The organism is Celeribacter sp. (assembly GCF_048259695.1).
Lineage (GTDB): Bacteria > Pseudomonadota > Alphaproteobacteria > Rhodobacterales > Rhodobacteraceae > Celeribacter.
Genome location: NZ_JBLXHL010000005.1, coordinates 109,816 through 221,297, shown reverse-complemented (window position 1 = coordinate 221,297; position 111,482 = coordinate 109,816). Strand labels below are relative to the sequence as shown.

General features: G+C 60.1%; 110 protein-coding genes, 1 tRNA gene, 1 pseudogene and 1 riboswitch (2 of these 113 only partly in view). Of the genes and pseudogenes, 56 read left to right on the top strand and 56 right to left on the bottom strand.

The genetic code is table 11. The features are described 5' to 3' along the window. From ACN0Q0_RS11300 to ACN0Q0_RS11265, 8 genes are all read left to right on the top strand, one after another. A protein-coding gene (locus ACN0Q0_RS11300; RefSeq protein ID WP_417243498.1) for a hypothetical protein crosses the window boundary here: on the top strand, positions 1–576 show its 3' portion. Its footprint begins 510 nt before the window's first position; the window shows 576 of its 1,086 coding nt (coding positions 511–1,086); its start codon lies beyond the left edge, outside the window; it ends in the stop codon at positions 574–576. A 50-nt stretch (positions 577–626) separates the two neighbouring features. Then, positions 627–1,625: a UDP-N-acetylglucosamine 4,6-dehydratase (inverting) gene (gene pseB / locus ACN0Q0_RS11295; RefSeq protein ID WP_417243497.1), complete on the top strand. Its 999-nt coding sequence runs from the start codon at positions 627–629 to the stop codon at positions 1,623–1,625. Between the two features lie 66 nt (positions 1,626–1,691). Further along, on the top strand, positions 1,692–3,158 hold the full coding sequence (locus ACN0Q0_RS11290) for a hypothetical protein (RefSeq protein ID WP_417243496.1): 1,467 nt from the start codon (positions 1,692–1,694) through the stop codon (positions 3,156–3,158). Between the two features lie 52 nt (positions 3,159–3,210). Then, positions 3,211–4,377, top strand: coding sequence for a UDP-4-amino-4,6-dideoxy-N-acetyl-beta-L-altrosamine transaminase (pseC, locus tag ACN0Q0_RS11285; RefSeq protein WP_417243495.1), 1,167 nt, complete (start codon positions 3,211–3,213; stop codon positions 4,375–4,377). Continuing rightward, complete coding sequence (gene pseF / locus ACN0Q0_RS11280) at positions 4,374–5,051, top strand: pseudaminic acid cytidylyltransferase (protein ID WP_417243494.1); 678 nt, start codon at positions 4,374–4,376, stop codon at positions 5,049–5,051. The genes pseC and pseF overlap by 4 nt, the downstream gene beginning before the upstream one ends. Next, positions 5,048–6,583, top strand: coding sequence for a UDP-2,4-diacetamido-2,4,6-trideoxy-beta-L-altropyranose hydrolase (pseG, locus tag ACN0Q0_RS11275; protein WP_417243493.1), 1,536 nt, complete (start codon positions 5,048–5,050; stop codon positions 6,581–6,583). The genes pseF and pseG overlap by 4 nt, the downstream gene beginning before the upstream one ends. A 52-nt stretch (positions 6,584–6,635) precedes the next feature. Continuing rightward, complete coding sequence (pseI, locus tag ACN0Q0_RS11270; RefSeq protein ID WP_417243492.1) at positions 6,636–7,694, top strand: pseudaminic acid synthase; 1,059 nt, start codon at positions 6,636–6,638, stop codon at positions 7,692–7,694. A gap of 243 nt (positions 7,695–7,937) precedes the next feature. Then, positions 7,938–8,855 (top strand): MYG1 family protein, encoded by a 918-nt coding sequence (locus ACN0Q0_RS11265; RefSeq protein ID WP_417243491.1) that lies wholly within the window; start codon positions 7,938–7,940, stop codon positions 8,853–8,855. Positions 8,856–8,909: 54 nt separating this feature from the next. On the opposite strand, the gene ACN0Q0_RS11260 is transcribed toward ACN0Q0_RS11265, so the two are convergent. Both ACN0Q0_RS11260 and ACN0Q0_RS11255 read right to left on the bottom strand, forming a co-directional pair. Further along, entirely contained in the window at positions 8,910–9,134 is a 225-nt protein-coding gene (locus ACN0Q0_RS11260) for a hexameric tyrosine-coordinated heme protein (RefSeq protein ID WP_417243490.1), read from the bottom strand. 90 nt (positions 9,135–9,224) lie between these two features. After that, positions 9,225–9,380, bottom strand: a complete 156-nt coding sequence (locus tag ACN0Q0_RS11255; RefSeq protein WP_417243489.1) for a hypothetical protein — start codon at positions 9,378–9,380, stop codon at positions 9,225–9,227. A gap of 83 nt (positions 9,381–9,463) precedes the next feature. On the opposite strand from ACN0Q0_RS11255, the gene ACN0Q0_RS11250 reads away from it, so the two are divergent. Further along, positions 9,464–9,889, top strand: a complete 426-nt coding sequence (locus ACN0Q0_RS11250; protein WP_417243488.1) for an RrF2 family transcriptional regulator — start codon at positions 9,464–9,466, stop codon at positions 9,887–9,889. A 21-nt stretch (positions 9,890–9,910) separates the two neighbouring features. Here the strand turns inward: ACN0Q0_RS11250 and ACN0Q0_RS11245 are convergent, their stop codons facing one another. Both ACN0Q0_RS11245 and ACN0Q0_RS11240 read right to left on the bottom strand, forming a co-directional pair. Further along, the gene (locus ACN0Q0_RS11245; protein WP_417243487.1) at positions 9,911–11,482 is read right to left on the bottom strand and encodes a DHA2 family efflux MFS transporter permease subunit; all 1,572 of its coding nucleotides are present in this window, start codon (positions 11,480–11,482) and stop codon (positions 9,911–9,913) included. A gap of 5 nt (positions 11,483–11,487) precedes the next feature. Continuing rightward, on the bottom strand, positions 11,488–12,654 hold the full coding sequence (locus tag ACN0Q0_RS11240) for an HlyD family secretion protein (RefSeq protein WP_417243486.1): 1,167 nt from the start codon (positions 12,652–12,654) through the stop codon (positions 11,488–11,490). Positions 12,655–12,780: 126 nt separating this feature from the next. Here ACN0Q0_RS11240 and ACN0Q0_RS11235 point away from each other — a divergent pair, with 126 nt between their 5' ends. After that, positions 12,781–13,449 (top strand): TetR/AcrR family transcriptional regulator, encoded by a 669-nt coding sequence (locus ACN0Q0_RS11235; protein WP_417243485.1) that lies wholly within the window; start codon positions 12,781–12,783, stop codon positions 13,447–13,449. 213 nt (positions 13,450–13,662) lie between these two features. After that, positions 13,663–14,448: a ThuA domain-containing protein gene (locus ACN0Q0_RS11230; protein ID WP_417243484.1), complete on the top strand. Its 786-nt coding sequence runs from the start codon at positions 13,663–13,665 to the stop codon at positions 14,446–14,448. 216 nt (positions 14,449–14,664) lie between these two features. Here ACN0Q0_RS11230 and ACN0Q0_RS11225 read toward each other — a convergent pair. The 4 genes from ACN0Q0_RS11225 to ACN0Q0_RS11210 form a co-directional block, all read right to left on the bottom strand. After that, positions 14,665–14,739, bottom strand: a tRNA-Gln gene (locus tag ACN0Q0_RS11225). A 351-nt stretch (positions 14,740–15,090) separates the two neighbouring features. Then, positions 15,091–16,932: a capsule biosynthesis protein gene (locus tag ACN0Q0_RS11220; RefSeq protein ID WP_417243483.1), complete on the bottom strand. Its 1,842-nt coding sequence runs from the start codon at positions 16,930–16,932 to the stop codon at positions 15,091–15,093. Further along, on the bottom strand, positions 16,916–17,569 hold the full coding sequence (locus ACN0Q0_RS11215; RefSeq protein WP_062220099.1) for an ABC transporter ATP-binding protein: 654 nt from the start codon (positions 17,567–17,569) through the stop codon (positions 16,916–16,918). Before ACN0Q0_RS11215 ends, ACN0Q0_RS11220 begins: the two co-directional genes overlap by 17 nt. Positions 17,570–17,772: 203 nt before the next feature. Then, positions 17,773–19,053: a Na+/H+ antiporter NhaA gene (locus ACN0Q0_RS11210; RefSeq protein WP_417243482.1), complete on the bottom strand. Its 1,281-nt coding sequence runs from the start codon at positions 19,051–19,053 to the stop codon at positions 17,773–17,775. 163 nt (positions 19,054–19,216) lie between these two features. On the opposite strand from ACN0Q0_RS11210, the gene ACN0Q0_RS11205 reads away from it, so the two are divergent. Beyond that, positions 19,217–19,795, top strand: a complete 579-nt coding sequence (locus ACN0Q0_RS11205; RefSeq protein ID WP_417243481.1) for a uracil-DNA glycosylase family protein — start codon at positions 19,217–19,219, stop codon at positions 19,793–19,795. Next, entirely contained in the window at positions 19,792–20,610 is an 819-nt protein-coding gene (locus tag ACN0Q0_RS11200; protein ID WP_417243480.1) for an SseB family protein, read from the top strand. Before ACN0Q0_RS11205 ends, ACN0Q0_RS11200 begins: the two co-directional genes overlap by 4 nt. A gap of 32 nt (positions 20,611–20,642) precedes the next feature. On the opposite strand, the gene ACN0Q0_RS11195 is transcribed toward ACN0Q0_RS11200, so the two are convergent. The 8 genes from ACN0Q0_RS11195 to ACN0Q0_RS11160 form a co-directional block, all read right to left on the bottom strand. After that, complete coding sequence (locus ACN0Q0_RS11195) at positions 20,643–21,581, bottom strand: 2-hydroxyacid dehydrogenase (protein ID WP_417243479.1); 939 nt, start codon at positions 21,579–21,581, stop codon at positions 20,643–20,645. After that, on the bottom strand, positions 21,578–22,726 hold the full coding sequence (gene rodA / locus ACN0Q0_RS11190; protein ID WP_417243478.1) for a rod shape-determining protein RodA: 1,149 nt from the start codon (positions 22,724–22,726) through the stop codon (positions 21,578–21,580). Before rodA ends, ACN0Q0_RS11195 begins: the two co-directional genes overlap by 4 nt. After that, positions 22,723–24,642, bottom strand: a complete 1,920-nt coding sequence (gene mrdA, locus ACN0Q0_RS11185; protein WP_417243477.1) for a penicillin-binding protein 2 — start codon at positions 24,640–24,642, stop codon at positions 22,723–22,725. Before mrdA ends, rodA begins: the two co-directional genes overlap by 4 nt. Next, positions 24,642–25,181 carry a rod shape-determining protein MreD gene (locus tag ACN0Q0_RS11180; RefSeq protein ID WP_417243476.1) on the bottom strand — a complete coding sequence of 180 codons (540 nt, stop codon included), beginning with the start codon at positions 25,179–25,181 and terminating at the stop codon, positions 24,642–24,644. The genes mrdA and ACN0Q0_RS11180 overlap by 1 nt, the downstream gene beginning before the upstream one ends. Beyond that, positions 25,174–26,121, bottom strand: a complete 948-nt coding sequence (gene mreC, locus ACN0Q0_RS11175) for a rod shape-determining protein MreC (RefSeq protein WP_417243475.1) — start codon at positions 26,119–26,121, stop codon at positions 25,174–25,176. Before mreC ends, ACN0Q0_RS11180 begins: the two co-directional genes overlap by 8 nt. 57 nt (positions 26,122–26,178) lie before the next feature. Beyond that, entirely contained in the window at positions 26,179–27,216 is a 1,038-nt protein-coding gene (locus ACN0Q0_RS11170; RefSeq protein WP_417243474.1) for a rod shape-determining protein, read from the bottom strand. A gap of 241 nt (positions 27,217–27,457) precedes the next feature. Next, positions 27,458–29,020 carry a 2-isopropylmalate synthase gene (locus ACN0Q0_RS11165; protein ID WP_417243473.1) on the bottom strand — a complete coding sequence of 521 codons (1,563 nt, stop codon included), beginning with the start codon at positions 29,018–29,020 and terminating at the stop codon, positions 27,458–27,460. Positions 29,021–29,032: 12 nt separating this feature from the next. Further along, positions 29,033–29,389: a cupin domain-containing protein gene (locus ACN0Q0_RS11160; protein ID WP_417243472.1), complete on the bottom strand. Its 357-nt coding sequence runs from the start codon at positions 29,387–29,389 to the stop codon at positions 29,033–29,035. A gap of 261 nt (positions 29,390–29,650) precedes the next feature. Here ACN0Q0_RS11160 and ACN0Q0_RS11155 point away from each other — a divergent pair, with 261 nt between their 5' ends. Continuing rightward, a complete protein-coding gene (locus ACN0Q0_RS11155) occupies positions 29,651–30,313 on the top strand; it encodes an SDR family NAD(P)-dependent oxidoreductase (RefSeq protein ID WP_417243471.1) in 663 nt (220 codons plus the stop codon). A 19-nt stretch (positions 30,314–30,332) separates the two neighbouring features. Here the strand turns inward: ACN0Q0_RS11155 and ACN0Q0_RS11150 are convergent, their stop codons facing one another. Continuing rightward, complete coding sequence (locus tag ACN0Q0_RS11150; protein ID WP_417243470.1) at positions 30,333–31,823, bottom strand: MORN repeat-containing protein; 1,491 nt, start codon at positions 31,821–31,823, stop codon at positions 30,333–30,335. Between the two features lie 157 nt (positions 31,824–31,980). On the opposite strand from ACN0Q0_RS11150, the gene ACN0Q0_RS11145 reads away from it, so the two are divergent. After that, positions 31,981–33,639, top strand: coding sequence for an NAD+ synthase (locus ACN0Q0_RS11145; RefSeq protein WP_417243469.1), 1,659 nt, complete (start codon positions 31,981–31,983; stop codon positions 33,637–33,639). A gap of 6 nt (positions 33,640–33,645) precedes the next feature. Here ACN0Q0_RS11145 and ACN0Q0_RS11140 read toward each other — a convergent pair whose 3' ends face one another. The 3 genes from ACN0Q0_RS11140 to ACN0Q0_RS11130 all read right to left on the bottom strand — a co-directional run bounded on the left by ACN0Q0_RS11140 (position 33,646) and on the right by ACN0Q0_RS11130 (position 36,138). Beyond that, entirely contained in the window at positions 33,646–34,596 is a 951-nt protein-coding gene (locus ACN0Q0_RS11140; protein WP_417243468.1) for a 1-phosphofructokinase family hexose kinase, read from the bottom strand. Between the two features lie 147 nt (positions 34,597–34,743). After that, complete coding sequence (locus ACN0Q0_RS11135) at positions 34,744–35,643, bottom strand: MBL fold metallo-hydrolase (protein ID WP_417243467.1); 900 nt, start codon at positions 35,641–35,643, stop codon at positions 34,744–34,746. A gap of 66 nt (positions 35,644–35,709) precedes the next feature. Continuing rightward, positions 35,710–36,138: a metallopeptidase family protein gene (locus ACN0Q0_RS11130; protein WP_417243466.1), complete on the bottom strand. Its 429-nt coding sequence runs from the start codon at positions 36,136–36,138 to the stop codon at positions 35,710–35,712. An 83-nt stretch (positions 36,139–36,221) separates the two neighbouring features. Between ACN0Q0_RS11130 and gltX the strand changes: the two genes are divergently transcribed. From gltX to trxC, 5 genes are all read left to right on the top strand, one after another. After that, a complete protein-coding gene (gene gltX / locus ACN0Q0_RS11125; protein ID WP_417243465.1) occupies positions 36,222–37,544 on the top strand; it encodes a glutamate--tRNA ligase in 1,323 nt (440 codons plus the stop codon). Between the two features lie 149 nt (positions 37,545–37,693). Beyond that, positions 37,694–37,788, top strand: a riboswitch (glycine riboswitch). A 157-nt stretch (positions 37,789–37,945) separates the two neighbouring features. Beyond that, positions 37,946–39,073, top strand: a complete 1,128-nt coding sequence (gene gcvT / locus ACN0Q0_RS11120) for a glycine cleavage system aminomethyltransferase GcvT (protein WP_417243464.1) — start codon at positions 37,946–37,948, stop codon at positions 39,071–39,073. A gap of 24 nt (positions 39,074–39,097) precedes the next feature. Further along, positions 39,098–39,469 carry a glycine cleavage system protein GcvH gene (gcvH, locus tag ACN0Q0_RS11115; RefSeq protein ID WP_417243463.1) on the top strand — a complete coding sequence of 124 codons (372 nt, stop codon included), beginning with the start codon at positions 39,098–39,100 and terminating at the stop codon, positions 39,467–39,469. Positions 39,470–39,551: 82 nt separating this feature from the next. Further along, complete coding sequence (gene gcvP, locus ACN0Q0_RS11110) at positions 39,552–42,398, top strand: aminomethyl-transferring glycine dehydrogenase (RefSeq protein ID WP_417243462.1); 2,847 nt, start codon at positions 39,552–39,554, stop codon at positions 42,396–42,398. Positions 42,399–42,489: 91 nt separating this feature from the next. Next, positions 42,490–42,951: a thioredoxin TrxC gene (gene trxC, locus ACN0Q0_RS11105; protein ID WP_417243461.1), complete on the top strand. Its 462-nt coding sequence runs from the start codon at positions 42,490–42,492 to the stop codon at positions 42,949–42,951. Positions 42,952–42,984: 33 nt separating this feature from the next. Here trxC and ACN0Q0_RS11100 read toward each other — a convergent pair whose 3' ends face one another. The 5 genes from ACN0Q0_RS11100 to ACN0Q0_RS11080 form a co-directional block, all read right to left on the bottom strand. Then, complete coding sequence (locus tag ACN0Q0_RS11100) at positions 42,985–44,187, bottom strand: efflux RND transporter periplasmic adaptor subunit (protein WP_417243460.1); 1,203 nt, start codon at positions 44,185–44,187, stop codon at positions 42,985–42,987. Positions 44,188–44,191: 4 nt separating this feature from the next. After that, a complete protein-coding gene (locus ACN0Q0_RS11095; RefSeq protein WP_417243459.1) occupies positions 44,192–46,558 on the bottom strand; it encodes an ABC transporter permease in 2,367 nt (788 codons plus the stop codon). Positions 46,559–46,563: 5 nt separating this feature from the next. Continuing rightward, positions 46,564–47,271, bottom strand: coding sequence for an ABC transporter ATP-binding protein (locus ACN0Q0_RS11090; RefSeq protein WP_417243458.1), 708 nt, complete (start codon positions 47,269–47,271; stop codon positions 46,564–46,566). A gap of 86 nt (positions 47,272–47,357) precedes the next feature. Next, complete coding sequence (locus ACN0Q0_RS11085) at positions 47,358–50,633, bottom strand: translocation/assembly module TamB domain-containing protein (protein WP_417243457.1); 3,276 nt, start codon at positions 50,631–50,633, stop codon at positions 47,358–47,360. After that, positions 50,630–52,408, bottom strand: a complete 1,779-nt coding sequence (locus tag ACN0Q0_RS11080) for an autotransporter assembly complex protein TamA (RefSeq protein ID WP_417243456.1) — start codon at positions 52,406–52,408, stop codon at positions 50,630–50,632. The genes ACN0Q0_RS11085 and ACN0Q0_RS11080 overlap by 4 nt, the downstream gene beginning before the upstream one ends. Before the next feature lie 164 nt (positions 52,409–52,572). Here ACN0Q0_RS11080 and ACN0Q0_RS11075 point away from each other — a divergent pair, with 164 nt between their 5' ends. Beyond that, positions 52,573–53,082, top strand: a complete 510-nt coding sequence (locus ACN0Q0_RS11075) for an alkylphosphonate utilization protein (RefSeq protein ID WP_417243455.1) — start codon at positions 52,573–52,575, stop codon at positions 53,080–53,082. Positions 53,083–53,217: 135 nt separating this feature from the next. Here the strand turns inward: ACN0Q0_RS11075 and ACN0Q0_RS11070 are convergent, their stop codons facing one another. Next, complete coding sequence (locus tag ACN0Q0_RS11070) at positions 53,218–53,424, bottom strand: cold-shock protein (protein ID WP_062220053.1); 207 nt, start codon at positions 53,422–53,424, stop codon at positions 53,218–53,220. A gap of 245 nt (positions 53,425–53,669) precedes the next feature. Between ACN0Q0_RS11070 and ACN0Q0_RS11065 the strand changes: the two genes are divergently transcribed. The 3 genes from ACN0Q0_RS11065 to ACN0Q0_RS11055 all read left to right on the top strand — a co-directional run bounded on the left by ACN0Q0_RS11065 (position 53,670) and on the right by ACN0Q0_RS11055 (position 55,164). Further along, a complete protein-coding gene (locus ACN0Q0_RS11065; protein WP_417243454.1) occupies positions 53,670–54,146 on the top strand; it encodes a DUF2938 domain-containing protein in 477 nt (158 codons plus the stop codon). A 200-nt stretch (positions 54,147–54,346) separates the two neighbouring features. Next, positions 54,347–54,751, top strand: coding sequence for a BrnA antitoxin family protein (locus ACN0Q0_RS11060; RefSeq protein WP_417243453.1), 405 nt, complete (start codon positions 54,347–54,349; stop codon positions 54,749–54,751). A 92-nt stretch (positions 54,752–54,843) separates the two neighbouring features. After that, positions 54,844–55,164, top strand: coding sequence for a hypothetical protein (locus ACN0Q0_RS11055; RefSeq protein ID WP_417243452.1), 321 nt, complete (start codon positions 54,844–54,846; stop codon positions 55,162–55,164). 255 nt (positions 55,165–55,419) lie between these two features. On the opposite strand, the gene ACN0Q0_RS11050 is transcribed toward ACN0Q0_RS11055, so the two are convergent. From ACN0Q0_RS11050 to ACN0Q0_RS11040, 3 genes are all read right to left on the bottom strand, one after another. Then, a complete protein-coding gene (locus ACN0Q0_RS11050) occupies positions 55,420–56,715 on the bottom strand; it encodes a hypothetical protein (protein WP_417243451.1) in 1,296 nt (431 codons plus the stop codon). A gap of 186 nt (positions 56,716–56,901) precedes the next feature. Further along, the gene (gene ettA / locus ACN0Q0_RS11045; protein ID WP_417243450.1) at positions 56,902–58,557 is read right to left on the bottom strand and encodes an energy-dependent translational throttle protein EttA; all 1,656 of its coding nucleotides are present in this window, start codon (positions 58,555–58,557) and stop codon (positions 56,902–56,904) included. Between the two features lie 97 nt (positions 58,558–58,654). Then, positions 58,655–59,245 carry a TetR/AcrR family transcriptional regulator gene (locus ACN0Q0_RS11040; RefSeq protein ID WP_417243449.1) on the bottom strand — a complete coding sequence of 197 codons (591 nt, stop codon included), beginning with the start codon at positions 59,243–59,245 and terminating at the stop codon, positions 58,655–58,657. Between the two features lie 227 nt (positions 59,246–59,472). On the opposite strand from ACN0Q0_RS11040, the gene ACN0Q0_RS11035 reads away from it, so the two are divergent. The 6 genes from ACN0Q0_RS11035 (at position 59,473) to ACN0Q0_RS11010 (ending at position 65,081) form a co-directional block, all read left to right on the top strand. Beyond that, positions 59,473–59,868, top strand: a complete 396-nt coding sequence (locus ACN0Q0_RS11035) for an MAPEG family protein (RefSeq protein ID WP_417243448.1) — start codon at positions 59,473–59,475, stop codon at positions 59,866–59,868. Between the two features lie 296 nt (positions 59,869–60,164). Further along, positions 60,165–61,253, top strand: coding sequence for a Hint domain-containing protein (locus ACN0Q0_RS11030; RefSeq protein ID WP_417243447.1), 1,089 nt, complete (start codon positions 60,165–60,167; stop codon positions 61,251–61,253). A 226-nt stretch (positions 61,254–61,479) separates the two neighbouring features. Next, positions 61,480–62,100, top strand: a complete 621-nt coding sequence (gene rpsD, locus ACN0Q0_RS11025) for a 30S ribosomal protein S4 (RefSeq protein WP_417243630.1) — start codon at positions 61,480–61,482, stop codon at positions 62,098–62,100. Between the two features lie 178 nt (positions 62,101–62,278). Then, complete coding sequence (gene hisC, locus ACN0Q0_RS11020; protein WP_417243446.1) at positions 62,279–63,367, top strand: histidinol-phosphate transaminase; 1,089 nt, start codon at positions 62,279–62,281, stop codon at positions 63,365–63,367. After that, positions 63,364–64,287, top strand: coding sequence for a prephenate/arogenate dehydrogenase family protein (locus tag ACN0Q0_RS11015; RefSeq protein ID WP_417243445.1), 924 nt, complete (start codon positions 63,364–63,366; stop codon positions 64,285–64,287). Before hisC ends, ACN0Q0_RS11015 begins: the two co-directional genes overlap by 4 nt. Continuing rightward, entirely contained in the window at positions 64,287–65,081 is a 795-nt protein-coding gene (locus ACN0Q0_RS11010; protein WP_417243444.1) for an extensin family protein, read from the top strand. Before ACN0Q0_RS11015 ends, ACN0Q0_RS11010 begins: the two co-directional genes overlap by 1 nt. A 23-nt stretch (positions 65,082–65,104) precedes the next feature. Here the strand turns inward: ACN0Q0_RS11010 and ACN0Q0_RS11005 are convergent, their stop codons facing one another. Next, positions 65,105–66,106 carry a DUF2125 domain-containing protein gene (locus ACN0Q0_RS11005; protein WP_417243443.1) on the bottom strand — a complete coding sequence of 334 codons (1,002 nt, stop codon included), beginning with the start codon at positions 66,104–66,106 and terminating at the stop codon, positions 65,105–65,107. A gap of 79 nt (positions 66,107–66,185) precedes the next feature. On the opposite strand from ACN0Q0_RS11005, the gene ACN0Q0_RS11000 reads away from it, so the two are divergent. The 3 genes from ACN0Q0_RS11000 (at position 66,186) to ACN0Q0_RS10990 (ending at position 69,691) form a co-directional block, all read left to right on the top strand. Beyond that, a complete protein-coding gene (locus tag ACN0Q0_RS11000) occupies positions 66,186–66,749 on the top strand; it encodes a gamma-glutamylcyclotransferase (protein ID WP_417243629.1) in 564 nt (187 codons plus the stop codon). Between the two features lie 92 nt (positions 66,750–66,841). Next, positions 66,842–68,044 (top strand): biopolymer transporter ExbB, encoded by a 1,203-nt coding sequence (locus ACN0Q0_RS10995; protein ID WP_417243442.1) that lies wholly within the window; start codon positions 66,842–66,844, stop codon positions 68,042–68,044. A 3-nt stretch (positions 68,045–68,047) separates the two neighbouring features. Beyond that, a complete protein-coding gene (locus ACN0Q0_RS10990; protein WP_417243441.1) occupies positions 68,048–69,691 on the top strand; it encodes a peptidoglycan -binding protein in 1,644 nt (547 codons plus the stop codon). A gap of 32 nt (positions 69,692–69,723) precedes the next feature. On the opposite strand, the gene ACN0Q0_RS10985 is transcribed toward ACN0Q0_RS10990, so the two are convergent. The 3 genes from ACN0Q0_RS10985 to gloB all read right to left on the bottom strand — a co-directional run bounded on the left by ACN0Q0_RS10985 (position 69,724) and on the right by gloB (position 74,094). Then, positions 69,724–70,626: a M23 family metallopeptidase gene (locus ACN0Q0_RS10985; protein WP_417243440.1), complete on the bottom strand. Its 903-nt coding sequence runs from the start codon at positions 70,624–70,626 to the stop codon at positions 69,724–69,726. Positions 70,627–70,709: 83 nt separating this feature from the next. After that, positions 70,710–73,043: an ATP-dependent Clp protease ATP-binding subunit ClpA gene (gene clpA / locus ACN0Q0_RS10980; RefSeq protein ID WP_417243439.1), complete on the bottom strand. Its 2,334-nt coding sequence runs from the start codon at positions 73,041–73,043 to the stop codon at positions 70,710–70,712. Positions 73,044–73,329: 286 nt separating this feature from the next. Beyond that, a complete protein-coding gene (gene gloB, locus ACN0Q0_RS10975) occupies positions 73,330–74,094 on the bottom strand; it encodes a hydroxyacylglutathione hydrolase (RefSeq protein WP_417243438.1) in 765 nt (254 codons plus the stop codon). Positions 74,095–74,158: 64 nt separating this feature from the next. On the opposite strand from gloB, the gene ACN0Q0_RS10970 reads away from it, so the two are divergent. The 8 genes from ACN0Q0_RS10970 to ACN0Q0_RS10935 all read left to right on the top strand — a co-directional run bounded on the left by ACN0Q0_RS10970 (position 74,159) and on the right by ACN0Q0_RS10935 (position 80,883). Beyond that, positions 74,159–74,908, top strand: coding sequence for a methyltransferase domain-containing protein (locus ACN0Q0_RS10970; RefSeq protein ID WP_417243437.1), 750 nt, complete (start codon positions 74,159–74,161; stop codon positions 74,906–74,908). Further along, complete coding sequence (locus ACN0Q0_RS10965; protein ID WP_417243436.1) at positions 74,908–75,147, top strand: hypothetical protein; 240 nt, start codon at positions 74,908–74,910, stop codon at positions 75,145–75,147. Before ACN0Q0_RS10970 ends, ACN0Q0_RS10965 begins: the two co-directional genes overlap by 1 nt. A 269-nt stretch (positions 75,148–75,416) precedes the next feature. Next, the gene (locus tag ACN0Q0_RS10960; protein ID WP_417243435.1) at positions 75,417–75,977 is read left to right on the top strand and encodes a F0F1 ATP synthase subunit delta; all 561 of its coding nucleotides are present in this window, start codon (positions 75,417–75,419) and stop codon (positions 75,975–75,977) included. After that, on the top strand, positions 75,978–77,516 hold the full coding sequence (gene atpA, locus ACN0Q0_RS10955; protein WP_417243434.1) for a F0F1 ATP synthase subunit alpha: 1,539 nt from the start codon (positions 75,978–75,980) through the stop codon (positions 77,514–77,516). It abuts the gene before it with no gap. An 18-nt stretch (positions 77,517–77,534) separates the two neighbouring features. Next, positions 77,535–78,413, top strand: a complete 879-nt coding sequence (locus tag ACN0Q0_RS10950) for a F0F1 ATP synthase subunit gamma (RefSeq protein ID WP_417243433.1) — start codon at positions 77,535–77,537, stop codon at positions 78,411–78,413. 18 nt (positions 78,414–78,431) lie between these two features. Next, the gene (gene atpD, locus ACN0Q0_RS10945) at positions 78,432–79,856 is read left to right on the top strand and encodes a F0F1 ATP synthase subunit beta (protein WP_417243432.1); all 1,425 of its coding nucleotides are present in this window, start codon (positions 78,432–78,434) and stop codon (positions 79,854–79,856) included. A gap of 136 nt (positions 79,857–79,992) precedes the next feature. Further along, on the top strand, positions 79,993–80,406 hold the full coding sequence (locus ACN0Q0_RS10940; RefSeq protein ID WP_417243431.1) for a F0F1 ATP synthase subunit epsilon: 414 nt from the start codon (positions 79,993–79,995) through the stop codon (positions 80,404–80,406). 129 nt (positions 80,407–80,535) lie between these two features. Next, positions 80,536–80,883, top strand: a complete 348-nt coding sequence (locus ACN0Q0_RS10935; protein WP_417243430.1) for an H-type lectin domain-containing protein — start codon at positions 80,536–80,538, stop codon at positions 80,881–80,883. An 84-nt stretch (positions 80,884–80,967) separates the two neighbouring features. Here the strand turns inward: ACN0Q0_RS10935 and ACN0Q0_RS10930 are convergent, their stop codons facing one another. Beyond that, on the bottom strand, positions 80,968–81,987 hold the full coding sequence (locus tag ACN0Q0_RS10930; RefSeq protein ID WP_417243429.1) for a ribose-phosphate pyrophosphokinase: 1,020 nt from the start codon (positions 81,985–81,987) through the stop codon (positions 80,968–80,970). Between the two features lie 268 nt (positions 81,988–82,255). On the opposite strand from ACN0Q0_RS10930, the gene ACN0Q0_RS10925 reads away from it, so the two are divergent. After that, positions 82,256–82,867, top strand: a complete 612-nt coding sequence (locus ACN0Q0_RS10925) for a 2-hydroxychromene-2-carboxylate isomerase (protein ID WP_417243428.1) — start codon at positions 82,256–82,258, stop codon at positions 82,865–82,867. Positions 82,868–82,870: 3 nt separating this feature from the next. Here the strand turns inward: ACN0Q0_RS10925 and ACN0Q0_RS10920 are convergent, their stop codons facing one another. The 5 genes from ACN0Q0_RS10920 to ACN0Q0_RS10900 all read right to left on the bottom strand — a co-directional run bounded on the left by ACN0Q0_RS10920 (position 82,871) and on the right by ACN0Q0_RS10900 (position 86,765). Beyond that, a complete protein-coding gene (locus ACN0Q0_RS10920; RefSeq protein ID WP_417243427.1) occupies positions 82,871–83,899 on the bottom strand; it encodes a threonine aldolase family protein in 1,029 nt (342 codons plus the stop codon). After that, positions 83,900–84,358, bottom strand: coding sequence for a YcgN family cysteine cluster protein (locus ACN0Q0_RS10915; protein ID WP_417243426.1), 459 nt, complete (start codon positions 84,356–84,358; stop codon positions 83,900–83,902). Further along, entirely contained in the window at positions 84,355–85,281 is a 927-nt protein-coding gene (locus ACN0Q0_RS10910) for a bifunctional riboflavin kinase/FAD synthetase (protein ID WP_417243425.1), read from the bottom strand. The genes ACN0Q0_RS10915 and ACN0Q0_RS10910 overlap by 4 nt, the downstream gene beginning before the upstream one ends. Before the next feature lie 30 nt (positions 85,282–85,311). Beyond that, positions 85,312–85,755 carry a MaoC family dehydratase gene (locus tag ACN0Q0_RS10905; RefSeq protein ID WP_417243424.1) on the bottom strand — a complete coding sequence of 148 codons (444 nt, stop codon included), beginning with the start codon at positions 85,753–85,755 and terminating at the stop codon, positions 85,312–85,314. A 131-nt stretch (positions 85,756–85,886) separates the two neighbouring features. Then, the gene (locus tag ACN0Q0_RS10900; protein ID WP_417243423.1) at positions 85,887–86,765 is read right to left on the bottom strand and encodes a TIGR01459 family HAD-type hydrolase; all 879 of its coding nucleotides are present in this window, start codon (positions 86,763–86,765) and stop codon (positions 85,887–85,889) included. Positions 86,766–86,949: 184 nt separating this feature from the next. Here ACN0Q0_RS10900 and ACN0Q0_RS10895 point away from each other — a divergent pair, with 184 nt between their 5' ends. Further along, complete coding sequence (locus ACN0Q0_RS10895) at positions 86,950–87,384, top strand: rhodanese-like domain-containing protein (RefSeq protein ID WP_417243422.1); 435 nt, start codon at positions 86,950–86,952, stop codon at positions 87,382–87,384. Here ACN0Q0_RS10895 and ACN0Q0_RS10890 read toward each other — a convergent pair whose 3' ends face one another. After that, on the bottom strand, positions 87,385–87,870 hold the full coding sequence (locus ACN0Q0_RS10890; protein ID WP_417243421.1) for a GNAT family N-acetyltransferase: 486 nt from the start codon (positions 87,868–87,870) through the stop codon (positions 87,385–87,387). A gap of 67 nt (positions 87,871–87,937) precedes the next feature. Beyond that, positions 87,938–88,858, bottom strand: a complete 921-nt coding sequence (locus tag ACN0Q0_RS10885) for a manganese-dependent inorganic pyrophosphatase (RefSeq protein ID WP_417243420.1) — start codon at positions 88,856–88,858, stop codon at positions 87,938–87,940. Positions 88,859–88,965: 107 nt separating this feature from the next. Between ACN0Q0_RS10885 and ACN0Q0_RS10880 the strand changes: the two genes are divergently transcribed. Beyond that, positions 88,966–89,619, top strand: coding sequence for a DUF2161 domain-containing phosphodiesterase (locus ACN0Q0_RS10880; protein ID WP_417243419.1), 654 nt, complete (start codon positions 88,966–88,968; stop codon positions 89,617–89,619). 61 nt (positions 89,620–89,680) lie between these two features. On the opposite strand, the gene ACN0Q0_RS10875 is transcribed toward ACN0Q0_RS10880, so the two are convergent. Beyond that, positions 89,681–90,739 carry an alpha/beta hydrolase family protein gene (locus ACN0Q0_RS10875; protein WP_417243418.1) on the bottom strand — a complete coding sequence of 353 codons (1,059 nt, stop codon included), beginning with the start codon at positions 90,737–90,739 and terminating at the stop codon, positions 89,681–89,683. Positions 90,740–91,111: 372 nt separating this feature from the next. Here ACN0Q0_RS10875 and ACN0Q0_RS10870 point away from each other — a divergent pair, with 372 nt between their 5' ends. From ACN0Q0_RS10870 to ACN0Q0_RS10855, 4 genes are all read left to right on the top strand, one after another. Beyond that, the gene (locus ACN0Q0_RS10870) at positions 91,112–91,900 is read left to right on the top strand and encodes a helix-turn-helix domain-containing protein (RefSeq protein WP_417243417.1); all 789 of its coding nucleotides are present in this window, start codon (positions 91,112–91,114) and stop codon (positions 91,898–91,900) included. Between the two features lie 298 nt (positions 91,901–92,198). Further along, positions 92,199–92,486, top strand: a complete 288-nt coding sequence (locus tag ACN0Q0_RS10865) for a co-chaperone GroES (protein ID WP_417243416.1) — start codon at positions 92,199–92,201, stop codon at positions 92,484–92,486. 45 nt (positions 92,487–92,531) lie between these two features. Next, positions 92,532–94,175 carry a chaperonin GroEL gene (gene groL / locus ACN0Q0_RS10860; RefSeq protein WP_417243415.1) on the top strand — a complete coding sequence of 548 codons (1,644 nt, stop codon included), beginning with the start codon at positions 92,532–92,534 and terminating at the stop codon, positions 94,173–94,175. Between the two features lie 201 nt (positions 94,176–94,376). Beyond that, the gene (locus tag ACN0Q0_RS10855) at positions 94,377–95,258 is read left to right on the top strand and encodes a type IV pili methyl-accepting chemotaxis transducer N-terminal domain-containing protein (RefSeq protein ID WP_417243414.1); all 882 of its coding nucleotides are present in this window, start codon (positions 94,377–94,379) and stop codon (positions 95,256–95,258) included. A gap of 36 nt (positions 95,259–95,294) precedes the next feature. On the opposite strand, the gene ACN0Q0_RS10850 is transcribed toward ACN0Q0_RS10855, so the two are convergent. The 4 genes from ACN0Q0_RS10850 to ACN0Q0_RS10835 form a co-directional block, all read right to left on the bottom strand. Next, a complete protein-coding gene (locus ACN0Q0_RS10850) occupies positions 95,295–95,744 on the bottom strand; it encodes an NUDIX domain-containing protein (RefSeq protein WP_417243413.1) in 450 nt (149 codons plus the stop codon). A 159-nt stretch (positions 95,745–95,903) separates the two neighbouring features. Next, the gene (locus ACN0Q0_RS10845; protein ID WP_417243412.1) at positions 95,904–96,977 is read right to left on the bottom strand and encodes a 5-(carboxyamino)imidazole ribonucleotide synthase; all 1,074 of its coding nucleotides are present in this window, start codon (positions 96,975–96,977) and stop codon (positions 95,904–95,906) included. A gap of 5 nt (positions 96,978–96,982) precedes the next feature. After that, positions 96,983–97,468 (bottom strand): 5-(carboxyamino)imidazole ribonucleotide mutase, encoded by a 486-nt coding sequence (gene purE, locus ACN0Q0_RS10840; RefSeq protein ID WP_417243411.1) that lies wholly within the window; start codon positions 97,466–97,468, stop codon positions 96,983–96,985. Between the two features lie 85 nt (positions 97,469–97,553). Then, positions 97,554–97,772: a YdcH family protein gene (locus ACN0Q0_RS10835; RefSeq protein ID WP_417243410.1), complete on the bottom strand. Its 219-nt coding sequence runs from the start codon at positions 97,770–97,772 to the stop codon at positions 97,554–97,556. Positions 97,773–97,962: 190 nt separating this feature from the next. On the opposite strand from ACN0Q0_RS10835, the gene ACN0Q0_RS10830 reads away from it, so the two are divergent. From ACN0Q0_RS10830 to ACN0Q0_RS10820, 3 genes are all read left to right on the top strand, one after another. Beyond that, complete coding sequence (locus ACN0Q0_RS10830; RefSeq protein ID WP_417243409.1) at positions 97,963–98,376, top strand: Hsp20 family protein; 414 nt, start codon at positions 97,963–97,965, stop codon at positions 98,374–98,376. A 3-nt stretch (positions 98,377–98,379) separates the two neighbouring features. After that, the gene (locus tag ACN0Q0_RS10825; RefSeq protein WP_417243408.1) at positions 98,380–98,607 is read left to right on the top strand and encodes a DUF1150 family protein; all 228 of its coding nucleotides are present in this window, start codon (positions 98,380–98,382) and stop codon (positions 98,605–98,607) included. Positions 98,608–98,734: 127 nt separating this feature from the next. Further along, on the top strand, positions 98,735–99,226 hold the full coding sequence (locus tag ACN0Q0_RS10820; protein WP_417243407.1) for a cytochrome b: 492 nt from the start codon (positions 98,735–98,737) through the stop codon (positions 99,224–99,226). A 108-nt stretch (positions 99,227–99,334) separates the two neighbouring features. Here the strand turns inward: ACN0Q0_RS10820 and ACN0Q0_RS10815 are convergent, their stop codons facing one another. Beyond that, entirely contained in the window at positions 99,335–101,047 is a 1,713-nt protein-coding gene (locus ACN0Q0_RS10815) for a bifunctional sulfate adenylyltransferase/adenylylsulfate kinase (protein ID WP_417243406.1), read from the bottom strand. A 237-nt stretch (positions 101,048–101,284) separates the two neighbouring features. Then, complete coding sequence (gene trxB / locus ACN0Q0_RS10810; protein WP_417243405.1) at positions 101,285–102,226, bottom strand: thioredoxin-disulfide reductase; 942 nt, start codon at positions 102,224–102,226, stop codon at positions 101,285–101,287. A gap of 261 nt (positions 102,227–102,487) precedes the next feature. On the opposite strand from trxB, the gene ACN0Q0_RS10805 reads away from it, so the two are divergent. Further along, positions 102,488–102,988 carry an Lrp/AsnC family transcriptional regulator gene (locus tag ACN0Q0_RS10805; protein ID WP_417243404.1) on the top strand — a complete coding sequence of 167 codons (501 nt, stop codon included), beginning with the start codon at positions 102,488–102,490 and terminating at the stop codon, positions 102,986–102,988. A gap of 89 nt (positions 102,989–103,077) precedes the next feature. Here the strand turns inward: ACN0Q0_RS10805 and ACN0Q0_RS10800 are convergent, their stop codons facing one another. From ACN0Q0_RS10800 to lgt, 5 genes are all read right to left on the bottom strand, one after another. Then, positions 103,078–103,911 carry a Hint domain-containing protein gene (locus ACN0Q0_RS10800; protein WP_417243403.1) on the bottom strand — a complete coding sequence of 278 codons (834 nt, stop codon included), beginning with the start codon at positions 103,909–103,911 and terminating at the stop codon, positions 103,078–103,080. Between the two features lie 212 nt (positions 103,912–104,123). After that, a complete protein-coding gene (locus ACN0Q0_RS10795) occupies positions 104,124–104,273 on the bottom strand; it encodes a hypothetical protein (protein WP_417243402.1) in 150 nt (49 codons plus the stop codon). A gap of 231 nt (positions 104,274–104,504) precedes the next feature. Next, positions 104,505–105,263, bottom strand: coding sequence for a peptidoglycan editing factor PgeF (pgeF, locus tag ACN0Q0_RS10790; protein WP_417243401.1), 759 nt, complete (start codon positions 105,261–105,263; stop codon positions 104,505–104,507). Continuing rightward, positions 105,260–106,330: a class I SAM-dependent methyltransferase gene (locus ACN0Q0_RS10785; RefSeq protein WP_417243400.1), complete on the bottom strand. Its 1,071-nt coding sequence runs from the start codon at positions 106,328–106,330 to the stop codon at positions 105,260–105,262. The genes pgeF and ACN0Q0_RS10785 overlap by 4 nt, the downstream gene beginning before the upstream one ends. Beyond that, the gene (lgt, locus tag ACN0Q0_RS10780) at positions 106,327–107,208 is read right to left on the bottom strand and encodes a prolipoprotein diacylglyceryl transferase (protein WP_417243399.1); all 882 of its coding nucleotides are present in this window, start codon (positions 107,206–107,208) and stop codon (positions 106,327–106,329) included. Before lgt ends, ACN0Q0_RS10785 begins: the two co-directional genes overlap by 4 nt. Before the next feature lie 93 nt (positions 107,209–107,301). Here lgt and ACN0Q0_RS10775 point away from each other — a divergent pair, with 93 nt between their 5' ends. Continuing rightward, entirely contained in the window at positions 107,302–107,568 is a 267-nt protein-coding gene (locus tag ACN0Q0_RS10775; RefSeq protein WP_417243398.1) for an accessory factor UbiK family protein, read from the top strand. Positions 107,569–108,145: 577 nt separating this feature from the next. On the opposite strand, the gene ACN0Q0_RS10770 is transcribed toward ACN0Q0_RS10775, so the two are convergent. From ACN0Q0_RS10770 to ACN0Q0_RS10760, 3 genes are all read right to left on the bottom strand, one after another. Next, on the bottom strand, positions 108,146–108,625 hold the full coding sequence (locus tag ACN0Q0_RS10770) for a hypothetical protein (protein WP_417243397.1): 480 nt from the start codon (positions 108,623–108,625) through the stop codon (positions 108,146–108,148). Beyond that, positions 108,625–109,353, bottom strand: coding sequence for a hypothetical protein (locus ACN0Q0_RS10765; protein WP_417243396.1), 729 nt, complete (start codon positions 109,351–109,353; stop codon positions 108,625–108,627). The genes ACN0Q0_RS10770 and ACN0Q0_RS10765 overlap by 1 nt, the downstream gene beginning before the upstream one ends. Positions 109,354–109,527: 174 nt before the next feature. Next, a complete protein-coding gene (locus ACN0Q0_RS10760; RefSeq protein WP_417243395.1) occupies positions 109,528–110,199 on the bottom strand; it encodes a S24 family peptidase in 672 nt (223 codons plus the stop codon). Between the two features lie 91 nt (positions 110,200–110,290). Between ACN0Q0_RS10760 and ACN0Q0_RS10755 the strand changes: the two genes are divergently transcribed. From ACN0Q0_RS10755 to ACN0Q0_RS10745, 3 genes and pseudogenes are all read left to right on the top strand, one after another. Continuing rightward, on the top strand, positions 110,291–110,542 hold the full coding sequence (locus tag ACN0Q0_RS10755) for a hypothetical protein (RefSeq protein ID WP_417243394.1): 252 nt from the start codon (positions 110,291–110,293) through the stop codon (positions 110,540–110,542). 115 nt (positions 110,543–110,657) lie between these two features. Beyond that, positions 110,658–110,780 (top strand): hypothetical protein, encoded by a 123-nt coding sequence (locus ACN0Q0_RS10750; protein ID WP_417243393.1) that lies wholly within the window; start codon positions 110,658–110,660, stop codon positions 110,778–110,780. Beyond that, positions 110,777–111,482: pseudogene (locus ACN0Q0_RS10745) on the top strand (transposase domain-containing protein) (its annotated part continues 947 nt past the right edge of the window); the annotation flags it as partial. The gene ACN0Q0_RS10750 and the pseudogene ACN0Q0_RS10745, both read left to right, overlap by 4 nt.

Sequence of the window (111,482 nt, the reverse complement as noted above, 5' to 3'; positions counted from 1 at the left end):
TTGGCCCCCGCGGCGACCCTTGGGGATCTGGACCGCGAGTTGGGTACGTGGCGTCAGCGCCTGTTGATTTGCCATAATTTCGGGTTTGAAAGCCCGCTCTACCCCGTCAGCGCACAGCGCCAAGCGTTTTCGGAATGGGCAAAACTGGCGGATGCCCGTCCCGATACCTTGTTCATCCTGCGGTCCCATCGTGGCAAAAGTCACCCCGAAAACACCGCCATGATCGAGGCCTTGGTGAAAGGGCGCCCCAATATTGTGCTCTCGGAGCGCCATGCAGGCCTGATGCGGATGGCGACAATCAATGATGTGATGGCGGTGGTCGATAAGGTGATTTCCCACCCGTCCACCGTGGTTCTTGACGCGATCTATGATCAAAAGCCGGTCGGGGTTTTCAATGCCGTGCAACCGGAACTGGCGTGCCTGCCCTGTGTCGAGACAGCAGAGCAGATCGCCGCGTTTCTGGATGACGGTGATGCGTTGCGCCACGCCGCGCCCATTCGCGCCCGCTATGGCGAGTTGTCCCATAACCTCGATAGGGCCGCCGAAGTGGTTGAAAGCCACCTTCTTGCTCTGTAGAAACCCAACTGACGCTGCCCGTCGGGGCGCAATATAATATGGAGCCGCAGATGCTTTCGAATTCCACTATTCTCGTCACTGGTGGCACAGGCTCTTTTGGCCACGCGTTCACCCGCATGACGCTTGAGCGTTATAACCCCAAAAAGATCATCATTTTGTCGCGTGACGAGATGAAACAGTGGGAAATGGCCAAAATCCATGGCGATGATCCCCGCGTGCGCTTTTTCATCGGGGATGTGCGTGATCGCGAACGTTTGTACCGCGCGTTTCGCGGCGTGGACTATGTGATCCATGCGGCGGCGACGAAAATCGTACCCACCGCCGAATACAACCCGTTTGAATGCGTTAAAACCAATATCAACGGTGCGATGAACGTGATCGATGCCGCGATTGATTGCGGCGTAAAGCGCGTGGTCGCCCTGTCCACGGACAAGGCATCGTCCCCCGTTAACCTCTACGGCGCCACCAAACTGGCCTCTGATAAGCTGTTCGTGGCCTCCAATTCCTATGGCGGCGAACATGGCACACGTATGGCTGTGGTGCGCTATGGCAACGTGATGGGGTCGCGCGGCTCGGTCATCCCGTTCTTTAAATCCATCGCGGACAAGGGCGTTTTGCCGATCACGGACCCGCGCATGACCCGCTTTATGATCAGCCTCGAAGAGGGCGTTGAACTTGTCTGGCACGCTCTTGACGACATGGAAGGCGGCGAGATTTACGTAAAGAAAATCCCGTCGATGAAAGTCACCGATGTAGCCCGCGTGTTGGCGCCCGATGCCAAACAGGAAGTGGTCGGCATCCGCCCCGGCGAGAAGCTGCACGAACAGATGATCGGTCCGGAGGACGCGGCGCACACCTACGAATATCCCGAGCACTTCAAAATCCTGCCCGCGATCAACAATTGGTCGGCAAGCCCCGAACGGGTCAAAGACGGCGTGCGGGTGGCGGACGACTTTACCTACGCCTCGGACAGCAACCCCGAATGGATGAGCGACGCCGATTTGCAGACGTGGATCACAGCCAACGAATCCAAAATCGGCGCGATCTGATGGTGAGGCGCGGCAGGATGGTGAGGGGCGCACTGCCCCTTGCGGTCTCATCGGGTGTGTGACGCAATGTCCGTCCGGCGCCCGCTGCGCATGATCTATATCCCCGCAGGTCGCCCGCTATGGTTCGACCTTGCACAACACCTTGCCGATGCGGGTGTGGCCGAGCCGGTATTGTGGCTTGGCGATGGGGTTCATGATCAGGCTGCGAAAGCCGCGTTTCCGGACGCCGAAGTGGTCAATTTTAAATCGATCAACTTCAAACGTCGGGTGCCGCGTGCACATTATGCGGGTCAGTTTTCGGGGTTTTGGACCAGTCCGGCCCTGCATGAAGTGCGTGATCACGCAATCAAATTGATGGACCGAAGTGAGCGGTTCGGCCCGACCAGTGGTCCCGAGCGGGAAGCCTATTTTATCGAGCTGTGTTTTTGGGCCATGTCGCGTATCGTTGCGCAGGACGCCGAGGTGGTGCTCATGGCCGAAAATCCTCATTCCGCGCCGAGTTATGTGCTTTATGCACTGGCGGGCTTCGCGGGGTTGGAGGTCTTGGTGTTTTCGGCGTGGCCACTCGCGCCTGTGGTCACATTGCGGCGTGGACTGTGGTCGCCTGACCTCGATATCGGCGCTCTTTGCGTCCCCCGTGAAGCAAAGCGCACCGATTTGATTGCCCGGTTCCGCCCTGTTGTCGCGGCGTATGTGGCACGTTTTGAAAACCCGAAGACCTATGCGTTTGTGCCGCGTTATATGCAGATTCAGGCGGGACGTGATCCGTTGGCGGGGCGCGTGAAGCGCCTGACTGCGCCGCTCAAATCCGCGGTTCGCCTCCTGAAGCCCCGCATGGCTTATGCGGCGTTAAAACGCGGGCGGTTGTACAGGTCTTTTGTGCGTGTTGCCGAAAACGCGGCCCCCAAAGGCCCGTATGTCTACTTTCCGCTGCACTATGAACCCGAGCGCACGACCAATCCCGACGGGGGGCTCTTTCACGATCAGTTGCGGGCCTTGGCGCAGCTTCGTGCGCTTGTTCCGGCGGGGATTTCCATTTGTGTTAAAGAGCACCCGAGCCAGTTCAATGCACGAATGATGGGCCACCAAGGCCGCACCGCGCGGTTCTATCATGCGGTCCAAAAGGTTGAGGGCGTGCATCTGGTGCGTGAAACCGTGTCCTCGGCGGAGTTGACCCTTGGCGCTGAAGCGGTGGCGACAATTACGGGGACGGTGGCGTTGGAGGCGGCGATCCTTGGTCGGCGTGCCTTGATCTTCGGGCGGGCGTGGTTCGAGGGCTGTCCCAACGTGACCCGATTTGATCCTGCGCTCGATTGGGACGCCTTTCAGGCCCCTGTGCTCAAAGGGAGCACAGAGATTTGCGACTGGCTGTGTGCGCATCTTGCTGCGTGCGGACTTCCGGCTTGTGTAAACCCGTCCAATGCCAAATATTTTGCCGCCCATTACGCCGATGGTACGCGAGCCCCGCACGAGGCGGCGATCCTTGCCGACGCGGTTGCGGCGGCACTGGAAACGGGGTCGGCAACGGTGTAACCTTTGCCCGAAACGCTGGTGCGCACTGTACCGAGATATCGAAAGGCACCCCATGACCGAGACGTTCATTCCCTACGGGCGACAAGACATCACCGATGCGGATATCGCGGCGGTGGTCGAGGTGTTGCAGTCGGATTTTCTGACCCAAGGGCCACAGGTTCCGGCCTTTGAACGTGCGGTGGCGCAACGTGTCGGGGCCGCTCACGCGGTGGCAATGAATTCGGCCACCTCGGTGTTGCATGCGGCCTGTATGGCGCTTGATCTTGGTCCCGGGGACTGGCTCTGGACCGTGCCGACGACATTTGTGGCCTCCGCAAACTGTGCGTTGTATTGCGGGGCGCAGGTTGATTTCGTTGATATTGATCCCGTCACCTACACAATGAGTGTTCCGGCCCTGAGCGCAAAGCTTGAGGCGGCGCAGGCGGCAGGGCTGTTGCCAAAGGTGATCGTGCCTGTGCATCTGTGCGGTCAATCCGCCGATATGGAGGCAATTTGCCGTGTGGCGCGGGCCTATGGTGTGAAGATCATCGAAGACGCCAGTCATTCGATCGGCGCCGACCACCAAGGGCGCCCCGTTGGCGATTGCCGTTACTCCGATATCACCGTGTTCTCGTTCCATCCTGTGAAAATCATCACCACCTGTGAGGGCGGTATGGCGACCACACAGGAGGCGGATCTTGCGCGGAAAATGGAATTGGCACGAAGCCACGGGATCACCCGCGAGCCTGACGAGATGACCCATGCGCCTGACGGGGCGTGGTATTATCAACAGGTCAGTTTGGGGTATAATTACCGCATGACCGAAATTCAGGCCGCCCTTGGCCTGTCGCAAATGACGCGGTTGGATGCCTTTGTCGCGCGTCGCCGCACACTTGCCGCGCGGTACGACCGGCTGTTGGCCGACCTGCCTGTGACCTTACCCGCCCAACATCCCGACACGGCATCGTCATGGCACCTCTATGTGGTGCGCGTGGCCGCCGACCGTCATGCGGCGGTCTTTGACGCCTTGCGTGCCGCAGGGATTGGCGTGAACCTGCATTATATTCCCGTCCACACGCAGCCGTATTATCGCGCCATGGGCTATGCCGAGGGGCAGTTCCCCAATTCCGAGGCCTACTATGCCGAGGCGATCTCTATCCCGCTGTACGCCGGTTTGAGTGACGAGGATCAAGAGCGCGTGGTTGCGCAATTGTCCAAAGCATTGGCGGTCGCGCCATGAGCATTTGCGTGATCCCCGCACGCGGCGGATCAAAACGCATTCCACGCAAGAATATCCGCGATTTCCACGGGCGTCCGATGATCGGATGGTCGATTGCGGCCGCCCGCGAGTGCGGTCTGTTCGACCGTATTGTGGTCTCAACGGATGATGATGGGATTGCCGCGATTGCCCGCGCGCAAGGGGCCGAGGTGCCGTTTTTGCGGCCTGCGGATTTATCCAATGATCATGCCGCCACCGTGCCTGTCATCGCCCATGCGGTCGATGCGCTCGGCGTGGCGGATGATGCGCCTGTGTGTTGCCTTTATGCGACTGCGCCCTTTGTGCAGGCGGCGGATCTGGCCGAGGGGCTGCGCCTGTTGCACGCGGGGGCAAGTTACGCGATGGCCGTCACCGAATTTGCCTACCCGATCCAACGGGCCTTACGGCGCGGGGCGGACGGCGCGGTGTCGATGATGGATGCGGCGCAAATGCAGGTCCGCAGTCAGGACCTTGAGCCCGCCTGGCATGATGCGGGGCAGTTCTATTGGGCCAAGGCCGCAACATGGGGCGCAGGGGTGCCTGTGTTCGGGGCGGGCGCACGCGGTGTCGCACTTCCGACAAGCCGTGTGGTGGACATTGATACGCCCGATGACTGGATCCGCGCCGAGGCGCTCTTTCAGGTTCTTCAAAAATGAAGGTGCTGTTTCGCGCCGATGCCTCTGTCCAGATGGGGACGGGCCATGTGATGCGGTGTTTGACACTGGCCGTCGAATTGCGGTCGCGGGGTCACACATGTGTGTTCGTGTGTCGCGACCTTGAGGGTCATCTGGGACAACGGGTCACTGACAACGGGTTCGGCCTTGTGCTTTTGCCGGCCCCCACATCCGGTTTCACCCCTGTGGCGGATGATCCCGCCCATGCGCTCTGGGCCGGGGTGCCGTGGGACGAAGACGCGGCACAGACCCGTGAGGCGGCGCAGGGGTGCGATTGGTTGGTGGTGGATCACTACGCCTTTGATGCGCGGTGGCAAGCCGCCGTATTAACCGGAGAGACGAAACTGGCGGTGGTGGATGATCTCGCCGACCGCACTCACATTGCCGATCTGTTGCTGGACCAGAATCTGGGCCGCCGCGCGTCGGATTATGAGGGCCGTGTGCCGGCGCATTGCATCCGCCTTATCGGTCCCCGTTATGCCCTTTTGCGCCCCGAATTTGCGCAGTTGCGCGATGAAAGCCTCGCGCGGCGCAAAGAAACGCGCTTGGGTCATATCCTTATCTCGATGGGCGGGGTGGACAAGGATGATGCGACCTCGCAAGTTCTTGACGCCTTGGCTGATTGCCCCTTGCCCGAGGGGTGCCGTATGACCGTTGTGATGGGCCGCAACGCCCCGTGGTTGGACCATGTGCGCGCCATCGCCAAAACACTGCGCCACCCGACACAGGTCGTGGTCGATGTGCCTGACATGGCGGCCCTAATGGTGCAGGCCGATCTGGCCATTGGTGCGGCGGGCGGCACGTCATGGGAGCGGTGTGCTTTGGGGTTGCCAACGCTGATCGCTGTTCTGGCGGACAACCAACAGGCCGCGGCCGCTGCGCTTTCCTGCGCCGGTGCCGCCATAGATATCGGGCGGCCACAGTCCTCCGCGTTTCCGGCGCGTCTCATCGAAGCCCTGCGCCAATCGCAAACTCCTACTCTGCTGCGTGCTTTGTCCCGATCCGCTGCGGCAATTGCCGACGGGCGAGGGGTCTCTCGTGTGGCTGCCGACCTTGAACTCCCTGTGGTGCTGCGCCGCGCCACGATGGAGGATGCCGACGCCATCTGGCAGTGGCGCGATGCGCTGCCTGCCACGTACTTTCGCGCAGGCGCAAAGCCGCCGCTTGCCGACCATCTGGTGTGGTTTTCACGGGCGCTCGCGGATCCGGACCGCCGCCTGTATGTTGCGGGGTCGCCGGCTATGGCACATCTCAGACTCGATCTGGAACAGGGTCATGGCGCGGGGGAGCAATGCGCCGCCGTCTCGATTATTCTCGCGCCTCAGGCCCGCGGGCTTGGCCTTGGGGGGCGTCTGTTGTCACGTCTTGCCGATGTCAGTCGCGCCGGGGGGCTGACGGCTCTTACCGCCGAAGTTCAGGTTGAAAACCGCGCGTCTCTGGCCTTGTTTCGATCCGCCGGATACAAACAGACAGGCCTTGAAGACGGCTTTTTTACGTTCCGCCTCGATCTGTAGTGCCTTGAATTTCAAGTCGCTATACGCCACCTGTTTCTGATAGGAGACCGCCATGACAGTATACCCAGAACTCACCATCGCCGGACGTCGTATCGGTCCGGACCACCCGCCATATGTTATCTCCGAACTGTCGGCGAACCATAATGGCAACCTTGATGCTGCGCTTCGGCTTATTGATGCGGCGGCGGCATCGGGCGCGGATGCGGTCAAGATCCAGACCTATACGGCAGATACGATTACGCTCAATTCCACACGCCCCGAATTCCAGATTACTTCCGGAAAATGGGCCGGACAGAGCCTTTATGATCTGTACCAATCGGCCCACACGCCGTGGGACTGGCATGCGGCGATGTTCGATCATGCGCGCAAGCGGGGGATCACCATGTTCTCCTCACCGTTCGATCCGACCGCGGTCGATCTGTTGGAAGACCTGAATGCCCCCGCCTACAAAATCGCCAGTTTCGAGGCGGTCGACCTGCCGTTGATCCGCTACGTCGCCGCCACGGGAAAGCCGATGATCATCTCGACGGGCATGGCCGATGCCGAGGAAATAGCCGAAGCGATCGAGGCGGCCCGCGCGGGGGGCTGCAAACAGCTTGCGATCCTGCATTGCGTTTCGGGCTATCCGGCCCCTGCGGGGGATTACAACCTGCGCACCATTCCTGACATGATGTCCCGTTTCGGCCTTGTGACGGGGCTTTCGGATCACACACTCGACAACACCACGGCCATTGCCGCCGTGGCACTTGGGGCCTCTGTGATTGAAAAACACATGACCGAGGATCGCAATGGCGGCGGACCGGATGACAGTTTCTCGCTCGAACCCACCGAGTTCGCACAGCTTTGCAACGGGGCTCGCACCGCGTGGGATGCCTTGGGGCGGGTGGATTACGGGCGAAAGTCCAGTGAAACAGACAATGTGACCTTTCGCCGGTCGCTCTATTTCGTGCGCGATTTGAACGCGGGTGACACGGTGTCGGCCGGGGATTTCCGGTCGGTGAGGCCGGGATTCGGCGCGGCACCAAAGCTGACCGACCAAATCATCGGGATGCGCGTGCGCGAGGCGGTGAAAGCCGAAACGCCGGTCCTGATGGACAATCTGACCGCCTGAGCCGTGCCCGCACTGCGCTGCCTGACACCAACTTGCTCCGGCCATCTATCTGTTGTAGGTCCCGAGCAAGTTGGCACCATGAGGCGCACGGTCTGACCGTATCGTTTGTTCCTGATGACGTCTCTGGTTGGCCTCTCGGCGACACATCCATCTGGCTGTTTTCCTGTGTGAGCATGGCCTGTCATTTCTACAAGGGCGGCCCAATCGGCCGCCTCCTCTTTTGTTCGCTTGGAGCGCTCCAGTATGACCATCACCCATCTCGTCACTCATTCCGGCGGCTTTCATGCGGATGAGGTGCTGTCCTCCGTTATCCTTACGCGCCTGTTCCCTCAGGCGGAGTTGCGGCGCTGTCGCGACCGTCAATGGATCACGCCCGCAGCGGATAAGATCATCTATGACGTGGGCGGCGATTATAATGCCGAGGCACAGATTTTCGACCACCACCAACGCCCCAACCCGCTGCGCGAGGACGGTCAACCGTTCAGTTCGTTCGGCCTGATCTGGGCGCATTACGGGCGCGATTATCTGGTGGCGATGCAGGTCCCTGCGGAGGATGTCGAGGTGATCCATGCGGCATTCGACGCCAAATTTGTCCTGCCGATCGACCTGTTGGACAATGGCGCAATGGAGCCCTCTGTTGCGGGGCCGCTGTCGATCCTCACCTTGCCCGCTCTTTTGGGAAGTCTGAAGCCGGTGTTTGACGACACATCCCCCACCGCAGAGGACGACGCGTTCGTGACCGCCGTGGGCGTTGCACGTGGGTTTGTCGAGGCTCTGGTGCGCAATCTCGCGGCGAAATCCCGTGCGCAGGGCATCGTCATGGAGGCCATCGCCACGGCGGGAACCTCCCCGATCCTTGAGTTGCCCATGGGCATGCCTTTCCGCTCCGCCCTTGATAAGGCCGGGGCCGATCACATCCTTTTTGTGGTCACGCCGCGTGGTGAGGACTGGACCTTGGGGGGGATCAAAATTTCCAACGACACGTTCGATCAACGCGCCGATTTGCCTGCCGCATGGGCGGGATTGACGGATGCCGACCTTGAGGCGGCAAGTGGTGTAAAGGGCGCGAAATTCTGTCACAACGCCCGCTTTATCGCCGTGGCCAATTCGCGCGATGCGATCATGGAAATGGCGCAAGTCGCCGTCAAAGAGCTCGGCTGAGGGCGCGGCACGCCCCGCCGCGCAACGTGGTGTGGCCGGTCGTGCCGGACCTCGTTAGCGCCAGTACCCGTTGGCGGCGGCAACGGTGGCGAAATGCGTTGCCACGACCTGACTTGTCGCGATCAGGGCATCGGAATTGTTCGCGTAATCGGCCCGCAATTTTTCGCGAACCCCTGCATCCTGTTGGGTCATTTTGATCGCAACGCGCGATAATTTGACGGCCAGTTCATAACCCTCTTCGGGTGTTTTCGTGATCAGTGTCGCAAGCCAGGTTGTCATCGGGGCGTCCTTTTATATGGGCGATATTCTATGGGGCAGGGGCGCAAGTGAAACGGGGTGATCGGTTCGCGGCGCGGTAACGGAGCGGCGTCAGACGACGAAAATCCATACAAAAATCAGGCTCGCCACGAGATAGACAAGCGTGTTGACCATCCAGCGGATCAGTGCGGCTTCGCCTTGCGGGTCCACGCCCAACTTTTCGCAAACCTTGGTTCCGGGCCAGAGAAATGCTTCGGCTAATGACATTGGATTTACCCCTACAAAGGAAATGTGTGTGTCTTTCATTATCTGCATTTTAAATGCGCATTGTAAATGCTAAATATAGAGCCATGCAGTTGGACAAATTCACCGATTACGCCCTGCGCGTTTTGATGACCTTGGCGGTTCGTGCCCCTGACCGGGTTGCGGCGTCCGAAATTGCGACTCGTTTCGGCGTGTCGGAAGCCCACCTGTCCAAGGTTGCAACCAAACTGGCCCATACGGGGTTCGCGCTCTCGGAACGCGGTCGCGGGGGCGGGCTCACCCTTGCGCGTCCTGCCGATCAAATTCGTATCGGTGAGGTGGTGCGCGCGATGAAGCGGAGCGATCCGGTGGTTGAATGTTTAGGCACGGGATCGTGTTTGATCCTGCCCGCCTGCGGTCTGCGCCTGCCTTTGGCGCAGGCCCAAGAGGCATTCTTTGCCTCGTTGGACCAGTATACCCTCGCTGATGTGACCCGGTCGCGCCATGCCCTTTCCGAGCTGCTGAATGGCTGACGGATCCCGGGGTGCCGTGGCTTAGTGACCGCTCGTGCCCGCGGACTTTTGCGCGGGCTGCATGAGTAAGGCCCCGAGGGCAAGCCCGCCAAAGATCACCGTGATAATGACAAAAATGTCGATAAATGACATCACCGTTGCCTGACCATGCAGCCGTGCGGACATCTGGACCAAGGCTCCTGTTTCGCCGTCCAGTCCGCGTGCGGTGAGGGCGGATTCCATCGCGCCAAGTTGCTCGACCGCGACCGAGTTGGTCCAGGACACCGCATCGGTAAGCCGTTGATAATGCAACGCGCTACGGTCGGTCAAAAGCGTGTTGATCACCGCAAGCCCAACGGCGCCGCCGAGGTTGCGCGTCAGATTGTAAAGACCCGATGCGCCTTTCATCTTATCGGCGGGCAGGGTGCCGAGCGCGAGGTTGTTGATCGGAACCATACAGACCATCAACGACAATCCACGCAGGATTTGCGGCACCAGAAGTTCGGAAAAATCCCATTCGGCGGTCATGGCGGTGAGCATCCATGTCGAGATTGCAAAGCCCACAAATCCCGTCATGAGCATAATGCGAAGGTCGATTTTCGAGGACAGTATTCCGGCGAGAGGCGCCCCGGCGAACATGGCGAGGCCCGAGATAAACACTGTCTCGCCAATCATCAAACTGTCGTATCCGCGCACTGAGCCGAGGTAGAGCGGGTAGAGGTACGTCAGGCCATATAGGCCAACCCCCATGACAAAGGAAAAGATCGAGCCAACGGCAAAGTTGATGTCGCCAAAGGCCGACAGGTCAACGATGGGTTCCTCGCGCGTAAAGGCCCGCCAAAAGGTCGCGATGGCCCCCACGGCCATCACGATGGTGAGGATGGCGACCATGTGGTCCGCGAACCAGTCATTCGACGGCCCTTCTTCCAATACAAATTCCAACCCGCCCAAAAATGCGGCGAGCGCCAACAGGCCCCACCAGTCAAAACGGTTGAACAGTGACCAGTTCGGGCGGTCAAAGTCGATGAGGCTCCACGCGCCGATTGTGACCGCAATCCCCGGTAGGACGTTGACGAGAAACAGCCAGTGCCATGACATTGTATGGCTGAGGTAACCGCCGATGGTCGGGCCAACGGTCGGGGCGAGCGTTGCGATGAGGCCGATCACAGGCGAGACGATATTGCGTTTCGAGGGCGGGAAAATGGTAAAGGCGGCTGTGAACACGGACGGGATCATGCCGCCGCCCAAAAAGCCCTGTAGGGCGCGCCACAGAATCATTTCGTTGATCGATCCGGACGTGGCGCACATGAACGAGGCTGCGGTGAATCCGCCGGCGGACAGTGTGAACAAAATCCGCGTGGACATCATGCGTGCGAGGAACCCCGAAAGCGGGATCATGATCACTTCGGCGATCAGATAGGAGGTCTGTACCCAACTGATCTCGTCGGGGGAGGCCCCGAGCCCCGCCTGGATATCGGGTAGGGATGCGGACACGATCTGGATGTCCAGAATCGCCATGAACATGCCGAAAACCATGACCATAAAGCCGAGGATGCGGCGTGGTGTGAGCTCTGACGCGGCATCGAGTGGCGCGGCTGTGGCGGTGCTCGCCATGATGTTTACTCGCCCGCGTTTGCGCTTGGCGCTGGTGTTGTGCGAATATCAATCGCGATTTCGGTGGACAGGCCGGCCCGTAGTTTTCCGGTCGCGAGGGCTGTTTGAGGAATGGTGATGCGCACGGGAACGCGCTGTACGATCTTGGTAAAGTTGCCAGTGGCGTTGTCGGCGGGCAGCAGGGAAAAAATGGCACCTGTTGCGGGAGAAACGGAGGCGACATGCCCTTCGAATGTCTGGTCGGGTAGGGCATCGAATGTCATCTCGACCATCGCACCGGCGCCAAGGCGCGACATCTGTGTTTCTTTCATATTCGCCTCGACGTAGAAGCTTCCGTCAGGAATTAACGCCGCCAGACGCGCCCCCGGTGTCACAAGGTCGCCGGGTTCCAAGGTCATATTGGCGACAATTCCATCCGCGGGGGCGGTTAAAACCGTGAGCGATAAATCACGGCGGGCCTGATCGACGGCGATTTTTAGTTCCTGTCGCTGCCCCTCGGCCTCGGCATATTGTGCACGCAAAACCGCGACCTGTGCCTGTGCGCTTGCGATGCCGGCTTCGGCACTGGCCAGACCTGCGCGGGCAATATCAAGGGCCTCGGTCGCCGTGTCGAGTTGGGCCTGACTTGCCACCCGTTCGGTGGCCAGTTGGGTCGCGCGGTCGGCTTTGGTTCGTGCCGTGCGCAACTGTGCCTGCGCGGTATCCCGCTCGGCCTGCTTCTGGATTACGGTGGAGCTCGCCGCATCGATTTGTGCGGTGATCCGCGTCAGCGCGGCACCGGCCGTCTGATACCGGCTTTCGGCCAAAGCCAGACCATTGCGAAGATCCCCGTCGTCCAGTTGTGCAATCACATCGCCGGCCTGCACGTGATCGTTCGATGCGACCGAGACTTTGGCGACATAGCCCTGAATGCGGCTGCTGATCAGGGTGATGTCCGACTTGATATAGGCGTCATCCGTTGTTTCGATGAACCGGCCCGTGGTCCAGTATGCGACACCTTCCCATCCGCCAAAGCCGATCGCCGCAAGGGCAACCACCGCCAGAATCACCGGTTTGCGCCCGCGTTTGCGCGGTGCGGGGGGCGCATCATGGTTGGCTGTGGGACTTTGATCCGTTGTGAGGCTCGGGTCCACCGTTGGAGTGTCCATTGCCTTGAGGTGTTGTTTCGCCATGTTTCGGGTCCTCGAATTAGATCGAACCAATCGGTTCGATCTGCACCTAGCGCTGAACGAAGCCAAAATCAAGACTTCATCGAACCGATCGGTTCGGCTACAAGTGAGGTCAGGAGGATCACACGGATGACCAACCAAACGCCTCAGCCAGAAGAGACTGTCGAACGTACGGTGCGCCACGCGGCGGGGGCCGACCCGCAAAAGCGCCAACAAATCATGGCGGGGGCCAAACGCGTCTTTATGGAGTGCGGTTTTGATGCGGCCAGTGTGAATGACATCTGTCACGGCGCGGGGATCTCCAAGAGCACGCTCTATGTCTATTTCGAAAACAAGGAAGAGTTGTTCGAGGCAATCATCGAAAACGAACGCGACCGCTTGTTCGAAGGGGTCGCGGACGTGTTGGCAAGCGAGAGCGCTCCGGCGGATGTCCTGCATCAGTTCGGGGTCACGATTGCCTCGATCATCTGTTCGGACAGCGTTGTGAGGGCGCAACGCATTATCATCGGCATTGCCGAACGGATGCCCGCCCTCGGCGCACGGTTCTATTCGGGTGGCGCAATGCGCGCCCAAACCGCGCTCACCGGTTTTCTCGACCGTAAGGTGGCGATGGGGGAGTTGGCGATTGCGGATACGTCACTTGCGGCGGCGCAATTCATCGAATTATCGACGGTGGCGCTTTGGAAACCGCGCCTCTTTGGCAAAGCGGCGGCGCCACCCTCCCCCGAACAGATCGATGCGAGTGTGACCAGTGCGGTGGCCCTGTTTGTTTGTGCCTACGCGCCGAAATCCGCCTGAAGGCGTTTGAATTGCCCCCTGTGTGGCACCCGCAGGGGCGAGCGGCCCCCTTGACGATTGGTGGTGCGGCTGCGCAAATCACTATGCGTCCGGATGTGACAGGACAGATGGGAGAGCGGGCCAAACGCATACATCGCTCTGTCATGCGTCCCTTGCACAGGCATATGTCTTTGACGCTGTTGGCACAGGTCTACGGTAAAAGGAGATCAAAGGATGACAATTCGCGCATTGGTTTGGGGCGAGAACGTTCACGAGCAAAAGAATAAGGTGGTGGCAGACCTTTATCCCGACGGGATACACGGTTGTATTGCCGATGCGCTGAACGCAGCGGACGGGATTTCTGCCACAACGGCGACCTTGCAAGATGATGAGCACGGCCTGACCGAGAAACGGCTGTCGGCGACGGATGTGTTGTTGTGGTGGGGACATGCCGCGCATGGTGACGTGTCCGATCAGGTGGTGGACCGCGTTGCACGGCATGTCTTGGGGGGCATGGGGTTGATCGTCCTGCATTCGGGCCATTTCTCAAAGATATTCAAGGCCCTCATGGGAACGCCGTGCAACCTCACATGGCGCGAGGCGGGGGAGCGGGAACGCCTTTGGCTTGCTGCGCGCAATCACCCGATTGCCGCCGGATTGCCCGACCACTTCGAGCTTGAGAACGAAGAGATGTATGGCGAGCCCTTTGGCATCCCCGAGCCGCTTGAAACGGTTTTCATCAGTTGGTTCCAGGGCGGCGAAGTCTTTCGCTCGGGCGTGACTTACAAACGCGGTGCGGGCAACGTGTTTTATTTCCGTCCCGGTCACGAAACATACCCGACCTACTACGATGCCAACGTGCGCAGGGTTCTGTGCAATGCGGTGCGTTGGGCGCATAATCCTGCGGCGCGGATCGTTGACGTTTATGATGCGCCAAATGTTCCTGTGGAAAATGCGCTTGAGCCGATTGTGGCACGCGGGCCAAAGCTGCATGAGGATGGTGGGGACGGCTTTCGCTGACGGGGGCGCCCCGAGCTGTGTCGCGTCTCATAACGTGGGCCGCTGATCCGGATGTAGATTGGATGCCCCAAGCGTGTCATTCCGGCATTCCTCCGGATTCGAAGGTCCGGCGTTCTATGGCGCAGACGGGGCGTGATTCACCTACGAGATGCAGTTGGGAATCAATGCTCGAACCGTGCATTGCGGGTCAATTAAACCAATGAATTAGAGGCAGGTTGGCTGGGATGGTAGGATTCGAACCTACGGTACACTGTACCAAAAACAGTTGCCTTACCACTTGGCTACATCCCAACGTGGATGCGTAGTTAGTCCGACCGCGCGTTCTGTGCAACCCTTGAAATGGTAAAAAACGATCCTGATAGAAAAGAATTTTAGCAGACAGGCAGGTGGAGCGTGAATCCGCGCTTGCCGCGTGGTGTTTTTACCTGTTTTTAACCGAAATGACCGGCCTTCATGGCGCCATCGCCGGCCGTATGGTGTGTGGCAAACCATGTTGTGGTGTTTGACGGGGCCTACGTTCGGGGCGGCGGTGTACGCGGGCCTTTGCGACGGCGCTTTTGTCATGCCCAACCAACCGGCACAGGCCCCGCCGTTGGGCGTGGGCCTGCTGATCGCGTGTTGTCGCAATCTGCGAGGAGGGGCTTAGGCCGAAACCTGTTCGCGCAGCACGGCGGCTGTCAGGGAGGCCAATAGGTAGATCCCCGAGAACACCAAAAGCGCGAGAAGCGTGTTCTCGAACTTGCGTGGGTAGGAGGGATCTTCGGGCGCAACAGGGCTCACCCCAGTGGACAGGTAGCTGATCTGGCGGTTCACCTCGGTGCGCGCACTCTCAAGGTTCATCAAGGCCTGCTGGACCATCGCCTGACGGGTCTGAAGCTCCACCTCGGACATGCGCAGTTGCGCGGTGATGCGGGCAAGGGATCCTGCGGGGCGTTGCGCCTCGGTCATGTCATTGCGCAGATCGCTGATCAGGGCCTCAAGCCGACCGATATCGCCCTGCACACCTTCGACGCGGGCTTGGTTCGGGCGGCTGTTATCGAGGAGCTGTTGCAGCTGCAGCCGCTTTTGCTGCAATTGCGTTTCAAACCCGTTGATCTGGCCCATCAGGGCGGATGTTTCGGCATCGGGGGAAATGATGCCCATCTGCTCTTGCAGTTCGACCACGTCCTCCTGGGCCTTGCTCATCTTGGCCTCGGCCTCATCAAGGCTCTCGCGTGCGCCGGCCATCTGGTCGTCACGAATGCGCTGTGTGAGTTGGTCCATGCGTTCTTCGGCATAGGTAATCAGGGCCTCGGAAAACTGTTTGGAAACCTGCGGGTCGGCGGCGACCACTTCCATTTTCAGGATGCCCTCGGTCGGATCGTAGCCGATTTTGACGCGGTCCTGGTAGACTTTATAGGCTTCCTCGTTTGACGGGTTTTCGGGGAGGCGCTGTAGCGGATCGATGGTTTCGGAGGCAAAGTGGCCCTTGAACCCGACATCGGCATCCAGACGCAACATCGCGTCTTTGGACATCAAATAGTCTTGTACGGTCACGGCCTCTTGCGAGGTGCCAAGGGGCGATCCCGACAACAATGACCCGATTCCCGATCCCGAGGCGGGGGATTGCGCCTGTTTGATCACCATGGAGGTGTCGGTCGCATACATCGGGGTTGCGATATTGTAAAAATAGTAGCCTGCAAACATCGTGGGCAGGACTACAAAGGCGGCCAGACGCGCCACCAACAGCAACATCTTGCGCCGGCGGCGTTTGGCGATGTCGCGCTGAATGGTTGAAATATCGTCCTCACGCGAAATGCGTTCCAACACGGCGGCGGAGGGCAGTGGCGGTTGATCTACGGTCTTTGGAAGCTGCGGATCGCGTCGTGCCGGTAGGCCCGCACCGCCGTCAGTCGTGGCATTCGTCTCGACGAGATCAAGAACCGTCCCCTTTTGGAACGGATCAATCCCCTGCTTGCGCAAAAGGCGGATAGCGTCGAAATCGGAGGTGGGCGCAAGCCCGTGTTTGCTTGCCACGCGGCGGGCCATGCGCAATTGGCGCCCTGTCAGTCCCTCGCGGCGGATCGCGTCGATTTCGGCGTCGACAGTCATTTCATCGGCGGGCGTCACATCGCCGGTCCTGGCCGTTGCATCCTTGCCCAACTCCGAGGCGACACCGCCATGCGGGCGCGCGGTGCGGCGTGTCGTTCGAGGTTTCTCGGCGGCGGCTGATCCGGGGAACGGCCCGTCGCCGAACCCGTCATCGGTCGCCCCGTTGTCGAACAGGGCATCGCCCTGTAGGGGCGCCGTATTGGCCGCTTCCGGCGCGGCATTGGCGGGCGTGTTGGCGGCGTGCAATTGGCGCACGCGGTCTTGTACGGCCTCCGAATCTTCGGACACCTGTGCGGCGGCAGCCTGATGGCCCGCTTGGGCGGCGGCGCTTTGTGCGGCGGTGCGCGGCCCGCGCCGTACGCGGTATTTCTGGACTTTAGGCTTCGTAGTCATAGAGAGATTTCGCCTCTTCCAGAGTGTCAAAGAAATGCAACTTGCCTTTGCGTAACACCGCCGCAGAGCGGCAGAATTTTTCGAGCGTTGCTGTTTGGTGGGATACCACAATCAGCGTCGACTTTTCCAGTCGCTCGCGCAGGATGCTACCCGCCTTGCGGTTAAACTCCACATCGGTGGTCGATGGCATTCCCTCGTCAATCAGGTAAATGTCGAAATCGAGCGCCAAAAGCAGCGAAAAGGACAGGCGCGACCGCATTCCCGACGAATAGGTCGCCACAGGCATGTCGAAATATTCCTCCAACCCGCAGAGCCACCGGCAAAAGGCTTCGACATAATCGGGGTCGAGATCGTAGAGTTGCGCAATAAAGCGGACGTTTTCGCGGGCTGTATGTTTGCCGATTAACCCGCCCATGAATCCGAGCGGAAAAGACACGCGACATCCCCGACGAATTTCGCCCTCATCGGGTTTTTCCAGACCGGACATCATGTTGATGATGGTGGTTTTGCCTGTGCCGTTCGGCGCGAGAATGCCAAGCGAGTTGCCCAATTCCACACGAAAGGACGCACGGTCAAGGATCACCTTGCGTTGTGTGCCTGTCCAGAAGGACTTGCTGACATTGTCGAACTCGAGCATCGAATGCGGCCTCGAAACTGTTTAAGCCAAAGCACTTGGTGGCTTTGTATTACGATACGGTTATACGGCACCAATTGGGCGACATTATGTCCCTCAATTCGAAATAGTTCCATTATATTACAGTTACTATGATCAAAACGGGGACAATCCGATGATTGCCCCCGTTCAATTTTCCGAGATGCACGCAAGATGTGCGTCCGGGCTTAGCCGTTTTGTTTTTCAACGCGGCATAGTTTCCCCGCCACGATGGAAATCGCCGCGGCACCGAACGAGAACAAGGCCCCCATTTTCGCAGCCGCCTGAACAGGTGTGTCGCCCAACATCGCATCCGCGTCAAAGGCGACCGAGGCAATGAACAGCGATACGGTGAACCCGATGGCCGCGACACAGCCGATCACCAACAGGTCAATGGTGCGCATTCCTTCGGGCAGGCCCAGTTTCAGAACATGCGCGGCAAAGGCCCCCATGATCAAAATACCAAGCGGCTTGCCTATAATGAGCCCTGCCAGAACCAACCAGGTCGGATCGCCAATCGCGTTGAACTCGACACCCGCGTTGAGCAAACCGAAGAAGAACAAGATGACCTCGACAGGCAATTTCAACTTGTGCTCGATATCGTTGAGCAAATCCGAAAGGTGTTGTTCGGCGGAGGCAAAAATACCAAAGGCGCGATCCGCATGGGGGATCGTGGGAACGATAGGCAAAAGACCCAAGGCAGGGTGGATGCCCGCACGCATAAAGCCGTACCAAGAGATACAAGCGGCAATCAGGTAGGGCCAGAACCCGAGCTTTTGACGCACCCAGGTGGAGTTCGGCCGCACTTCATTGCCGACATCGAGTTTGCGTGGCAACCAGTTGGCCAGAGCGAATACGGCCACAGCGGCCGCGACAGAGAGCAGGAGCCATTCGATGGCCAATGCGCCGGTTGGATAGGCAACGGCAAGGATGACAAGGCCCGCGGCATCATCGGCAATCGCCAAAAGAAGCAAGAAGCGAATGGCGGGGTGGCCCGCGCCGAACACGATGCGACCAACGAGGTAGGCAAACGCGATGTCGGTGGCGACGGGAACGGCCCAACCATCTTTCACGGCGGAGTAGGTCTCGGAGCCCAGAATGGCGGCGAGACCGAGGTAGACAAGGATCGGGCCGAACATGCCGCCGGCGGTGGCGACGAGCGGGGTGGCGGCCTTCTTGCCACGCAGCGAGCCGTTCTTGAGAATGACCGCTTCCCAGACCTCCTTGGCCGCGATGGCAAAAAACAGCGCCATCAGCAGATCGTTCACGAGGTAATGCAGCGTCAGGGTGCGTGACACATGTCCGTGCCCGTCATCGTGGGCATGACCGATAAAGAAATCTTCCGCGAGGGGGAATTCCACGAAGGCATGGTAGGAATGCGGGTCAATATTGGCCCAGATCAGCGCAATAACCGCGCCAAAAATCAGCAGCAGCGAATAGTTGGTTACAAAATTCCAGACCTTATACATGTCTTAGCTCCACCCCATTTAGACAAGTTTGCATTGGGAATACTGGATGGGGCGGGGCAGGGCAAGCGGCTAGCGTGGTGGATTGCGGTGGATTGCGGCGTGGGGGTGGCGGTGAGGGTCACAGTGGATAGATTTCAGGCGCGGTGGGCGCTATGATCCTAGCATGTCACTGGCACATGAAATCTCCAATTGCCGCCTGTGTGCGGAGCGTTTTGCATCGACCGCATCGGCCCATGCGCCGCGTCCGGTGGTGTGGTTTCGCCCGTCCGCGCGGATCGTGATCGCGGGACAGGCCCCCGGTGCGCGGGTCCATGAGAGCGGCATACCCTTTACCGATCCGTCGGGCGAGCGGTTGCGCGACTGGATGGGCGTGGATGCGGGAACTTTTTACGACCGTGACCGTATTTCTATTGTGCCGATGGCCTTTTGCTTTCCGGGGTATGATGCAAAGGGGGCCGATATCGCGCCGCCCGCCCTGTGCCGCCAGACGTGGCATGACCGTGTGATGGCCGAACTTGGCGAGGTGCCTCTCGTCCTTGTGGTCGGACTACACGCGATGCGCTATCATCTGGGCGCAAAAGGCGCCATGACCGACACCGTGCGCAAGTGGCGCGACCATGCGCCCCGCGCCTTCCCCTTGCCTCATCCGTCGTGGCGCAATACGGGTTGGCTAAAGAAAAATCCGTGGTTCGAGGGTGAGGTTCTGCCCGCACTGCGCGCACGGATACAGGAGGTTCTATGAGCGACGATTTGACTGCATCCCCCACCGCCGTTCTCGAAACGGCGATTGATCGCGCCCACGCCGCGATGACCGCCGCCCCTGAGGATGACAACACCCGCCTGCGGTTTTATGAACGTGTCGCGGATGCGGAATTGTTTCTCCTGCTTGAGGAAGAGCCCCAAGGCGACAGTCCGGTGACGCCACGCATTTTCCCCGTCGAGGACACACAGTTCGTGCTCGTATTCGACCGCGAAGAACGCCTTGCCGCCTTCGCGGGGGCGGTGCCGTATGTCGCGCTGTCGGGGCGGTCTCTGGCGCAGATGTTGAGCGGGTCGGGGCTTGGCCTCGGGCTGAACCTCACCGTTGCGCCTTCCGAAATGCTGTTGCCGCCCGAGGCCGTGGAATGGCTCACCGAGACGCTTGGGGCCGCACCGACCGAGACCGAAGGCACCCCCGAGGAAATCACCCCGCCGCACGGATTGCCCGAAAGCCTCGTCACCGCACTGGACCAAAAACTCGCCATCACAGGTGGTCTGGCCCGCCTCGCCTACCTTGCGGGCGTGTCCTATCAGGGTGGCACGAAATCGCACATCCTCGCCTTTGTGGATCATGTTCCCGGCTCCGAGGGAGCCTTGGCCAAACTGGTGTCCGAGGCGCTGATTTTTTCAGGGGTCGAGGCCGGTGCGCTTGATGTCGCGTTTTTCCGCCCCTCCGACCCCGCCTGTGCGGCGCTCGCGCGGCACGGGTTGCGGTTTGATCTGCCCGAGCCGGAGGTGTCGGGCGCGGGGCCGTCCGCGCCGGGAATGGACCCGTCGAGCCCGCCCAAACTACGGTAGGATGCAGCGTAAACGCATAGAGAGCGGGCGCGTCAGTAGCCCGCTTTTTTGTCGACCTCATGCAACAACGGCGCGCCTGTCTGGCTGCGGCGAATGTTCTCGGCTATAACTGTGGACGCTGTTGCGGGGCGGGTTTCGGCGGCGATGTGTGGCGTTACCGTGACGCGCGGATGCGCCCAGTAGGGATGGGGCGCGGGCAACGGTTCGGTGCGGAACACATCCAGTGTGGCGTGGCCGATCCGGCCGCTCTCGAGCGCGGACAGCAGCGCCGCGTCGTCAATCAATGCGCCCCGACCGGGGTTGATGATCACAGCTCCCCCGGGCAAAAGCGCAAGGGTGCGCGCATCGAGCGTATTTTCGGTCGCGGGGGTGTTGGGCAAAAGCGTCACAACGATCTCGGTGCGGCGTAACACATCGTGCAATCCGTCCGGCCCGTGGGCACAGGTGATCCCTGTGATCTCCTTGGGCGAGCGCGACCATCCGAGCGTTTCGAACCCCAATGCCGCAATCGCTGTCGCGCAAAACTGTCCCAAGGCCCCAAGGCCCAAAACCGCCACCGTGCGATCGCGGGCCAATGGCGGCACCACCTGATCCCAACGGCCGTCCAGCCCGTGGATATGCGCGTCCATGCCAAGATGGTGACGCATCACATGCCCGACGACATAGTCACGCATCCCGAGCGCCAATCCGTCATCGACCATGCGGCACAGCGGTTGCGTCAGTGTCGGGTTGGATACGATCCGCTCAACGCCCGCCCAAAGGGACAATACGGCTTTGGTGCGGGTGAACGGTGTGAAATCGGTGAGCGCCTCATTGGGGGCGTAGATGATGTAATCGACCGCCTCGGGGGCCTCATCCGCCGCGCGTGTGATCCGCGCGTCGATGCCCGCGGCCGCAAGCGCCACGGGAAGGGCCTCGCGGTAGGCGGGCCAGAGCCGGTCGGGGGCGGAAAACAATAACGTCAGTGTCATGAGCGACCTCGTGGGCGGTGAACATGTGCCGATTGTACGATGCCAAACGCCACCATCAACACGAGCATTGCGGACCCGCCGTAGGATACAAGCGGCAAGGGGACTCCCACAACAGGGGCCAATCCCATGACCATCGACATATTGACCGCAAAGAACAAAAAGAACGTCGCGGCGATCCCGATGGTGACAAGCGAGCCAAAGCGGTCGGCGTTGCGCATCGCAGAGACGATGCAAAACATGATGATCAATCCGTAGAGGGCGAGCAGGGAGATCCCGCCCAGAAATCCGAACTCTTCGGCCAGTGTCGTGAAAATGAAATCGGTGTGCTTTTCGGGCAAAAAGTTCAAACGGCTTTGCGTGCCTTGCATGAACCCGCGCCCGGTCCATCCGCCTGACCCGAGCGCGATTTTGGCCTGTGAAATGTGATAGCCCGCGCCCAAAGGATCCGACGAGGGGTCAAGAAACGTGTCGATGCGGCGATATTGGTAGTCTTTGAGCAACTGCCATGTGGTGCCGCGTGAGGTAAACACGGCTGCGACCAGACCGCTGACCATCGCCGCCACCGCACCGAAATACCACCATGACACCCCCGCCGCGAACATCACAATCGCGCCGCCCATCACCAACAAGATGGAGGTGCCAAGGTCGGGTTGTTTGAGGACCAACACGGTCGGGATCATAATGAGGATCACGGGGATCGCGACATAAAAAGGCCGCGACACTTTTTTGATATCAAGCCAGTCATAGTAGGCGGCCAGAAACATCACGAGGGTCACTTTCATCAACTCGGAGGGTTGCAGTCGCATAAACCCGAGGTCGATCCACCGCTGTGCGCCCATGCCGACATCGCCGAAAAACTCAACGATCAACAACAGCACAAACGACAGGATATACCCGACCCCCGCGACGTTGCGCCAGAAATAGATCGGCACCATGCCGATGAACAACATCAATGCAACGCCAAGCGCGAACCGCTTCATCTGCGGCTCCGCCCATGGTGTCAGCGAGCCGCCGGCGTTTGAATACAGCATGATGAACCCGACCGAGGCCACCGCCGTGAGCAACACCACCAAGGCCCAGTTGACGTAAAGCACCTTTGACAGGCCCGTCGGGACCGTCTTCATATTGCTTTCAAGATAACTCATGCGCGGCTCTTTTCGGGATCGGCCCCGGTGTCATCGCGCAGGGGCATCGTGCGGAACCGCTCGCGGATCGTGCCCTGTTGTGATGTGGGATAGCTGTCGAGGGGCGGCACCGTGCCGTGCAGGGCATAGAGCATCAGGTCACGGGCAATCGGGGCCGCGGCCGCCGACCCGCCGCCGCCATGCTCGACCACCACGGAAACGGCGTAGCGCGGGGCGTCATAGGGGGCGAAAGAGACGAACAGGGCGTGGTCACGTTCTTCCCATGGGACGTTGTTGTTGTTCACAACCTTGCTGCGCACCTGACTCGTTCCGGTTTTGCCCGCCATGCGCAATGCCGCATCCGCGATCCGCGATCCATAGGCGGTGCCGCGCGATGAATTGGACACCTCGTACATGCCCTGACGGACCGCCCGCAGCATGTTTTCGTTGATGTCCAGTTTTTCGCCCCCCCGGATCTCCTGTTCGACACCGTCGATGGATTTGACGAGGCGCGGGGTCACGGCGCGGCCTGTGGCGAGCCGTGCGGTCATCACCGCCAGTTGCATCGGCGTGGTCAGGACAAACCCCTGACCGATAGAGGCATTGAGACTATCGCCCACAACCCATTCCGCGCCGCGCTTTTCAAGTTTCCATTGCTTGTCGGGCATCAGGCCGGAACTCATCCCCGGAAGGGGGAGGTCATAGATTTCGCCAAGGCCGAGTTTGCGCCCCATGTCCGCGATTTTCTCGATGCCCGCACGTTGAGCCATCTCATAGTAATAGACGTCACACGAATGGCGCAGGGATCCCACGAGGTCGACGTTGCCGTGGCCCGAGCGCTTCCAACAGTGGAACCTGCGCCCGCCGACCTCGGTGTGGCCAAGGCAGCGCACCGTGTCATCGGGGGCCACAACGCCCGCCTCCAGTGCGGCGAGGGCCGTGACCATTTTGAATGTCGAGCCGGGAGGGTAGGCCCCCTGAACAGATTTTGAGGGCAGCGGGCGGTACGTGTTTTCCAGTAGCGCGTTGTAATCGGCAACGGAGATGCCGCGCACAAACAGGTTCGGGTCAAAGGCGGGCGTGGACCCCGAGGCCATCACATCGCCTGTCTCGACATCAATGATGACGGCGGCGGCGCTTTCCCCTGCGAGGCGAACCTGCATAAAGTTCTGCATCTTGTGGTCAAAGGTCAGTTGGATATTGTCGCCGGCCACGCCTTCTTGCCGGTCCAACTCGCGGATGATCCGCCCGCGTGCGTTTTGTTCGACCCGCAAGGTGCCTGCGCGGCCCTTGAGGTCATCTTCCAACTGGCTTTCGACCCCGGACTTTCCAATCTGGAATTTGGGAATGCGGTAGAGCGGGTCGATCACCTCCATTTTGGACAGGTTGTAATCAGACACAGGCCCGACATAGCCGACCATATGCGCGAAATCATCGTGCAACGGATAACGCCGTGACAGGCCCACCTCGGGCGTTACCCCCGGAAGGGCGGGACCGTTGGCGGAGACCGCTGAAAACGCCTCCCACGACAAGCGATCGGCGATGGTCACGGGAGCGGACGGGCCGGCTTTGCGCAGCTCGTCGCGCACGCGATCCTGATCGGCTTTGGGCAAGCTGATCAGGCGTTCCAACTCCACCAGAACCTGGTCGATCTGGTTTGCGTCCTCCTTGCGGATCACGATGCGAAAGGTTTGTTCATTCTCGGCCAGAACCGCCCCGTTGCGGTCGTACAATAATCCGCGTGCAGGGGGCAAAAGCCGCACTTTGATGCGGTTGTCCTCCGCCATCAGGCGAAACTCATCGGCCTGTTCCACCTGCATATAGCGCATCCGCAGCCCGAGAATGCTCATAAACGCAAGTTGGGAGCCGCCCAAAAACATGGCACGGCGCGAGATTTTGCGCGCTGAGGTCGCGGTATCCTGAGGGGAGCGGCGCATCAGGCCTGCCCCCGCAACTCATCGGCCTCGGCGGGGGTAAGGCGGCGCACCCCGAGCAGGGAGGCCGACATCAAAACCACAAACGGATAGGCGATCAGGGTCGAGATCTGCCCCGAAATCACGAGGCCCAACGAGGTGAGGTCGACCATGAACACGGCAAGCACCGCACGGTAGACCACGGCCATCGCCAACATGACGCCGCCGACCATTGCCCATTCCACGGCAAACGGCATGTCGCGTGATGTCGCCTCGCGGGTGCGCAAAAACTCAAGGGCAATAACGCAAAGCGCCGCCCACAGCCCCGGAGGGCGCAAGAACATAAAATCACAGAGCAAAAAGACCGGCGCGGCGAGCCACAGCGGGATCCAGTTGGGCCGCCGCAACACCCATGCCAAGGCAAAGGCCAGAATTGGATCCGGACCCGGCCAACGCCCCATGCCGACATGCAGCGGCAGAATATAGATGAACAGCGCCAACGCCGAAATTGCGACAAATGCGGCGCGGTGCAGCCACCGCTGAACGGTATGCGGGTCAACCATCAGTTCCCCCCGCGCCTTGCGTGGCGGTGGTCTGTTCCTCTGCCGTGCCGTCAGGCCCCTCGACAAAGGGGGTAATGGGCTGTTGGCCCGCAATCAATGCACCGGGGTCGATGATTTTCTCGCCCTCATGGGTGCGCAAAACCCGTAGGTAATCGAGCCGCTCGTAGTCCGCCGAGAGTGCCACGCGCAGACGGCGGTCCGGTCCCAAAGCCACCTGACCGATCAACAGGCCCGGGGGGAAAACCCCGCCATCGCCTGATGAAATCACGCGGTCGCCCGGACGCACCAGTTCGGGGCTCTCGATGAACTCAAGCGGCGGACGCCCCGAGTTGTCGCCGGACAAAATGGCGCGTTGGCCCGAGGGTTGTACCGTCACGGGCAGGCGTGAATTGCTATCGGTCAACAGGATCACGCGGGCGGTATTGTCGCCCACGCCCGAGATCCGCCCGACAAGGCCGACGCCGTCCATCGTCGCCCATCCATCCATGATCCCGTCGCGTGCGCCGACGTTCAAAATCACGGACTGGCGGAACGGCGAGCCACTATCGGCCATGACCACGCCGGTGACATAGGTGTATTTCGGGTCGATGCGCACCTGATTGAGGTCCAGAAGTTTGGCGTTCTTTTGCTCCAGTTGCAGCGCCGCCTCTTTCCACGCCGTCATCTGGCGCAGCTCGCGGCGCAGCTCCTGATTTTGATCATAGATGCGCTGATAGCTCTGGAACCCCTCGACCATGCCGACGAATTTCGTCACCGGAACCAGGGCCCATTCGAAGGAGGGGACGACCGTATCAACGAGGTGCGACCGCATCCGCTCCACGCGCGGGCTATCGATCCGCCACAGGACGAAGACAGCCAAAAAGACCAACACCAAAAGCCCGACCAACAAACGCTGGATCGGGCGGACATAGTTGTCCGATGTGTTTTTGTCTCTAGCCACGATCACCTCTTACGGCTGTGGTGACCCGATGTCCCCACGGGTTAAGGGTGCCCAGTCTCAGCTGTCGTAGTCGATTACATGACGGAGTTGTTTTTCAAACTCCAATGCTTTGCCGGTCCCCATTGCGACACAGTTGAGCGGCTCGTCCGCCACCGAAATGGCCAGACCCGTCTGCTCGCGCAGCGCCAGATCGAGATCGCCGAGCAACGCCCCGCCCCCCGTGAGCATCACGCCACGGTCCACGATGTCGGCGGCCAGATCGGGTGGGGTGGTTTCAAGCGCTTGCATCACCGCTTCGCAAATCTGCTGCACGGGTTCGGCGAGGGCTTCGGCCACTTGCGCTTGTGTAATTTCGAGTTCTTTTGGCACGCCGTTGAGCAGGTCACGACCGCGAATGGTCATTACCAAACCGCGCCCGTCGTCCGGCATACGGGCCGTGCCGATGGTGGTTTTGATCCGCTCTGCGGTGCCTTCGCCGATCAACAGGTTCTGTTGACGGCGCAAATAGGCGATAATGGCGTCATCCATCCGGTCGCCGCCGACGCGCACGGAGCGCGCATAAACGATGTCCCCGAGCGACAAAACGGCCACCTCGGTGGTGCCGCCGCCGATGTCGACAACCATGTTGCCTGTGGGGTCGGTGATGGGCATGCCCGCGCCGATTGCCGCCGCGATCGGTTCGGCAATCAGGCCGGCCTTGCGGGCGCCGGCGGACATGACCGACTGGCGGATCGCGCGTTTTTCAACGGGGGTCGCGCCATGCGGCACACAAACGATGATCTTTGGTTTGGAAAATGTCGTGCGTTTGTGGACCTTGCGGATGAAGTGTTTGATCATCTCTTCGGCGGTGTCAAAGTCGGCAATCACACCGTCGCGCATCGGGCGAATGGCCTCGATGGAGCCGGGGGTTTTCCCGAGCATGTGTTTGGCATCCTCGCCAACGGCGAGCACTTGTTTGCGCCCGTCCTTGACGTGATAGGCCACAACAGATGGCTCATTGAGGATCACACCCTTGCCTTTAACGTAGACAAGTGTGTTTGCGGTGCCGAGATCAATCGCCATGTCCGCTGAAAAAAGTCCCGAAAAACCCGCCATAATGCCCCTAATGTCCTTCACTCCCATAAGGGAGAGAATCTCCCGTACCGAAGGTCTTATAAGAGGGTCTTGCCTTGTGGAAAAGGGTCGCTTTCGCGCAAGGCGGCAAAGCGCCGCCACTTTTGCGTGACGGGCGCGTGACGGGTGTGCCGCCATCGGGGGGGCTGTTTCGGGCCGGTCGCAAAATGGCCACCCCGAAGGATGGCCATTGTCGTGAGGGTCCGGTTGTGAGCGCAGTGCGTTAGCTCGCGTCGGTGTATTTCACTTCTTTCACATCCGCGCCGGGGGCAGATTTTTCGCGGCGCACCAACAGACGGTTGAGCGCGTTGATATAGGCCTTGGCCGAGGCCACAACCGTATCGGTATCGCTTGATTGGCCCGTGGCGATTTTGCCATCTTCCTCAAGGCGCACAGAGACGGTGGCCTGTGCATCGGTGCCTTCGGTCACGGCATGCACCTGATACAGTTGCAACCGCGAGGTCATCGGGAAGATCTCTTTGATCGCCTTGAATGTCGCGTCCACGGGACCGTCGCCTGTGACGTTGGCCGATTTTTCGACGCCATCGACATCCAGAGCCATCGACGCCTGTTGCGGGCCTTCGGTGCCGCAGATGACTTTGAGCGATTTGAGTTTTACGCGGTCGTTTTGCTCGCCGCCCGCGGTGTCGCGCAGCAAGGCAATGAGGTCGTCGTCAAACACCTCTTTCTTGCGGTCGGCCAACTCCTTGAACCGCACGAAGACGTCCTTGAGCTGATTGTCGGCAAGCTCATATCCCAACTCTTCGAGCTTCGCACGAAGGGCGGCGCGGCCCGAGTGTTTGCCGAGCGGCAGCGATGTCCCCGACAGGCCCACATCCGCGGGGCGCATGATTTCGAATGTCTCGGAGTTTTTGAGCATCCCGTCCTGGTGGATACCACTTTCGTGGGCAAAGGCGTTCTTGCCCACAATTGCCTTGTTGAACTGCACGGGGAAGCCCGACACCTGCGCCACGCGGCGCGAGATGTTCATGATCTTGGTTGTGTCGATACGGGTCGCATACGGCATGATGTCGTTGCGCACCTTGAGCGCCATCACGACCTCTTCGAGAGCCGTATTGCCCGCACGTTCGCCCAGACCGTTGATCGTACATTCGATCTGGCGGGCGCCCGCCTCGACCGCGGCAAGCGAGTTGGCGGTGGCCATGCCAAGGTCGTTGTGACAGTGGGTCGCAAACACAATCTCGTCGGCTCCGGGAACGCGCTCAAGCAACATCCGGATAATATCCGAACTTTCGCGCGGAATGGTGTAGCCGACGGTATCGGGAATGTTGATCGTGGTCGCCCCTGCCTTGATCGCGATTTCCACGACGCGGCACAGATAATCGTGTTCGGTGCGGATCGCATCCATCGGCGACCATTGCACGTTGTCGCACAGGTTGCGCGCATGGGTCACGGTCTCGTGGATTCTGTCGGCCATGCCGTCCATATCGAGCGCCGTGATGTCGCGGTGCAACGGCGAGGTGCCGATAAAGGTGTGGATGCGCGGCCGTGCGGCGTGTTTCACCGCCTCCATACACCGGTCGATATCCTTGAAACTGGCGCGGGCAAGGCCACAGATCACCGAGTTCTTGGAGTTCTTGGCAATCTCGGAGACGGCCTCGAAATCGCCCTCGGAGGCAATCGGGAACCCCGCCTCGATGATATCCACGCCCATCTCGTCGAGCAGGGTGGCAATCTCGAGTTTCTCGTTGTGGCTCATGGTTGCGCCGGGGGATTGCTCGCCATCGCGCAGTGTCGTGTCGAAAATCAGGACTTGGTCAGACATATCGTGCCTCGTTCAAATACGTGTTTTAGGCGCGGGCGTTTTGCCGCTATCGCCTGAATTGGGTTCGCCTTTTGGCTCGATCAGGAGGACTTTGACCTCCGTTTCGGCACGGGGTCGGTGGACTTGGCCCTTTGGGACAATGACCAACTCGCCTGCGCGGACCGTCACCGGATCGGCGCCTTCGTACTCCATGATCATTTCGCCCTCAAGCACGAGAAAGAAATCATCGGTGGTCTCATGCATGTGAAATGGAAACTCACCCTGAAATTTGACAACCATGACCTCGTTGTCATTGTAGTCGGCAATGACTTTGGGGTCCCAATGGCTGTCAAAGAGCGCAAGTTTTTGCGCAAGGTTTATGGGGATCATCGGATTGTGTCCTTAGCTATGGATTTGCGTGGATGGGGACGGCGCAAGGTTCAACCTCTGAGCATCGCGCCGACGGCACGCTCAGAGGCAGCTAAGGAGTAGAAGACGCGCACGGCCACAGCCCGCGCAAAGGCGCAGTTGGGCGAGAGAGATATGTGCGTTTGTCATCATGCTTTGGACTATAGCCGCGCGATCCTTAATGAAAACCCAAAAAATGAACTTTTGGGCGTTGGGCTGCGTAAGCCTGTAAAGGAGCGCAAAATGGCATCACTGGTTATCGGGGCATCGGGCGGTATTGGCGGGGCGGTTGCCGCCGCGTTGGAGGCGCGTGGCGAGGCGGTTGTGCGCCTGTCGCGGACACGTGGAGATTTCGATTTCGCCCGCCCTGCGAGTGTCGCCGGGGTGCTTGAGGCCATAGACGGGCCGTTCGAGCGCGTGATCGTCGCCACGGGGCAACTGGATGGGGCGGGGCGCCCGCCCGAGAAATCACTGGGTGCGCTGACGGCGGAGGCGATGGCCGATCAGTTCGCGGTGAATGCGATTGGACCGGCGTTGATCTTGCGTGCGTTGCCACGCCTGTTGCCGCGTGATCGCCCCGCGAGGGTCGCGGTGCTGACTGCCCGCGTCGGATCCATCGGTGATAATAAAATGGGCGGATGGTATGCCTACCGTGCCGCCAAAGCCGCCGCCAACCAGATCGTGCGCACGGCGGCGGTTGAACTGGCGCGGACCCACAAACATGTGTGCCTCGTCGCCTATCATCCCGGAACGGTCGCGACAGGGTTCACCGCGCAATACCAAGGGCGCCATCACACTGTGTCACCGGATGAGGCGGCGCAAAACCTGCTGCGTGTTGTTGACGGTTTGGACGCGACGCGAACGGGGCGGTTTTACGATTGGCGCGGCGATGAGGTGGCGTGGTGACACAGCGCGCGCTCTTGTGTCACTCGCTTGCGGCGGGAGGCTCCGTGGCTGAGGCCTCGGGGGAGACCGCGTCGGGTGCTTTGGTGATCAGGGCGCCCTCCGCCCAGTCGCCGGAGGCCACTTCGCCAGAGGCGTAGGTGATTGTGCCTTTGCCTTGGCGTTTGCCATCCGCAAACATGCCCTCGTAGACGTCGCCGTTGGCGTAGGTGGCTTTGCCCATGCCGTTAAACTCGCCATCCGCCCATGCGCCTGTGTAGGTGAACCCCGATGGCATTACGGCGGTGCCAGTGCCTTCGCGGCGACCCGCGACGAAATCGCCCGTATAGACGGTGCCATCGGTGTAGGTTGCGGTGCCGGTCCCCTCGCGCACGCCGTCGACCCATGTGCCGTCATAGATAAAGCCGTCGGTATAGGTCATTTTACCCGAGCCGTGGTTGCGGGCGTTTTTGAACTCGCCTTCATAGATCAGGCCGTTGGCGTATTTCGCCATGCCTGTTCCCTCGATGATGCCGTATTGCCAATCGCCCTCGTATGTGGTGCCGGACGGGTAGGTGATCATGCCCTTGCCGTGGCTGAGATCGTCAAGGAACTCCCCGACATAAACCGACCCGTCGGGGTGGGTGACGCGGCCGTTGCCCTCGATCCGGCCTTCGGTCCACTGGCCTTGGTAGGTGTAGCCGTCCGTACCGGTGTAGGTGCCGATGCCGTGGCGTTTGTCATCGACAAACGCCCCCTCGTAGAGATCGCCGTTGGCATAGGTGACTTTGCCCGCGCCCTCGCGTTTGCCGTCCTTCAGGTCGCCGGTGTACACATCGCCGTTGGGTTGGGTGATCGTGCCTGTGCCATTGCATTGGTTGTCGGCCCATGTGCAATCAAACACCAAACCGTCCGGCATGGTCAAAAGGCCCACTCCCGCACGTTGGTCATTGACCAACTCCCCGACATAGGTGGCACCCTCGGGGTAGGTGATGGTGCCTTTGCCTTGCTTGACGCCATTGACCCATGCGCCCTCGTAGACATAGCCCGACGGGCTTTCCATGCGGCCTTGGCCGTGGTGGTTGGCGGCCAGAAAACCGCCCTCGTATTTGACGCCGTTGGCATAGGTCGCGACCCCCGATCCGGTGGCCTCACCCTCGACCCAATCGCCCTCGTAGGTGCCGCCATCGGCATAGGTGATTTTGCCGAAGCCGTGGGGCTTGCCCGCTGCGAATGCGCCCTCGTAGACCGAGCCGTCGGGATAGCGTGCGAGGCCTTCACCCTTGATCTCGCCCTCGAACCATTCGCCCGTGTATTCAAAGCCGGACGGAAGGCTGTAGGAGCCGACACCATGTTGCACGCCGTCTTTGAACGTTCCCTCGTAAATGCCGCCCTGATCGTTTTGACGGGTGACAACCGCGCCTGCCTCTTGGGCGGCAAGTGGTGTCACCAACAGGGAAAACACGGTCCCCAATACGGTGAATGATGTGAGAAATGTCGCGCGTGTCACCTGTCGTACCCCATGGTTGGTCATCGCCCGTTACGTGCCGCTCGATGGGGCGCGTTCAGGTCTTGCCGTTGGCGCAAGCGTAAAGAGGTATCCCCCCATGAGCAAATGTTTTTGCCGCGATCGGCTTTCCCTTGCCGCATAGTCTGATAAACCGAAACCCGAACGAGCAAAGGCATGCGATATGAGCGATACATTCCGTCTGACGATGGCCCAGTTGAACCCGACCGTTGGTGCGATTGATGCCAATGCCGATGCCGTCCGTGCGGCCTACGCCGAGGCCAAGGCCGCATCTGCCGATATGGTGGTGTTCCCCGAATTGTTCCTGATCGGCTATCAGCCACAGGATCTGGTGAAAAAGCCCGCTTTGGTCAATGCCGCGATGGCCAAAATGGAGGAGCTTGCAGCGCTCACCGTCGATGGTCCCGCCATCGGGGTCGGTGGGCCATACGCCTACGCCGATGCGCTTTATAACGGCTATTGGATTCTGGCAGAGGGTCAGGTGAAACAGGTCCTGCGCAAGCACCGCCTGCCCAACTTTAACGTCTTTGATGAAAAGCGCCTGTTCTGCGAGGGGCCGCTCGAAGGCCCCTATGCCATTGGTCCGATGCGGATCGGTTCGCCCATTTGCGAGGACGCATGGCACGAAGATGTGGCCGAAGCCCAAGTGGAAAGCGGTGCGGAAATCCTGATTGTGCCAAATGGCTCGCCGTATTTCCGCAATAAATTCGATGTACGCCTGAGCCATATGGTGGCGCGTGTTACCGAGAATGATGTGCCGCTTGTCTATCTCAACATGGTCGGCGGTCAGGATGATCAGGTCTTTGACGGCGGCTCGTTTGTGCTCAACCGCCACGGCAAGCCCGCGCATATTCTGCCCGTGTTCGATGAATGTCTGCGCCATGTTGATTTCGTGCGTGAAGAGGCCGGATGGGTCGCGCGTGACGGTGAAATCACCCGCCACCCCGACGCGTGGGAACAAGATTACCGCGTGATGGTCGAGGGCTTGCGGGATTACCTTGGCAAGACGGGTTTCAAAAAAGTGGTTCTTGGGCTGTCGGGCGGGATTGATAGTGCGATTGTGGCGACGATTGCCACGGATGCGTTGGGCGCGGACAATGTCCGCTGCGTGATGCTGCCGTCGGAATACACCTCGCAAGGCTCGCTTGATGATGCCAAAGACATCGCGGAACGGTTGGGCTGTCGCTATGATTTCGTGCCGATCTCTGACGGGCGTGATGCGATCACCCACACGCTTGCCCCCTTGTTCGAGGGGCACGATGCGGATGTCACCGAAGAGAACGTCCAGTCGCGTCTACGCGGTTTGCTATTAATGGCGATCTCGAACAAATTCGGGTCGATGCTGTTGACCACGGGCAACAAATCCGAGGTCGCGGTGGGCTATTGCACGATTTATGGCGACATGAACGGCGGCTATAACCCGATCAAAGACCTCTACAAAACCCGCGTGTTCGATCAATGCCGGTGGCGCAATGCCAACCACCGCCCGTGGATGAAAGGCCCGGACGGCGAGGTCATCCCCGTGTCGATCATCGACAAACCCCCGTCCGCCGAATTGCGCCCCGATCAGCGCGACGATGACAGCCTGCCGCCCTATGAGGTGCTCGACGCGATCCTTGAGGGGCTTGTGGATCACGATCAAAGCGTGGCCGATCTGGTCGCCAAAGGGTTCGCGCGCGAGACGGTCAAGCGGGTCGAACACCTGCTCTATATCTCGGAATACAAACGCTACCAATCCGCGCCGGGGCCACGGTTGACGCCCGCCGCATTCTGGCTTGACCGGCGCTATCCGATTGTGAACGGGTGGCGTGACCCGTCCTGAGCCGCGTTATATTTCGGACAGGTCGCAATCGGGCAACATGGCCATAACGTCCTCGGCATTGCACAGCTGCGTACCTGCGGTTGTGACCGCTGCCGAGGCCGCCGCCGTCCCCATCGACAGCGCGTGAACAAGGCTCTCGCCGCGCGCAACGGCCATGCAGAACGCGCCCACAAAACTGTCGCCCGCGCCGACAGCGGAGACAACGCGTGCGGGATCAACGGCGCGTGAGCAATGCCACCGGCCATCCTTGTTGACCAATGTCGAGCCATCCGAGCCGCGGGCAATAATGACGTTCTGGGCCACGCCGCGCGCAACGAGGTCAGAGGCGAAATCGGCGGTATCGGCGCGTTTGAGGAGCGGACGGTCCGCCAGATCCTCGGCCTCGACATCATCCATGCGCAACACGAACGGGCCGACAGCCGATTTGGTCAGGGCATGAAGCGGCGCACCCGAGGTATCCACAAACAAACGGCAGTTTTTGCGCGCCAAGGCACGGTGCAAACGGGCGGGGAAATCCAGCGGGACACCGGGGGGTTGCGATCCGGAGAGGACGACGAGGCCATCCTCGCTCACAGCGGCCTCGATGGCGTGAAGCGCATCGCCCACCATGGCGGCGTTCCACACCGGACCGGGCATCACGAACCTGTATTGCTCGCCTGTTGACCCATCCGTCACGGCGATGGACTGGCGGGTGTCTCCGGTCACCGAAAAGGCTGTGAAGCGGACATGCTCGGCGGCCAAAAGCCGCAAGAGCCGCGCCCCGGTTTCCCCCCCTGTCGCGATAAACGCCGTGCTTTGGCCGCCCAGAAACTTGATCGCCCGCGCGACATTGATGCCACCGCCACCGGGGTCCGCCACGGGCGTTTCACAGCGCAACTTCGGCCCCGCGATAATCTCGGGGACCTGCGTGGACAGATCCACGGTGGGGTTGAGGGTAATCGTCAGGATGTCAGCCATGAACGGGTTCCTGTGGTCCAGAGTTTAGGTCATTTCACCCTATACGTGATAGCGATGACAGCCTTGATGCAAGTCACGCTCCCTGAAATACCATATATTTTCTTTTGGACCTGAACGGGCTGCGTCCCTCTTGACGACCTGTGGCGGTTAGCTCACGGCGACAAAGGCAAATCCGTCACCGCGTTTCTCAACCATGCCATGGGCGGGAAACGGCATGTGATATCCGACAAGCGGCACCTGATCTGTGGCGAGCATATCCAACATGGCGCGGCGTGTTTGTGCCGCTTGGGCTTTGTCCGCGTCAAACAGCATTTCCCAATCGGGATGGGCCAACGAATAGACCGGATGGTTTGCGAAATCGGCGCCAAGGACCAAACGCTGCCCCTCGCTTTCGATGTGGTAGGCCATATGCCCGGGTGTATGCCCCGGGGCGAGCATCGCGGTAATCCCCGAGGTTACTGCGCCGCCGTCCTCGATGAGGTCGAAACGATCCTCAAGCGGGCGGATTTTGCCCTCGAATGCCTCGTCGCCGGAAAAATCCCAGTGCTCCATCTCGATGGCCCCCGTGGTCAGGGCCGCGTCGCCAAAGGTAAAGGCCCCGTTGTCGCCAATCCCGCCGATGTGATCGCCGTGCATATGGGTGATGACCACGCGGTCGATGTCGGAGGGTTGGTGTCCGGCGGCGGCCAAAGCGCCGGTGATTGCCTCGGCCGATGTGCCTGTGTCGAACAGGATCAATTCGCTACCGGTGTTGACCAATGTCGGGGTGAAATAGAAATCCGCCTCTTTCGGGTTCAGCCCGTTCTCGTGGGCGACTTTGGCAAATTCCTCGTCCGGGACGTTGATCCCGAAAATGGCGTGCGGGTTTGACACAGGGCGGTTTTCGGCCAGAAGCGTGGTGATTTCAAATGCGCCGAGTGCAAAGGTGTTCACCCGCGTGCTTTGCGCCCACGCCAAAGACGGCAGGCCCGCGACAAGGGGCGTGGCGGCCGCAGTGGCCAGAAACGTGCGGCGGTTGAGATAGGGTGTTTTCAAACGTGTCGTCATGGTGCGTCCTCCCGAAGTGTTCCACATATAGGAATCATTGAATGGGACTTTAGCGCAAAATTCGGATCAGTCTACGACCCACCATTTATCGATGGTTGCAATGTCCTCGTCCGACCACCCGAAATGATGCGCCAACTCGTGAATGGTCACATGCGCCACCATTTGTTGCAGCGTCACATTTCCGCGCATCAGCCACTCGTCCAGTATCGGACGGCGAAACAGCCAGATCGTGTCGGGGGCCGTGGCCTGATCCATCACCGATTTCTCGGTCAGCGGGATGCCGGTGTAGAGACCCGTCAATTCGAACGGGTCCTCGATGCCGATCTCGCCGAGCAATTCTTCGGGTGCGAAATCCGACACGGTGAGCGCGATTTGCGAGGCCAGCACTTTGAACGCGGGCGGTAGGGCTGCGAGGGTGGCGCGTGCAATGTCCTCGACTTGATCGAGGTCGGGGGCGATGGCGTCGAGCGGCGTGAGGGTTGGTGCGTCGGACATGGTCAAACCTTATGAACAGGGGTCCGCCCGATATGGACTCTTTGCCCGCAATATGAAAGAGCAAGCGGCAACAGGAGATAGACATGACCGTCACACGTTTCGCCCCCTCGCCAACCGGCTACATCCACATTGGCAACCTGCGCACTGCGCTGTTCAACTTTCTCATCGCCCGCAAAAACGGCGGCCAGTTTATCCTGCGCCTCGACGACACCGATCCCGAGCGCTCGAAACAGGAATACGCCGATGCGATCATGGAAGACCTCGAATGGCTTGGCCTGACGTGGGACCGTGTGGAAAAACAGTCCGAGCGGCTTGATCGCTATAACCAGGCGGCCGACGCGCTGCGTGCAAACGGCCGGTTCTACGAGTGTTTCGAGACGCCCGTCGAATTGGATCTCAAGCGCAAAAAGCAACTCAATATGGGCAAGCCACCCGTCTACGACCGCGCCCACCTTGCGCTGTCGGACGACGAGAAAGCCAAGCTGCGCACCGAGCGTGGCGATGGGGTGTGGCGCTTCAAACTGGATCAGGAGCGGATCGAGTGGACGGACGGTATCTTGGGCGATCTGTCGATTGATGCGGCCTCCGTGTCCGATCCCGTTCTGATCCGCGCCGATGGCCAGTTCCTCTACACATTGGCCTCCGTGTGCGACGACATCGATTACGGCATCACCCATGTTGTGCGCGGTTCCGATCACGTCACCAATACGGCGACCCAGATCCAGATCATTACGGCGATGGGCGGCACGGTTCCGACCTTTGCCCACCACTCGCTTTTGACAGGCCCCGAGGGCGAGGCGCTGTCCAAGCGCCTTGGCACCCTGTCCCTGCGCGATCTGCGGGCGCAAGGCATCGAGCCGATGGCGCTGTTGTCGCTGATGGCGCGTCTTGGCTCGTCGCAGCCGGTTGAGCTGCGGTCCTCGATGGACGAGTTGATCGAGGGGTTCGACATTGCCACCTTTGGCTCGGCGCCGACCAAATTCGATCCCAAAGACCTGTTGCCGCTCTCCGCGCAGGTCAACCACACCCGTCCGTTCGCGGATGTCAAAGACGAGGTGGCCGCCCTTGGTGTTCCCGCGGATCAGGCCGAAGACTTCTGGACCGTTGTGCGCGAAAACATCACGGTAAAGGCTGATATGGCGGGATGGTGGACCCTGTTCCGCGATGGCGCAACGCCACTGATCGACGATGAGGACAAAGATTTCATCACCGAGGCCTTCGCAATGTTGCCCGCGCATCCCTACACGCAAGACACGTGGAAAGAATGGACCACCGCCGTCAAAGACGCCACGGGTCGCAAAGGCAAAGGATTGTTCATGCCGCTGCGCAAGGCCGTGACAGGTATGGAACGTGGCCCTGACATGTCCAATGTCATGGCGCTTTTGCAAAAAGCTCCGTCGCTTTAACGCTCGGCGATCGCATCGCCTGCTATCGGTGCGGCGCACGACAAACCCGCCCTCGCCACCTGTGCGACGGGCGGGTTTTTGCATCTTTGGTTTCCGATAGGAAACTTGACACTTGCCCCGAATCTGACGCTCGCATAACGTCCGCAAAACATCTCGCGTCGGGAGAACGGATCGGGCGTCAGCCCCCGTGCCGAAGGAGCAACCGCCCCGGTAAACTCTCAGGCAACAGGACCTTCGCGAGGTCAAAAACTCTGGAGAGAGGTGCCCTGCGCACCCGCCGAAGGGATAACGATCTCAGGCGCACAGGACAGAGGGGGCATCGGATAGGGGATTTCCCTGTCGTGATGTCGGTTGATTTGTCACCGGCGCGGACGGCCCGCAGGGGCCGGAAAGAGGATGACATGACGACGCTGAACCGCACACCGCTTTATGATTTCCACGTCAGCCAAGGGGCCAAAATGGTGCCGTTCGCGGGCTACGATATGCCCGTGCAATATCCGCTTGGCGTGATGAAAGAGCACCTGCATACGCGTGCGCAGGCGGGCCTGTTCGACGTGAGCCACATGGGGCAGGTCATGCTGACTTCCGACCAAGGGGTCGAGGCGATTGCCCTCGCGCTTGAGGCGCTTGTGCCGGTCTCGGTTACGGGGATCGCACAGGGTCGCCAACGCTACGGCATTTTCACCAATGCGCAGGGCGGTATTCTCGATGATCTGATGATCGCCAATACGGGCGAGGCCTTGTTTCTCGTGGTTAACGCAGCCTGCAAAGGCGCGGATATTGCACACCTCAAAGCCAACCTGCCCGCGCATATCACCGTCACCGAAATCACCGACCGTGCTCTTTTGGCGCTTCAGGGCCCAAGTGCCGAAGCGGCCCTTGCCCGCATCGTGCCTGCGGTAACCGACATGCGGTTCATGGACAGCCATCGCATCGATGTGAACGGTGCCGAGTGGTGGATTTCGCGCTCGGGCTACACAGGCGAGGACGGGTTCGAGATTTCACTGCCCGCGGGCGTGGCCGCCGATTTTGCCGCGACCCTGTGCGAGATGGAGGAGGTCGCCCCCATCGGCCTTGGCGCACGTGACAGCTTGCGCCTTGAGGCGGGGCTTTGCCTTTACGGTCACGACATCGATATCACCACCTCGCCCGCCGAGGGCAATATCGCATGGGCGATCCAGAAGGTCCGCCGCACCGGTGGCGCCCGCGCCGGTGGTTTCGCCGGAGAGGCGCGTATTCTGGCCGAACTGGACGATGCGCCGACACGGTTGCGCGTCGGGCTTTTGCCACAGGGCCGTGCGCCAATGCGCGAGGGGACACCGTTGTTCGCCACCGAAGAGAGCGCCGAGCAGATTGGCGTCATCACATCCGGCGGCTTTGCGCCGTCCCTCGAACACCCGATCGCAATGGGGTATCTCCCCACCGGTCTTGCCGCGACAGGCACCCGGGTTTTTGCACAGTTGCGCGGCAAACGCCTCGCCGTCATTGTGGCGGATATGCCGTTCCGCCCCTCCACCTATAAACGCTAAATCTATCGAAAAGGGACTTCCCACATGGCCGACGATATTAAATTCACCGAAGAACACGAATGGCTCCGCGTCGAGGGCGATCTCGTCGTTGTCGGTATCACCGAACACGCCGCAACCGCCCTTGGCGATATCGTGTTCATCGAACTGCCCGAGGAGGGCACGACCGTGTCCAAAGACGACGAAGTTGTGGTGATCGAGTCCGTCAAAGCCGCCTCTGACATCCTTGCGCCGCTCGACGGTGAAATCGTCGAAGTAAACGAGCCCCTCGCCGAGGATCCGGGCAAGGTGAACGAAGATCCGCTTGGCGATGCATGGTTTTTCAAGATGAAAATCGAAGACATGTCTGCCCTCGACGATCTCTTGTCCGAGGCCGAATACAAGGCGCTTATCGGGTAAACCGATGCGCTTTGGCCGCTCCACTTTGGACCCTGACATTTCGGCCCGATAGCCAAAGGCCCACACCACAGGATTGTTGCCCGTGACCTATACGCCCTCGACCTACAACCCCTACGATTTCGCCAACCGCCGCCATATTGGCCCGTCTCCCGCCGAGATGCAGGCCATGCTGTCCGCGATTGGGGCCGCGTCGCTCGATAGCTTGATCGACGAGACCGTTCCTATGTCGATCCGGCAATTGGAACCGCTGACATGGGACCCGATGACCGAACACGAGGTGCTCGATCACATCCGTAAGGTCGCGGGGCGCAACACGGTGATGACCTCGCTGATCGGGCAGGGGTATTACGGCACCGCGACGCCGCCCGCCATTCAGCGCAACATCCTCGAAAACCCTGCGTGGTATACGGCCTACACGCCGTATCAGCCCGAGATTGCACAGGGGCGCCTGGAGGCCTTGCTCAACTTCCAGACCATGGTCAGCGATATGACGGGCCTGCCCGTGGCCAACGCCTCGCTGCTCGATGAGGCCACCGCCTGTGCCGAGGCCATGACGATGGCGCAGCGCGTGTCCAAGTCGAAAATGACGCGCTTTTTTATCGATGAAAACTGCCATCCGCAGAATATCGAAGTGATGAAAACCCGCGCAGCACCCCTTGGCATCGATGTTATCGTGGGCAACCCCGATGACCTGAATGCAGCCAAAGTGTTCGGCGCTATTTTCCAATACCCCGGCACATTTGGCGCCGTGCGCGATTTCACCCCCGAGGTCGCCGCCCTGCACGACGCCAAAGCCATCGCCATCATGGCGACCGACCTGATGGCGCTGACCCTGCTCAAGGAACCCGGTGCGATGGACGCCGATATCGCCGTTGGATCGGCGCAACGCTTTGGCGTTCCAATGGGGTTTGGCGGCCCACACGCGGCGTTTATGTCGTGCAAGGACGGCATCAAACGCGCCATGCCCGGACGGATTGTCGGCGTCTCGGTCGACAGCCGCGGCGAACGCGCCTACCGCCTGAGCCTGCAAACCCGTGAGCAACACATCCGCCGCGAAAAAGCCACCTCCAACGTGTGTACCGCCCAAGCGCTCCTGGCGGTGATGGCGTCTTTCTACGCGGTGTTCCACGGTCCCGCGGGTCTGCGTGCGATCGGGGAGCGCATCCACTTTAACGCCGTGCGCTTGGCCGATGGTCTGCGGGCCGAAGGTTTCGACGTGGCTCCGGCCGCCTTTTACGACACCATCACGGTGAATGTGGGCGCGATGCAGGGCGTCATTTTGCGCTCCGCTGTGGCCGAGGGGTTGAACCTTCGCCAGATCGGCAAGGATCGCATCGGCATCGCGGTTGACGAAATGACGGGACCTGACACCATCGAAAAGGTCTGGCGGGCCTTTGGCCACGAGGCCAGGGCAGGGACCGGTCCGACGGGGCTTGGTGTGCCTGACGCCTTGGTGCGCGAGAGCGATTATCTGACCCACCCGATTTTCGGCATGAACCGCGCCGAGGGCGAGATGATGCGGTATATGCGCCGGTTGGCCGACCGCGATCTGGCGCTTGATCGCGCGATGATCCCGCTCGGGTCCTGCACGATGAAGCTCAACGCCGCCGTCGAAATGATGCCCGTGACATGGCCCGAGTTCAATGCCATGCACCCCTACGCCCCCGTCGATCAATCGCAGGGCTACGTCGAAATGATCGACGATCTGAGCGCCAAACTGTGTGAAATCACGGGCTATGACGCCATGTCGATGCAGCCCAATTCGGGCGCTCAGGGCGAATATGCGGGCCTGTTGACGATCATGGCCTATCACCGCGCCAATGGTCAGGGAGAACGCAACGTCTGTCTCATTCCGGTCTCGGCCCATGGCACCAACCCCGCCTCGGCACAGATGTGCGGGATGAACGTGGTGGTGGTGAAATCCGCCGCCAACGGCGACATCGACGTCGATGATTTCCGCGCCAAGGCCGAAGCCGCGGGTGACAGGCTCGCGGCCTGTATGATCACCTACCCCTCGACCCACGGCGTGTTCGAGGAAACGGTGAAAGAGGTCTGTGACATCACCCATGCGTTCGGTGGTCAGGTCTATCTTGACGGGGCGAACCTCAACGCGCTCGTCGGTCTGGCCAAGCCCGGTGAAATCGGATCTGATGTGAGCCATCTCAACCTGCACAAAACCTTTTGCATTCCCCATGGTGGCGGTGGTCCCGGCATGGGGCCGATTGGGGTCAAAAGCCACCTCGAACGGTTCTTGCCCGGGGATCCATTGGGCGACGGTGAGATGGGACCAGTCTCTGCGGCGAACTTCGGGTCGGCGTCGATTCTGCCGATCTCGTGGGCGTATTGTATGCTCATGGGCGGTGCGGGCCTGACGCAGGCCACAAAGGTGGCGATCCTCAATGCCAACTACATGGCGGCCCGTCTGGAACCCGCTTTCCCCGTGCTGTTCAAAGGCAAACAGGGCCGTGTGGCGCATGAGTGCATCATTGATCCGCGCGACATTTGCGAGGCCACCGAGACAGGTGTGGATGACATTGCCAAACGCCTGATGGACAGCGGTTTTCACGCGCCCACAATGTCGTGGCCCGTGGCCGGCACGTTGATGATCGAACCGACCGAGTCCGAGACAAAGGCGGAACTGGACCGTTTCATCGAGGCGATGCTGTCGATCCGGTCCGAATTGGCCGCGATTGAAGCGGGCGAGATGCCGCGTGACAACAACCCGCTCGTTCACGCGCCACATACCGTCAACGACCTCGTGGCCGAATGGGATCGCCCCTATAGCCGCGAACAGGCGTGCTTCCCTCCGGGATCATTCCGCGTTGACAAATACTGGCCGCCCGTGGGCCGTGTCGACAACGCCTACGGCGACCGGAACCTGATTTGTTCGTGTCCGCCGGTGGAAAGCTACATCGAAGCGGCCGAGTGACAAAAAGGCCCCGCTCCTAAAAGGCGGGGCCTTGAACTTTGCGGCGGTGCGCCTCATTTATTCAAGTGATAGAATATGAATGGAGGCTGACATGGCCGCGACCCTTGCAAAAGATGCCGTCAAACTGGCCTGCACGACCTGTGGCCAGATGAACCGTGTTCCCACATCGAAATTGGGTGCAGGCCCGAAGTGCGGCACCTGTGGCGATCCGCTTGTCTCTGGCAAAGTGGCCGAGCTTGATCCCAAAGCCCTCACAGCGGTCGCGCGCAATGACGATCTGCCGGTGATTGTGGATTTCTGGGCGCCGTGGTGCGGTCCGTGCCGCCAAATGGCGCCCGAATTTTCAAAGGCGGCGCAAAGCCTCAAGGGACGGGCACGCTTTGCCAAGATCAATACCGAAGAGCATCCGGGCGTTTCGGCAAAGAACGGCATTCGCGGCATTCCCGCGCTGATCCTCTATCAGGGGGGCAAGGAGATCGCACGCCTTGCGGGGGCGCGTCCGGCCAAGGACATCATCGCCTTTGTCGAGCAAAGCGCCAGGTTGCCGCGTTAAACGGCGGCTCCGTTTCCGCAGGCTTCACAGCACTTACAGGCTGTTGCGATCAATAATGGCCACGCCGTCATCCACCGCGTCCGAGGGGTGTGCGATCACCACCGCGCCCGCCTCCAGACCGGATTTCACCTCCACCACGTCATCATTGCGGTGGCCGGTTTCAACATGCGTCAACCGCGCTGTGCCGTTGTCATCGACAAAGACCGCCCATGCCGCCCCGTCGCGAAACAACGCCGAGAGCGGCGCCTGTAACACATCGTCGCTTTCCCATGTCACGACCCGCAAAAACACCGCGTATTGGTGACCCAATCCGCCCCATGTTTGTCGCGGGCTTGTGATGTCGAAAACGGCGGAGACACGCTGTTCCTCGATCCCGAGGGACGAGACTTTTGTGTCGGCACGGGGGGCGAGGCGCGTCAGAACGGCCTCCAGAGGCGGCTGGCCGCCCCATCGTTCCACATGCGCCCGTGCGCCCACATTGAGGCCGACAGAGTCAGAGGACAGCAGCTCTGCCTCGATTTCCAAATCACCCAGATCGCCAATCGACAAAAGCGGTGTCCCCACAGCCACCGCGTGTTCGGACACTTGTGTGACGGATAAAACCGTGCCGGTTGTGGTTGCCGGAATTTCGACGGCATCGGCCGCACCGTTGCCCGTGGGTTCGATCAATGCCGCTTGTGCGCGGGCCAGTGATGATCCCGCCATGTCGACGTTTGACGCGGTGGCCTCGAGAGCGGCGCGGCGCAATTTGAGAACCTGTTGCGCGTTTTCCAAGGCCGTGAGCGAGGACACGCCGCGCTCCACCAGTTCCTGCGTGCGGTCAAATTCGCGTTGCGCATAGGCGAGCTCTTCGTCGGCCTGTCGTCGTTGCGCCTCCGCCAGACGTGCGGCGGCTTCGGCCTCGCGCACGGCCGCCTCCAACTGCACTTTGGTGCGGGCATCAAGGAGTGATGGCGCCACAGGTTTGACCATGGCCACAACCGTGTCCCCCGCCACAACCGTATCGCCCTCGGCCACCGGAGAGCGCAGCGCCGTACCGGAGATCGGGGCGGATACTTCGAACAGATGCCTGATGCGTGTCTTGCCATCGGCATTGATCGTGACCTCCATCGGTCCGCGGGTCACGGTTGTCAGGTCAACGGCAACGGGGTGGGGGCGAAACGCAATGATTGCCAACGCCCCGACGAGGGCGGTAACGATCAGGAATAAAAGGGATTTACGAGATCTGGAGGTCATGGGGTCACTCCCGTGTTTTCATAACTGCGACAAGGTCAAGACGGTCGATGCGCCGCCGCACCAACAAGACAGAGCCAAGGGCGGCGGCCAGAACGATCAGACTGGCCTGCGCAAATGTGGCGGGTGAAAGGACGAGCGGAATAGAATAGAGATCGGAGGTGAAGCTATTAACCATTGCGGATGAAATCCAGATGCCGATGGCCCATCCGACGGGTTGTGCGGCGGCGGCAAGCAACATGGTTTCGCCCACAAGGATGTAGCTGACCTCGCCACGCGAAAACCCGAGAATTCGCAGGGAGGCCAGTTCACGGGCGCGCTCGGACAACTGGATGCGGGCCCCGTTGTAGGTCAGTCCGATGGTGATGAGCACAGCGACCACGATGAACAGGCCATTCATAACGGAGATGCTTTCATCAATCGTCCCCTGAAACCCCGTGCGCATATCGGCAATACGCACGGTTCCGGCGATCGCGGGCGTTGTTTTCAGCTTTTCGTTAAAGGCCGTTGTGTGTGCAGGGTCGAGCGTGACATTGGCCACGGAGACCTGTTGCCCCGCGCGGGACAATCGCGCCATGGCCTCGCGGGACATATAGGCGCCAAGGCCGAAAAACTGGTCAACCACACCGGACACGATCAGGCTGTGGGTTTCCTTGTGGCCCGTCAAGAACTCCACCTCAACGGTGTCCCCCGCCACGAGGTGCAATACCTGTGCCACGCGGGTGGTGATCTGGAGGCCTGCGCCCTGTGGGTCGATTGCGCGGCCATTGCGGTCCACGGCGCGTGCAAGGGTGGCCCCCGTCCCGCGCGTCACAATCGACAGCGCCTTTTCGCGGTGTCCGTTGCGCAGGGTGACGGGGGTCATCAATTCGCCCTCGACCTCCAACACCCCGGGCAGGTTGCGGACCTCTTCGAGGACCGACAGCGGGCGCTCGGTGGAGAACATCAGAACGGCATCCTCCCGATTGGATTGTTCGAATGCCACGTCAACAATGGTGTCCATTGCGCCCGATAGGAAGCCCGCCGAAATCAGAACGGCCACGGCAAGCGACAGGCCCAACACACTCATGGCGGCCCGCATAGGCCACCGGATAATGGCCCGCCAAATCATCATGGTCGGTTGGCTCGGGTGCAGGGCGCCGAGGGCGCGATCGAACAAGGACCGTTTGAACCGTGGCGGGGCGGGGGGCGACATGGCGATAGCGGGTGCAAGACGCGCCGCTGACAGTGCCGAACGCAGCGCGCCGAAGGCCGCCGTCAACAGCGCCAAAAATCCCGAAATGGCATAGGCATCGTAGGAGACGTTAAAGATCAGATAGGGGAATTTGAAATAGATGGCATATTGCGCGGCCATCGCACGGGCCAGAAACCCGCCAACGCCCCACCCGACAGCAATGCCGATCACCGCCGTGAGTGCGGCAAGCAAAACGTAATGCCCCGCGATATGGACATCGGAATAGCCAAGTGCCTTGAGCAGGCCTATCTCGCTGCGTTCCAATGCGATAATCCGCCCGATCACCATATTGACGAGGAATGCCGAGATGCCGAAAAAAATCGGCGGCAGGATCATCGCCATGTTTTTGAGCTGTTCGATCTCGGTGGATACAAACGCATGGCTGTTTTGCCGGTCTCGCTCGATCGCCCCCGTGCCGCCATAGGGATCAAGCAGGGCCTCCACGGCAGACATCACGGTGTCGGGCTTGGCATCGCGCGAGAGTGACAAGGCCACTGTGTTAAACGCCCCCGCCATATCGAAGGCCGCCGAGAGCATGGGCGCGGGCAGCCACAGAATGCCGAAGTTCTCGTCATCGGGCATGATTGACCCCGGCCCGATGGCATAGACATACTCGGGGGACAGCGCGGTGCCGGTAATGACGAGGGTGCGTTTGCGGCCGGATAACAGCGCGGAAAACCGGTCCCCGATCTTGAACCCGTTGGCTTGGGCAAAGGGTTCGCTGATCATAACCTCGTCACTGGCGAGCGGATCGGGCAGGCGCCCCGAGCGCACAAGTGGCACGTTGAGACGTGGCAGATCGCCGCTTTCGGGGAGCGAGAGCGCAAGGCCGGTTGCCGCTTTGGTCCGGTCGGGCAGATCAAGGACGAGATATTTCTCGATGCGGGCCTCGACGCCTTGGACGCCGTCCATCTGTGCGATGTCCTTGACCAGAGCACGCGGGGCCTTGTCCGCCGTGGCCCAGATATCGGCAAAGGCGTTGCGCTCGTAAAAGGCGGTGAGCGTGTCATCAAGGGCGCGGTGCATCCCGAAGGCGGTCAGCAAAATCATCACGCCACAGCCAAGCACCAACGCAATCGCAAGTGATTGGCTCCACAGCCGTTTGAAGTCGCGCAGAAGTTTTATGTCGAGGGCATGCATCGCGCCTACCATTCGATCTCGGCGGGGGACAGGCGGGTCGCATTTGTCTCGACTGCGGAAATATTGCCGTCCTGGAAACGGATCACGCGGTGTGCCATTTGGCGGATCGCGGCGTTGTGGGTGATGATGACGGCGGTGGCTCCGAGGGTGTCGTTGATCTCGCGGATCGCCTCAAGGACATGCGCCCCTGTCTTGCTATCAAGCGCCCCTGTCGGCTCGTCACACAACAAGACCTCGGGCCGCTTGGCAATGGCGCGGGCAATGGCCACACGTTGTTGTTCGCCCCCTGATAATTCAGCGGGAAAGTGGTCGATGCGGTGGCCCATTCCCACAAGCTCGAGGGCCTCCTCGGGGCGCATGGGGTCGGGCGCGATATCCGTGACCATCTGGACGTTTTCGCGCGCGGTGAGGGACGGGACGAGATTATAGAACTGGAACACAAACCCCACATGGTCGCGGCGGTACCGTGTCAATGCGCGATCATTGAGGCTCGACAAATCCAGATTGCGAAACCGGACCAGACCCGATGTGACGTGATCCAACCCGCCCAGAATATTGAGAAGCGTGGACTTTCCCGATCCTGATGGCCCCAACAAAACCGTCAGCTCGGCCGCAAATAAATCAAGGCTTACGCCATCCAGTGCACGCACCTCTGTGCCGCCTGTTCGGTAGGTTTTTACAACATCCTTGGTCTGGAAAATCAGCTCAGCCATGCGGGCCTCCTGAGGCAAGCATAGCAATGATACGGTGGCCGGCAATGATTGAGGTCAATGGCGCATAAGGGGCCGGACCGTTGGGCTCAGTAGTCTTTTTCGAAAAATGCGCCGAGGCTCGTGGTGCCTTCGGTGGACACAGAGCCCTTTATGGTGACGTATTTCGAAGCGTCGAGATTGAGGTTGATCTCGGATTTTCCGGTGCTGTCGATCGTCACGTCGGTGTAGATTTTTTCGGTCAGATATTTCCCCAGTTTGAGCGCCGCGTCTCCGTCCTCGGATGTCGTCAGGTCGATATCGTCAAGGCCGAAGCTTTTACGGATGGAGCCGGACAGATCGCCCCCCCCGCCCGTCAATGTGGCGACCGCAGCGGCCATTTGCGCGGCTTGAAGTGCGGAAATTTCAGTCAGGGCGCGACCAAACAAAAGCTGTGACAGGATTTCCTCGTCCGGCAATTCGGGGGATGAGGTCAGCAGCAACTCGGGGGCCGAAATGCGCCCTTGGGTGGTGATCTGGATGCTCAGGTCGTCGGTCGAGGTCACGCCAACAAGACGGAAGGTCGGGTCAAGATCGCCACTGACTGCAAGCTCACCCTCGTCGAGATCAATGCGTTTGCCAAGGATCGACAACCGCCCGCGCACGAGGGTGAATTGCCCCACGGGAATGATGTCAGCGGTGGTGCCGCGCAGGGTGACCTGTCCACCAAGTTCGGCGTCAAGGCCGCGCCCGCGGATGAACACCTGCTTGGGCGCCCGCACGGTGAGGTTCAATCCGATGGCTGAGGCGGGGCCCGTATCGGCGCCGGTGCCGATGACGCCCGCGCGGGCGCGTGTGGTTTGCACCGCCGACGCCGCACCGATGTGCGTGATTTCGGGAATGTCGCCGCCCGCCCCCAAGGCCGAAGGCGCCACCTGAACTTCGGTTTCGCCAAGCGTGATGGTCCCCGACAGGGTCGGTGTGGCCACAAGGTTGCCGGCCAAGGTGAGGGTGCCGTCGAGGGAGGTTGAATACAATGCGGGATCTTCGAGGGCGAAACCGGTCAGCGTTGTCGTGAGGTTCGCGGGTAATCCGCGCGTGAGGCCAACGGTTCCTGTAACGTCCACTGTGCCGCCTTTGTCAGGGGCTGCACGCATGTTCACTGTTGCCTGTGTGCCGCGCAGGTCGATTTGTGACGGTGAAAACGTCAGGATCAAACCTGCGGCGGGGAGCACGGCACGCGCCCCGTCCGTGATTGCAATCTGCCCCGAGAGCGCGTCAAGGGACAGCGGCCCCACGAGGGCCAGATCGAACCCTGCCGTTCCTTGAACGAGGGCGGCGGTGGTGAATGTATTGGCAAGCCCGAGTGGCGCACGGCCGGTAATGGCGAGGTTTGCGGTGGCGAAATCCTGTGTGATGCGCCCATCGATACGCGCGGTTGCCCCCCCGGGGCCAACAAGGTCGGCACGGGTGGTCCACGGCGTGGTCTCGCCGCTATGCGTCATGGAGCCTTCGATCGTCAGCGGCCCCGAAAGTCCGGTGTTCAGGCGTGCCACATCATCAAGGCGCAGGGTGGCCGTGAGGTCGCCCGCTTCGGACGACACGGTGCCGGTGGCACGGGCGCTCACGGCGGGGGTGTCAAGTTCGGCGCCCTCAAGTGTCAGGCCCGTCTCGTCGCGTTTGGCGGTCAGTTGAAAGCGGCTTGTCCCGCCCAACAGTGCGTCCGCCTGCGCGATGCCCATAGCGAGGTTGTATCCCGTGCCTTCGACATAGACGTCAAGCGCCCCCGCAAGCGGCACAATGCGGCCCGAAGCGGAGACTTCGGTTTCGCCGCTCAAGTCGAGGCCAGAGAGGGCCGCGAACCGTGCGAGGCGCGGGGTGTCGAGCACGAGACCGCCGTTGTATTCGAACCCGCTGTCAAATCCGCCGACGCTGCCGGAGGCATAAAACTCGGTCGCCCCTGTGGTGATGTCGAGGCGGTCGATTTGGAGCGGATCGCCATCGACCCATGCGACCGAGGCCGCCCCGCTCAGATCGGTTCCCAAGGCCTCTTGCAATGCGGCGTTGTCGGTTTGGAACCCCGTGACCGCAACGGCAACCTCGGCGGCGACCCCGCGCAGGAACGTGGTCACGCCGGCTTGCGGTGTGCGCTCGATCGCACCTTCGGCGGTGACGTCGACGTGGGCGATTTTGATCCGGTCACGGGTAAATCCGTCGAGGGTGGCGTTGGCTGTCCATGCCTCGCCCGCCTGCGCGTCATAGCGCGCGACGATCTGTGCCTGATCGACAAAGGTGCGCTCACCCGTCAGTGGCAAAAGCGTGGCGCGGCCCGTCGGGGTTGCAAGTGTCCCCGACAAGGCAAAGGCCGAGGGCAATCCGTCGGCGGCAACGGTGAGGCTGCCGAAGAGCGAAAGGGCTTGGGTCGAAAGGCTAAAACGTTCAAGGTCGAACATCCCGTCGGGGTAGGAAACACCACGGGCCTCAAGACGGCTCGACTGGCCGAAGAACTCCGAATAGTCGGCGGCAAACAACGGTGTGAGGTCGCCCGACAAGTCGGCCACAAACTGCCGTGGCGCGGGGGCGCCTTCGTCGGCGGTGGTTTCGGCCTTGAGGGCGATGGAGCCAGTGAGGCGATCCTGACCACGGGTGGCGAGTGTGATGTCGGTCGCAAACGCATCAAGCGGGCCGGAGCCCGTGGCGGTCAGGGCGATGTCGGGAGATCCGGGAATGTTGGCCAGTCCCGCGATGATGCCGCCCTCTGCCTCGGTCAGTGACAGGTCGAGGTCAAGCTGTTCGGTGGCGTTGGCATAGGCCACGTCCACATTGAACGCCCCCTCCGGACCATCCAGACGCAAGATGTCCAAGGTGGCCGTCCCCGATCCGTCTGCCAGTTGCATGGTGCCGGATACGGACAGATCAACGGCGGACCCGATACGCAGAACAGGCGCGCCAAGTGCGACACGCTCGGCCTCGATCGCGTCGATCGAAATGGAGACGGGCAGATCGGGAAGCGAAAACGGTGTGGCCTCTGGCGCGGGGCCTGTGGCCTCGGTCTTGGGCAGCCGGTCGATGATGATCTCGGTTGCCGTGATCCGGGTGATGTCGACCCGACCACGCAACAGCGCCGAGCGATCCCAATCCAGAACGGCACCGCGCAGGGTAAACCACACCCCGTCGGCATCGGCGATGGTCATTTCGTCGAGCGTGGCCTCTGATGACAGGGCGCCCCGAAATCCCTCGATGCGAATGTCGCGGCCCGCGCCCGACAGGTTGTCTTCCAGAAATCCCTGAATCAAAGACCGGTCACGCGCGGTGTCGCTGTCGTCTTGGGCAGAGACAGCGAGCGGCATGAGCGCGGCGGCACATATGAGGGCAAAGCGGGTCAAAATGCCTGACCGATCCCGACATAAAGTTGAACGCCGGAGCCTGTGTCGCCGGTGACCGGAGCGGCGAGATCCACGCGAATGGGGCCAAAGCCGGTGTTGTAGCGCAGCCCCAGACCGGCCCCCGAATGCCAGTCCGCGCCCGAACCGGGGACGGCCTCGTCGCCAATCGCGCCCATGTCGTAAAAGCCGACCAGACCGATCTTGTCGGTGATCCCTGCACGCAGCTCGCCGGACAGGCCGATAAAACTTGTGCCGCCGGTGGTGTCGCTGCCCGACGGGACGCCGAGCGAGTTGTACGGTTGCCCCCGCACGGTGCCGCCGCCGCCCGAAAAGAACAGGTAGTCGGGTGGGGTCTGGGCGATACTTGCGCCGATAACCGACCCGATCTGGGCGCGGGCCGCAAAGGTGAAGCGGTCATCGCTACCGAAGGTCAGATAGGTACGTGTGTCGGCGAACAGGCGTGTGCCGGATGTGGAGCCGTTCACCCCGATGAAGGGCAGGATTTGCGCGTCGAAATAGCTGCCACTCTTGGGATCAAGGCGGTCGTCGCGTTTGTCGCGTGTTCCCTCGATGGGTAGGATGATGTGATTGAACCGCCGTGATCCCAAAGCGTCGGTCACATCGGAATAGCGGTAGCCGAGGGAGACGGAAACCTCGGATAGAATAGAGGCTTCGACCTCGACGCCAAAGGTGAATTCGCCCGAATTCGAGCGATAATCAGGCTCGTCCAACCGTGCGATTTCGGCATTTAACAGCGCGGTGTATTTCGGGTTAAAGGTCGCCGGACGGCGGTAGGATGCGCCAAGGGTGTAATCCACGCCTGTGTCGCCGCCCAATCCCGAAATCTCGCCATCAACGCGAAACCGGTCCGCGTGCCGTGTGACATTGCGGTCCATCCAGTAGGCGGAGAGGGTCGCGCCCTCAAGGGAGGATATCTCTGCGCCAAAGCCAAACCGGTTGCGCTTGTCGTCGACCACGGTGGCGGTGATGTCGAGGCTGTTGTCGGCGTTCAGCGTGTCCGCCTCGCGCAGTGTCACAGAGCGGAACGTGCCGGTGCGTTGCAGGCGGCGAGCAGCGAGATCAACATATTCGGGGGAAAAGGAACTGCCCTCCGGCAGGCCCGCAATCTTGCGGATGCGGCGTGCGGTGACCGTGGTTTCGCCCTTGACGTCGAGGGTGCCGAATGTCGCGCGCGGCCCAGGATCGACGGTCAGGGCAACGTCGAGTTCGCGCGTGGGGTGGTTGGCAACGATGGACTGGTTCCCAAGGGCGGCCTTGGCGTGGGCGGCCTCGCGCCATGCGGCAATGGCCGCGTCTTTCGCCTCCCCGACCAAGGGGGCGAGGGCAGGGGCGCCGCGTGTGAAATCGTCGGGCAGAACCGTGTTTGGGGCGAGTGGCGCAACCGTGGCGTTGCCAAATGAAAACCGCGGACCGGGATCGACCGAAATGGCGACAGAGGTCACAGTCGAGGGCAGGGAGATGAGCGAGAGCGAGTAGCCTTCGCGTCCGTCAACTTTGATTGAAATCGTCGGGCCATAGTAGCCGTTGCGGTAAAGTGCGCCGAGAATGTTGCGATAGTCCGATTGCACGGCGGCGATAATTTCGTCTGTGGCCGTCACATCGGCGGCCTTGGCAGTGGCCACCGTCGAGGCGCTGCGGATGGCCGTGGCCAAATCGGGGTCCGCGCCCGCATCAAAGCGCAATTCAAAGGCGCTCACCGCAGATGTGCAGGCAAGGTAAAGGCCGATCAGCAGAGGCTTTTTAAGGTGTTCCAAAGTCTTCCCACTCGTGCGCATACAGGGTGAACGCGCGGGGACTATGATTGGTTCCGCCACGGGATTCCAGTGGCCAGATGGGGGATTTGCGCCGCAATGGCGGTTTGTTGCTTGCCCGCATACATCGCGCGCCGTAGGGTCCGCGCGATCAATGGGAGAGTGTGATGTCTGTCTGTGAAATCTGTGGGGCGTCCGACGGCGTTTCAGGGGTCGCTGTGGCCCCGAAAATTGACGTGGCAAACCTGTGCAGCACCTGTGCGGGCGGACTAAAGGGCGAAGCGGTTCCCGAGGGCCATTGGGGCGCGTTGGCCACGGCGATGTGGTCGGAAAACGATGCGGTCAAGGTGCTGTCATGGCGTTTGTTGACGCGACACAGTGACGAGGGCTGGGCGTCTGATGCGCTTGATATGTTGTACCTTGAACCAGAGGTCGAAGAGTGGGCCAAAGCCGCCGGACCCGAGGTGATCCACCGCGATAGCAACGGTGCGGTTTTATCTGCGGGTGATACGGTGGTGTTGATCAAGGATCTGCCCGTTAAGGGGGGTGGGTTCACGGCCAAGCGCGGTACAGCGGTGCGCGGCATCTCGCTGGTGTCTGACAACGCGGGTCATATCGAGGGCCGTGTCGAGGGTCAGCTGATCGTGATCCTCACCGAGTTCGTCAAGAAGAAGTAGCGCGGCGCGGGGCGGCGCATCGCGCGGCGTTCCCCGTCTACCGCCTTCAAATCGCACAATAAAAAACACCCGCAGGAGTAATTCCTGCGGGTGTTCTCATCTCTCAAACGTCACGCCTGAAGAGGCGCGGGACGCTTATGCCAGCGAAAGGTTCACGGCAGATTCACGACCGTCACGGCCAGCTTCGATGTCGAAAGTCACTTTCGCGCCATCAGCAAGACCGGTCAGACCGGAGCGCTCGACTGCGGAGATGTGAACGAACACGTCTTTGTTGCCGCCTTCGGGCTCGATAAAGCCGAAACCTTTAGTAGAGTTAAACCATTTCACGGTGCCATTAGCCATCGTGTGTCTCCTAGATTGTAATGTGCCGCTCACGTGATTGTAGCGGCTTGGCTTAGTCAGTGGTCGATCGATGACTGTAGCCTTGGAAGGAGAACAGAATGGTCGATAGAGATAACGTAGCACGTTCCATATGACAGGATTCTCGGCGTTTGCATAGTAAAATCTATCGACGGGGCGTGGGGGCATAGTTTTGCTTGTCCGGGGCGGGGGCGTGTGGTTTGTCGGGCGGGTAGGGGGATATCAGAATGCTGTATTTGATTTGGATCGGGACGTTGATGGGGATCGGCGGCACGGTGGCGATGGACCTTTGGGCCATTGTGCTCAACCGCGTTTTCGGCCGTCCGCGCCCCAATTGGGGGATGCCCGGACGGTGGGTCGCCCATGCGGTGCGCGGCACGGTTTTCCATGATGACATCGCGCAAGCCACCCCCGTCGACCGCGAATTCGCGTTGGGGTGGGCATTTCACTATGGTGTTGGAATCATTTACGGAATAGTCTTTGCCGTTCTGGCCGGCGCGGCGTGGTTTGCGGCACCGACCTTTTTGCCGCTCTGGCTCTTTGCCCTTGTGACGATCCTCGCCGGATGGGGCCTGTTGCACCCCGGCATGGGGCTTGGATGGTTCTTGTCAAAGACCGCATCGCCATGGACGGGACGGGGGTTGGGCCTTGTGGCGCATACCGTGTTCGGACTGGGCATGTGGGGCGTCGTGCTCGCGCTCTGACCGCCCGCGCCACAGCCCCCAAACGCGGCCAATTCCGCCGCCGACACCCGCGCCGCGAGGGCAGGGGGGCGGGCCTTGCCGCCGCCCGAACCGCCGCCCGAACGGGGGGCTGCCCGCCGTCTGACCCGCGTCGGCTTTGTGTCGGACCCTGCGCACGGTGCCGCAGCACGGCCTTAACACCGTCATGCCACCCTGACGCCATGACCCGAGCCAACGCCCATATCCCGCCCCGCCGCCTGACCAAAACCCAACAGCGCGCCGTCGAACGGTTGCAACGCCACGCGGCACGACTGGGTGAACACATGCCCCTCGATTGGGATGTCTCGCATATCGTGCCCGAGGCCTGGGCGACGATCGAGGAGGATTTCGAGGTCCATGAACCCAAGATGAAAATCACCCTGCGCCTTGACGAGAGCATCGCCAAATTTTTCCGCGCCCAAGGCCACGGCTACCAGACCCGCATCAACCATATCCTCGGCACCTATGCGCAAATGAAGATCGCGGAGATCAATATCGCCAACCGCAAACTCGACGCTTTCAACGCGGTCCTGAGCCGTGGCGGTACACAGGACGAGGCGATGGAGGTGTGGAGGGGCACGGAGTGAGGGGGGGCGAGCCGCGCCTTTGACGGGGGTCAACGCGCGGGCTTTTGTGATGTGCGATACTGCCCCCGAAGCGCGCGTTTGAGGAGGAAGCTATGTCCGACGATTTTAAACTGTCCTTTGACACGATCAGGGAGTTGCGCATCCACAACGCCGTTATGGTCCTCACCGACCGCGACGACGGCGGGGTGGAAATCGACGTCTACCCCGTCCCCGCGGATGCGCAGGAGGGGATGGCGCGCGAGGGCGAGGATGCGGTTCTGGCCCGTGCCACATCCCAGCGGGTCAAATGCTATTCCCGCGTCGACTATCTGGGCAATGTCAGTTGCTACAAGGTCGATTGTTCCAAGAAGTGTAAGAAGAAAGAGAAGTCCCTACCCGACGGTCGCCGCGCTGTGACCTGTAGCTGCGAGTGACCGGTTCGCGGGGCAAAGCGGTGCGGCCCCACGCCGGAGCTGTGCCGCTTGTTTGGGCGTGAGGGGAGATTGGGGGTGAGCGCCAAGCGTAGGGCTGACAGCATGTTGCGAAGCAACGTGCGAGAGTGAGGGCGAAAAGAAAACAGTCGGGGGGACTGTTTTCCGCACGAACGCCTGACCCTCCCCGGCATGCCGTCTCTCGCCGGCGCACCTTTGGTGCGACGGGAGGGCGCGTTTCACGCCCCCACCCTCGGGTCAGTCGCGGGGGGTGGATGTAATGGCAAGTACGATGAGCTTTTCAGTGCTGTTCCAAAGCGCAATCAAATCTTCTTTGGCCATAGTAAAATTCGGGCTGTGAACAACCCTGTTCAGCGCTTCGATTTCTCGCGGTGATTTACTGTCACCACAAAGCCTTTCAATGTCGCCGAGCGCTTTGTTGTCAATTTTCCCTTCGTCGCGAAAAAGCTTCGCTACGTGTTTGGCTTTTGAGCTTAAAGCTGAGTTTTTGGGGCTACTTCGTTTGGAAATTGCAAAATCGAGAGACAATTCTAGAAGAACTCTGAAAACTATCGGTATGGCAATTTCATTCCTGCGAAATTTGAGGTTCCACTGCAGCTCTTTCCAAGCTTGTTCGATTTTCCCTTGTGACTGCCGCCAATGGATTTCGTAATCTGTATCAGGGATAAGCGTTTCTCTGCTAGGTGGCTTCTTTGGGCCTTTAGCCGAAGGCAAGGGCGTTTGTGGGGAAGTAGGTTCTGCTGAAGGTGTATCATCGGAAGTCAGGCCCGCATCTGCAAGCTTCTGCATGTAGCCTTCCACTCCTTTAGAATCCAGAAGGTGCTTCAGTGAAAGCTTCTTATCGACTATATCGTCAGCAATTTTGATCAGTGCATCTGTAACGCTTTTTTTGTCTCTTAGGAACTTTAGTGCTCCGTCCTCATTCAACGCGATTCCTATCTTCTTCTGTCTTTTCTTAGCGTTGATAAGGCGATAGATTGTGGATCGTCCGACTTTTCGAGCATGCGGATAGCCTACCTCTATGAGGTGGTTTTCGACAGCTTCGGCAATAGGATACTGGTTAGTCGCGCCCACTCTATTTGCATGATTGCCTTTCGCGCGAGTATCCCACTGGAGCTGACCTCGCCCTTTATCTGTTCCGTTGTGTCTGCGACTTACAATCTCATCAACAATTGTGGACGAAGTTTCAATTTGACAGCTAATTGGTTGAGTGGCAGAGATTTTTCTCTTTTCAATCAATGGCCTAAGCTTTTTCTCATAATCTTTTGGCGGTTGAATAAGTCCAGCTAAAATCTTGAGACAAGTGACACGCCGATTGCCATCAAAAACCACGTTTTTATTTTTCTGCACGCGAATTAGGGGAGGATCATAAATTTGGCCTTGCTCGGCGATATCTTGGGCGAGGACAAGCATTTTGGGGCCTTCATGTTCGAACAGCCACGCTATTGCGTCGTTTTCAGAGCCCAAAGTGCCGTGGCGATCATTCTTCGGATTAACAACCAATTTGTCTAGGGGTACATTGATGAAACGCACTATAAATTCCGTTCACTGTTCGTATGTCCAATAATTAAAAGCCCCGCCAATCAGCGGGGCTTTTTTATTCAACATCATGGTGTGGTTTGACGCAAGGGCACCTAGTAATCTTACGGGGTGCGGCCGCAGAGTTTTCTTTGAAAACTCGCTTTTCCGCACTCCTCAAATATTAGACCTTCTCGCGCATTAGCGCGAGAATTTCTTATACTTCAAGCGCTTAGGCTCAAGTGCATCCGGTCCCAACCGCCGCTTCTTGTCCTCTTCGTAGTCTTCAAAGTTGCCTTCGAACCATTCCACGTGGGCGTCGCCTTCGAATGCGAGGATGTGGGTACAGATGCGGTCGAGGAAGAAGCGGTCGTGGGAGATGACCACGGCGCAGCCGGCGAATTCGGTCAGCGCGTCTTCGAGGGCGCGCAGGGTTTCGACGTCGAGGTCGTTGGTCGGCTCGTCGAGCAGCAGCACGTTGCCGCCCGAGCGCAGCAGACGCGCCATGTGGACGCGGTTGCGTTCGCCGCCCGACAGGATGCCGACTTTCTTTTGCTGATCGCCGCCTTTGAAGTTGAAGGTCGAACAATAGGCCCGCCCGTTGACCTCGGCGTCGCCCAGTTTGATGATGTCCTGACCGTCGGCAATGGCCTCGAACACATTGGCGTCGGGGTCGAGGTCGTCGCGGGACTGATCGACGTAGGACAGTTTGACGGTGTCGCCGTATTCGACGGAGCCGGCGTCGGGTTTTTCCTCGCCTGTGAGCATCTTGAACAGGGTCGATTTCCCCGCGCCGTTGGGGCCGATCACGCCGACGATGCCACCGGGGGGCAGGGAAAACTCGAGGTTTTCGATCAACAGCTTGTCGCCCATGGCTTTCTTCAGGCCGTTGACTTCGATCACCTTGTTGCCAAGGCGCGGACCGTTGGGGATGACGATCTGCGCACGGCCGACCTTTTCGCGCTCGGACTGCGAGGCCAGTTCGTTATAGGCGTTAATACGGGCCTTTTGTTTGGCTTGGCGGGCTTTGGCGCCCTGACGGATCCATTCAAGTTCGCGCTCGAGGGTCTTTTGCTTGGACTTGTCCTCGCGGGCCTCTTGCGACAGGCGTTTGGCCTTTTGCTCCAACCATGCGGTGTAGTTGCCCTCGTAGGGGATGCCCGCGCCGCGGTCGAGTTCAAGGATCCACCCCGTGATGTCGTCGAGGAAGTAACGGTCGTGGGTGACGATCAGGATCGTGCCTTTGTACTCGATCAGGTGCTGTTGCAGCCACGCGATGGTCTCGGCGTCGAGGTGGTTGGTCGGCTCGTCGAGCAGCAACATGTCAGGCGCTTCGAGCAGCAGTTTGCACAGCGCCACGCGGCGTTTCTCACCACCCGACAGGGACGTGACATCGGCGTCATCGGCGGGACAGCGCAGCGCCTCCATCGACACGTCGATCTGGCTGTCGAGATCCCACAGGTTCTCGGCGTCGATCTGATCCTGAAGCTGCGCCATCTCGTCGGCGGTCTCGTCGGAATAGTTCATCGCCAATTCGTTGTAACGGTCAAGGATGGCTTTCTTTTCCGCCACACCGAGCATGACGTTGCCGCGCACATCGAGGGACGGGTCAAGCTCGGGCTCTTGCGGCAGGTAGCCGACCTTGGCGCCCTCGGCGGCCCAGGCCTCGCCCTGAAAATCCTTGTCCTGACCGGCCATGATCCGCATCAGCGTGGATTTCCCCGTGCCGTTGACGCCGACCACACCGATTTTCACACCGGGAAGGAAGTTGAGGCGGATGTTTTCAAACACCTTCTTGCCGCCGGGATAGGCTTTGGTGACGCCGTCCATGAAGTAGACGAATTTATTGGCTGCCATGAGAATGCGCTCCGTTGGAGGATATGTGGGTTTAGGGGGTAGATACAGGAGCCGCACAGCGGGGGCAACGGCTGTCACCAGATAAGAGGCTATGGCGTTAATGCGCCCAGCTTCGGATCAGGGTGGCGGTGGCGGTGGCGACCTCCGCACAGGCGGTATTGTCGGCATGGGCGCGGATGATCATGTTGATGCCGATGGCGTTGGCCATGAGCAGTTGCGCCTGTGCGCGACAGTCGAACGCGGGGGGCAAATCGCCGCTCTCGACACAGGCGGTCAGGGCGCGCTCGAACCCGCCACTGACAATCGCGTAGAACCGTTGGATGCGGGCGGTGACCTGTGGTTGCGACATGCGAAACTCGACCGTGGCGTTCAGCGCCATACAGCCCAGCCCCGCGAAGTCACTGAGATGGTCCGGGTCGGCACGCCGTTCGAACCATTTGGCCAGTGTGTCGAGTTTACCATCGGTCATGTTGGGCGCTGCGCGGGTCTCGAACATGTCGAGATAGGCGTCCAGTGCTTTGAGATAGAGCGTGAGTTTCCCGCCGTAGGTGGTTTGCAGGGTGAAGCGGGTGATGCCCGTGTCGGTTTCGATCTGGCGTGTCCCGACCCCTGCGAAACCATGTTCCCAAAACAGCATCAGGGCCGCATTCAGGGCGGCGTCTGGGTCGGCTTTGCGGCTGCGTGACACGGGGGCGTTTCCTGAAATCAATTCGATGAACTGTGGGTGAACGATAGGCGAACCATGGGCGAAAATACATGGATTGACAAGCTATCCATTCGGATAGATAAGGCATTATATCCAGATGGATAGATTTTAACCCGCGTGGCCGGATGCAACACCAGATGCAACAGGGGCGCGCCAATATGCGGGCGATGCGCGGGCGATGTGCCGGCGGGGGTCGCGTGGAGAGAATGATGCCTTTTGAAGCAGCCCTTTTAGGGATCGGGGTTTTGACCCTCGCGACGATCCTGTTCGAGATTGCCTATACCTATGCCACCCAAGGGTTCGGGTTCGGCTTTACCGCCAACCGTCCGGCGGTCGAAAAATCGCCCTTTGGAAAGCGGGTCGAAACGATTTACCGAAATCAGGTTGAATCCGTCACCTATATTGCGCCTGTGCTCATTGCGGCGATGGTGACGGGCGTTGAGGGCGCGGGGGCAATGCGGGCGGCGATGATTATGGTTGTGGGGCGGTTTGCCTTTACGGCGATCTACTATACGGGCGTCCCGTTTTTGCGGGTGCCGCCTTTTACGATCACCGCTCTGGCCACGCTTTATCTGGCGGTCAAAACGGCGCAGGTGTTGCTCTAGGTCACGCCATGTGTGTCGGGTGCGAAAAGGCGCGACCTGTTTAGAGTGCGGGCAGGGATCCATACACAGGTCGGTCCGGCGGATGTGTTTTATGGTGCGGCTTGGCTGTCGCCCGAATTTGCCGCGCAGCCCGGGGGGGGCAGGTGGTCGGCTCTCTCAATGTGCGGCTTGAGTTTTAACGCGGCGCGGCACCGCAAGCCCGCGCAAAACCTGTTGACTTTAAAGGGGATTCACAGGCGGGCTTTGCTGTGCTACCTTGGGCGCAATTAAAAAACGGACAAGGCAGTAATACAGGCATGGAAACGGGCTCTCTTAGCACGTTTGTCATCGCATGGTCGCAGATCGAGGTCGATGGCCTCGAGACTGCGCCGCTCTCGGCGTTGACGATCGGTGCAACATGGCGCTGGTCGGGGAATGCAGTGTGCGTGGACGGTCCACGCGACGTGCTTTTGCTCGATCATGCGATAGGACATAACGAACTGCATCAACGCGCCGCGCGCAAGGTGCGGCGTCTCATCGGGACGGCCGCCGACGGGGCGGGCGGTGGATTTCACGGCAGCAGGGACCGGCTGTTTGACGGCGGGTTCGACATTACCGACGGGGTGACCCGATACGAGATGACGGTGATCGACACGCCCGTTCTGGGGGTGCCGCTTGTGATGTGTTTGGGGGCGATGCCGCCCGTGGACACCGATCTTTGGGTGATTTCCTCCCATGTTGCCACCGCCCCCGAGGCCCGTGAGGCCAAGGCGGGCGGGGTGATTTGTTTTACCCCCGGCACGCGGATCATGACCCCCGACGGGGCGCGGTTTGTCGAGGATCTGCGCGAGGGCGATTTTGTCCAGACCAAGGATGACGGGGCGCAACGGCTTGCGTGGATCGGCGGGCGCCGCATCACGGGGGCGCGGTTGTATGCGATGCCGGAATTGCGCCCTGTGCGGGTGCGGGCCAGAGCCTTGGGCGCGGGATCTGCGGGCGGTGCGTTCTGTGGTGGTGATGTGCCGGATGGCGATCTGATTGTGTCGCCTCAGCACCGGTTCTTGTTGGGCGGGGCGGCGGCGCGGGATCTGTTCGCGGCGGACGAGGTTCTGGTTGCGGCGCGCGATCTGGTCAACGACCGTTCGGTGATTGTCGACCGTTCGCTCCGGGAACTCACCTACATCCATCTGATGTTCGACCGTCATCAGGTGGTGTTCGCCAACGGGTTGGAGACCGAAAGCTTCCATCCGGCGTTCACCGATCTGGATGATCTGGCGATGGATCAGCGGCACCGTTTGATCGAGGCCTTCCCCGACCTCGCGAGTTACACGGACGCCTACGGGCCTGCGGCGCGGCGCACCCTGTCGTCGGCCGAGGCGGCGATTTTGTTGCACGCGGCGGCGTAGGCCGGGGTCTGTGCCAGTGCTGTGATCCTGACCGGTGCGATTTCGTGGTGGCGGGGTGCTTGACTCTGTGCGCGCGCCTTGTATAAGCCCGCCATCCGGTGTGCAGAAATGCGCGCCGTTTATTATTTTGGTGTTGGTGGCCCCCGCAAGGGGACGCCTGTCGCCCAAGGGAATACTCCCGCGGGAAAGGACAGCACCTTTCATGTCCGTTGAAAGGATCCAGATCGTGACCAAACGCACATCTGCCAAATACAAACTTGACCGCCGTATGGGCGAAAACATCTGGGGTCGTCCAAAGTCCCCGGTGAACCGTCGTGAATACGGCCCCGGCCAGCACGGTCAGCGCCGCAAGGGCAAATTGTCCGACTTCGGCCTGCAGCTGCGTGCCAAGCAGAAACTCAAAGGTTACTACGGTGATTTGACCGAGAAGCAGTTCCGTCGCATCTTTGCCGACGCCGAGCGCATCAAGGGCGACACAGGTGAAAACCTCATCGGTCTGCTCGAATCCCGTCTCGACGCTGTTGTGTACCGCGCGAAATTCGTGGCCACCGTGTTTGCGGCCCGCCAGTTCGTGAACCACGGCCACGTCACCGTGAACGGCGTCCGCGTCAACATCCCCTCCTACCGCGTAAAAGAGGGTGACGTCGTCGAGGTCCGCACACAGTCCAAACAGAACGTCACCGTTCTCGAAGCTGTTCAGCTCACCGAGCGCGATGTGCCTGAGTACATCGAGGCAGACCACTCCAAAATGACCGCAACGTTCCTGCGCAAGCCCGGCTTGTCCGACGTGCCATACGCGGTTGTCATGGAACCGAACCTCGTGATCGAATTCTACGCCCAGAACTAATCCGGGCCGACCGTTCCACGATTTCAGGCCGCTCCTTCGGGGGCGGCCTTTTTCGTTGCGGGGAGGGGCGCAAAGCGGGCCGAGGCGTGCGGGCAACATGTTCCTACGGAACGCTGTGGCATCTGGCCTTGTGGCGATTGCACCGCTATGAGTTTGGCGACCAAAGATGAGAGCCGTCATGTCTGTGCAAATCGAACCGAAATCCGGAATTCTCGACATCTCCCTGTATCAGGGCGGTGCGAGCAAAGTTGCGGGTGTGGAAAACAGCGTCAAACTGTCGTCCAACGAAAACCCGTTTGGCTCCCCCGAGGGCGCGAAAGAGGCGTTTTTGCGGGCGGCTTATAATATGCACCGCTATCCCAACACCGACCACGCGTCCTTGCGCGGTGCGATCGGCGACATCTACAACCTCGATGCAGAGCGCATCATTTGCGGCGTCGGGTCGGACGAGATCATCACATTCCTGTGCCAGAGCTACGCGGGTGCGGGCGACGAGGTGGTCTATACCGAGCACGGGTTTTCCATGTACAAAATCTCCGCCCTCGCCGCAGGGGCCACGCCGGTGTGCGTGCCGGAACGCGAGCGGGTCGTGGATGTGGATGCGATTCTCGCGGCCTGTACCGACAAGACCAAACTGGTGTTTATCGCCAATCCCGCCAACCCGACCGGCACCATGATCGGCACCTCCGAGGTGGCGCGTCTGGCCGAGGGTCTGCCGCCCCAGACGCTGTTGGTTCTCGACGGGGCCTATGCGGAATATGTCGATGGCTTTGACGGTGGTGCTGCCTTTGTCGAGGCGCGTGACAACGTTGTGATGACGCGCACCTTTTCCAAGATCTACGGCCTTGGCGGCATCCGCATCGGGTGGGGATACGGCCCCAAGGCAATCATTGATGTGCTGAACCGTGTGCGGGGTCCGTTCAACCTGTCCGAGCCGCAACTGGCCGCCGCCGAGGCCGCCGTGCGCGACACGGCATGGGTTGAAAAATGCCGTGCGGACAATGCGCGGTTGCGGGCGTGGATGGCCGAGGCATTGATGGAGCACGGGGTGCCGTCCGATACCTCCTGTACCAATTTCATTCTGGCGCGGTTCCGCAGTCAGGACGAGGCAGAGGCCTGTGACGAGTTCCTCAAAACCAACGGCCTGATCGTGCGCCGTGTGGCGGGGTATGGCCTCCCCAATTGTTTGCGCATTACCGTGGGGGACGAATCGTCGTGCCGCCGTGTGGCGCACACCATCGGGCAGTTTTTAGAGAAAACCCGATGAGCGAGCTCCTCTACAACCGTGTGGCTTTGATCGGGTTGGGCCTGATTGCGGGGTCCATGTCACTGGCGATGCGCCGTGCCGGTGTGGTCGGAGAGATCACCGGCTATGCGCGGTCTCAGGCCACCCGCGACACCGCACGCGAGATCGGCCTCGTGGATCATGTGTGTGATAGCGCGGCGGAGGCCGTCAGGGGGGCCGACCTGATCGTGCTTGCCGTGCCGGTGGGCGCGATGGGCGCGGTGATGGCCGAAATTGCACCGGCGTTGAAAGCGGGCGCATTGGTCACGGACGTCGGTTCGGTCAAGAAATCCGTGTTTGCCGCGGTCACGCCGCTGTTGCCCGATGGCGTGTCGTTTGTCGGCACCCACCCGATGGCGGGGACCGAACATTCGGGGCCGCGGTCGGGGTTTGCCGAGCTGTTTGATAACCGCTGGTGCCTCATTGTGCCGCCCGCCGATGCCGATGAGGCGGAGGTGCTCAAGTTGGAGCGGTTCTGGAAGATCCTCGGGTCGAACACCGAGCGCATGGACGCGGATCACCATGATCTGGTCTGTGCGGTGGTGTCCCATACGCCGCACCTGATTGCCTATACGATGGTCGGTGTGGCCGATGATTTGAGCCGCGTGACCGATCAGGAAGTGATCAAGTTTTCGGCGGCGGGGTTTCGTGATTTCACGCGGATTGCCGCCTCTGATCCGACGATGTGGCGTGATGTGTTCCTTGAGAACAAGGACGCGACACTGGAGGTGTTGGGGCGGTTCACCGAGGAATTGTTCGCGTTGCAACGCGCCATTCGTCAGGGCGACGGCGCGCATTTGCACGCCTATTTCACCCGCACCCGTGGTATTCGCCGCAGCATCATTGACGCGGGTCAGGATACGGATGCGCCGGATTTCGGACGGGCCAAAAAGGCCGAGTGATGCGTGGGGGTGTGATCCTGTGTGCGGCGGCGGTGTCGGTGGTGGCGCTGTTCCGGCCCGTGCCTGTGGCCGCCGAGCTGTCGCGCTCTCCCATCCCGGTTTTACGCCCCGGCGGTGATATCGGCCGCGAAATTCCGCAGCCGCCGGAGGCCGAATGGGTGGCCTCCGCGCCGGTTGTGACCCGCTCTCCTGTGCCGCGCAAACGGCCCGATGGATTGGCCGGACAGGCACAGGCCGCCACGGTTGTGCGCAAGGTCAGCTACGGCAAATCGGGCTCGGTCTGTGGCGTTGACGGCATTCGCGGCCAAGCGGCAAGCGCCATTCCCGCCCGTATCAAGGGCTGTGGTCTGGACGCGCCCGTTCGCGTGACGGAGATTGCGGGACTGAAACTCTCGCCCCCTGCGACGCTTGATTGCCCGACGGCAAAGGCGCTTTACACTTGGGTGGAAAAGGGTGCGAAACCGGCGGTGGCACGCATGGGTGGCGGGGCGGCCGGATTGCGCATCATGGCCAGTTATGCCTGTCGCACCCGCAACAACCAGGCCGGCGCAAAGGTGTCCGAACATGGCCGTGGCCGCGCGGTGGATGTGGGTGCGGTTCTGTTGAAAAACGGTGACCGCGTGTCTGTGCTCAAGGATTGGGGCAAGGGCAAAAAGGGCAAGGCGCTCAGGGCGATGCACAAAGCGGCCTGTGGGCCGTTCGGCACCGTGCTTGGCCCCAATGCCAACCGATACCACCGCGACCATTTCCATTTCGACACCGCCCGCTATCGCTCCGGCAGCTATTGCCGGTAGCGGGAGGCGGGGTGCGGGGGCGCCTAGCGGATGGTGAAATTCGGCGCGGGACCAATGGGGATGAACCCCAACACGATCATCCCGTCCGCAAGCGTCAGGTCCGCGTCGATGGTCTCGGCGTTGCCTTTCAGTCCGGCCAGAACCTGACCCGCGCGCAGGGCGAGGGATTTCATGTCGGCGGGGATCAGCCCCGTGGCGGTGGCGATCTCGATCATCTCGCGCCAGTTGCGGGCCTTGAGCGCGATTTTGCCCGTGGCCGTGCCGCGTGCATCGACGTCGAACCCGCCCGCGATCTGCAAATCCAGCGCCCCCCATTTGGCCGCAAAGGTGTCGATGTCGATCCGTGTGGGCTGTGGACGCGCGCCCTCAAGCGCGTGAATGTCCCACGGCGCGTCGAATGTGGCGGTGAGTGCAATATCGAGCTGCTCGAAGCGGTCGGACAGCACCCCGTCGATGTCGAGTTTCTCCATCACCCCGTCGTCGGGGCGAAAATCGCGGGCGGTAAAGCGGATGTCATGGGTGAGCGGGGTGTCCGCGTGCCGCTTGGTGTCGAACGCGCCCTGCGCGAGGGTGACGCCCCACCCGAGGGTCGAGGTGACGGTGAGGTTTTCAAGCGCAAAGGCCGCCACATCCAGTGTCAGGTTCGGGCCGGCGTCCATGAACAGATCGGCTCCGGCGCGATCATGGGTGATGTCGATGCGTTGCAGCGGCGTGGCAAAGGTCGCCCCCGAGGCAAAGGCCGCACTGAGCGCTGTGGGCGCGTAGCTTGCGCTGTTGATCTCGAGGCGCGGGGCAGCGTAAGCCACGCCGGTTGCCGGATCGGCAAGGGACAAGGCGGTGATGGTGGTGTCGAACCGCAACGGAAAGCCGCCCGTGCGCAGATCGTCGTATTCGGCTTGCCATCCTTCGGCACCGCGGGCGGAAATCCACCCCGCGATGGCGCGTTCCGTGCTTTTTGCCCCGACAAGCCAGTAGCCGCTATAGACCACGACCGCGATGAGGATCAGCCAAAGGAGTTTGCGCATGGGGGGTCTTTCTTCGCTCTTTTACATTCACCGTGTCGTGGTGTTTAACGGGCGGAGTCGCAAGAGGAAAGTGGATGCAATGAACAGCAACAGCAACGGATTTTGGGTGTTCGGCTATGGATCGCTGATGTGGAATCCCGAGTTCACCTTTGCCGAGCGGATCCCCGCGACGCTGACCGGCTATGCCCGCTCGTTCTGCATGTGGTCGATCCATCATCGCGGCTCGCCGGAGGAACCGGGTCTGGTGTTGGCGCTCGACGCCGAAACGGGGGCCTCGTGTCGCGGGCTGGCCTATCACGTGACGGGGGCGGAGGCCGGGGCGGCGCTTGCACGCCTGCGCGAACGCGAGTTGGTCAGCTCCGCCTATTTGGAATGTACGGTGCCGTTGGCGTTGGATGACGGGCGCACCATCGACAGTCTCGCCTATGTCGTGGACCGTGGCCATGAGCAATACACCGGCCTTTTGTCGCTTGAGGCGCAGGCGGATGTGATTGCGGCGGCCTGTGGCGGGCGGGGGCCGAATTGCGAGTACCTGTTCAACACCGCGCTGCATCTGGCCGAGTTGGGGATGGAGGACCGCGAGCTCGATCAACTGGCCGATCTGGTCCGTTTGCGCATCGCACAGCGCGGGTGCGGCGGGTAATTCAAGGGGAAAACACGAAATCGCGTATTGGCAGGATTCCAATCCTCCCCTATCGTGGCGCCAACAGAAACGACAGGTCAGGACAGGCCCACATGGACCACCCCGATCGCGAGGCCGGGCTACATTTTTCGCAACCTGTGAGACAATTCACCATGATGGTGATTGTGCTCGCGCTTGCGGGATCCGGGTTTTACATCGCGCTGCCCCGTGTGGCGCCGGTGTTTCTCGCCAGCCCCTATCTCAACGGCTTTATTGCCGTGGTGTTTTTTATCGGCATTCTCGCGTGCTTTTGGCAAGTGTTGCAACTGGTGGCCTCGGTCAACTGGATCGAACGCTTTGCGGGGGTGCGCCCCGATGATGGCGGCAAACATGCGCCGCGTCTTCTGGCTCCGCTTGCCGCGCTGATGCGCGGGCGTGAGGCGCGGCGTCAAATCTCGTCAAGCTCCGCGCGGTCCATTCTGGATTCCGTGGCGACCCGCATTGATGAGGCGCGCGATATCACGCGCTATATCACCAACCTTTTGATTTTTCTCGGGCTTTTGGGGACGTTCTATGGTCTCGCCACCACGGTGCCTGCCGTGGTCGACACCATCCGGTCGCTTGCGCCGCAAGATGGTGAAAGCTCGACGGATATTTTCGGGCGCCTGATGGGCGGGTTGGAGCAACAGTTGGGCGGCATGGGCACGGCCTTTGCCTCGTCGCTGTTGGGGCTTGCGGGGTCCCTGGTTGTGGGCATGTTGGAGCTGTTTGCCTCCCATGGTCAAAACCGGTTTTTCCGCGAACTCGAGGAGTGGTTGTCGTCCTTTACCCGCATCGGGTTTTCCGCCGCCGAGGGGGATGGTGGCGAGATGTCGGGCGCGGCGGCGGTTCTGGATCACATGAGCCAACAGATGGAGACGCTGCAAAACATCTACCTGCAATCGGACATGTCGCGTGCGGTGGTCGATGACCGCCTTGGCACCTTGGCCGTGGCGGTCGAGGGGCTTGTGGCGCGGATAGACGTCGAACGTGATGAGGCGGGGCGTGATGATGAGGCGGGGCGGAGCCACACGGAGGCGATGGCGCGTGTCATCGCCGGACAAGAGCGCCTGATCGGCCTGTTGGAACAGCGCGAGACGGCACAGACGACCAATGCGGACGCCGAAAGCCGGATGCGGTTGCGGTCGATCGATGTGCAGCTTTTGCGCATCCTCGAAGAGATCTCTGCGGGGCGTCAGGAAAGTCTGAGCGAGGTGCGCCGCGAGATTGCGGGCGTGTCGCGGACGCTGCGTGATATCCTCGGGCCAAAGGTCTGATCCGTGGCTGTTCTGCGCCGTTCCTCGCAACGTATGTCCGGATCGATCTGGCCGGGGTTCGTGGATGCGATGACGGCGTTGTTGTTGGTGCTGATGTTTGTGCTGACGATTTTCATGATCATGCAATCCATGCTGCGCGACACCATTACGGGGCAGGAAACCGAACTGGATGCGTTGACGGCGGAGGTGAGTGCGCTGTCACAGGCCTTGGGTCTGGAACAGGCGCGGTCGGCGGGGTTGGACGACCAATTGGGGGTGATGCGGGCGACATTGGGGGAGGCGCGCTCCCTCGCACAGGCGCAAACCGCGCTGATTGCCTCGCTTCAGACCCAGAATGAAGCGCTGTCGCAAGAGGCGCAAACCCAAGCGGCGCGGATTGCCTCGTTCGAGGAGCAGGTTGCGAGCCTGATGGCCGACCGTGATGCCGCCCGTGCCGATGGTGTGGCGTTGCGGGCCACCGTGGCCGAGTTGGAAACGGCAAATGCCAGGGTGATCAGCGAGCAAGAGGCGATGCAACTGGCCTTGGCCGCGGCGCGTGACGAGATTGACGTGGCGAGCGAACAGGCGCGACTGGCCGCCGCACGGCGCGAAGCGGTCGAGGCGATGTTGGCGGATATGAGGGCGCAGGCCGAGACCCGCGAGGCCGCGCTTTCGGCGCGGGTTGCGGAGTTGTCCGCCGCCGAGGAGGCGCGTTTGGCGGATGCGGCGGCGTTAGAGGCGCTGCGCGAAAAGCTCAAATCCTCCAATGATGAATTGACGGCGATGACCCTCGCGCTTGAGGGCGCACGCAAGGACGCGGAGGAGACATTGACGCTGTTGGCCGCTGCCGAGGCCGCGCGCAAGACCCTTCAGGCCGATCTTGATGCCGGGCTGAGCGATGCGCAAAAACAGGCGGCGCTGTTGGCCACGGCACAGGCGGCGTTGCAATCGGAACAGGCGCAATCGGCCGAAGGCGCGCGCAAGGTGGCGTTGTTGAACGCGCAAGTCACCGAATTGCGCGGGCAATTGTCGTCGCTACAGGCGATTTTGGATGCGCGGGCGGCGGCGGATGCGGCGGACAATGTCCAGATTGATGCGCTGACCTCGCGGCTCAATGCGGCCCTGGCGCAGGTTGCGGCAGAGGAGAAACGCCGCGCCCAACTGGAAGAGGCCGAGCGGATCCGGTTGCAGGCAGAGGCGAAGAAACTGGAAAACTACCGCTCCGAGTTCTTTGGGCGCTTGCGTGAAATCCTTGGGGATCGCGACGGGGTGCGCATTGTGGGCGACCGGTTTGTGTTCTCGTCCGAGGTGCTGTTCGAGCCTGCCTCGGCCGATCTGGGGGAAAACGGGCGGGCGCAGATTGCGCGGGTCGCGGGCATTCTCAACGATGTGGCCCAAGATATCCCGCCCGGGATTGACTGGGTGATCCGCGTCGATGGTCACACCGACAACACGCCGCTGTCGGGTACGGGGCAATACGCCGACAACTGGGAATTGTCACAGGCCCGCGCCCTGTCCGTGGTGCGGTTCATGAGCGAGACCTTGGGGTTTCCCGCGAGCCGTCTGGTGGCGGCGGGGTTCGGCGAATATCAACCCGTGGCCACCGGAAACTCCCCCGCAGCCCTCGCGCAAAACCGCCGTATCGAATTGAAATTGACCGAGAAATAATCCGCGTTCCCTGTTCGGGGCGGGCCGTCAGATCAGTTCACGATCTCGATGGCGCGGGTCATCGTGTCGACGGTTTCGCCATCGCGCATCAATGTGGCCGCGCCCGTGTAGCGCCCCGTGGGCCATGCGGTGCCGCGTTTGCCGGCGGCGCGAAACAGGAGCGCCTGATTTTTGGTCAGCTCCATGTCTTGCGAAATCACCGTGCCTGCGGGGCCGGTGAGGGTCAGGCGCATGACATCGCCCGTGCGCGCCCCAAAGGCGTAGCCGAACACCACGAGGGCGGGCGACGTGGCAGGCAGCGCATCGGCACCCGCCGCGCCCGCTTTGATCGCGCCATAATCCGGGACGGCGTCCCACACGCCCACAGAGATAAATCCGCCCGCCTGATAGGCGATTGGGGTTTGCCACAGCGTGTCACCGCGCAGCGCGTCCGTGCCACAGGCAATGAGGCCGTTCGGGTTGAACGGATCGACGACTTGGCCCTTGTGGCGCAGGGTCATGTGGACGTGGGGGAATTGGGTTTTGCCCGACAGGCCGACCTGTCCGAGGGGGGTGGTTTTGGAGACGCGCTGTCCCTTGGTGACGCTGATCGAGCCTTGGGCCATGTGGCAATATTGCGTGGTCCACCCGTCGCCGTGATCAATGACAAGACCGTTGCCGCATTCGCGTCCCGACACGTCGGGGGCGTCGGGGCCGTCTTGGAGGTGGTCCGCCATCTCGTCGCGGATGGCCAAGACGGTGCCGGGGGCGGCGGGGCGCACATCGACGCCCGCGGCCATCGCCGCCAGCGAGGGCAGGGCGAAATCGGTGCCTTTGTGACCATCGTAGCTGAGCGGACCACAGGTGAAATCGGCCGCGCCCGCGCTCGGGTCGGTATCGACGTAATTCTGGATATAGCAGGTCTCGCCCAGAGTGCAGTCAATCGGCGGGTTCAAAAGCGGCTCCCTCGCGGGCGCGGGGCCAGCGAGGGAGAGCAATGTTGTCGCGAGACATGCGGACCGGATCATCGGGGTCCGGATCAATCCGCCGTTAAAAGTGGCGGCTTTTTCGAGCGCCCGATGCGCGGTGCGTCGGGTTTTTCGATCCGCAAATCAATGTTGCCGTCTTTGACGCCCACTTTGACAACGCCGCCTTTGGCCAATTTGCCGAACAGCAATTCCTCGGCGAGCGGTTTTTTGATGTGTTCCTGAATCACGCGGCCAAGGGGGCGTGCGCCCATCTTGTCGTCGTAGCCCTTGTCGGCGAGCCATGCGGCGGCTTTGGGGGTGAGTTCGATATGAACGTTGCGGTCCATGAGCTGCGCTTCGAGTTGCAGCACGAATTTCTCGACCACCTGCATGATGACCTCTTTGGGCAGCGGTGCAAAGGAGACCACGGCGTCCAGGCGGTTGCGGAATTCGGGCGTAAAGGTGCGTTCGATCGCCGCCGTGTCCTCGCCCGTGCGCCGGTCGCGGCCAAAGCCGATGGCGTCCTTGGCCTGTTCGGCAGCACCCGCGTTGGAGGTCATGATGAGGATCACGTTGCGGAAATCGACCGTGCGGCCGTTGTGGTCGGTCAGCTTGCCGTTGTCCATCACCTGAAGCAGGATGTTGAACACGTCGGGGTGGGCCTTTTCGATCTCGTCGAGCAAGAGCACAGAGTGCGGATGCTGATCGACGCGGTCGGTCAACAACCCGCCCTGATCGAACCCGACATAGCCGGGAGGGGCGCCGATGAGGCGTGAAACGGCGTGTTTTTCCATGTACTCGGACATGTCAAAGCGCAGCAGTTCAACGCCAAGCGTATCGGCGAGCTGTTTGGCCACTTCGGTTTTGCCGACACCGGTGGGGCCGGAGAACAGGTAGTTGCCGACGGGTTTTTCCGGCTCGCGCAGGCCCGCCCGCGACAGTTTGATGGCGGAGGACAGGGCAACGATGGCCTTGTCCTGACCAAAGACCACACGTTTGAGCGAGGATTCGAGATCCTTGAGCACTTCGGCGTCGTCCTTGGAGACGTTTTTGGGCGGGATGCGGGCGATTTTTGCCACGACGGCCTCGATCTCCTTGGGGGAGATGGTTTTGCGGCGGCGGCTTTCGGCCACGAGGTGCTGTGCCGCGCCCGCTTCGTCGATCACGTCAATCGCCTTGTCGGGCAATTTGCGGTCGTGGATGTAACGCGCGGCCAGTTCGACGGCGGTTTTGATCGCATCATTGGTGTAGCGGATGTCGTGGTGGTCCTCGAAATAGGGTTTGAGGCCCATAAGGATTTTCACGGCGTCATCCACGGAGGGCTCGTTGACGTCGATTTTCTGGAACCGGCGCGCCAGAGCGCGGTCTTTTTCGAAATGCTGACGGAATTCTTTGTAGGTGGTCGAGCCCATGCAGCGCAGCTTGCCGCCCTGAAGTGCGGGTTTGAGCAGGTTGGAGGCATCCATCGCGCCGCCCGAGGTGGCCCCTGCGCCGATGATGGTGTGGATCTCGTCGATAAACAGGATCGCATCGGGGTGATCCTCAAGCTCTTTCATCACCGCTTTGAGGCGTTCCTCGAAATCCCCGCGATAGCGCGTTCCGGCCAGAAGCGCGCCCATGTCGAGCGAGTAGATCGTGGTCTTGGCGAGGATATCGGGGGTTTCGCCATCGTTCACCTTTTTGGCGAGCCCTTCGGCGATGGCGGTTTTACCCACGCCGGGATCGCCCACCAGAAGCGGGTTGTTTTTACGGCGGCGGCATAGCACCTGAATGCAGCGTTCGACCTCTTCGGTGCGCCCGATGAGCGGGTCGACATTGCCCTCGGAGGCCTTTTTGTTCAGGTCGACGCAGTATTTGGAGAGTGCGGATTCTTTGGCCTCGCCGCCCTCGACGGTGGTTTGCGGTCCCGCGCCATCGGTCTCGTCGTCGGCGCCCGATACGGGGCGGCTTTCGCCAAAGGCGGGGTCTTTGGCCACACCATGCGCGATGTAGTTCACGGCGTCATAGCGGGTCATATCCTGTTCTTGCAGGAAATAGGCGGCGTTGCTTTCGCGTTCGGCAAAGATCGCCACGAGGACGTTTGCGCCTGTCACTTCGGTCCGGCCAGACGATTGGACGTGAATGGCGGCGCGTTGGATGACCCGTTGGAACGAGGCGGTCGGCACGGCTTCGGACCCTTCGACATCGGTGACGAGTGTCGACAGGTCATCCTCGATGTAATCGGATAGGGTTTTTCGCAACTCGTCGAGGTCCACGTTACAGGCCTGCATGACACGCGCGGCGTCCGGCTCCTCGATGAGGGCAAGGAGAAGGTGTTCTAGCGTAGCCAGTTCGTGGTGGCGGGCGTTTGCCAGCGCCAAGGCAGAGTGGATCGCTTGCTCAAGGGTGTTGGAAAATGACGGCACGTCGACAGTGCTCCTTCGTCTGGGGCTGTTGGGGGGCAGGTCTGGCCCTACAGCAACCGTGGCCTGATACTGTTAAAGTTTGATTGAAACGCCCATACTTCAAGTGGAAATTCGCAAAACTGCCATAAATTTTCGTGATTGGCGTCTTTTGGTGCGGATTTGTTGCGTTCGGGGGCTTTGGCTGTGCTGTCGCGCCCAACGGCGCGCCCGGGGGTGGCGGATGTGTGACCGCAACGCCCGCAGGGCAGGGTGTCGCGCCACACCGGAATAGCACTGGCGTGCGTGGTCAAAAGGCGTCTTTGCGGGCGCGGATTTCGGTGAAAACGGCAAGATCGTCGGCGCCGCTCATGCCGATGGCGGCCTTCACACTGTCCTCGCCGGCGCGCAAAAACGGGTTGGTGGCCAGTTCGAGCGCGAGCGGGGCGGGGACGGTGAACTTTCCCTCGACCAGAGCGGCCTCGACGGCGCGGGCGCGGGTGTGCAGCGCGGTATTGCCCGTCTCGATCGTGAGGGCGAATTTGGCATTGGCGGCGGTGTATTCGTGGCCGGAATAGACGATGGTATCGGCGGGCAAGGCCATGAACCGCTGTAGGGTCTCCCACATTTGCGCGGGCGTTCCCTCGAACAGGCGCCCACAGCCGAGGGCCATCAGGCTATCGGCCGAAAACAGCGCGTGGGCGCCGGGGATGTGGAACGCGATGTGGCCAATGGTGTGACCGTCGGCGGGCATGACCTCGACCGTGTGGGCGCCAAAGGCGAAGCTGCCGCCCGCTTCGACAACCGTGTCGAGGGCGGGCAGGCGGTGTTGGTCGGCTTTCGCGCCAAGCACCTTTGCGCCTGTTTCTTTCACAAGGTCGGCCACGCCGTCGATGTGGTCCCAATGGTGGTGGGTGAGCCAGATGTCGGTGAGGGTCCAACCGTGATAATCGAGCGCGTCGAGGACCGGTTCGGCCTCGGCCACGTCAACCACGGCGGTGCGGCCCGTGTCGGGGTCATGCACCAGAAAATCGTAGTTGTCCGATAGGGCCGCAACGGTGACGATCTCTAGCATGGTGTTTTCTCCGGCTTTGGGTCATTCTGATCCCTAACACTTGTCTCTGGGCCACCGTATTGCAATGCATCTCGACGTCGTAGACCTAAGAAATTTTTATTACCGCACGGGCTTGGGGCGGGCGGCACAGCGGGCAATCCGCGATTGTGTGACCGATTTGTGGCCCGATGCCTCGCGCCAGACCATTGCGGGCTTCGGGTTTTCGGTGCCGTTGTTGCGGCCCTACCTTGCGGATGCGCGGCGGGTCGTGGCGTTGATGCCCGACCAACAGGGTGTGATGCACTGGCCTGCGGGGTTGCCGAATGTCTCGACGTTGTGCCGCGAAACCATGTGGCCGTTGCAGACCGGATTTGTGGACAAGCTCATTGTCATGCACGGGCTTGAGACCTCGGATCACCAATCGGCGGTTCTGGAGGAATGTTGGCGCGTGCTCGGGCCGGGCGGGCGGGCGTTGTTTATTGTCCCCAACCGTGCGGGGCTTTGGTCGCGGTCGGATGCCACGCCGTTCGGCTACGGGCGGCCCTATTCGCTCGGTCAGTTGGAGATGCAGCTCAAACAGGCGGGATTCGTGTCCGAGCGCCACCGCGCCGCACTGTTCCAACCGCCATCGCATCGCCGGTTCTGGTTGCGTTCCGGTCCGGTGTGGGAACGGTTCGGGCGCAAGGTGTCCTCGGCGCTTGCGGGCGGGGTCATCATCCTCGAGGTGTCCAAACAGGTTTATGCGCAAACCGGCACGGGGTCGCCCGTCACGTCGCGGCGTCCCCATCGGGTGTTGGGGGGCATTGGCGCGTTGCCCGAGGCGAAGCCGGTTTAATGTCGAGTGGCGAAGCCGGTTTAATGTCGAGTGGCGAAGCCGGTTTAATGTCGAGTGGCGAAGCCGGTCTGATTTACCGCGGCGAAGCCGGTCCGGCCCTGCGCCGCCCCGCCCTGATCCGTGCCGCGTCACAGGTGTGCGGCCAAGGCAACGCCGCGTTCCGGTGGCGTGACATGACCCGTAAAGGGTATGCCATGATGACGCGGGATCGGGCCGTCTCGGGGTCACAAAGCGGGTGACTCGCCCGAATCCGTCGCCCCCGCGCCCGCAAATTTAGATATTTTTTAACAATTTTGGACCGCAAATTCAGTAAGTCTTTGAAATCCTTGAAAAGCGCCTTGGGCCGTGTTGGCGCTAAACCCGCGCAACAAGGTTGCGAGGCGGATAAGCCTCTGTTACACCCACGCCGATTTTACCTCCCATGCGTTCTGCATGGGTTGTTCAAGCTGCCTGCTCCTAATGCGATATACTGCGTCGGGAAATGGCCAAAGACATCGGAAGGGTGGACGTGTCCGAACCAGCTTCGATCTCCCGCGGCATTGCCGCACGCTACGCAACGGCCGTTTTCGAACTGGCCAAAGATGGCAAAGCAATTAAGGCGCTTGAGGACGACGTGTCGTCCCTGTCTTCGGCTCTCGAAGACAGCGCTGATTTTCGCGATCTTGTTTCCTCGCCCGTGATTTCACGTGCCGATCTGGAAAACGCGATCACAGCCATCGCCAAAAAAGCAAAATTGTCCAAAATCGTGTCCAATACGTTGGCCATGATGGCGCAAAACCGCCGTCTCTTTGTTCTGCCGCAACTGGTAGAAGCACTCAAAGAGATGCTCGCCGCCGAACGCGGCGAGGTTACGGCGGATGTCGTTTCCGCAAAGGCGTTGACCAAGGCGCAGTCAGATAAACTGGCTAAATCGCTGTCGGCGCAATTCGGAAAAGATGTGAACATTAATGCGACTGTTGATGAATCCCTCATCGGCGGTCTTGTCGTCAAAGTGGGCTCGAAGATGATCGATACGTCGATCGCCGCCAAGCTCGCCTCCCTCCAGAATGCAATGAAAGAGGTCGGATAAATGGGTATCCAAGCTGCAGAAATTTCTGCGATCCTGAAGGACCAGATCAAGAACTTTGGCAAAGATGCCGAAGTTGCTGAGGTTGGCCGCGTTCTTTCCGTCGGTGACGGTATCGCGCGCGTTTACGGTCTTGATAACGTGCAGGCCGGTGAGATGGTCGAATTCCCCGGTGGTATCCGCGGAATGGCGCTCAACCTCGAAAACGACAACGTCGGTATCGTGATCTTCGGCTCCGACCGTGACATCAAAGAGGGCGACACCGTCAAGCGGACGAACTCCATCGTGGACGTTCCCGCCGGTGACGCGCTTTTGGGTCGCGTTGTTGATGGTCTGGGCAACCCGATCGACGGCAAGGGCGAAATCAAGGCTTCCGAGCGTCGCATCGCCGACAGCAAGGCGCCGGGCATTATCCCGCGCAAATCCGTTCACGAGCCAATGGCAACCGGTCTCAAATCCGTTGACGCCATGATCCCGATCGGACGTGGTCAGCGCGAGCTGATCATTGGTGACCGCCAGACGGGTAAAACCGCCGTGGCGCTCGACGCCATCCTCAACCAGAAAAGCTACAACGACGCGGCTGGTGACGATGAGTCCAAAAAGCTCTATTGCATCTACGTGGCGATCGGTCAGAAACGCTCCACGGTTGCCCAGCTTGTGAAAAAGCTCGAGGAATCCGGTGCGATCGAATACACCACCGTGGTTGCCGCAACCGCATCCGACCCCGCGCCGATGCAGTTCCTCGCGCCCTACGCCGCGACGGCCATGGCCGAGTACTACCGCGACAACGGCAAGCACGCCTTGATCATCTACGATGACCTGTCCAAACAGGCTGTGTCCTATCGTCAGATGTCCTTGCTTCTGCGCCGCCCACCAGGACGTGAAGCATACCCCGGTGACGTGTTCTACCTTCACTCGAGACTTCTCGAGCGCTCCGCGAAACTGAACGAAGACAACGGCTCCGGCTCCTTGACGGCTCTGCCGATCATCGAAACCCAGGGTGGCGACGTGTCCGCGTTTATTCCGACCAACGTGATTTCGATCACCGACGGTCAGATCTTCCTCGAAACCGAATTGTTCTATCAGGGCATCCGTCCTGCTGTGAACACCGGTCTTTCGGTGTCGCGCGTTGGCTCCTCCGCTCAAACCAAAGCCATGTCTTCGGTTGCGGGTCCGGTGAAACTGTCGCTCGCCCAGTACCGCGAAATGGCGGCCTTTGCCCAGTTCGGTTCCGATCTCGACGCCTCCACACAGCAGTTGCTGAGCCGTGGCGCCCGTCTGACCGAGTTGATGAAACAGGCCCAGTATTCGCCGCTGACCAACGCGGAAATCGTATGCGTGATCTTTGCAGGCACCAACGGTTACCTCGACAAGGTCGGTATTAAAGATGTTGGCCGCTACGAGGCTCAACTGCTTGAGTTCCTGCGCAATCAGCACGCTGATATTCTTGCCTGGATCACCAAAGACGATCCCAAGATCAAAGGTGAAGCAGCAGATAAGCTCAAAGCGGTTCTGGACGAATTCGCCAAGACTTTCGCGTAAGATTAGGGGAAAGCTTCAATGCCCAACCTCAAGGATCTTAAAAACCGGATCGCGAGTGTGAAATCCACACGCAAGATCACGAAGGCCATGCAAATGGTCGCGGCTGCAAAATTGCGCCGCGCCCAGGAATCGGCTGAGGCATCGCGCCCCTACACGGAACGCTTTAACGCGGTTCTGGGTGCGCTTTCCGCCTCGGTCGGTGGCTCCGATAGCGCGCCCCGGCTTCTCGCCGGGACGGGCAAGGACGACGTGCATCTGCTCGTCGTGATGACAGCGGAACGTGGTCTGTGCGGTGGTTTCAACTCCAATATTGTGAAACTGGCCCGCACACGTATCGCCGAGCTTCAGGCAAACGGTAAGACGGTCAAGATTTTGACCGTCGGCAAAAAAGGCCGTGAGCAGCTCAAACGCGATCACGGGGACAAAATGGTGGCTCATGTGGACTTCTCCGAAGTCAAAAACCTGAGCTATGCGAACGCACAGGACGTCGCCAAAGGCGTTCTGGCGCGGTTCGACGCCGGTGAGTTCGACGTTGCAACGATCTTCTACGCGAAGTTCGTCAACGTTGTCTCCCAGACCCCGACCGCACAGCAGATCATCCCTGCCGCATATGAAACGGCCGAGGGCGCAGACGCAGGCACAACTGTCTACGACTACGAACCCTCCGAGGAAGGCATCCTTGCCGACCTGTTGCCGCGCGGCGTGGCCACACAGATCTTCTCGGCTCTCTTGGAAAATGCGGCCTCCGAGCAAGGTTCGCGCATGTCCGCAATGGACAACGCGACACGCAACGCAGGCGATATGATCGACCAACTGACCATTCAGTACAACCGTTCGCGTCAGGCCGTCATCACCAACGAGCTTATCGAAATCATCTCGGGCGCGGAAGCGCTCTAAGAATCGGAGTAACGAAACATGGCAAAAGCTACTGGCAAAATCACGCAGGTGATTGGCGCCGTTGTCGACGTTCAGTTCGACGGCGACCTCCCCGCCATTCTCAACGCCCTTGAAACCGACAACAATGGCAACCGTCTGGTGCTCGAGGTTGCCCAGCACCTCGGCGAGAACACCGTGCGCACCATCGCTATGGACGCGACCGAAGGTCTCGTGCGTGGTCAGGACGTCATCGATCTGAAATCCCAGATCTCCGTTCCGGTCGGCACCGCAACACTTGGTCGTATCATGAACGTCACCGGCGACCCCGTTGACGAAAAAGGCCCTGTGAACACCGAAGCACGTCGCCCGATCCACGGCGATGCGCCCACATTCGAAGAACAGTCGACCGCGACCGAAATCCTCGTGACCGGCATCAAGGTTATCGACCTTCTGGCGCCCTACACCAAAGGCGGCAAAATCGGCCTCTTCGGCGGTGCAGGCGTTGGTAAAACCGTTCTCATCATGGAACTGATCAACAACATCGCAAAGGTGCACTCCGGTGTGTCCGTGTTCGCAGGTGTTGGTGAGCGGACCCGTGAGGGCAACGACCTTTACCACGAGATGATCGAATCCGGCGTTATCGTTCCTGACAACCTCGTCGATTCGAAAATTGCACTGGTCTACGGTCAGATGAACGAGCCTCCCGGTGCGCGTATGCGTATTGCCTTGACGGGTCTGACCCTCGCCGAGCAGTTCCGCGATGACACCGGCTCCGACGTTTTGTTCTTTGTGGACAACATCTTCCGCTTCACACAGGCCGGTTCCGAGGTGTCCGCACTCTTGGGTCGTATCCCGTCCGCTGTGGGCTATCAGCCAACACTCGCGACCGACATGGGCGCGATGCAGGAACGTATTTCCTCGACCAAGAACGGGTCCATCACCTCCGTTCAGGCCGTGTACGTGCCTGCCGATGACTTGACCGACCCTGCGCCGGCCACATCGTTTGCCCACCTTGACGCGACGACCGTTCTCGATCGTTCGATCTCGGAAAAAGGCATCTACCCTGCTGTGGACCCTCTTGGTTCCACCTCGCGTCTGCTTGATCCGCTGATCATCGGCGAAGAGCACTACAAAGTGGCGACCGACGTTCAGCAGGTTCTCCAGCGCTATAAGTCGCTTCAGGACATCATTGCCATTCTCGGCATGGACGAGCTGTCCGAGGACGACAAACTGGCCGTGGCCCGTGCGCGCAAAATCGAGCGTTTCCTGTCCCAACCGTTTGACGTGGCGAAAGTGTTCACCGGCGCAGACGGGAAACAGGTTCCCCTCGAAGAAACGATCCAGTCGTTCAAAGCTGTTGTGGCCGGTGAGTACGATCACCTTCCCGAAGCTGCGTTCTACATGGTTGGCGGCATCGACGAAGTGCTCGCCAAAGCCGAAAAACTGGCTGCGGAAGCCGCTTAAGCCGCAACCTCACGCGTTCCGGGAAAGGGCCATATCGGTTTGATCCCGGATCGCGCGCGGTGACAATCTGCGGGCTCTGGTTTGGCCCGTGTATTGTGAGCAACGCTTAGGCAAAACGTTTTGAAGGAGGCCATCCATGGCTGATACGATCCAATTCGACCTCGTTTCACCGGAACGCAAGCTTGCTTCTGTTGTGGCGACCGAGGTGCAGATTCCGGGTGCCGAGGGCGATCTGACTGCAATGGCGGGTCACGCGCCCACTATCATGTCCATCCGCCCCGGTGTTCTCACCGTAAAGGGCGCGGACGGCGAGGAGCAGTTCATCGTTGTTGGCGGTTTCGCCGAAGTGGCTGCGGACAGCGTGTCTGTTCTGGCTGAAATGGCTTTGCCACGCGGTGAAATGTCCCAAGCGGTGGTCTCGGACCTCGTTGCTCAGGCAACAAAGGCCCACGAAGAGGCACACCCCGATGAGCATCACGCGACCGAGAAATTCCTCGCGGACCTCGTCCACGTTGCCGAGGATATGGGGTTCCACTCCAACCTCGGTTAACCGTCTGGTGATCCTGATTTAGGCGAGGCCCGTGGCAGAGATGTCATGGGCCTTTCTTTTTCCATTTGGTTTAAAGACTTTAATGGCAGTATGATTCGATACAACGCACGGTTGAGGCCCTTTTTCCGAATGAAACGAATTGAGACGCACCAAATGGGAATTGAACAGGGATCGATCCTGTTGTTCTCCGACTTTCAAGATGACGGTGAAATGTGGACGGGGACCGGCCCGCGCGATATTCGCCGTGTGGTGGAGTTCGACGAGCATTTTACCCATGCGCCCTCGGTGCAGGTCAGCCTGTCGATGCTTGATATCGACCAAGCGACCAACCACCGCGTGGATATTTCGGCCGAAATGGTGACGGAGGACAGCTTTGTGATTGTGTTCCGGACGTGGGGTGATACGCGCGTGGCGCGGGTGCGGGCGGACTGGATGGCCATCGGCGCGGTGCGCCATGAGGATGATTGGGACCTCTAACCCCGCATCGGGTCAGGGCAAACAAAAAGCGCGAGGGACATTCCCCCGCGCTTTTGTCGTTTCAGGACCGGCGTTTAACCGCGGTTATTCGGCGGTGTAGAGGCCTTCGTACAGCGGCACGAGGGTCTTGTTCTCGAACAGCGACGAGACCGAGGTGCCGTTCCATGTGTTGATGATCGCCTGTGCAAACAGCGGCGCCATCGGCACGATGCGGATATTGGCACAGTCTTTGACCGCTTGCGTTGCTTCGATGCTGTCGGTGATGACGAGCGATTTCAGTTTGGAGTTTGTGACGCGCTCGACGGCGGGGCCGGACAGAACCCCGTGGGAAATATAGGCGTGAACCTCGGCCGCGCCCGCCTCGATCAGGTGTTCGGCGGCTTTGCACAGGGTGCCGGCGGTGTCGATGAGGTCGTCGACGATGATACATTTCTTGCCGACCACATCCCCGATCACGGTCATCTCGGCCACTTCGCCCGCCTTTTCGCGGCGCTTGTCGACGATGGACAGCGGCGCGTCAATGCGTTTGGCCAATTCGCGGGCGCGGGCCACGCCACCTACGTCGGGGGAGACGACCATGATGTCATCCATCGCCCCTTTGAAGTGGTCTTTGATGTCGAGGGCAAACACGGGCGAGGCGTAGAGGTTGTCGACCGGAATGTCGAAGAACCCCTGAATCTGGGTGGCGTGCAGGTCCATCGTCAACACGCGCTCGATACCGGCCTCGACCATCATGTTGGCGACGAGTTTGGCCGAAATGGGGGTGCGGGCTTTCATGCGGCGGTCCTGACGGGCATAGCCGAAATAGGGGATCACGGCGGTGATGCGACCGGCGCTTGAACGGCGCAGCGCATCGGTGATGATCAGCAGTTCCATCAGGTTGTCGTTGGCGGGGTTGGAGGTCGGCTGGATGATAAACATGTCCTCGCCGCGCACGTTTTCGTAGACCTCGACGAAAATCTCGCCATCGTTAAAGCGTTCGACGCGGGCGTCGCACAGCTCGACGGACATGCCGCGGTGCATCGACAGGCGGCGGGCCACGTTGGTGGCAAGCGTTCGGTTGGCATTTCCGGAGATGAGTTTCGGTTCGGAGGTGGTGGGCATGTGCAGCGGTTCCCGAGGTGTGTTTGGCCAAGTGCGCCACGGATTCGCGACACGGCCCCCGATTATCATCCCGACGCCCAAGCGTCTATCACCGTCCGCCCCGAGTGCGGCGTGTTAGCGCTAAAGAGGGTCGGGAACGGGGATTGCCAAGGCCGTGTGTCGAAAATGTGCGCAAAGTGGCGACGGCGTGAATGCACAGCGCGGCGGCTTTCTTTGGTGCCACGGGTGGCTTAGGCTGAGCGCAATCGCACACCGAAGGGAGGCCCCTATGGCCCATATCGACTATTATTTTTCACCCCTGAGCGTTTTCACCTATTTCGCAGGGGATCGACTGGAGCGTATCGCCACCGCGCATGGCGCGACCATCACCTATAAACCGTTCGATATTATGGTGCTGTTTGACCGCCTTGGCGCGCCCAAACCCGCCGACCGTCCCGAGGGGCGCAAGGTTTACCGCATGCAGGAGCTGCGCCGTATCCGCGATGCTTTGGGCCTGACCATGCACGAGCAACCCGCGCACTGGCCGACCAATGCGGCCCCTGCGGCCTATGCCATTATCGCGGCGCAAGAGGCCATGGCCGCATCGGGGTCGGGCGATATGTCGGCCCTCATCGGCACGTTGTTTCGCGCCACTTGGGAAGAGAACCGCGACATCGCCCAAGACGAGGTGATCACCGAAGCACTCAAAGCGGGCGGGTTCGATCCGATGCTGTCGATGTCGGGGCTTTTGGCAGGGGCGGAAACCTACACCAAAAACACCGATGCGGCCTTGGCGGCGGGGGTGTTCGGCTCGCCGTTCTACATTGTCACCGACACGGACGAGCGGTTCTGGGGTCAGGATCGCCTCGACCAGTTGGACACCTATCTCGGCACGCTGTAGCGCCTAGTCCAGTGCGGCAAGCAGGGCGTCGACGTCGTCCCCCGTCGTGGACCAACTTGTCACCAGACGCGCCAGAACGGGGGTGTCTGGTGACAGCCCCGTGACGTCTTCCCACGGGTGATAGACCGCGCCCGCGGCCCACGCTTGGCGGTGCAGATCAAGCGGCATCCGCGCAAAGACCATGTTGCCGTCCACGGCGTAGTCCATCTGCGCCCCGCGCTCCTCTAACCCGTCGGCGAGACGTGCGGCCATGGCATTGGCGTGGGTGGCCAGTTCAAGCCATAGATCATCCTCAAGCCACGCGAGCATCTGTGCCGAGATGAACCGCGCTTTGGAGAGGTTGTGGCCGCCGCGCATCCGGTGGCTTTCAAAGGCGTCTTTGAGATCTGGGTCGAACAGGATGGCCAGTTCGGCGGTCATGGCGCCGTTTTTGGTCCCTCCCAGTGAGAGCGTCGACATTTCGCGGGTCATTTCCCACGGTGTCGTCCCCGTTGCCACAATGGCATTGGCAAAGCGCGCCCCGTCCATGTGCATCGGCAAACGGGCGCTGTCCACAAGGGCCTCGATATGCGCAGGCGTATAGGCCTCGCCGTATTCGGTCAGGTTGGTGATGGACACGGCGGCGGGGGGCATCGCGTGGATGTCATGCCCCGCACGGTCTTTGGCAATGGCGGTCGCTAATGTTCCGCAGTGAAGGCGACTGTCGGGTGAGGGCAGGGCGCGCAGTTTCGCGCCACCTGCGTAAAAGGTCGCGGCCCCGCGTTCGTCCACCTCGATATGCGCGGTCTCGTGGCAATAGATCACGCCCCACGGCGGTGACATCGCCGCCAGAAGCGCGGCATTGGTCGCGGTGCCCGAGGCCATCGGGTAAACGAGCGCATCGGGGGCGTTAAACATCTCGCGCACGCGGTCGGTCAGCACCTCGGTGAACGGATCGGCACCATAGGCTGGGGTGTAGCCGTCATTGGCAAGCTGGAGCGCCTCCATCACTTTGGGATGGGCGGCGGAGGTATTGTCGGAGGCGAAAAACATTCAACTGTCCCCTGTTGGTTCCTCGATAATGTGGTCTTCCCACTCGTCTTCGTCCACCTCGAATTCGGGCACGGTAAATCCGCGCACCGAAACACCGGCCTCATGCACCGATTGCGGGTCGCCCGTCAAAAGCGGGTGCCAATGGGGCAGGGGCTTGCCCTGATACAACAGGCGGTAGGCGCAGGTCTGTGGCATCCAGTAGGCGTGTTTGTCGATGGTCTCGGGTTTGAGGACGATGCACTCGGGTACGATGCGTTTGCGAATGTCGTACTGGCCGCATTGACAGGTTTGGTCGTCGAGCAGGCGACAGGCCACGCGGGTCAGAAATACCTCGCCCGTGTCGGCATCCTCGATCTTGTTGAGACAGCATTTGCCGCAGCCGTCGCACAGGGCTTCCCATTCCTCGGCGTTCATTTTGGCCAGAGGGACCTCGGACCAAAAGTTCGGGCGTAGGCTCATTCCAGACCGCCCAAAATCTGACGCGCCGCATCGCAATCGGCGTTCATTTGGGTGATGAGGGCGCCCAGATCGGAATATTTTTCCTCGGGGCGCAGGAACTCGACAAAGGCCACCGACAGGGTTTCATCATAAAGATCACCGTCGAAATCGAACAGGAAGCTTTCGAGACACGGCGTGTTCGCCCCGAAGGTGGGTTTGACGCCAAGGGACGCCGCCCCCTGATAGCTGCCTTTGTGCGGTCCGGTGAGGACATCGACACGCACGGCATAGACGCCGAATTTCGGCGCGTGCAGCCCGTCGATGGACATGTTGGCGGTGGGAAAGCCAAGATCGCGCCCCCGCTTGTCGCCGTGGGCCACCATGCCCTCGATCCGGTGCCAGTGGCCGAGCATGTCGGCGGCGTCCTGCGGGCGGCCCTCGGCCAGAGCCACGCGGATGGCAGAGGAGGACGAAACGCCCGTTTCGGTTTCCAGAAGGTCGGCGATGGTGACGCCAAACCCCATTTGAGCGCCAAAGCGTTGCAGGTCGGCGGCGGTGCCAATGCGGCCCTTGCCGAAACAGAAATCCGCACCGACAACGACATGGCCGAGGCCAAGCCCCTCAACGATCACTTGCCGTGCGAAATCCTCGGGTGTCATGGCGACCATCGCGGCGTCAAACGGCAGTTGGAACAGGTGCTCGACGCCCAGTTTCGCCAAGCGGCTCGCCTTGGCCTTGGCGTTCATCAACCGGAATGGCGGCGCGCCGGGGGCAAAGAATTCGCGCGGATGCGGCTCGAACGTCACGATGCCAAGCGGGCCGTGCGAACGGGCGAGGTCGATCACATGGCGGTGGCCACGGTGAACGCCGTCAAAGTTTCCAATCGCCGCAGAGGCGCCACGGGCGTCTGCGGGGGTGTCGGTCCAATGGGTATGGGTCTGCATGGCGCTCCCTCGCGGGGATCGCCCCGCGCATCAGTCGAATTTGGCACTTGGCGCAAGCACGGTAGCTTCGCCTTTCAGCACCACGGTATCACCCACGGTGCAGCGACATTCAAGGGAAACGCGGCGTTTTGCATGGATGATGTCGGTCACGGTGACTTCGGCGAGAACTGTATCACCGGGGCGGACGGGCGCCATGAATTTCAACGTCTGGCCCAGATAGATGGTGCCATGCCCGGGAAGCTGTTCGCCGATGACCGCCGAAATCAGCCCCGCCGTGAGCATTCCGTGGGCAATGCGTCCCTCGAAAATGGTGTCGCGGGCGTAGTCATCGTCAAGGTGGACGGGGTTACGGTCGGTGGACACTTCGGCAAACAGTTCAATGTCGCGATCCGTCACCACCTTGCGCAGGGAGCGGGTCATGCCGATTTCGATGTCTTCGATACAGATTGTTCCGCGCAGCATATTGTCCAACATTGTGAGAATCCCCGTCCATGTTGCAGTGCAGCATAGATGAAAGCTCATCGCGAAACAATATGTCGCGCAAGAAAATTTGCCAAACTGCGTCTATTTGGCAAATTTGTGTCGGGGTGGTTGCCACTTGTGGCTTAGCGCAAAAACGAAATCGCGGCGGTCGGCGACAGGTTTTGCTCCGCCAGCCAATGCTTGAGCCGCACGGGATCAGGGTTGGCGGGGTCCGCGCCGAACTCCGCCGCCGCAAGGCCGCCGGTGATGAACAGCGTATCAAGCCCCTCACCCAGTCCGCCCATCACATCGGTGCCAATGCCGTCGCCTATGCACAGGATATTGTCGTCGGACACCTGCGCGATTTTTGACAGGCGGCGACGGGCAAGGTCATAGATCGGCGGGTGTGGTTTGCCGAAGTAAAGGCTTTCGCCACCCATTTCCGTATAAAGCCCTGCCAATGCGCCGGCGCACCATTCCCGCTCCTCGCCACGGTCCACCACGATATCGGGGTTGGCGCAGAGCAATTTGAGGCCTTTTTGTTTGGCATAGAGAAAATCGGCGCGGTAGACATCGGGGTCGGCGATCGGGTCCTCGGGGCCTGTGACCACAATGCCCTCGGCCTGTTGCAACGATACGCGGGTGATCTCCACCGCCTGATCGGCGACCAGATCCATCGGGGCGAAAAACACCATGTCTTCGCCCGGTGATCCGATGTGATAGACCTTTGACCCCACGGCGCCCAGATACATCGCGGCGCGTGCGCTGTCGCCCGAGGTGGCAATCGCGTCATAGGTATCCGTTGGTACGCCAAAGCCGACAAGTTGCTCGGACACGGCTTTCCACGGGCGCGGCGAATTGGTCACAAGCACCACTTTGCCGCCCGTCTTTCGGTAGGTTTGCAGCGCCGTGACGGCTTCGGGGTAGGCGGTGACGCCATTGTGGACGCAGCCCCACAGATCGACGAACAAGGCATCATAGCGGCTTGAAATCTCGCAGAGGGATTGGATCAACTGGGTCATGGGGGGGCTCCGTGTGCGTTTGCCCCCTTGCTATCGCCCGTGGCGGCGAAAGGGAAGCGACATGGCAGGCCATAAGCGCAAATGAGGTGGCATGGCGAAACGTCACAGGCCCCTGATGCGGTGGTGGCTTGAGTGTCGTCTGTCGGAGGCCTAGATAGTCATGGATATATTCGAGGAATGAAATATGACCAATCTTTCCAGACGTGCGCTGTTGACCCTCGGGGCGGGTGCTGTGGCGGTCGTGGTGCTCGGGGCGATGACATATGCGCCGCGCCGCACCGCACATGCCGCCTCCTTTGAACATCAGTATATGACCGTGAGCGAGATGGAGCAGGGCGGTGGTTTGATCGTTGATATCCGCACGCCGCCCGAATGGGTGGACACGGGTGTCATTGACGGGGCCGCACTGGTGACGTTCAACGATCCTGACAGTTTTCTGGCCAGGATCGGACCGCAGATCGCGGATGGGCGCGACATCTACCTGATTTGCCGGTCGGGCAACCGCACGCAACGCGCCGCCGATCTGTTATCGGGCATGATCGACAACCGCATCGTGTCGGTCGCCGGCGGGATGAAAGAGCAGATCAAACAGGGCTATCAGCCTGTCCCCGCGCGGTAGTCACAGGTCCCGGCCGAATGCCTTTGGATAAGATAGCGTTTTGACCTTGGCCGTTGCAGGTCCGGTGGTCAGGGTGTGGTCGAGCGGGTAGGGCGACGTGAAACCATCCGCAACCGGTGCGAAGCCGCAGCGGGTGTAAAAGGCGGGGTCGCCCAGAACCACCACCGTTTGCCCCGATAGTTCAGCCCATTGGGAGATCATGCCGACAAAACGCCGCCCGAACCCGCGCCCGTGATGGTCGGGGTGAATGGCAACGGGAGCGAGGGCGAGCCATCCCTTTGGCGCGACCATATGCGACAGCGCCGCGTAGCCGATAATCCCGCCGTCCATCGGCAGCACCATTTCGCCTGCAATCGCGCGGGATTTGCGCAGGGCCGCGACGAGATCGACCTCGGCCGTGCCGCCGAATGCCGCCGCCATCAGGGCGTCCACGGCGGGTTCTTCGCCGCGTTTGAGCGGGCGCATGAAGTCGGGGGATTTGAACATGGGATCTCCAACGAAAAAGGGGCGCCGCGTGGCACCCCTTTGAACCGTATCAGTGCCGCAAAGTCGATCAGACTTTGAGGTTCGGAATGATCTGTTTTTTGCGCGACATGATGCCGGGCAGGACAACGGTGTTGCCATCCACGGTCGCGCCGAATGTTTTCTCGGCCACGCCTTTGACCAGGTCGTTGGGGACGAACAGGGTTGCTTCCTCTTTGAGGATGTCCACGACGAACAACAGCACCTCGTCCACACCGTCCTCTTTGGCCACGTCGGCAAAGGATGCCATGATGCTGTCCTTGCGGTCGAGCACGATTTTGGGCGCTGTGGTTTCAAGCACGGAGACGCGGAATTTGGTGTCGCCCACGGCGTATTCCTTGCTGTCCATGCGGATCAGTTCGGCATCGGAAAACGCGGAGATGTCGGATTTCGCCTCGAACATTTCGGACGCATAGGCGTTCAGGTCGAGGTTCAGTTCGGAGGCCAGTTTCGCGGCCAGTGCGCGGTCGTGGTCGGTTGTGGTCGGTGAGCGGAATTCGAGCGTGTCGGACAGGATGCACGACAACACCATGCCTTTGACCCAGTCGGGCATCTTGTCGGCGTCGTCGCCCATCAGGTCGACCATAATGGTCGCGGTGCAGGCGAGCGGACGGATGGTGATGTCGATCGGACCAGAGGTCTCAAGGCCACCCACAAGTTTGTGGTGGTCGATGATCGCGGTGATGTCGAGGTCGTTGATGTTGGCGGGCAATTCGGCGGGGTTGTTGGTGTCAACGATGACAACCTTTTGGCCCGCGTCAAATTCGGTGACGATGCGCGGTTTGGGGCAGGACCATTTTTCCAATACGAACGCCGCTTCGGTGTTGGGCTCGCCCAGGAACACGGCCTCGGCCTTTTCGCCTTTGATCTCGTTGAGGTACCATGCCCAGATGATGGGCGAACCTGTGGAGTCTGTGTCGGGGGATTTGTGGCCGAAAACGAGCGTTGTCATGTAAGAAGTCCCATAATAGGTGGCAATTTTGCCCGCCTTATAGGCAGTGCAGCATGGCTTGTCACGCCCCACTATGCCGTGCGGATTTCCCGCGCTAAAAAGGCCGCATGAGAAAACGCGCGACAAAGCCCAAAGAGAGCGACCTGTACCTGCCTGTGAAAGCCTTTCTTGAGGGGCTCGGGTATGAGGTGAAGGCGGAGATCAAGGATGCGGACGTCATGGGGCGGCGCGGCGACGAGCCGCCTGTGATCGTCGAGTTGAAGCTCGGGTTCTCGCTGATCCTGCTGCATCAGGGCGTTGCGCGCCAACGGATCACGGATCAGGTCTATCTCGCCGTGCCGCGATGGTCGGGCCGCGCCGGATGGAAGGCGTTCAAGGCCAATGTGGGTCTGGCCAAACGTCTGGGCCTCGGGGTGATTTCCGTCGATCTTGCGGCGGGGCCAACGGTGGAGGCGGTGCAGGTTCACGCCGATCCCGCCGAGTTCCGCCCGCGCAAAGTCAAAGCCCGCAAAGACAGCCTGTTCAAAGAGTTCAACGCCCGCGAAGGTGACCCGAATTTGGGCGGCGTGCGCGGCGCACGTGTCACGGCCTACCGTCAGGCGGCGGAAAAATGCCGTGAGTATCTGGCGCAAAACGGCCCGAGCAAGGGCGCGGATGTGGCCCGCGCCACAGGCGTCGAGAAAGCCACAACCATCATGCGCATGGACCACTACGGATGGTTCGAGAAGGTGGAGACGGGGGTTTATGGTGTTCGGGGGTGAGGGGCGTCTTTGCGGACACAGAAGCCGTCTGCGTCTTAGGTGCGAACGGCTGCGGCGTGTTTTACAGGTGCTCTTGTAGGTAGGTGATAATCTGGCGTGTAAGCTCATCATGAATGTCCGAACGCACACGCCCACCCGCGTCATCACAGAGCGGATCAAGCTCACCCTCATCGATCAGGATCTGCGCTCCTTTTGGTTTGCATCGCGCCAGAAAGCTAAAGTGGGTTGCATCGTTCACAATGGCATAGGTTGCATTGGGGATCGCGTCAGCGGCGCTGCGGGCGTAAATCCCCACGGGAATTTTATCTTCATCGCCCAAGTTGATGATCAGCATGGGGATATCGATCTGCTCCAAACTTTCCACCGTGAGGGTTTCTATAATCCCGGGGTCGACAATCACGGCTGTTTTGATCCGTGGGTCGCGCAGGTCTTGTGCGGCAGGCGACATATCGATCGCATGCAGGTCAACACCGAAGTGGGCCAGAAATGCACAATCGGACATGTCATGGTCGCTGTCATCGCAGAATCCCTGCAACGCGTCGGGATCAACGCGCGCGCCGGATGTTGCCATGGCTGTGTATCCTCCTGCAGAGAACCCCAGAATAGAGATCCGGTCCGTATCAATGTAGGGGTAAGCGCCCGCATTCGCGGTGATTTCATCCAGAACAGCGGACACATCGGCCGGGCGTTCCCAAACGCGCACGGCGGCCTCGGCTGACGCATTTCCGGTTGTGGTGCCGGGGTGATTGGGCAGAACAACAACATATCCCGCTTGCGCCAGTTCTGACGCGATCCAGCCGAATTGCCCTGCATTGCCGCCCGAGCCATGAGAGATGACGATCATTGGAAATTGTCCATTCTGTCGCGGCGCATCGCGACCAGCCGGCGTGCCATAGAAAACGCCATTGCCGCCAACTGTAATGCTTTTGCCGCCGGGCGCTGCTGGATACCAAATATGGAAATCAACGTCAGTGTCACGAATGGGGGCATAGGCGGATCCATAGGTGATACCTGCCGTCCCATCGTAAGGCGGACGCATCACGTCATATGCGACCCATCCGGACAGGCAAAGAACGGCAGCAAAGGTTGTGGATTTCGCGATCATTTTTAGGTGTGACATCGGGCTTCTCCGTATTCGTCAAATGGGTGATGCCCTTGGAATGATGTGAATGCGTCGATCAATCGTCCTAAAACGCGTTTGAGGTCGTCCTGAAACACGTTTCAGGATAAACACGGTCAAAATTATTGAAGAAGTCCCCTGCTTATGCTGTTTGTTCCCCTCCCTTTGTTTGCCACCTTGTTTCTCTTGTTATTGGTCTGCCGTATCTTGGTGACCCGCGACATGACACTGCGGGCGCATCAACTGTTTGCAGGCCTCATCGCACTTTACGCGGTGCAATCGCTTTTGGTCTCGCTGCGGTGGGGCTACGACATAGACGGCCTTTCGACGTACTTGATCCTTTTGGCCCCCGTTTTGCCTGCCGTAGCCTATATGTCTTATGCCGCGCTTGCGCAGCGCCAAACACGACAACACCTTTGGCCCGTTGGCGTCATTGCCCTGAACTGGTTGGCCTTTGCTGTGCTGCCCGTGATCCCTGATCCGCTCATTCTGATGACCTATTTGGGGTTTGGCGTTTTGCTTCTCCGGCTTTGGTGGAAGGGTACAGATGCACTCTCTTTGTCGCCCATCAATGACGAACGTGAGATCCGGTTGGCCATGGTTCTGACGGGGGCAGCTTTGGTGTTGTCCGGTCTGACGGACATCTACCTGATCATCGACTTCATACAACACGATGGGCGAAACGCCGGCCTGATCCTGACATTCGTGCAAACTGCATTTGTTGTCGTGATTGGTGTCTCTGCCTCTTTCGGCCGTGCGGCTGACATGACCGAGCCAGAAAGCGAAACAGTCGCATTTACCCCGGAAGCGACCGAAAAAGACAGCGACATTGTGAGCCGCCTTGAGCGTTTATTTGTCCAAGAGGCGCTGCACCGAGACGAAGACCTCAGTTTGCGTCGTCTTGCCCGAAAACTTGGCCTGCCAGACCGGCAGGTTTCAAACGCAATAAACAGGGTGCGCGGGATGAGCGTGTCCCAGTTCGTGAATGACTTTCGGATTCGGGAAGCCTGTACCCAGTTGAGCACATCAAAGAAGACAATCATGGAAGTCTCTTTGGCTGCGGGATTCGCAACGAAGTCCAATTTCAATCGTGAATTTTTGCGTGTGATCGGCCAAACGCCATCACAATGGCGCAAAGAAAATATGTCGGGCCGAGAATAAAGTGTAGAGATGACAGTCGGATCGCAACCATTCCGGCCCCGTAGTATAATGTGCTGAGGGCTCGGAGTGGTCGCTCTCCGCATCGTACATTATTTCAATGGCTTTCAGGCCACTCCTGCAAAGAAATCTATTTGCACGGCCTCTGGTTGACACGCCCTCAGACGCTCCCTACGTATATCTCGTTATCACTCGCCCTATGTGAGTGCTAACGCGACATTTACCTGCTGTGTGTGACATGGCGGGACGAACCGAAACTGGCCCGTATGGGTCTGCATATTTGAGCGAAGGATCCTCGAAGATGGCATTTAAACCGCTTCACGACCGCGTTGTTGTTCGCCGCACCGAAGGCGACGAAAAAACTGCTGGCGGCCTCATCATTCCAGATAGCGCCAAAGAAAAACCCTCCGAAGGCGAAATCGTCTCCGTTGGCGAAGGCGCACGCAAAGACAGCGGCGAGCTGATTGCACCCTCCGTCAAAGCAGGCGACCGCATCCTGTTCGGCAAATGGTCCGGCACGGAAATCACTGTTGAGGGCGAAGAGCTGCTCATCATGAAAGAGTCCGACATTCTCGGCATCATCGCCTAAGCGATCTCTTTCCTACCGAAATTTACCTGAATTCAGGAGTGAACCATGGCTAAAGAAGTCAAGTTTGACGTCGACGCACGCAACCGCATGCTCAAAGGCGTTAACATCCTCGCAGACGCAGTAAAAGTGACGCTCGGCCCCAAAGGCCGCAACGTTGTGCTCGAAAAATCGTTCGGCGCACCACGCATCACCAAAGACGGCGTATCCGTGGCCAAAGAGATCGATCTCGAAGACAAGTTCGAGAACATGGGCGCACAGATGGTCAAAGAAGTGGCATCGCGCACCAATGATGAGGCCGGCGACGGCACCACCACCGCGACCGTTCTGGCACAAGCCATCATCAAGGAAGGCCTTAAGCAGGTTGCTGCCGGTCTGAACCCGATGGACCTCAAGCGCGGCATCGACCTTGCAACCACCAAAGTCGTTCAGGCGATCAAGGACGCGGCGCGCCCCGTCAATGATTCCGCCGAAGTGGCTCAGGTCGGCACCATCTCCGCCAACGGCGAATCCGAGATCGGCCGCCAGATCGCAGACGCGATGCAGAAAGTCGGCAACGACGGCGTCATCACCGTCGAAGAGAACAAAGGCATGGAAACCGAGACCACCGTGGTCGAAGGCATGCAGTTCGACCGTGGCTTCCTGTCGCCCTACTTCGTGACCAACCCTGACAAAATGATCGCAGACCTCGAAGACTGCATCATCTTGCTGCACGAGAAAAAACTCTCCTCCTTGCAGCCGATGGTTCCGCTCCTCGAGCAGGTCATCCAGTCGCAAAAACCGCTTCTCATCATCGCAGAAGATGTTGAAGGCGAAGCACTGGCAACCCTCGTGGTCAACAAACTGCGCGGTGGTCTGAAAATCGCAGCTGTCAAAGCGCCTGGTTTCGGCGATCGCCGCAAAGCCATGTTGCAAGACATCGCGATCCTCACCGGCGGTCAGGTGATCTCCGAAGATCTCGGCATGAAGCTTGAATCCGTCACGATGGATATGCTCGGTTCCGCCAAGAAAATCACCATCTCCAAAGACGAAACCACGATCGTCGAAGGCAATGGCGAAAAGGCAGAGATCGAAGCACGCGTTGCCCAGATCCGTCAGCAGATCGAAGAAACCACATCCGACTACGACCGTGAAAAACTTCAGGAGCGCGTTGCAAAACTCGCTGGTGGTGTGGCCGTGATCCGCGTTGGTGGCATGACCGAAATCGAAGTGAAAGAGCGCAAAGACCGCGTAGAAGACGCTTTGAACGCAACCCGCGCCGCGGTTCAGGAAGGCATCGTTGTCGGCGGTGGTGTGGCGCTCGTGCAGGCGGGCAAAGTGCTCGAAGGTATGGATGGCGCAAACGCGGATCAAAACGCCGGTATCGCCATCGTGCGCCGTGCGCTTGAGGCTCCGCTGCGTCAGATTGCTGAAAACGCAGGCGTCGATGGCGCTGTTGTGGCCGGCAAAGTGCGTGAAAGCACTGATCTGACCTTTGGCTTTAACGCTCAAACCGAAGAGTATGGCGACATGTTTGCCTTCGGCGTGATCGACCCTGCCAAAGTGACCCGTACGGCTCTTGAGGACGCGGCATCTATCGCGGGTCTCTTGATCACCACGGAAGCTATGGTTGCCGAGAAACCGTCCAAAGACGGTGCCGGCGGCGGTATGCCCGACATGGGCGGCATGGGCGGCATGGGCGGTATGATGTAAACCCGCCCCAACGGCGGTTTCGCCATTGGATCGGGTGGCCATTTGCCACTGTACGCAAAAAATTAAAGGGTCGCCTTCGGGCGGCCCTTTCCGGTTTCACGTGGTCCATTTTAACCTGTTTTCCGGTTTTTTGCCGGATGTAACGGTTTATTAGCCCGGGTTTCCTAAGAAACGGCAAAGAGACGTTTATGGAGACCGATAATGCTGACCCTGCCCAGAGCCATCGTGGTAATGTTGTTCGTGTCGTTGGTGTCCGTGGCGCCTCCTGTTTTTGCCGAGGAAAACCTGAACCTGCGGATTGATTTGGCGGGGCGCCAACGGATGTTGACGCAGCGCATGGCGCGGGCGGCCTGTTTCATTGCGGTCGAGGTGGATGTGCAAAGCAACAAGCAAGTCTTGCTCGAATCGCGCACGCTTTTTGGCAATTCGCTGCGCACGTTGAAAATGGGTGGCGGCGCCGAGGGCTTTTTGCAAGAAACCGACGAGACTGCGCTCAGTGATATTGCCGATATTGAACAGATCTGGTTCAAAATGCAGCGCAAAGTGACCGGATTTACCAAACCGGGGGCTGTGACCCTTGATGAGCTTCGCGAGTTTTCCGATATCTCGACCGAGCTTTTAACGGCATCGAATTATCTCGCGATCACGCTTGAGGACAAGGCGCGGAAAGAGGGAAGCGGGCTTTCGCCCGCGACCGCGTTGATGATCAATCTTGCGGGGCGCCAACGGATGTTGGTTCAAAAGATCGGCAAGGAAGCCTGTCTGTTGCAAATGGAACGCAAAGGGGTTGCCGCGGGGGCCAAAATCGACACCTCGACATTCAACGAGACGATGCAAGTGTTCCACGAAAGTGCCTTTGGTCTGGCGTTCGGGTCGCGCCAATTGGGACTTCCGGCGGCGCCCACGCCCGATATCTACGAAGAAAACGGCTACAGCTGGCAACGGTGGTCCATTATGAATGCGCTTGTCTCGGCTCTGGAGGTCGACATTCTGTCCGAGCGCGATATGCGCGAATTGTCGTGGGATATCGAAGCCTTCATGTCGGATTTGAGCAGGACCGTAAAACTCTACACAGCACTTTGAACAACATGCCCGTTTCCGTTGGAGCGGGTCGATCCGCTATTTCAGGATGACCTCAAGCGCGTCATAGTAGGGCGTGCCTGCCGGTTCAAACGCCACCCGTGCCAGACTTGAGGGTTTGATCGTCATCGCGGCAAGGTCGGCGCGGGCGAACCACCCCCGTTTGGACACCACATTGGCAACATCGCGCCATGTGTCATCAATCGCGCCCGAAACCAGTGTGCAGTGGAAAAACAGATCAACCTGATGAAAGCCGCTGTCCGGATCGTGAAATTCGTTGATCAACGCGAGCGGGCCGACATCGACGGTCAATCCGGTTTCCTCATGGACCTCACGGACAAGGTTGTCGGGGATGGACTGCCCGCGTTCAATCCCGCCTCCGGGGGCGCACCAAAGCCCGAGGTGGTGCTTGGGGTAGGCATTGACGAGCAACAGGCGATCCTCACGGATCAGGATGGCGCGTGCGGCAAGGCGGGGGGAACGTGTCATGGTATGACGGTGGCGCAGTGCGTGCGCACATGCAAGCGAATTGCCCCCGCGCCCCCGATTGCGGTTCGGGGTGTCAAAGGGGGCGGGACGGCGACAGCGTGCGAAAAAGGCCCCGCGTGATGCGGGGCCGTTGTGGGGGGGCGGGTGTCGATGCGCGGGTTACGCAGGGCCGGTGAGGGTGTTCACATGGCCCATCTTACGACCCGCTTTGACCTGCGCTTTGCCATAGAGGTGGATGCCCACCGCGCCGCTTTTGGCCAGTTCGGGAATGCGGTCGACATCATCGCCGATCAGATTGAGCATCTCTACATTGGAATGGCGCGTGCCATCGCCCAACGGCCACCCTGCGACGGCGCGGATGTGCTGTTCGAACTGGTCAATGGTACAGCCGTTTTGGGTCCAGTGACCCGAGTTATGGACGCGCGGTGCGATTTCGTTGACGACCAACCCCGCTTTGGTCACGAATAATTCCACCCCCATGACCCCAACATACTCAAGCTCATTGAGGATTTTCGCGGCGAGCAACACCGCATCGGTGCGCTGCGCCGGCGTGAGGCGCGCAGGGACCGTGGTGGTGTGCAAAATACCGTCGAGGTGGACGTTCTCACCGGGGTCAAAGCACGAAATATCCCCCGTTTGGCCGCGTGCCGCGATCACCGAAACCTCATGGCTGAACTCGACAAACCCTTCCAGAACGGCCTCCGCACCCGCCATATCGGCAAGGGCGGCGTCCGCGTCATCGGGCGACATGATCCGTGCCTGACCTTTGCCGTCATAGCCAAAGCGGCGGGTTTTCAGAATGGCGGGCGTGCCGACCCGGGCGATGGCGGCGGCGAGGCTGTCGGCATCGTTGACGGCGGCAAAGGGCGCAACCGTGAGGCCCAGTCCGGACAGGAACGCCTTTTCGCTCAGGCGGTCTTGAGAGACGGCAAGCGTGCGGCGGTTCGGGCGAATAGGCACGGTGGCCTCGATGAGATCAAGCGCCGATGTCGGTACGTTCTCGAACTCGTAGGTTACAACATCACACGAGGCCGCGAATTTTTTCAACGCGTCCTCGTCCTCATAGGAGGCTTTGACATGGGTGTTGGCCACATGGCTTGCGGGGCAATCACCGGCCGGTTCGAAAATACAGGTTTTGAAACCGAGGCGGGCGGCGGCCACACTGAGCATACGGCCAAGCTGACCCCCGCCCAAAATGCCGATGGTGGCCCCGGAGGGCAGAACGTCTGTCATGTCACTTACTCGTCTACGGGGGCGTCGGGGATGGAGGCGGACAGGGCGTCGCGCCATGCGTCGAGCCGTGCGGCCAATGCGTCATCGGCCGTGGCCAGAATGCCCGCAGCCATCAGACCCGCGTTGGCGGCCCCGGCCTCGCCAATGGCCATGGTGGCCACGGGGAACCCTTTGGGCATTTGCACGATGGAATACAGGCTGTCGACGCCGGAAAGCGCGCGGGTTTGCACCGGGACGCCCACAACCGGAACGCGGGTTTTCGACGCCATCATTCCGGGGAGGTGGGCGGCGCCACCGGCCCCTGCGATGATCACCTTGAGACCGCGCCCGGCGGCCTCTTTGCCGTAGCTCCACAACCGGTCAGGGGTGCGGTGGGCCGAGACGATTTTGGTCTCATAGGCCACGCCCAATTCGTCGAGAACTTCCGCTGCTTTTTTCATGGTGGGCCAGTCCGATTGGCTGCCCATGATGATGCCGACTTTGACGCTCACTGTGGTGTCCCCGCTAGGCTAAATAAGAGCCCGCACTATAACGGCTTGCGGGGTGGTGGCAACGGGAAGTGCGGGACGCGCGGTCTTAGGCGATGATGTCGGGGTTGATGCGATCATAGAGGACTTCGATCTGGTCCTTGAGCAGCAGTTTTTGCTTTTTGAGGCGCTGCAGGCGGAGCGCATCAAGGTGTCCTTGCGCTTGCATGGCGTGAATGGCCTCATCCAGATCGCGGTGTTCGCGTTTGAGGACTTCGATCTCGACACGGAGCACTTCGATCTGTTCCATTCGGGTGGACATGTTCATTTTTGGCTCTCTTGGCGCATTATGGTCGGGCTTTGGAATATACGCCCGAATCTCTAAATCTCAAAGCTTTACAGGCGGTCAGGACAGATCTCTCTTGAAGCGCCGCCAAGTCTCCCCATATCTTTAGAAACACGGCCGCCTTCCGAGGGGCCGGATGTTGCACTGTCGCTTTTAGAGAAAGGGCGTGTTTATGACCAAAGTGACCTTTGCCACCCATCCGTTTTTGTTGGGGTTTGACCAGTTGGAGCGCCTTGTCGAGCGCACGGCCAAAACCGATACGGGCGGCTATCCTCCCTATAACATTGAACAAACGACAGAAAATGCGTTTCGCATCACGCTTGCGGTCGCGGGATTTGCCGATGACGATTTGGCGATCACCGTCGAGGACCGGCAGTTGATGGTGCGCGGGCGCCAAGGCGACGAACCCGAGGGGCGGGTGTTTTTGCATCGCGGCATTGCGGCGCGGCAATTCCAACGCTCTTTTGTGCTCGCCGATGGCGTCGATGTTGCGGGGGCGCATATGGAAAACGGGTTGTTACATGTCGATTTGACGCGGTGCGAACCCGAAACTGTTGTCCAGACCATTCAGATCAAAAAGGGGTGAGCTATGGATACCACCTATCCCAACATATTCGGTGACGGCGGCAAGATTGTCTATGTCCGCGCCGTGGCCGTTAGCGATTTGCCTGACGAGGTGCGCAAACAGGCGGACGGATTGGACCTTTTGTATTCGGTCCATGATTCCGACGGTCAGCGGTTGGCCCTTGTCGCCAACAAAACCTTGGCTTTTGCCCTTGCGCGGGAACACGATTACGCGCCGATGAGCGTGCATTGACCGCATAGGTCCTTGGCATCGGCAAAAAAAACACAAGGCTCCCGTTTCGGGGGCCTTTTTTGTCCGGTTGGAATCAGGTTATTATACTATAACCTAATCATCCTTAACCCGAATTTACGAGGCTCTCATGTCATCATCTGTTTCGCGCTACGCGCCGGCCCAAATCGGTCTGCACTGGCTCGTTTTCGTGCTCTTTGCGTTCAACTTTATTGTCTCCGACAACATGGGCCGTGCGCTCAAGGTCAAGTTGGAGGGCGGCATCCCCGACCAGTTCGCCGCATTGGTCCACCCGCCCGTCGGTGTTGCGGTCCTTGTTCTGACGTTGATCCGTCTTGTGGTGCGTTGGCGCAAAGGCGCGCCTGCGCTGCCGCCAAACGGCAAACCGTTGATGGATCGGGCCGCGCAGGTTGCCCATATCGCGCTCTATGCGCTGCTCGTGATGATCCCGCTGTCCGGCATCGCCGCATGGGGTCTCGGCATTCGCCCTGCGGGGGATGTGCATGGCATCGTCGTCAAACTCGCCGTTTGGCTTGTCGCCCTGCACGCTTTGGCCGCGCTCTATCATCAGTTTGTTCTCAAAGACGGGCTACTGGACCGGATGCGCCCCAAACGCGGATAGGTGATGCTCGTGCGGGGCGTGCCCGTACGGGAACCATCGCAAGAGCGCAAAAGAAAAGCCCCGCTCTGTCATAGAGCGGGGCTTTGTCCGTGGTGTGCCGAATGCCGCTTAATGGGCGGAGATCAGGCCAAGGCTCTCAAGTTTGAGGATCACCTGATGCGCACAGTTGTCCACATCGTGGCCGACGGTTTCAACCCGCAGCTCGGGGTTTGCAGGCACATCATAGGGATCTGAAATCCCTGTGAATTCCTTGATCTTGCCTTCGCGGGCGAGTTTGTACAGACCCTTGCGATCGCGCTTTTCGCACTCTTCGATGCTCGTGGACACGTGGACTTCGACAAAGGCGCCGAAGGCTTCGACATCCTCACGCACGGCGCGGCGGGTTGCGGCGTAGGGCGCGATGGGCGCACAGATGGCGATGCCGCCGTTTTTGGTGATCTCGGAGGCCACGTAACCGATGCGGCGGATGTTCAGGTCACGGTGCTCTTTGGAGAACCCCAACTCGGACGAGAGGTTCTTGCGCACGATATCACCATCGAGCAAGGTCACAGGGCGACCGCCCATTTCCATCAGCTTGACCATCAACGCGTTGGCGATGGTGGATTTGCCGGACCCGGAAAAACCGGTGAAAAATACGGTAAAGCCTTGCTTGGAGCGTGGCGGCTTGGTCTTGCGCAGCTCCTTGACCACCTCGGGGAAGGAGAACCACTCGGGGATTTCCAGACCCTCGGCCAAACGGCGGCGCAATTCGGTCCCCGAGATGTTCAGAATGGTGACGTTGTCACGATCCGCGATCTCGTCGTTGGGCTCGTACTGGGCGCGTTCTTGCACATAGACCATGTGTTTGAAGTCGACCATTTCGATGCCCATTTCCTCTTGGTGCTCACGGAACAGGTCCTGTGCATCATAGGGGCCATAGAAATCTTCGCCCTGCGAGTTTTTGCCGGGGCCTGCGTGGTCGCGGCCAACGATAAAGTGGGTGCAGCCGTAGTTGGCGCGGATCAACCCGTGCCAGACCGCTTCGCGTGGACCCGCCATACGCATGGCGAGCGGCAAAAGCGACATGGTGGTGGTGGAGGCAGGGTATTTGTCCAGAACCGCCTCATAGCAGCGCACGCGGGTAAAGTGGTCGACATCGCCCGGTTTGGTCATGCCCACAACGGGATGGATCAGCAGGTTGGCCTGTGCCTCTTTCGCGGCGCGGAATGTCAGTTCCTGGTGGGCGCGGTGCAACGGGTTGCGGGTCTGGAACGCCACAACGCGACGCCAACCGAGTTTGCGGAAATAGGCGCGCAATTCGTTTGGCGTGTCGCGCGAGCCGCGGAAATCATAGTGGACGGGCTGTTGCAGGCCGGTGACCGGACCGCCGAGGTACACTTTGCCCGCCGTGTTGTGCAGGTAGTTGACCGCAGGGTGCGCATCGTCGTCCGCGCCAAATACCTTTTCGGCTTCTTTGGCTTTGTTCGGGACCCAGTTGTCGGTCACGGTCATGGTGGCGAGAATAACGCCCTCTTGGTCGCGCAGGGCAATGTCCTGATCCTTGGTCAGGCCTTCGGCAAAGGCCTCGGACACGTCAAGTGTGATCGGCATAGGCCAAAGCGTGCCGTCCGTCGTGCGCATGTTGTCGACGACGCCATCGTAATCGGCTTCGGTCAAAAAGCCCTTGAGCGGGGCAAAGCCACCGTTCATCAGCAATTCAAGGTCGCAAATCTGGCGGGGTGTCAAATCCCAGCTGACCAGATCGGCGGCTTTGACTTTGAGCTTTTGCGCACTTTCATAGGAGACATAAAGCTCGGGGACGGGGGCGAGGTTCTCGGGCATACAATTGGCCTTTCCGGAAAAACTGTTCAAATACGGCGGCGCCCAAGCACAGACGCGGTCTTGCGTGCCTTAACGCAGGGTCGTGTTCCAAATCAATATGCTGCAGATGCAGAAAACTGGATTGAGGCGCAATTTCCTCACTTATGCGCAAAGTGGAGGGCATTCGGTCTACCAAAGGCGAAAAAGGCGGGACAATGCCCGCCTTTCGTTCGAACCGTTTCGCGGCCTGAAGCGGACTTAGTCCTGCTCGGACAGCCACCGTTCCGCGTCGAGCGCCGCCATACAGCCCATGCCCGCCGATGTGACCGCCTGGCGATATTTGTGGTCGGTCAGATCGCCCGCGGCGAATATGCCGGGGATCGAGGTTTCGGTGGACCCGGGTTTGACCGAGACATAGCCGCCGTTGTGCAGCTCCAGTTTGCCCTTGACCAATTCGGTGGCGGGGGCGTGACCGATGGCCACGAACACACCTTTGGCAGGCACTTCGGTGATCTCGCCGGTTTTGACATTGCGTGCGCGCACGCCGTTGACGCCCTTTGGCATCTCGTCGCCAAAGACCTCGACCAGTTCGTGATCCCACAGCGGTACGATTTTCGGGTTTTTCATCAGACGGTCGATGAGAATGGCCTCGGCCCGCAATTCATCGCGGCGGTGAATCAGCGTCACTTTGGAGGCAAAGTTGGTGAGGAACAGGGCCTCTTCAACGGCGGTGTTGCCGCCGCCGATCACCACGATGTCCATGTTGCGGTAGAAAAAACCGTCACAGGTGGCACAGGCGGAGACGCCGAACCCTTTAAAGGCCTCCTCGGACGGCAGCCCGAGCCATTTGGCGCGTGCGCCTGTGGCGAGGATGACGGCGTCGGCGGTATAGGTCGTGCCGCTGTCGCCCTTGGCCACAAAGGGGCGCACATCAGTGTCCAGATCGGTGATGATGTCGCCAATGATCTCACAGCCCATCGCCTTGGCGTGGTCTTGCATCTTGACCATCAGATCGGGACCCTGGATTTCGCTTTCGCCGGGCCAGTTTTCCACTTCGGTGGTGGTGGTCAATTGTCCGCCCGGCTCGATCCCCTGAACAAGGATCGGGGACAGCATCGCGCGGGAGGCGTAAACGCCTGCGGTGTAGCCTGCGGGGCCGGAGCCGATGATGAGGACTTTGGTGTGTTTCGTCTCAGCCATTTTGGGTCTCTTGATTTTTAGGGTGTCTGTTTTAGGGTATCGGGCGCGTGTTGCACCCGATATAGACACGCAGACCCGCGGGCGCAAACCCTGCGCGGTGACATGCCGCATCACGCGGGGGCAAAAGCCCGTGTTGTGAAATGGTCTTGAAATTATCGTGCCTAAATGCGAAAGATAATTGCGCTTAGGCGCATCCTCGCACATTTTTCGAAAATTATGCCATGATTTACCCCATGATTGGCCACGACGTCGGAGACGGATATGCCCGCCCATAAACTCGATGAGATTGACCGCAAAATCCTTGCAGAGCTGCAAGCGGACGGGCGGATGACCAACGTCGAGTTGGCCAAGCGCGTCGGGATTTCCGCGCCGCCGTGCCTGCGCCGTGTGCGCACGCTCGAAGAGGGCGGCTACATCAAGGGCTATCATGCCGTGGTCGACGCGCGTGCCCTGTCGTTCGAGGTGCAGGTGTTTGCGATGGTCGGTCTGCAAAGTCAGGCCGAGGTCGATCTGGCCCGTTTTGAGGCCAAGTGCCGTGAATGGCCGCTTGTGCGCGAGTGCCATATGCTCAATGGCGAGGTGGATTTTATCCTCAAATGCATCGCCCCCGACCTATCGACCTTCCAGAGCTTTTTGACGGGGGAATTGTTGTCGACGCCCAACGTGGAGAGCGTCAAAACCTCCCTCGTGATCCGCGGTGCCAAAGCCGAACCGGGTGTGCCGTTTGACGTGCTCGAAGCACGGCTTGCGCAAAAGGCGTAACGCCGCAGTCCCCTTGGCGTCCTACTACGAAAAACCGCGCTCGAGGGCGCGGTTTTGTGTGTTGATCCGGGGCGTTCGGTCCACGTGCCTTACAGCAACCCGATCTCGATCAGGTCGGTGGGGGTCAGGCGTGGATGGGCCATCGCGCCGAAATCACCCAGGTTTTCCAGATGGGGGAACAGCGACATAAAGCGGTTGCGCAATTCGCCGTGGAACTGGCTGCTCGCGGCGATGCCGGGGTGATAGGTTTCCAACTCGACGCCGTTGACGCGGATCAAACGGTGCTGCGGCAAACAGATGTGGTAACAGCGCACGGTGGAAATCGGTGTAATCTCGATCATCGACAACCCGTCGGCCATTGCCGACACAGGGGCCAATGCGTGGGCAGTGCCGAGGTAGGATTTCAACGCTTCGGCACGTAACAGATACCGCGCCCCTGCGCCCAACATCAAGTCATGGGTCGGGTGGCCATAGCCAAGCGCATCCCCCGTCAGGCGGTACAGCTTTTCCGGAGCGGCGTCCCCGGAGCGGCGTCCCTTGTGGTCCAACTCGACCGAGCCGATCCATGTGACGGGTTGCGTGTCGCCATCGGCGGTCTCGATCATGTCACCGGGGAGAAGGTCCTCGACGGCGGTCAGGCCATTCGGGGTCTGGATCAAGGCCCCCCGCCCGAAGGCGCTAAAAGCGGCCTCAAAGGCCGGTAGCGCCGGAGCCGCCACGGTGTCGTCCATGATGTCGCCGTTTTCGGCCAGCCACATCACATCGAACCGCCGCATCGCATGCGCCGGACGGGCCGGTACGGGCTTGCGCCGCACGGTCCATGCAGGGGCCACAGAACGATGGCCGCCATGAGACGGAAGACGGGATTGGGGCGTTTCGAGGGTCTGCGCGGTGGCGGAAACCCGGGCTAGAGGCTGCGGCATAAGTCGCTCCTGCGATCACGTACGGCCCCCACCGAGTTGTGATAGGATCAACGGTCGCAGACAAATGCCCTTATTGTCAAAATATATTGTTAATTACACACAGGGGCAGAACCAATCAAACGGTTCCGCCCCTGCATTGTTTCCGAACTCTGTATGAATGGGAGGCCTTCAACTGTTCGGAGGATCCGGAATGGGGTAGGCGATTCGGCTGTTCAGGCCTGTGCGCTGCGGGCGTTGCCCTGTGAGTGTGCGGCGCGTTTGGCGGCGCGAAGGGCGCGATGCCACGGGAGAGTGACCTCGGATTTCTTTGCTTCATTGATCATGGACGTCATCCAACGCGCTTGCGGTTTGCTCTTGGTCATATCTGCCTCTGCTTTCGGACCCCAATGGGTCGCTCTTTGATTGCCGAGGCCAGTATGGGCGCGGGGTTGGGCCGAAATTTGACGATACGACTAAAGTTTCGAAAATTATCGACTTTCGCCCGCCCGCGCGATTGGGTCAGTAAAACAAGGGTGATGCGCGATTTTGTGGACAATCATAGGCAAAACGGCAGGACTGTTTCGGGCGCAAATGTGGCGAAAGACCCGCAGTTGTTACAGTCTGATGCCCGACAACAGCCGTCCGTAGTCGGCCTCTTTGCGATGCACCGAGCGGCGATAGGAATAGAACCGCGCCGCATCATGGTAGGTGCAATGGCGGCTCCATTCACAGGCGCCGACACCGGCCTCGCGCAATGCGTTCAACCCGAAGGCGGGCAGGTCAAACAGGTAGCGGTCGCCCTCGCCATTGGTAAAGAACCGTGCGTTTGTGTCACCGGCCGCAAGGAAGTCGTCGAGGAACTCGGGACCGACCTCATAGGCGCGTTGCGAGATACACGGGCCAATCACGGCGGTAATGTTGCCACGTTCGGCCCCGAGCGCCACCATCGCGGCGACCGTGTTTTCCAACACCCCGTCGATTGCGCCGCGCCATCCTGCGTGGGCCGCTCCGATCACACCGTTGGTGCGGTCGGCGAATAACACGGGTTGGCAGTCGGCGGTGAGGATGACAAGCGCGAGGCCTTTGGTGGCGGTCACGAGCGCATCGGCGTGGGGAATGTCGCCGGTTTGCGGTGCATCGATGGTGACCACATCGGCGGAGTGGACCTGAAACACCGAACAAAGGTTTTCGGGCGTCACCTCCATCGCGGCGGCAGCGCGGGCGCGGTTGATGGCCACGATGTCGCGCTGGTCCGATGAGCCGAAACCGCAGTTCAGCCCCTCGAACACGCCCGAAGACGCGCCACCCTTGCGGGTGAAAAATCCATGCGGAACACCGTCAAGCAGATCAGAGCGAATGATGTCGAGGCTCATGTGTCAAATCCAGGGGGCAAGCGCGATCGCGTTGGTGCAATCGCGATGGTTTTGAACAGCGTTCCCATTTCCGCGTCCGAGGTCAACCGTTCAAATGCTTTGATATGGGTTTCAAGGGCGGCTGCATCGAGGTTTTCGGCAAGGCGCTGTGCGCGCTGTCCGATCCCGAGACGTCCCAGAACCTCGCCTTGGGTCAACATTCTGGATACGCTCGCGCCTGCATCGGTGGCGGCACGGGCCAAGGCCTCGAAATCGACATGGGCGGTGAGATCGGCCTGACCCGGGCGGGCAAGCGGGTCGACCATGTTGTGCGCTTCGAGAGCTTGAAACGTGTCGCCGAACGAATGCCAGTCGCCGTAGTCGACAATAATCGCCGCCCCGCCATAGGTGGCGATCCGTGTGGCGATCTCATGGGTGATGGGCGCGGCCGCGGGACAGATTTCGACCACATCGCCCACCTTTGTGTCGCTCAGGCGGTGATCCAACAGCGTGATGGGCGCGGGGTTTGACAGGCCAAAGGCCAAGGTCGCGCCATTCAACGCCACCTGTGTTTCGCGCCACCCGTGCGGGTCGCGGGTGAACTGGCGGATCGGCAGGGCGTCAAAGAACTCGTTGGCCAACAGCCATAGCGGTTGATCGGGCAGGGCGCGGGCGTCCGCGATCCATGTAACGTCATACCCCGCAAGCCGGTCGCGTTGCGCCGCTTTGAGGGTCGGGGAGGCTTCGATCAAATGGAGCTGCATCGCCGCGTGCATATTTGGCACCGCCTTGGTGGCGCGTAGCACATCGGCCATCAACGTTCCGCGCCCCGGACCGATCTCGGCCAGTGTAACGGGCGCAGGGCATCCCTGATCCATCCACGATTGCGCGAGTGCGAGGCCCAAAAGTTCGCCAAACATCTGGCTGATCTCGGGCGCCGTGGTGAAATCCCCGGCCGCGCCCAAAGGGTCGCGGGTGGTGTAATAGCCGTGATCGGGATGCAACAGGCACTCGGCCATAAAGTCCATTAGCGACATCGGGCCGGTTTTGGCGATGCGGCGGGCCAGAATGTCGGCAAGCGGCGTCATGCTTTGCGGGCCCTCACGGCAAGGACAATCCCGAGCGCGATCATCGGCAGCGACAGCAGTTGCCCCATCGACATATTGAGCGCCACCGTGCCGAGCGGGTTGTCGGGGGTGATGAATTGGTCGTCCGCCTGACGGTAAATCTCGACGATAAACCGCGAGATCCCGTAGCCGGCAAAGAACAGCCCCGCGATCAACCCACGCCGTTTGAGCGCATCAAAGCGCCAGACAAGCACCAACAACAGCGAGCCGAGGATCAGCCCCTCAAGGCCCGCCTCGTAAAGCTGCGAGGGGTGGCGGGCGCATAGCGTGCCGACGTTGCCACAGGTCTGCGCCGCATCGCCCGGAAAGATCACGGCCCAAGGGACAAGCGAGGGGCGCCCCCACAGTTCTGCGTTCACGAAATTGGCGATCCGCCCGAGCATCAACCCCACAGGCGTGGCCATCGCGAGCGTATCGGCCAAGGTCAGGCGCTCGATCCCGTGACGCCGCGCATAAAGGAATGCCGCAAAGACAACGCCCAAGAACCCGCCATGAAAGGCCATGCCGCCCTGCCAGATCATCGGGATCTCGATCGGATTGGCCAGAAAATAGGCGGGTTTGTAAAACAGCACATAGCCCAATCGCCCGCCGATGATGACGCCAAGGATCAACCATGTCAGCAAATCCTCCAGTGTCGCGCGCGACATCGGTGGGGTCTCATTCGCCCAAAGGCGCGCGGTATTGAGCGCGCGCACAACGATCCACCACCCGATGATAATCCCCGCGATATAGGCGAGGGCATACCAGTGCAGGGCAAAATGGATCGGGCCGAGGTCGATCTCGAACAGAACGGGCGAGACATTCGGAAAATTCAAAACGGCGGGTATAGATGTCAACATGTGCGCATCTGTCTATTTGCACGCGCGGAAGTCAACCTTGTGATTTGCCTCCGGACGCCCCATATAGGGCCAAAGACATTTAGGAGTGGGCTCATGCAGACGCGCAACAAAATCCTCGACGACATTTCGCAACTTATGACCAACGCCATGGGCGTGGCGCAAGGGGCCAAGGACGAGGCGGACACCGCCGTCAAAGGTCTGGTGGATCGTTGGCTCGCGGATCGTGATTTCGTCACCCGCGAAGAGTTCGATGCGACCCGCGCCATGGCCCAAAAAGCCCGCGAAGAGAACGAAGAGCTGAAAAAACGCCTCGACGCTCTTGAGGGCAAAAAGACCGTGACCAAAACCACCAAGACATAAATCCCCGCGCCGCCGGGGTGGCGCGAACGCGTCCGGCCCCGACCGCAACGGCAAAAGACACGGCTCCGGATTTCGGGGCCGTTTTCGTGCGCGTGCGGCGGTTTGGGCGCCAAAGCCTCCACAAGGGGCGGTTTGCCCTGTGGAAAAGCCGCGTCTGTAGACCGACAACTATTCTTGCAGGGATAACGGAAGACCCAAGAAGACATTGGAAGTGGGCGGATGAGGTAATGAAAAAAGGTGTTTAGTGGCAGCAAACGTCCATCGGGGCGAACTGAAGTTGATGTCTTGCAGTAACGCTGAAAAGGCCTGAAAGGCGCAATATGGAGGCTCTGGATGCCATCACACCATATCCTTGAGGTGGGCGTGCGAAAAGCCTTTTAAACATGGGCTTAAGCGCGATTTAGGCGGGACTACATTGCGCTGAAATAGCACCCGATGCATGCCGCAAACTGGGATGCCGGCGTCCCAGAATGGTTTCAGCATCCCAGAAAGAGAATTATGTCAATAAATCAGAATCTTGGGGGCTTTTAGTGCTGCGGAGCTTGCTTTGGAACTGGGACGCAGTCTCACGAAAATGTCAGTCCCCAGCTTCAACGATGGTCATGAACTGTCCAACACATCGCGCGAAGTTAATGGCGATCAGAAAGCAGTTTGCTAGCCAAAAGAAGACCAAACTGTGGGTGAGCGTCCAAAGGTCAAACTTGGACGGGTCGACTATCATCAGAATGTAGGTGAACGCGATCATTGCCGCTGACCAAAGAATAGTAAACTTGAGAAGCTTAAGCACCATTCGATAGGTGGGTGTGTCCTTGATCCTCTCGAGAAACTTATTCCCCTTCGTGACGACGAACACATAGAAAGTAGCAAGAAAGCCGGTGAAGATAGAAAGGAGGTCGAAGATACCAGAGTAAATCGCAGATGCCTCAAAGCCTTCAGAGCTAGATACATGCCACACTCCGATGGATGCAATCCCTGCCATAAACAGAGACTGCAGTATCGGAGAAAAGGAAACGAATGTTCCTGTTCGCACGCTGATATTTCTGAAATGTGAGGTCATCACATGTAGGCTCTTTCTATCAATGGCAGATGGGCTGCGAATGCCCGAGCCAACAAATTGCGTCGAGCAGTATAGTTTGCGTCGACGTCTAGGTTTTCAAGGTCGAGTGTTTCAACCACTTTGAGCGGCTCGGCAAAGATATCTATTGGCTCCTCTTCCTCCGAAATCTTCACTTTGAACTTTTCTACATGACCACGGTTACCTGTCGCCCAACGTATCGCGCGCTGAACTGACGCAACATTTAGTTGCCCGTGCCGATGGCCTTGAGGGAAACCCACACTTGTCTCCACAGTTAGCCCGCCGAAGTTGTTGGCCATGCGTGCGAGGTTCTCGCTCAAATCGGTCTCATCCCCCTCGATCATTTGCATGTCAACGGGGTTTGCGACCCGGAACTGAACACGCCTTGGAGTACCGTTTGTCAACCGATTCAATGCATCCTCTGTGACTACAGGGGAAAGATAGAACCCACTGTGTCGAGGAATACGAGCTTTGATCAGCCCATCGACGCGAATTGGGGTCAGGCCGGATGGGCGACTTTCAAGGAGCAGTATACCAGATTGGGCGTGGTAACGGAATGCGCTTCGATGTCCCAGTGGATTTTCTTGCCCTTCCAACGGGCCACCTTGCGGAGCAATAGGGGGAATATTGTCTGTTTGCTGGCGCACAAATTCCCCAGCAATGAAGCCAAGCCCAGCTTCAGTGCTGCTCTCAAAGCGCTCCATGCGCACTCTGACCCCGCCAGATATTTCCTCATAAATTTCTCTTCTCGGGTGATCCCAGAGCTGGTTTCATGCGTCAAAAAGGGTTGCTTGACCTTGGGCAAAATTTTCGGCCTGGTAAAAGCGGCCGCGTATAACGGAATCCATCTGATCTCCTGGTTGGTTACTTTTAAACGCGCGTTTTTAAATCCAGTTATGTCCCGACCAAACAACCTGACCGATGATGTCAATACTCGCGGCATCTGTGCCTGTGCGATATTCAGGGGCGAATGTGGTGTTGTCGCTACGGAGGATAATGCCGACGTCCGGGATCACTTCGAGGCGCTTGATGCGCGCACCGTTGTCGCCGTCATTCAAAGCATAAACCCGCCCATCCATGATTTGCGTCTTGCGGGTGTCGATCATGACCAGATCGCCATCGCTGATATGTGGCGCCATGCTGTCCCCTTTGACCCCAACGAGAAAGCTGTCGCCCGCAGAAATGCTGCGTTGTTTGAGCCAGTCGTTTGAGAAGGCGAGGCGGTCAATGGCGGGGGCGTCATAATTGATACGTCCGTGTCCCGCCGCAATCGCTCCCTCAATGCGATCGACGGTGCTGAACGCTGTCCCTTCGATTTCAACTTGCGGGGCGCAGGTCAAATTACGCGGCGGGCCGATGTAGAGCTCCAGGCCAAGCGCGTCGCAAACATCTTTTGCTCGGTTAAGAGTAGTCCCTGACTTTTTTTCACTTCGTAAGATGCTGCGGATCGCGTCAGCAGGAAGTCCTGCTGCTTTTTCAACAGCAAAGGCATTTGTGTTCAGTTCCTGGAGGCGCTGAGCGACGACCTCCAAAAGGTCTTTTTGAGCTGTTCCCATGATTCGGAGAAAATACCGAAATATGGGGTGCTTGACTATCGGTATTTTCTCCGCTTATATTATCGGTAAGTTATCCGACTAAGGGGCAGGTATGAAAACCGATGACATCGTAAGGCTCGCAGAATTCTTTTCTGAACACACAGCCCTAAAAATATCCACGATCTCCACCTATGCCGCAAATGATGGCAAATGGCTGACGGGACTGAAGGAAAAGACCTCCGGTTGCACGTTGCGCAAAGCCGATAACGTTGTGCGATGGTTCGACGCCAACTGGCCTCTCGATCTGGAGTGGCCGACGTCCATTCAGCGTCCTTCGCTTCTCGAAAACCGGAGAGCGATATGAGCATCCGCCCTGAAATCGAGCACGAACTTCGAGCCACCAGAAGTGCTTTTTTCTCACTTCGAAAAGCCATTGAAGCCCACAAGCCTGAAAGCCCCGTGTTAAAGACCCTGTTGAAGTGGAGTTTCAAGCGCTGTGCACGGCCTACCGACGTGCGTCCAAGGCCGCGCGCCGCAAGTTCGCAAAGGCCGAGGTGGCCTCGCTCACCGACCTTCTGATGTCCGGAGGCGACACCGAATGAGGAAGTCGCCCGACCAAATCTGGTGGACCTCTGCGGAGATTGCCGATGCGAAGCTGCCCGGCATGCCTGCCAGCAAGCGCAACGTGAACGCCATGGCTGACCGGTTCAACTGGCGTGGCGATAAGGCGCGTGCAGGTCGACGCTCCGGGCGTGGCGGCGGTTGGGAGTATCATTGGAGTCTGTTCCCTTTGGGCGCGAAGACACTGCTCATGACTGAAGCTGAAGCCAAAGCTGAAGCCAAAGATGCCAGTGCAGGTGTAGCCAGAACTCGTGAGGAGGTCTGGGCATGGTTCGATGCGCAACCTCAGAAATCCAAGGACACCGCCAAGGCGCGGCTCGATGCGATCCAGATGGTCGAGGCGCTGGAGCGCACAGGTGTGACCAGGTTTTTGTCTGTCTGTGAGATTGCCCGGAAAATCGGCAAGAGTGATAGAACTGTTTGGAACTGGATCGCGATGATTGATGCTGTTGCGGTTGAGGACCGGCTTGCCTACCTCGCGCCGCGGCATCGCGCGGCGGCGCGTGCGTCGACCAAGGGTGAATGCGCAGACGAGTTTTGGGATGTGATCAAGGCCGACTATCTGCGCCCCGAGGGGCCAAGCTTTTCGAGCGTGTACCGTCGCGCCATTCGGCTGGCCAAGGAGCACGGTTGGGACACGCTTTCCGAGCGCTCGATGCAGCGTCGCATGAATTTGGAAGTCT

What these genes read in the sequence shown, in the direction of transcription:
- ACN0Q0_RS10925 (WP_417243428.1), top strand. Translation starts at nt 82,256, where the DNA reads ATGGCCCATATCGACTATTATTTTTCACCCCTGAGCGTTTTCACCTAT.
- ACN0Q0_RS10865 (WP_417243416.1), top strand. Translation starts at nt 92,199, where the DNA reads ATGGCATTTAAACCGCTTCACGACCGCGTTGTTGTTCGCCGCACCGAA.
- trxB (WP_417243405.1), bottom strand. Translation starts at nt 102,226, where the DNA reads ATGGCTGAGACGAAACACACCAAAGTCCTCATCATCGGCTCCGGCCCC.
- gltX (WP_417243465.1), top strand. Translation starts at nt 36,222, where the DNA reads ATGACCGTCACACGTTTCGCCCCCTCGCCAACCGGCTACATCCACATT.
- ACN0Q0_RS11290 (WP_417243496.1), top strand. Translation starts at nt 1,692, where the DNA reads ATGTCCGTCCGGCGCCCGCTGCGCATGATCTATATCCCCGCAGGTCGC.
- ACN0Q0_RS11140 (WP_417243468.1), bottom strand. Translation starts at nt 34,596, where the DNA reads ATGGCTGACATCCTGACGATTACCCTCAACCCCACCGTGGATCTGTCC.
- trxC (WP_417243461.1), top strand. Translation starts at nt 42,490, where the DNA reads ATGGCCGCGACCCTTGCAAAAGATGCCGTCAAACTGGCCTGCACGACC.
- ACN0Q0_RS11055 (WP_417243452.1), top strand. Translation starts at nt 54,844, where the DNA reads ATGTCCGACGATTTTAAACTGTCCTTTGACACGATCAGGGAGTTGCGC.
- ACN0Q0_RS10775 (WP_417243398.1), top strand. Translation starts at nt 107,302, where the DNA reads ATGCAGACGCGCAACAAAATCCTCGACGACATTTCGCAACTTATGACC.
- ACN0Q0_RS11035 (WP_417243448.1), top strand. Translation starts at nt 59,473, where the DNA reads ATGCCTTTTGAAGCAGCCCTTTTAGGGATCGGGGTTTTGACCCTCGCG.
- mrdA (WP_417243477.1), bottom strand. Translation starts at nt 24,642, where the DNA reads ATGCGCCGCTCCCCTCAGGATACCGCGACCTCAGCGCGCAAAATCTCG.
- ACN0Q0_RS10965 (WP_417243436.1), top strand. Translation starts at nt 74,908, where the DNA reads ATGTCGAGTGGCGAAGCCGGTTTAATGTCGAGTGGCGAAGCCGGTTTA.
- ACN0Q0_RS11135 (WP_417243467.1), bottom strand. Translation starts at nt 35,643, where the DNA reads ATGACGACACGTTTGAAAACACCCTATCTCAACCGCCGCACGTTTCTG.
- gcvT (WP_417243464.1), top strand. Translation starts at nt 37,946, where the DNA reads ATGACGACGCTGAACCGCACACCGCTTTATGATTTCCACGTCAGCCAA.
- ACN0Q0_RS10995 (WP_417243442.1), top strand. Translation starts at nt 66,842, where the DNA reads ATGGACCACCCCGATCGCGAGGCCGGGCTACATTTTTCGCAACCTGTG.
- ACN0Q0_RS10760 (WP_417243395.1), bottom strand. Translation starts at nt 110,199, where the DNA reads ATGGGAACAGCTCAAAAAGACCTTTTGGAGGTCGTCGCTCAGCGCCTC.
- pseF (WP_417243494.1), top strand. Translation starts at nt 4,374, where the DNA reads ATGAGCATTTGCGTGATCCCCGCACGCGGCGGATCAAAACGCATTCCA.
- ACN0Q0_RS11000 (WP_417243629.1), top strand. Translation starts at nt 66,186, where the DNA reads ATGAACAGCAACAGCAACGGATTTTGGGTGTTCGGCTATGGATCGCTG.
- ACN0Q0_RS10825 (WP_417243408.1), top strand. Translation starts at nt 98,380, where the DNA reads ATGGATACCACCTATCCCAACATATTCGGTGACGGCGGCAAGATTGTC.
- ACN0Q0_RS11075 (WP_417243455.1), top strand. Translation starts at nt 52,573, where the DNA reads ATGTCTGTCTGTGAAATCTGTGGGGCGTCCGACGGCGTTTCAGGGGTC.
- ACN0Q0_RS11195 (WP_417243479.1), bottom strand. Translation starts at nt 21,581, where the DNA reads ATGACACTGACGTTATTGTTTTCCGCCCCCGACCGGCTCTGGCCCGCC.
- atpD (WP_417243432.1), top strand. Translation starts at nt 78,432, where the DNA reads ATGGCAAAAGCTACTGGCAAAATCACGCAGGTGATTGGCGCCGTTGTC.
- ACN0Q0_RS11030 (WP_417243447.1), top strand. Translation starts at nt 60,165, where the DNA reads ATGGAAACGGGCTCTCTTAGCACGTTTGTCATCGCATGGTCGCAGATC.
- ACN0Q0_RS11230 (WP_417243484.1), top strand. Translation starts at nt 13,663, where the DNA reads ATGACAATTCGCGCATTGGTTTGGGGCGAGAACGTTCACGAGCAAAAG.
- lgt (WP_417243399.1), bottom strand. Translation starts at nt 107,208, where the DNA reads ATGTTGACATCTATACCCGCCGTTTTGAATTTTCCGAATGTCTCGCCC.
- ACN0Q0_RS10950 (WP_417243433.1), top strand. Translation starts at nt 77,535, where the DNA reads ATGCCCAACCTCAAGGATCTTAAAAACCGGATCGCGAGTGTGAAATCC.
- groL (WP_417243415.1), top strand. Translation starts at nt 92,532, where the DNA reads ATGGCTAAAGAAGTCAAGTTTGACGTCGACGCACGCAACCGCATGCTC.
- pseC (WP_417243495.1), top strand. Translation starts at nt 3,211, where the DNA reads ATGACCGAGACGTTCATTCCCTACGGGCGACAAGACATCACCGATGCG.
- ACN0Q0_RS11245 (WP_417243487.1), bottom strand. Translation starts at nt 11,482, where the DNA reads ATGGCGAGCACCGCCACAGCCGCGCCACTCGATGCCGCGTCAGAGCTC.
- ACN0Q0_RS11090 (WP_417243458.1), bottom strand. Translation starts at nt 47,271, where the DNA reads ATGGCTGAGCTGATTTTCCAGACCAAGGATGTTGTAAAAACCTACCGA.
- pgeF (WP_417243401.1), bottom strand. Translation starts at nt 105,263, where the DNA reads ATGAGCCTCGACATCATTCGCTCTGATCTGCTTGACGGTGTTCCGCAT.
- ACN0Q0_RS11015 (WP_417243445.1), top strand. Translation starts at nt 63,364, where the DNA reads ATGAGCGAGCTCCTCTACAACCGTGTGGCTTTGATCGGGTTGGGCCTG.
- ACN0Q0_RS10905 (WP_417243424.1), bottom strand. Translation starts at nt 85,755, where the DNA reads ATGTTGGACAATATGCTGCGCGGAACAATCTGTATCGAAGACATCGAA.
- ACN0Q0_RS10890 (WP_417243421.1), bottom strand. Translation starts at nt 87,870, where the DNA reads ATGTTCAAATCCCCCGACTTCATGCGCCCGCTCAAACGCGGCGAAGAA.
- ACN0Q0_RS10880 (WP_417243419.1), top strand. Translation starts at nt 88,966, where the DNA reads ATGAGAAAACGCGCGACAAAGCCCAAAGAGAGCGACCTGTACCTGCCT.
- pseG (WP_417243493.1), top strand. Translation starts at nt 5,048, where the DNA reads ATGAAGGTGCTGTTTCGCGCCGATGCCTCTGTCCAGATGGGGACGGGC.
- ACN0Q0_RS11205 (WP_417243481.1), top strand. Translation starts at nt 19,217, where the DNA reads ATGTCACTGGCACATGAAATCTCCAATTGCCGCCTGTGTGCGGAGCGT.
- ACN0Q0_RS10895 (WP_417243422.1), top strand. Translation starts at nt 86,950, where the DNA reads ATGACCAATCTTTCCAGACGTGCGCTGTTGACCCTCGGGGCGGGTGCT.
- ACN0Q0_RS11265 (WP_417243491.1), top strand. Translation starts at nt 7,938, where the DNA reads ATGACCATCACCCATCTCGTCACTCATTCCGGCGGCTTTCATGCGGAT.
- ACN0Q0_RS10800 (WP_417243403.1), bottom strand. Translation starts at nt 103,911, where the DNA reads ATGCCGCAGCCTCTAGCCCGGGTTTCCGCCACCGCGCAGACCCTCGAA.
- ACN0Q0_RS11130 (WP_417243466.1), bottom strand. Translation starts at nt 36,138, where the DNA reads ATGTCCGACGCACCAACCCTCACGCCGCTCGACGCCATCGCCCCCGAC.
- ettA (WP_417243450.1), bottom strand. Translation starts at nt 58,557, where the DNA reads ATGGCAGCCAATAAATTCGTCTACTTCATGGACGGCGTCACCAAAGCC.
- ACN0Q0_RS11170 (WP_417243474.1), bottom strand. Translation starts at nt 27,216, where the DNA reads ATGGCGGGTTTTTCGGGACTTTTTTCAGCGGACATGGCGATTGATCTC.
- ACN0Q0_RS11095 (WP_417243459.1), bottom strand. Translation starts at nt 46,558, where the DNA reads ATGCATGCCCTCGACATAAAACTTCTGCGCGACTTCAAACGGCTGTGG.
- ACN0Q0_RS10770 (WP_417243397.1), bottom strand. Translation starts at nt 108,625, where the DNA reads ATGACCTCACATTTCAGAAATATCAGCGTGCGAACAGGAACATTCGTT.
- ACN0Q0_RS10820 (WP_417243407.1), top strand. Translation starts at nt 98,735, where the DNA reads ATGTCATCATCTGTTTCGCGCTACGCGCCGGCCCAAATCGGTCTGCAC.
- ACN0Q0_RS11160 (WP_417243472.1), bottom strand. Translation starts at nt 29,389, where the DNA reads ATGATCCCCATAAACCTTGCGCAAAAACTTGCGCTCTTTGACAGCCAT.
- ACN0Q0_RS10875 (WP_417243418.1), bottom strand. Translation starts at nt 90,739, where the DNA reads ATGTCACACCTAAAAATGATCGCGAAATCCACAACCTTTGCTGCCGTT.
- ACN0Q0_RS11060 (WP_417243453.1), top strand. Translation starts at nt 54,347, where the DNA reads ATGACCCGAGCCAACGCCCATATCCCGCCCCGCCGCCTGACCAAAACC.
- ACN0Q0_RS11255 (WP_417243489.1), bottom strand. Translation starts at nt 9,380, where the DNA reads ATGTCATTAGCCGAAGCATTTCTCTGGCCCGGAACCAAGGTTTGCGAA.
- ACN0Q0_RS10920 (WP_417243427.1), bottom strand. Translation starts at nt 83,899, where the DNA reads ATGTTTTTCGCCTCCGACAATACCTCCGCCGCCCATCCCAAAGTGATG.
- ACN0Q0_RS10940 (WP_417243431.1), top strand. Translation starts at nt 79,993, where the DNA reads ATGGCTGATACGATCCAATTCGACCTCGTTTCACCGGAACGCAAGCTT.
- ACN0Q0_RS11210 (WP_417243482.1), bottom strand. Translation starts at nt 19,053, where the DNA reads ATGTATAAGGTCTGGAATTTTGTAACCAACTATTCGCTGCTGCTGATT.
- ACN0Q0_RS11250 (WP_417243488.1), top strand. Translation starts at nt 9,464, where the DNA reads ATGCAGTTGGACAAATTCACCGATTACGCCCTGCGCGTTTTGATGACC.
- ACN0Q0_RS10835 (WP_417243410.1), bottom strand. Translation starts at nt 97,772, where the DNA reads ATGAACATGTCCACCCGAATGGAACAGATCGAAGTGCTCCGTGTCGAG.
- ACN0Q0_RS11200 (WP_417243480.1), top strand. Translation starts at nt 19,792, where the DNA reads ATGAGCGACGATTTGACTGCATCCCCCACCGCCGTTCTCGAAACGGCG.
- ACN0Q0_RS10935 (WP_417243430.1), top strand. Translation starts at nt 80,536, where the DNA reads ATGAAACGAATTGAGACGCACCAAATGGGAATTGAACAGGGATCGATC.
- ACN0Q0_RS10910 (WP_417243425.1), bottom strand. Translation starts at nt 85,281, where the DNA reads ATGCAGACCCATACCCATTGGACCGACACCCCCGCAGACGCCCGTGGC.
- ACN0Q0_RS10900 (WP_417243423.1), bottom strand. Translation starts at nt 86,765, where the DNA reads ATGACCCAGTTGATCCAATCCCTCTGCGAGATTTCAAGCCGCTATGAT.
- hisC (WP_417243446.1), top strand. Translation starts at nt 62,279, where the DNA reads ATGTCTGTGCAAATCGAACCGAAATCCGGAATTCTCGACATCTCCCTG.
- ACN0Q0_RS10830 (WP_417243409.1), top strand. Translation starts at nt 97,963, where the DNA reads ATGACCAAAGTGACCTTTGCCACCCATCCGTTTTTGTTGGGGTTTGAC.
- ACN0Q0_RS10870 (WP_417243417.1), top strand. Translation starts at nt 91,112, where the DNA reads ATGTCTTATGCCGCGCTTGCGCAGCGCCAAACACGACAACACCTTTGG.
- ACN0Q0_RS10805 (WP_417243404.1), top strand. Translation starts at nt 102,488, where the DNA reads ATGCCCGCCCATAAACTCGATGAGATTGACCGCAAAATCCTTGCAGAG.
- ACN0Q0_RS11010 (WP_417243444.1), top strand. Translation starts at nt 64,287, where the DNA reads ATGCGTGGGGGTGTGATCCTGTGTGCGGCGGCGGTGTCGGTGGTGGCG.
- ACN0Q0_RS10755 (WP_417243394.1), top strand. Translation starts at nt 110,291, where the DNA reads ATGAAAACCGATGACATCGTAAGGCTCGCAGAATTCTTTTCTGAACAC.
- ACN0Q0_RS11240 (WP_417243486.1), bottom strand. Translation starts at nt 12,654, where the DNA reads ATGGCGAAACAACACCTCAAGGCAATGGACACTCCAACGGTGGACCCG.
- ACN0Q0_RS10885 (WP_417243420.1), bottom strand. Translation starts at nt 88,858, where the DNA reads ATGACAACGCTCGTTTTCGGCCACAAATCCCCCGACACAGACTCCACA.
- ACN0Q0_RS11155 (WP_417243471.1), top strand. Translation starts at nt 29,651, where the DNA reads ATGGCATCACTGGTTATCGGGGCATCGGGCGGTATTGGCGGGGCGGTT.
- pseB (WP_417243497.1), top strand. Translation starts at nt 627, where the DNA reads ATGCTTTCGAATTCCACTATTCTCGTCACTGGTGGCACAGGCTCTTTT.
- ACN0Q0_RS11065 (WP_417243454.1), top strand. Translation starts at nt 53,670, where the DNA reads ATGCTGTATTTGATTTGGATCGGGACGTTGATGGGGATCGGCGGCACG.
- pseI (WP_417243492.1), top strand. Translation starts at nt 6,636, where the DNA reads ATGACAGTATACCCAGAACTCACCATCGCCGGACGTCGTATCGGTCCG.
- ACN0Q0_RS10845 (WP_417243412.1), bottom strand. Translation starts at nt 96,977, where the DNA reads ATGACAGACGTTCTGCCCTCCGGGGCCACCATCGGCATTTTGGGCGGG.
- ACN0Q0_RS11165 (WP_417243473.1), bottom strand. Translation starts at nt 29,020, where the DNA reads ATGTCTGACCAAGTCCTGATTTTCGACACGACACTGCGCGATGGCGAG.
- atpA (WP_417243434.1), top strand. Translation starts at nt 75,978, where the DNA reads ATGGGTATCCAAGCTGCAGAAATTTCTGCGATCCTGAAGGACCAGATC.
- ACN0Q0_RS11145 (WP_417243469.1), top strand. Translation starts at nt 31,981, where the DNA reads ATGAGCGATACATTCCGTCTGACGATGGCCCAGTTGAACCCGACCGTT.
- ACN0Q0_RS11220 (WP_417243483.1), bottom strand. Translation starts at nt 16,932, where the DNA reads ATGACTACGAAGCCTAAAGTCCAGAAATACCGCGTACGGCGCGGGCCG.
- ACN0Q0_RS10795 (WP_417243402.1), bottom strand. Translation starts at nt 104,273, where the DNA reads ATGACCAAGAGCAAACCGCAAGCGCGTTGGATGACGTCCATGATCAAT.
- ACN0Q0_RS11005 (WP_417243443.1), bottom strand. Translation starts at nt 66,106, where the DNA reads ATGCGCAAACTCCTTTGGCTGATCCTCATCGCGGTCGTGGTCTATAGC.
- ACN0Q0_RS10855 (WP_417243414.1), top strand. Translation starts at nt 94,377, where the DNA reads ATGCTGACCCTGCCCAGAGCCATCGTGGTAATGTTGTTCGTGTCGTTG.
- ACN0Q0_RS10970 (WP_417243437.1), top strand. Translation starts at nt 74,159, where the DNA reads ATGCATCTCGACGTCGTAGACCTAAGAAATTTTTATTACCGCACGGGC.
- ACN0Q0_RS10930 (WP_417243429.1), bottom strand. Translation starts at nt 81,987, where the DNA reads ATGCCCACCACCTCCGAACCGAAACTCATCTCCGGAAATGCCAACCGA.
- ACN0Q0_RS11070 (WP_062220053.1), bottom strand. Translation starts at nt 53,424, where the DNA reads ATGGCTAATGGCACCGTGAAATGGTTTAACTCTACTAAAGGTTTCGGC.
- rodA (WP_417243478.1), bottom strand. Translation starts at nt 22,726, where the DNA reads ATGAGTTATCTTGAAAGCAATATGAAGACGGTCCCGACGGGCCTGTCA.
- ACN0Q0_RS11260 (WP_417243490.1), bottom strand. Translation starts at nt 9,134, where the DNA reads ATGACAACCTGGCTTGCGACACTGATCACGAAAACACCCGAAGAGGGT.
- ACN0Q0_RS10815 (WP_417243406.1), bottom strand. Translation starts at nt 101,047, where the DNA reads ATGCCCGAGAACCTCGCCCCCGTCCCCGAGCTTTATGTCTCCTATGAA.
- ACN0Q0_RS10785 (WP_417243400.1), bottom strand. Translation starts at nt 106,330, where the DNA reads ATGACGCCGCTTGCCGACATTCTGGCCCGCCGCATCGCCAAAACCGGC.
- gcvH (WP_417243463.1), top strand. Translation starts at nt 39,098, where the DNA reads ATGGCCGACGATATTAAATTCACCGAAGAACACGAATGGCTCCGCGTC.
- ACN0Q0_RS11100 (WP_417243460.1), bottom strand. Translation starts at nt 44,187, where the DNA reads ATGACCTCCAGATCTCGTAAATCCCTTTTATTCCTGATCGTTACCGCC.
- ACN0Q0_RS11180 (WP_417243476.1), bottom strand. Translation starts at nt 25,181, where the DNA reads ATGGTTGACCCGCATACCGTTCAGCGGTGGCTGCACCGCGCCGCATTT.
- ACN0Q0_RS11150 (WP_417243470.1), bottom strand. Translation starts at nt 31,823, where the DNA reads ATGACCAACCATGGGGTACGACAGGTGACACGCGCGACATTTCTCACA.
- ACN0Q0_RS10915 (WP_417243426.1), bottom strand. Translation starts at nt 84,358, where the DNA reads ATGAGCCTACGCCCGAACTTTTGGTCCGAGGTCCCTCTGGCCAAAATG.
- ACN0Q0_RS10850 (WP_417243413.1), bottom strand. Translation starts at nt 95,744, where the DNA reads ATGACACGTTCCCCCCGCCTTGCCGCACGCGCCATCCTGATCCGTGAG.
- gloB (WP_417243438.1), bottom strand. Translation starts at nt 74,094, where the DNA reads ATGCTAGAGATCGTCACCGTTGCGGCCCTATCGGACAACTACGATTTT.
- ACN0Q0_RS11235 (WP_417243485.1), top strand. Translation starts at nt 12,781, where the DNA reads ATGACCAACCAAACGCCTCAGCCAGAAGAGACTGTCGAACGTACGGTG.
- ACN0Q0_RS11215 (WP_062220099.1), bottom strand. Translation starts at nt 17,569, where the DNA reads ATGCTCGAGTTCGACAATGTCAGCAAGTCCTTCTGGACAGGCACACAA.